This window comes from Collimonas humicola, from assembly GCF_018304945.1.
GTDB classification, from domain to species: domain Bacteria; phylum Pseudomonadota; class Gammaproteobacteria; order Burkholderiales; family Burkholderiaceae_D; genus Collimonas; species Collimonas humicola.
This window is the reverse complement of sequence record NZ_JAGQEE010000002.1, coordinates 170,623-283,722: the sequence shown is the minus strand read 5'-3', so window position 1 is coordinate 283,722 and position 113,100 is coordinate 170,623. Positions and strand designations below refer to the sequence as shown.

110 protein-coding genes and 2 pseudogenes (2 of these 112 cut by a window edge) are annotated in these 113,100 nt (G+C 57.1%); 53 read left to right on the top strand and 59 right to left on the bottom strand.

Translation table 11 applies throughout. The features are described 5' to 3' along the window. From KHU30_RS10015 to KHU30_RS09995, 5 genes are all read left to right on the top strand, one after another. Positions 1–606: the 3' portion of a DUF4194 domain-containing protein gene (locus KHU30_RS10015; RefSeq protein ID WP_211442508.1), read on the top strand. Its footprint begins 123 nt before the window's first position; only the last 606 of its 729 coding nucleotides appear in the window; its start codon lies beyond the left edge, outside the window; its stop codon occupies positions 604–606. Next, positions 603–4,226 (top strand): ATP-binding protein, encoded by a 3,624-nt coding sequence (locus KHU30_RS10010; RefSeq protein WP_211442507.1) that lies wholly within the window; start codon positions 603–605, stop codon positions 4,224–4,226. Before KHU30_RS10015 ends, KHU30_RS10010 begins: the two co-directional genes overlap by 4 nt. Then, positions 4,223–4,816, top strand: a complete 594-nt coding sequence (locus KHU30_RS10005; RefSeq protein WP_211442506.1) for a transglutaminase-like domain-containing protein — start codon at positions 4,223–4,225, stop codon at positions 4,814–4,816. The genes KHU30_RS10010 and KHU30_RS10005 overlap by 4 nt, the downstream gene beginning before the upstream one ends. Before the next feature lie 64 nt (positions 4,817–4,880). Beyond that, positions 4,881–5,429, top strand: coding sequence for a CcdC protein domain-containing protein (locus tag KHU30_RS10000; RefSeq protein WP_211442505.1), 549 nt, complete (start codon positions 4,881–4,883; stop codon positions 5,427–5,429). 72 nt (positions 5,430–5,501) lie between these two features. Continuing rightward, positions 5,502–6,545, top strand: a complete 1,044-nt coding sequence (locus KHU30_RS09995; RefSeq protein ID WP_230427302.1) for a 5'-methylthioadenosine/S-adenosylhomocysteine nucleosidase — start codon at positions 5,502–5,504, stop codon at positions 6,543–6,545. Between the two features lie 25 nt (positions 6,546–6,570). Here the strand turns inward: KHU30_RS09995 and KHU30_RS09990 are convergent, their stop codons facing one another. From KHU30_RS09990 to KHU30_RS09935, 13 genes and pseudogenes are all read right to left on the bottom strand, one after another. Beyond that, entirely contained in the window at positions 6,571–7,290 is a 720-nt protein-coding gene (locus KHU30_RS09990; protein ID WP_211442504.1) for a DsbC family protein, read from the bottom strand. 48 nt (positions 7,291–7,338) lie between these two features. Further along, positions 7,339–7,866 (bottom strand): nuclear transport factor 2 family protein, encoded by a 528-nt coding sequence (locus tag KHU30_RS09985; RefSeq protein ID WP_211442503.1) that lies wholly within the window; start codon positions 7,864–7,866, stop codon positions 7,339–7,341. A 97-nt stretch (positions 7,867–7,963) separates the two neighbouring features. Further along, the gene (locus KHU30_RS09980; RefSeq protein WP_211442502.1) at positions 7,964–8,893 is read right to left on the bottom strand and encodes a hypothetical protein; all 930 of its coding nucleotides are present in this window, start codon (positions 8,891–8,893) and stop codon (positions 7,964–7,966) included. A 575-nt stretch (positions 8,894–9,468) separates the two neighbouring features. After that, positions 9,469–9,798 (bottom strand): transposase, encoded by a 330-nt coding sequence (locus KHU30_RS25840; RefSeq protein ID WP_456236964.1) that lies wholly within the window; start codon positions 9,796–9,798, stop codon positions 9,469–9,471. Then, a pseudogene (locus KHU30_RS09975) lies at positions 9,788–10,212 on the bottom strand (transposase); the annotation flags it as partial. The pseudogene KHU30_RS09975 and the gene KHU30_RS25840, both read right to left, overlap by 11 nt. 1,155 nt (positions 10,213–11,367) lie before the next feature. Beyond that, positions 11,368–12,513, bottom strand: coding sequence for a D-alanyl-D-alanine carboxypeptidase family protein (locus tag KHU30_RS09970; protein WP_211442501.1), 1,146 nt, complete (start codon positions 12,511–12,513; stop codon positions 11,368–11,370). Between the two features lie 236 nt (positions 12,514–12,749). Next, complete coding sequence (locus KHU30_RS09965) at positions 12,750–13,385, bottom strand: alpha/beta hydrolase (protein WP_211442500.1); 636 nt, start codon at positions 13,383–13,385, stop codon at positions 12,750–12,752. A 45-nt stretch (positions 13,386–13,430) separates the two neighbouring features. After that, on the bottom strand, positions 13,431–13,751 hold the full coding sequence (locus KHU30_RS09960; RefSeq protein WP_211442499.1) for a (2Fe-2S) ferredoxin domain-containing protein: 321 nt from the start codon (positions 13,749–13,751) through the stop codon (positions 13,431–13,433). 115 nt (positions 13,752–13,866) lie between these two features. After that, the gene (locus KHU30_RS09955; RefSeq protein ID WP_211442498.1) at positions 13,867–15,036 is read right to left on the bottom strand and encodes a VanZ family protein; all 1,170 of its coding nucleotides are present in this window, start codon (positions 15,034–15,036) and stop codon (positions 13,867–13,869) included. Then, entirely contained in the window at positions 15,036–15,635 is a 600-nt protein-coding gene (locus tag KHU30_RS09950) for an ABC-type transport auxiliary lipoprotein family protein (protein WP_211442497.1), read from the bottom strand. Before KHU30_RS09950 ends, KHU30_RS09955 begins: the two co-directional genes overlap by 1 nt. 106 nt (positions 15,636–15,741) lie before the next feature. Further along, positions 15,742–16,689, bottom strand: coding sequence for an MlaD family protein (locus tag KHU30_RS09945; RefSeq protein ID WP_211442496.1), 948 nt, complete (start codon positions 16,687–16,689; stop codon positions 15,742–15,744). A 42-nt stretch (positions 16,690–16,731) separates the two neighbouring features. Beyond that, on the bottom strand, positions 16,732–17,502 hold the full coding sequence (locus KHU30_RS09940) for an ABC transporter ATP-binding protein (RefSeq protein ID WP_211442495.1): 771 nt from the start codon (positions 17,500–17,502) through the stop codon (positions 16,732–16,734). Then, complete coding sequence (locus tag KHU30_RS09935) at positions 17,502–18,626, bottom strand: MlaE family ABC transporter permease (protein ID WP_211442494.1); 1,125 nt, start codon at positions 18,624–18,626, stop codon at positions 17,502–17,504. The genes KHU30_RS09940 and KHU30_RS09935 overlap by 1 nt, the downstream gene beginning before the upstream one ends. Positions 18,627–18,822: 196 nt before the next feature. On the opposite strand from KHU30_RS09935, the gene KHU30_RS09930 reads away from it, so the two are divergent. Genes KHU30_RS09930 through KHU30_RS09920 form a run of 3 tightly spaced genes read left to right on the top strand, consistent with a single transcriptional unit; the run spans position 18,823 to position 21,108 of the window. After that, positions 18,823–19,653 carry a biotin--[acetyl-CoA-carboxylase] ligase gene (locus tag KHU30_RS09930; protein WP_211442493.1) on the top strand — a complete coding sequence of 277 codons (831 nt, stop codon included), beginning with the start codon at positions 18,823–18,825 and terminating at the stop codon, positions 19,651–19,653. A 9-nt stretch (positions 19,654–19,662) separates the two neighbouring features. Then, positions 19,663–20,418: a type III pantothenate kinase gene (locus tag KHU30_RS09925; RefSeq protein ID WP_211442788.1), complete on the top strand. Its 756-nt coding sequence runs from the start codon at positions 19,663–19,665 to the stop codon at positions 20,416–20,418. Between the two features lie 3 nt (positions 20,419–20,421). Beyond that, complete coding sequence (locus KHU30_RS09920) at positions 20,422–21,108, top strand: SPOR domain-containing protein (RefSeq protein WP_211442492.1); 687 nt, start codon at positions 20,422–20,424, stop codon at positions 21,106–21,108. 3 nt (positions 21,109–21,111) lie between these two features. On the opposite strand, the gene KHU30_RS09915 is transcribed toward KHU30_RS09920, so the two are convergent. Next, the gene (locus tag KHU30_RS09915) at positions 21,112–21,363 is read right to left on the bottom strand and encodes a cysteine-rich CWC family protein (RefSeq protein WP_230427301.1); all 252 of its coding nucleotides are present in this window, start codon (positions 21,361–21,363) and stop codon (positions 21,112–21,114) included. A gap of 257 nt (positions 21,364–21,620) precedes the next feature. Here KHU30_RS09915 and argB point away from each other — a divergent pair, with 257 nt between their 5' ends. Then, positions 21,621–22,523: an acetylglutamate kinase gene (gene argB / locus KHU30_RS09910; RefSeq protein WP_038493964.1), complete on the top strand. Its 903-nt coding sequence runs from the start codon at positions 21,621–21,623 to the stop codon at positions 22,521–22,523. Between the two features lie 61 nt (positions 22,524–22,584). On the opposite strand, the gene KHU30_RS09905 is transcribed toward argB, so the two are convergent. Both KHU30_RS09905 and KHU30_RS09900 read right to left on the bottom strand, forming a co-directional pair. Then, positions 22,585–23,301 carry a pseudouridine synthase gene (locus tag KHU30_RS09905; RefSeq protein ID WP_211442491.1) on the bottom strand — a complete coding sequence of 239 codons (717 nt, stop codon included), beginning with the start codon at positions 23,299–23,301 and terminating at the stop codon, positions 22,585–22,587. Between the two features lie 276 nt (positions 23,302–23,577). Continuing rightward, complete coding sequence (locus KHU30_RS09900) at positions 23,578–24,156, bottom strand: DNA-3-methyladenine glycosylase I (RefSeq protein ID WP_211442490.1); 579 nt, start codon at positions 24,154–24,156, stop codon at positions 23,578–23,580. Positions 24,157–24,346: 190 nt separating this feature from the next. Here KHU30_RS09900 and KHU30_RS09895 point away from each other — a divergent pair, with 190 nt between their 5' ends. Next, positions 24,347–25,198: a D-amino acid aminotransferase gene (locus tag KHU30_RS09895; RefSeq protein ID WP_211442489.1), complete on the top strand. Its 852-nt coding sequence runs from the start codon at positions 24,347–24,349 to the stop codon at positions 25,196–25,198. A gap of 162 nt (positions 25,199–25,360) precedes the next feature. Then, positions 25,361–25,648, top strand: coding sequence for a DUF493 family protein (locus KHU30_RS09890; protein ID WP_098494497.1), 288 nt, complete (start codon positions 25,361–25,363; stop codon positions 25,646–25,648). Between the two features lie 12 nt (positions 25,649–25,660). Here the strand turns inward: KHU30_RS09890 and gcvA are convergent, their stop codons facing one another. Further along, a complete protein-coding gene (gcvA, locus tag KHU30_RS09885; RefSeq protein WP_211442488.1) occupies positions 25,661–26,587 on the bottom strand; it encodes a transcriptional regulator GcvA in 927 nt (308 codons plus the stop codon). A gap of 170 nt (positions 26,588–26,757) precedes the next feature. Here gcvA and KHU30_RS09880 point away from each other — a divergent pair, with 170 nt between their 5' ends. From KHU30_RS09880 to lipA, 4 genes are all read left to right on the top strand, one after another. Beyond that, positions 26,758–27,072, top strand: a complete 315-nt coding sequence (locus tag KHU30_RS09880) for a DUF2917 domain-containing protein (RefSeq protein ID WP_211442487.1) — start codon at positions 26,758–26,760, stop codon at positions 27,070–27,072. Between the two features lie 4 nt (positions 27,073–27,076). Continuing rightward, positions 27,077–27,718, top strand: coding sequence for a glutathione S-transferase family protein (locus KHU30_RS09875; RefSeq protein ID WP_230427300.1), 642 nt, complete (start codon positions 27,077–27,079; stop codon positions 27,716–27,718). Between the two features lie 71 nt (positions 27,719–27,789). Further along, positions 27,790–28,473, top strand: coding sequence for a lipoyl(octanoyl) transferase LipB (gene lipB, locus KHU30_RS09870; protein ID WP_211442486.1), 684 nt, complete (start codon positions 27,790–27,792; stop codon positions 28,471–28,473). A 42-nt stretch (positions 28,474–28,515) separates the two neighbouring features. After that, positions 28,516–29,523, top strand: a complete 1,008-nt coding sequence (lipA, locus tag KHU30_RS09865) for a lipoyl synthase (protein ID WP_211442485.1) — start codon at positions 28,516–28,518, stop codon at positions 29,521–29,523. A 139-nt stretch (positions 29,524–29,662) separates the two neighbouring features. Here lipA and KHU30_RS09860 read toward each other — a convergent pair whose 3' ends face one another. Beyond that, positions 29,663–30,148: a MarR family winged helix-turn-helix transcriptional regulator gene (locus KHU30_RS09860; RefSeq protein WP_211442484.1), complete on the bottom strand. Its 486-nt coding sequence runs from the start codon at positions 30,146–30,148 to the stop codon at positions 29,663–29,665. Positions 30,149–30,327: 179 nt separating this feature from the next. Between KHU30_RS09860 and KHU30_RS09855 the strand changes: the two genes are divergently transcribed. From KHU30_RS09855 to KHU30_RS09840, 4 genes are all read left to right on the top strand, one after another. Next, a complete protein-coding gene (locus KHU30_RS09855) occupies positions 30,328–31,377 on the top strand; it encodes an alpha/beta fold hydrolase (RefSeq protein ID WP_211442483.1) in 1,050 nt (349 codons plus the stop codon). A gap of 114 nt (positions 31,378–31,491) precedes the next feature. Beyond that, positions 31,492–31,908 carry an organic hydroperoxide resistance protein gene (locus KHU30_RS09850; protein WP_211442482.1) on the top strand — a complete coding sequence of 139 codons (417 nt, stop codon included), beginning with the start codon at positions 31,492–31,494 and terminating at the stop codon, positions 31,906–31,908. Between the two features lie 43 nt (positions 31,909–31,951). Continuing rightward, positions 31,952–32,764 carry an alpha/beta fold hydrolase gene (locus KHU30_RS09845; RefSeq protein ID WP_211442481.1) on the top strand — a complete coding sequence of 271 codons (813 nt, stop codon included), beginning with the start codon at positions 31,952–31,954 and terminating at the stop codon, positions 32,762–32,764. 147 nt (positions 32,765–32,911) lie between these two features. Beyond that, on the top strand, positions 32,912–34,033 hold the full coding sequence (locus KHU30_RS09840) for a thioredoxin family protein (protein WP_407928054.1): 1,122 nt from the start codon (positions 32,912–32,914) through the stop codon (positions 34,031–34,033). Between the two features lie 200 nt (positions 34,034–34,233). Here the strand turns inward: KHU30_RS09840 and KHU30_RS09835 are convergent, their stop codons facing one another. After that, complete coding sequence (locus tag KHU30_RS09835; protein WP_211442479.1) at positions 34,234–35,241, bottom strand: aldo/keto reductase; 1,008 nt, start codon at positions 35,239–35,241, stop codon at positions 34,234–34,236. 102 nt (positions 35,242–35,343) lie between these two features. Between KHU30_RS09835 and KHU30_RS09830 the strand changes: the two genes are divergently transcribed. Both KHU30_RS09830 and KHU30_RS09825 read left to right on the top strand, forming a co-directional pair. Beyond that, a complete protein-coding gene (locus KHU30_RS09830) occupies positions 35,344–36,246 on the top strand; it encodes a LysR family transcriptional regulator (protein ID WP_211442478.1) in 903 nt (300 codons plus the stop codon). Positions 36,247–36,359: 113 nt separating this feature from the next. Next, positions 36,360–36,917 carry an SH3 domain-containing protein gene (locus tag KHU30_RS09825; protein WP_211442477.1) on the top strand — a complete coding sequence of 186 codons (558 nt, stop codon included), beginning with the start codon at positions 36,360–36,362 and terminating at the stop codon, positions 36,915–36,917. Between the two features lie 39 nt (positions 36,918–36,956). Here the strand turns inward: KHU30_RS09825 and KHU30_RS09820 are convergent, their stop codons facing one another. The 8 genes from KHU30_RS09820 to pxpB all read right to left on the bottom strand — a co-directional run bounded on the left by KHU30_RS09820 (position 36,957) and on the right by pxpB (position 43,411). Continuing rightward, positions 36,957–37,373, bottom strand: a complete 417-nt coding sequence (locus tag KHU30_RS09820) for a F0F1 ATP synthase subunit epsilon (RefSeq protein ID WP_211442476.1) — start codon at positions 37,371–37,373, stop codon at positions 36,957–36,959. 119 nt (positions 37,374–37,492) lie between these two features. Continuing rightward, positions 37,493–38,146 (bottom strand): pyroglutamyl-peptidase I, encoded by a 654-nt coding sequence (gene pcp, locus KHU30_RS09815; RefSeq protein WP_211442475.1) that lies wholly within the window; start codon positions 38,144–38,146, stop codon positions 37,493–37,495. Between the two features lie 12 nt (positions 38,147–38,158). Then, the gene (locus tag KHU30_RS09810; RefSeq protein ID WP_211442474.1) at positions 38,159–39,169 is read right to left on the bottom strand and encodes a DUF2891 domain-containing protein; all 1,011 of its coding nucleotides are present in this window, start codon (positions 39,167–39,169) and stop codon (positions 38,159–38,161) included. A gap of 9 nt (positions 39,170–39,178) precedes the next feature. Further along, a complete protein-coding gene (locus KHU30_RS09805; protein ID WP_211442473.1) occupies positions 39,179–40,165 on the bottom strand; it encodes a DUF979 domain-containing protein in 987 nt (328 codons plus the stop codon). Further along, positions 40,162–40,893, bottom strand: coding sequence for a DUF969 domain-containing protein (locus KHU30_RS09800; RefSeq protein WP_211442472.1), 732 nt, complete (start codon positions 40,891–40,893; stop codon positions 40,162–40,164). Before KHU30_RS09800 ends, KHU30_RS09805 begins: the two co-directional genes overlap by 4 nt. Before the next feature lie 80 nt (positions 40,894–40,973). Continuing rightward, a complete protein-coding gene (gene pxpA, locus KHU30_RS09795) occupies positions 40,974–41,774 on the bottom strand; it encodes a 5-oxoprolinase subunit PxpA (RefSeq protein ID WP_211442785.1) in 801 nt (266 codons plus the stop codon). A gap of 9 nt (positions 41,775–41,783) precedes the next feature. After that, a complete protein-coding gene (locus tag KHU30_RS09790) occupies positions 41,784–42,761 on the bottom strand; it encodes a 5-oxoprolinase subunit C family protein (protein WP_211442471.1) in 978 nt (325 codons plus the stop codon). Further along, positions 42,758–43,411 carry a 5-oxoprolinase subunit PxpB gene (gene pxpB / locus KHU30_RS09785; RefSeq protein ID WP_211442470.1) on the bottom strand — a complete coding sequence of 218 codons (654 nt, stop codon included), beginning with the start codon at positions 43,409–43,411 and terminating at the stop codon, positions 42,758–42,760. Before pxpB ends, KHU30_RS09790 begins: the two co-directional genes overlap by 4 nt. Positions 43,412–43,761: 350 nt before the next feature. On the opposite strand from pxpB, the gene KHU30_RS09780 reads away from it, so the two are divergent. Further along, positions 43,762–44,274, top strand: a complete 513-nt coding sequence (locus KHU30_RS09780; RefSeq protein WP_211442469.1) for a winged helix DNA-binding protein — start codon at positions 43,762–43,764, stop codon at positions 44,272–44,274. A gap of 43 nt (positions 44,275–44,317) precedes the next feature. Here the strand turns inward: KHU30_RS09780 and KHU30_RS09775 are convergent, their stop codons facing one another. The 7 genes from KHU30_RS09775 to KHU30_RS09745 form a co-directional block, all read right to left on the bottom strand. Beyond that, a complete protein-coding gene (locus KHU30_RS09775; RefSeq protein ID WP_211442468.1) occupies positions 44,318–44,851 on the bottom strand; it encodes a peroxiredoxin family protein in 534 nt (177 codons plus the stop codon). An 88-nt stretch (positions 44,852–44,939) separates the two neighbouring features. Beyond that, entirely contained in the window at positions 44,940–46,910 is a 1,971-nt protein-coding gene (locus tag KHU30_RS09770) for a M48 family metallopeptidase (RefSeq protein WP_211442467.1), read from the bottom strand. A 45-nt stretch (positions 46,911–46,955) separates the two neighbouring features. Then, positions 46,956–47,546, bottom strand: coding sequence for a LemA family protein (locus KHU30_RS09765; RefSeq protein WP_098497401.1), 591 nt, complete (start codon positions 47,544–47,546; stop codon positions 46,956–46,958). Positions 47,547–47,644: 98 nt separating this feature from the next. Further along, positions 47,645–48,322: a BON domain-containing protein gene (locus KHU30_RS09760; protein WP_211442466.1), complete on the bottom strand. Its 678-nt coding sequence runs from the start codon at positions 48,320–48,322 to the stop codon at positions 47,645–47,647. After that, positions 48,315–48,911, bottom strand: a complete 597-nt coding sequence (locus tag KHU30_RS09755) for a phosphoheptose isomerase (protein WP_211442465.1) — start codon at positions 48,909–48,911, stop codon at positions 48,315–48,317. Before KHU30_RS09755 ends, KHU30_RS09760 begins: the two co-directional genes overlap by 8 nt. Positions 48,912–48,998: 87 nt before the next feature. Further along, the gene (locus tag KHU30_RS09750) at positions 48,999–49,376 is read right to left on the bottom strand and encodes a YraN family protein (RefSeq protein ID WP_211442464.1); all 378 of its coding nucleotides are present in this window, start codon (positions 49,374–49,376) and stop codon (positions 48,999–49,001) included. Between the two features lie 19 nt (positions 49,377–49,395). Beyond that, positions 49,396–50,535 carry a penicillin-binding protein activator gene (locus tag KHU30_RS09745; protein ID WP_211442463.1) on the bottom strand — a complete coding sequence of 380 codons (1,140 nt, stop codon included), beginning with the start codon at positions 50,533–50,535 and terminating at the stop codon, positions 49,396–49,398. 12 nt (positions 50,536–50,547) lie between these two features. Here KHU30_RS09745 and rsmI point away from each other — a divergent pair, with 12 nt between their 5' ends. Then, positions 50,548–51,450 carry a 16S rRNA (cytidine(1402)-2'-O)-methyltransferase gene (gene rsmI / locus KHU30_RS09740; RefSeq protein WP_211442462.1) on the top strand — a complete coding sequence of 301 codons (903 nt, stop codon included), beginning with the start codon at positions 50,548–50,550 and terminating at the stop codon, positions 51,448–51,450. A gap of 250 nt (positions 51,451–51,700) precedes the next feature. Continuing rightward, complete coding sequence (locus tag KHU30_RS09735; protein ID WP_407928053.1) at positions 51,701–53,614, top strand: potassium transporter Kup; 1,914 nt, start codon at positions 51,701–51,703, stop codon at positions 53,612–53,614. Positions 53,615–53,665: 51 nt separating this feature from the next. Here the strand turns inward: KHU30_RS09735 and trmB are convergent, their stop codons facing one another. The 5 genes and pseudogenes from trmB to KHU30_RS25715 form a co-directional block, all read right to left on the bottom strand. After that, positions 53,666–54,355: a tRNA (guanine(46)-N(7))-methyltransferase TrmB gene (trmB, locus tag KHU30_RS09730; RefSeq protein WP_211442460.1), complete on the bottom strand. Its 690-nt coding sequence runs from the start codon at positions 54,353–54,355 to the stop codon at positions 53,666–53,668. Positions 54,356–54,471: 116 nt separating this feature from the next. Then, positions 54,472–54,729 (bottom strand): BTH_I0359 family protein, encoded by a 258-nt coding sequence (locus KHU30_RS09725; protein ID WP_014008142.1) that lies wholly within the window; start codon positions 54,727–54,729, stop codon positions 54,472–54,474. 297 nt (positions 54,730–55,026) lie between these two features. Further along, positions 55,027–55,440 (bottom strand): hypothetical protein, encoded by a 414-nt coding sequence (locus tag KHU30_RS09720; protein ID WP_211442459.1) that lies wholly within the window; start codon positions 55,438–55,440, stop codon positions 55,027–55,029. 234 nt (positions 55,441–55,674) lie between these two features. Continuing rightward, complete coding sequence (locus KHU30_RS09715) at positions 55,675–56,028, bottom strand: magnesium chelatase subunit ChlI family protein (RefSeq protein ID WP_407928061.1); 354 nt, start codon at positions 56,026–56,028, stop codon at positions 55,675–55,677. Continuing rightward, a pseudogene (locus tag KHU30_RS25715) lies at positions 56,005–56,145 on the bottom strand (ATP-binding protein); the annotation flags it as partial. The gene KHU30_RS09715 and the pseudogene KHU30_RS25715, both read right to left, overlap by 24 nt. A gap of 562 nt (positions 56,146–56,707) precedes the next feature. Between KHU30_RS25715 and KHU30_RS09710 the strand changes: the two are divergent. Genes KHU30_RS09710 through KHU30_RS09695 form a run of 4 tightly spaced genes read left to right on the top strand, consistent with a single transcriptional unit; the run spans position 56,708 to position 63,125 of the window. Continuing rightward, positions 56,708–58,870, top strand: a complete 2,163-nt coding sequence (locus tag KHU30_RS09710; RefSeq protein WP_211442458.1) for a hypothetical protein — start codon at positions 56,708–56,710, stop codon at positions 58,868–58,870. Next, the gene (locus tag KHU30_RS09705; RefSeq protein ID WP_211442457.1) at positions 58,863–61,049 is read left to right on the top strand and encodes a hypothetical protein; all 2,187 of its coding nucleotides are present in this window, start codon (positions 58,863–58,865) and stop codon (positions 61,047–61,049) included. Before KHU30_RS09710 ends, KHU30_RS09705 begins: the two co-directional genes overlap by 8 nt. Beyond that, positions 61,046–61,672, top strand: a complete 627-nt coding sequence (locus tag KHU30_RS09700; RefSeq protein ID WP_211442456.1) for a hypothetical protein — start codon at positions 61,046–61,048, stop codon at positions 61,670–61,672. The genes KHU30_RS09705 and KHU30_RS09700 overlap by 4 nt, the downstream gene beginning before the upstream one ends. Beyond that, positions 61,641–63,125 carry a tyrosine-type recombinase/integrase gene (locus KHU30_RS09695; RefSeq protein WP_211442455.1) on the top strand — a complete coding sequence of 495 codons (1,485 nt, stop codon included), beginning with the start codon at positions 61,641–61,643 and terminating at the stop codon, positions 63,123–63,125. The genes KHU30_RS09700 and KHU30_RS09695 overlap by 32 nt, the downstream gene beginning before the upstream one ends. Before the next feature lie 107 nt (positions 63,126–63,232). On the opposite strand, the gene KHU30_RS09690 is transcribed toward KHU30_RS09695, so the two are convergent. Both KHU30_RS09690 and KHU30_RS09685 read right to left on the bottom strand, forming a co-directional pair. Then, positions 63,233–63,910, bottom strand: a complete 678-nt coding sequence (locus KHU30_RS09690; protein WP_211442454.1) for a hypothetical protein — start codon at positions 63,908–63,910, stop codon at positions 63,233–63,235. 314 nt (positions 63,911–64,224) lie between these two features. Then, positions 64,225–64,443, bottom strand: a complete 219-nt coding sequence (locus tag KHU30_RS09685) for a helix-turn-helix domain-containing protein (RefSeq protein WP_211442453.1) — start codon at positions 64,441–64,443, stop codon at positions 64,225–64,227. Between the two features lie 421 nt (positions 64,444–64,864). Between KHU30_RS09685 and KHU30_RS09680 the strand changes: the two genes are divergently transcribed. The 3 genes from KHU30_RS09680 (at position 64,865) to KHU30_RS09670 (ending at position 67,549) form a co-directional block, all read left to right on the top strand. Then, positions 64,865–66,385 (top strand): AAA family ATPase, encoded by a 1,521-nt coding sequence (locus KHU30_RS09680; protein ID WP_211442452.1) that lies wholly within the window; start codon positions 64,865–64,867, stop codon positions 66,383–66,385. Positions 66,386–66,536: 151 nt separating this feature from the next. Then, positions 66,537–66,977: a hypothetical protein gene (locus tag KHU30_RS09675; protein WP_211442451.1), complete on the top strand. Its 441-nt coding sequence runs from the start codon at positions 66,537–66,539 to the stop codon at positions 66,975–66,977. A gap of 2 nt (positions 66,978–66,979) precedes the next feature. Beyond that, positions 66,980–67,549 (top strand): 3'-5' exonuclease, encoded by a 570-nt coding sequence (locus tag KHU30_RS09670; RefSeq protein WP_211442450.1) that lies wholly within the window; start codon positions 66,980–66,982, stop codon positions 67,547–67,549. A 153-nt stretch (positions 67,550–67,702) separates the two neighbouring features. On the opposite strand, the gene KHU30_RS09665 is transcribed toward KHU30_RS09670, so the two are convergent. Next, positions 67,703–69,352, bottom strand: coding sequence for an ApeA N-terminal domain 1-containing protein (locus tag KHU30_RS09665; protein WP_211442449.1), 1,650 nt, complete (start codon positions 69,350–69,352; stop codon positions 67,703–67,705). A 286-nt stretch (positions 69,353–69,638) separates the two neighbouring features. Then, positions 69,639–70,190, bottom strand: coding sequence for a TetR/AcrR family transcriptional regulator (locus KHU30_RS09660; protein WP_211442448.1), 552 nt, complete (start codon positions 70,188–70,190; stop codon positions 69,639–69,641). A gap of 117 nt (positions 70,191–70,307) precedes the next feature. Between KHU30_RS09660 and KHU30_RS09655 the strand changes: the two genes are divergently transcribed. Continuing rightward, a complete protein-coding gene (locus tag KHU30_RS09655; protein WP_211442447.1) occupies positions 70,308–70,754 on the top strand; it encodes a VOC family protein in 447 nt (148 codons plus the stop codon). Positions 70,755–70,948: 194 nt separating this feature from the next. Here KHU30_RS09655 and KHU30_RS09650 read toward each other — a convergent pair whose 3' ends face one another. Beyond that, the gene (locus KHU30_RS09650; protein WP_211442446.1) at positions 70,949–71,257 is read right to left on the bottom strand and encodes a DUF2471 family protein; all 309 of its coding nucleotides are present in this window, start codon (positions 71,255–71,257) and stop codon (positions 70,949–70,951) included. Between the two features lie 90 nt (positions 71,258–71,347). On the opposite strand from KHU30_RS09650, the gene KHU30_RS09645 reads away from it, so the two are divergent. Next, a complete protein-coding gene (locus KHU30_RS09645; protein WP_211442445.1) occupies positions 71,348–71,623 on the top strand; it encodes a hypothetical protein in 276 nt (91 codons plus the stop codon). Between the two features lie 282 nt (positions 71,624–71,905). Here the strand turns inward: KHU30_RS09645 and KHU30_RS09640 are convergent, their stop codons facing one another. Next, positions 71,906–72,532, bottom strand: coding sequence for a hypothetical protein (locus tag KHU30_RS09640; RefSeq protein WP_211442444.1), 627 nt, complete (start codon positions 72,530–72,532; stop codon positions 71,906–71,908). Positions 72,533–72,712: 180 nt separating this feature from the next. Here KHU30_RS09640 and KHU30_RS09635 point away from each other — a divergent pair, with 180 nt between their 5' ends. Continuing rightward, positions 72,713–72,937, top strand: coding sequence for a helix-turn-helix domain-containing protein (locus KHU30_RS09635; protein WP_211442443.1), 225 nt, complete (start codon positions 72,713–72,715; stop codon positions 72,935–72,937). A 188-nt stretch (positions 72,938–73,125) separates the two neighbouring features. On the opposite strand, the gene KHU30_RS09630 is transcribed toward KHU30_RS09635, so the two are convergent. From KHU30_RS09630 to KHU30_RS09590, 9 genes are all read right to left on the bottom strand, one after another. After that, a complete protein-coding gene (locus KHU30_RS09630; RefSeq protein WP_211442442.1) occupies positions 73,126–73,338 on the bottom strand; it encodes a hypothetical protein in 213 nt (70 codons plus the stop codon). A 156-nt stretch (positions 73,339–73,494) separates the two neighbouring features. Beyond that, positions 73,495–75,303, bottom strand: a complete 1,809-nt coding sequence (locus KHU30_RS09625) for an AAA family ATPase (protein ID WP_211442441.1) — start codon at positions 75,301–75,303, stop codon at positions 73,495–73,497. Positions 75,304–75,381: 78 nt separating this feature from the next. After that, positions 75,382–76,989, bottom strand: coding sequence for a hypothetical protein (locus KHU30_RS09620; protein WP_211442440.1), 1,608 nt, complete (start codon positions 76,987–76,989; stop codon positions 75,382–75,384). Positions 76,990–77,211: 222 nt separating this feature from the next. Further along, positions 77,212–78,255, bottom strand: a complete 1,044-nt coding sequence (locus KHU30_RS09615) for a hypothetical protein (protein ID WP_211442439.1) — start codon at positions 78,253–78,255, stop codon at positions 77,212–77,214. Next, positions 78,248–79,900 (bottom strand): AAA family ATPase, encoded by a 1,653-nt coding sequence (locus tag KHU30_RS09610; RefSeq protein WP_211442438.1) that lies wholly within the window; start codon positions 79,898–79,900, stop codon positions 78,248–78,250. The genes KHU30_RS09615 and KHU30_RS09610 overlap by 8 nt, the downstream gene beginning before the upstream one ends. 438 nt (positions 79,901–80,338) lie before the next feature. Then, on the bottom strand, positions 80,339–82,495 hold the full coding sequence (locus KHU30_RS09605) for a hypothetical protein (RefSeq protein ID WP_211442437.1): 2,157 nt from the start codon (positions 82,493–82,495) through the stop codon (positions 80,339–80,341). A gap of 95 nt (positions 82,496–82,590) precedes the next feature. Continuing rightward, positions 82,591–83,283: a hypothetical protein gene (locus KHU30_RS09600; protein ID WP_211442436.1), complete on the bottom strand. Its 693-nt coding sequence runs from the start codon at positions 83,281–83,283 to the stop codon at positions 82,591–82,593. A 104-nt stretch (positions 83,284–83,387) separates the two neighbouring features. Then, positions 83,388–83,558: a hypothetical protein gene (locus tag KHU30_RS09595; RefSeq protein ID WP_211442435.1), complete on the bottom strand. Its 171-nt coding sequence runs from the start codon at positions 83,556–83,558 to the stop codon at positions 83,388–83,390. 35 nt (positions 83,559–83,593) lie between these two features. Then, entirely contained in the window at positions 83,594–84,073 is a 480-nt protein-coding gene (locus KHU30_RS09590) for a hypothetical protein (protein ID WP_211442434.1), read from the bottom strand. A 694-nt stretch (positions 84,074–84,767) separates the two neighbouring features. On the opposite strand from KHU30_RS09590, the gene KHU30_RS09585 reads away from it, so the two are divergent. Further along, on the top strand, positions 84,768–86,516 hold the full coding sequence (locus tag KHU30_RS09585; RefSeq protein ID WP_211442433.1) for an ATP-dependent nuclease: 1,749 nt from the start codon (positions 84,768–84,770) through the stop codon (positions 86,514–86,516). Beyond that, positions 86,500–88,506 carry a UvrD-helicase domain-containing protein gene (locus tag KHU30_RS09580; protein WP_211442432.1) on the top strand — a complete coding sequence of 669 codons (2,007 nt, stop codon included), beginning with the start codon at positions 86,500–86,502 and terminating at the stop codon, positions 88,504–88,506. The genes KHU30_RS09585 and KHU30_RS09580 overlap by 17 nt, the downstream gene beginning before the upstream one ends. Before the next feature lie 93 nt (positions 88,507–88,599). Here KHU30_RS09580 and KHU30_RS09575 read toward each other — a convergent pair whose 3' ends face one another. The 3 genes from KHU30_RS09575 to KHU30_RS09565 form a co-directional block, all read right to left on the bottom strand. After that, the gene (locus KHU30_RS09575) at positions 88,600–89,736 is read right to left on the bottom strand and encodes a YifB family Mg chelatase-like AAA ATPase (protein ID WP_329956667.1); all 1,137 of its coding nucleotides are present in this window, start codon (positions 89,734–89,736) and stop codon (positions 88,600–88,602) included. A 10-nt stretch (positions 89,737–89,746) separates the two neighbouring features. Next, positions 89,747–89,989: an accessory factor UbiK family protein gene (locus tag KHU30_RS09570; protein WP_098494444.1), complete on the bottom strand. Its 243-nt coding sequence runs from the start codon at positions 89,987–89,989 to the stop codon at positions 89,747–89,749. A 107-nt stretch (positions 89,990–90,096) separates the two neighbouring features. Beyond that, a complete protein-coding gene (locus KHU30_RS09565) occupies positions 90,097–90,567 on the bottom strand; it encodes a GNAT family N-acetyltransferase (RefSeq protein WP_211442431.1) in 471 nt (156 codons plus the stop codon). 200 nt (positions 90,568–90,767) lie between these two features. Here KHU30_RS09565 and KHU30_RS09560 point away from each other — a divergent pair, with 200 nt between their 5' ends. From KHU30_RS09560 to KHU30_RS09480, 17 genes are all read left to right on the top strand, one after another. After that, positions 90,768–91,841, top strand: coding sequence for an alpha/beta fold hydrolase (locus KHU30_RS09560; RefSeq protein WP_211442430.1), 1,074 nt, complete (start codon positions 90,768–90,770; stop codon positions 91,839–91,841). Next, on the top strand, positions 91,841–93,331 hold the full coding sequence (pdxR, locus tag KHU30_RS09555; RefSeq protein WP_211442429.1) for a MocR-like pyridoxine biosynthesis transcription factor PdxR: 1,491 nt from the start codon (positions 91,841–91,843) through the stop codon (positions 93,329–93,331). Before KHU30_RS09560 ends, pdxR begins: the two co-directional genes overlap by 1 nt. 285 nt (positions 93,332–93,616) lie before the next feature. After that, on the top strand, positions 93,617–94,390 hold the full coding sequence (locus KHU30_RS09550) for a TorF family putative porin (RefSeq protein ID WP_098494441.1): 774 nt from the start codon (positions 93,617–93,619) through the stop codon (positions 94,388–94,390). 61 nt (positions 94,391–94,451) lie between these two features. After that, on the top strand, positions 94,452–94,790 hold the full coding sequence (locus tag KHU30_RS09545; RefSeq protein ID WP_038493850.1) for a P-II family nitrogen regulator: 339 nt from the start codon (positions 94,452–94,454) through the stop codon (positions 94,788–94,790). Positions 94,791–94,802: 12 nt separating this feature from the next. Then, positions 94,803–96,350, top strand: coding sequence for an ammonium transporter (locus KHU30_RS09540; RefSeq protein ID WP_211442428.1), 1,548 nt, complete (start codon positions 94,803–94,805; stop codon positions 96,348–96,350). Positions 96,351–96,514: 164 nt separating this feature from the next. Beyond that, positions 96,515–97,063, top strand: a complete 549-nt coding sequence (locus KHU30_RS09535) for a GNAT family N-acetyltransferase (RefSeq protein ID WP_230427299.1) — start codon at positions 96,515–96,517, stop codon at positions 97,061–97,063. 480 nt (positions 97,064–97,543) lie between these two features. Next, on the top strand, positions 97,544–98,842 hold the full coding sequence (gshA, locus tag KHU30_RS09530; RefSeq protein WP_098494437.1) for a glutamate--cysteine ligase: 1,299 nt from the start codon (positions 97,544–97,546) through the stop codon (positions 98,840–98,842). Positions 98,843–98,883: 41 nt separating this feature from the next. Continuing rightward, entirely contained in the window at positions 98,884–99,825 is a 942-nt protein-coding gene (gene gshB / locus KHU30_RS09525; protein ID WP_211442427.1) for a glutathione synthase, read from the top strand. Between the two features lie 108 nt (positions 99,826–99,933). Further along, positions 99,934–100,338: a PTS sugar transporter subunit IIA gene (locus KHU30_RS09520; RefSeq protein ID WP_211442426.1), complete on the top strand. Its 405-nt coding sequence runs from the start codon at positions 99,934–99,936 to the stop codon at positions 100,336–100,338. Positions 100,339–100,426: 88 nt separating this feature from the next. Continuing rightward, positions 100,427–100,696: an HPr family phosphocarrier protein gene (locus KHU30_RS09515; protein WP_038493837.1), complete on the top strand. Its 270-nt coding sequence runs from the start codon at positions 100,427–100,429 to the stop codon at positions 100,694–100,696. A 65-nt stretch (positions 100,697–100,761) separates the two neighbouring features. Beyond that, a complete protein-coding gene (ptsP, locus tag KHU30_RS09510) occupies positions 100,762–102,516 on the top strand; it encodes a phosphoenolpyruvate--protein phosphotransferase (RefSeq protein WP_211442425.1) in 1,755 nt (584 codons plus the stop codon). Positions 102,517–102,758: 242 nt separating this feature from the next. Continuing rightward, the gene (metX, locus tag KHU30_RS09505; RefSeq protein ID WP_211442424.1) at positions 102,759–103,943 is read left to right on the top strand and encodes a homoserine O-succinyltransferase MetX; all 1,185 of its coding nucleotides are present in this window, start codon (positions 102,759–102,761) and stop codon (positions 103,941–103,943) included. Then, complete coding sequence (metW, locus tag KHU30_RS09500) at positions 103,933–104,535, top strand: methionine biosynthesis protein MetW (RefSeq protein ID WP_211442423.1); 603 nt, start codon at positions 103,933–103,935, stop codon at positions 104,533–104,535. The genes metX and metW overlap by 11 nt, the downstream gene beginning before the upstream one ends. Before the next feature lie 91 nt (positions 104,536–104,626). Beyond that, on the top strand, positions 104,627–105,898 hold the full coding sequence (locus KHU30_RS09495) for an AmpG family muropeptide MFS transporter (protein ID WP_211442422.1): 1,272 nt from the start codon (positions 104,627–104,629) through the stop codon (positions 105,896–105,898). A 152-nt stretch (positions 105,899–106,050) separates the two neighbouring features. Beyond that, complete coding sequence (locus KHU30_RS09490) at positions 106,051–107,973, top strand: PrkA family serine protein kinase (RefSeq protein ID WP_211442421.1); 1,923 nt, start codon at positions 106,051–106,053, stop codon at positions 107,971–107,973. 216 nt (positions 107,974–108,189) lie between these two features. Continuing rightward, positions 108,190–109,458: a YeaH/YhbH family protein gene (locus KHU30_RS09485; protein WP_211442420.1), complete on the top strand. Its 1,269-nt coding sequence runs from the start codon at positions 108,190–108,192 to the stop codon at positions 109,456–109,458. Beyond that, positions 109,455–110,993, top strand: coding sequence for a SpoVR family protein (locus KHU30_RS09480; RefSeq protein WP_211442419.1), 1,539 nt, complete (start codon positions 109,455–109,457; stop codon positions 110,991–110,993). Before KHU30_RS09485 ends, KHU30_RS09480 begins: the two co-directional genes overlap by 4 nt. An 87-nt stretch (positions 110,994–111,080) precedes the next feature. Here the strand turns inward: KHU30_RS09480 and guaD are convergent, their stop codons facing one another. Then, entirely contained in the window at positions 111,081–112,421 is a 1,341-nt protein-coding gene (gene guaD / locus KHU30_RS09475; protein ID WP_211442418.1) for a guanine deaminase, read from the bottom strand. 90 nt (positions 112,422–112,511) lie between these two features. Continuing rightward, positions 112,512–113,100: the 3' portion of a xanthine dehydrogenase accessory protein XdhC gene (xdhC, locus tag KHU30_RS09470; RefSeq protein ID WP_211442417.1), read on the bottom strand. 512 nt of this gene lie beyond the right edge of the window; 589 of the gene's 1,101 nt are visible here — the last part of the coding sequence; the start codon falls outside the window, past its right edge; it ends in the stop codon at positions 112,512–112,514.

Sequence of the window (113,100 nt, the reverse complement as noted above, 5' to 3'; positions counted from 1 at the left end):
GAGCAGCGCCTGTACGACGATGCACGCCGCATCGAAGCCTGCCTGCACGATTATTTCCAGCTGGCCGGTTTCCGCCTTGAGCATAATCTGAAGGGCGAGTTTTTCCGGCTCTACGCGCCGGGCGCCGAAGTGCCTGGCATGCCGGAAGACGGCCTGGAGCCGGTGCCGGGATTGCGCGCCCGGCTGTCGCCGGATTTCGTCGCCGCCGCGCTGGCGCTGCGCTTCCAGTATCAGCAAGGCTTGTCGGAAGGCGGCAACCGCCTCACCGATGCGGGCGAAGTGCTGACCCGCTTCGAAGAACTGTCGGCGACCCTGCAGACGCAATTGAAGCGGGCGCTGCCGCCCACCAATGTGGAGCGCCAGCGTTTGCTCAACGACCTCAAGCGCCATCGCCTGATCCGCCTGGCCGCCAATTTCTCCATGGATGACGAGGACGCGCTGCTGGCGATCCGGCCGACCATCCTCGGCATCATCAGCGACGATATGCTGGAAGCGGCGCTGGAATCCGAACCGCTGCCGCTCGGGGCAGCGAGCGACGATGAACCGGCCGGCGTGCCGGCGGCGATGGAAGAGCAAGAAGAAAGCATTGAAGGAAACATCGAATGAAGCTGGACAAACTGATCCTGGTGAACTGGGGCGCGCTGCGCTCGCAGGAATACCCGATGGGCAATATGACCTTGCTGACCGGTCCTACGGGCTCCGGCAAGTCGACCATGCTGGACGCCCTGCAAACCGTGATGACCGCGGTCTACCAGAATATTTTCAGCTATAACCCCGGGCAGGACGAAACCACCCAGGGCGCGCGCAACGGCAAGACCAAGCGCAGCCTGTGGTCCTACGTGGTCGGCGCCGAGGATAACCTGTTCGCCCGCCCCAACGGCGCACACGGCTATGTCGCCGCGGTGTTCAAGCCGAGCGAGGGCGAGGAGGGACGCGAGTTCACCGCGCTGGTGGCCGCTTCGGCGCGCGTCGACGGCGCCGGCGAACGGCGCCAGGCGGTATCGGAACGGCTGGCGCTGCTGATCGTCGATGGCGTCGCCCTGCAGCTGGGCGACCTGACCTCGACCGAAATCGACGGCGGCATGGCGGTGGTGGCGGTGGAAAAGATCGAACGCCACCTGTCAGGCAAATACCATGGCGTCACCAACTTCCGCGACAGCAAGCGTGAGTACCTGTGCCAGCTGTACGGACGTTTCCGCGGCCAGAAAACCGTTTCCTTCGCCGAGGCGGAAAGCGCGGCGCGCGCCTGGAGCCAGTCGATCGCCCACAAGCCTATCGGCAGCGTCGACGACCTGGTCAAGCACCAGATCCTGGAACTCGACACTACCCAGCTGGGACAGCGCATCGGCCAGATCAGCAAGCTGATGCGGCAAGTGAACGAGCTGCGCAAGGAAGGCGAGCGCCTGAGCGACAACGTCAAGCGCCTGGAATTGCTGGGCAAGGCTGTCGGCGACACCGCGCGCGCGCACCAGGCAGCCAGCCAATCGCAACTGCTGGCGTCGTCGCTGGCCTTGCGCGAAGACCAGCGCCAGCTGGAAGCTGCAACGTCTGCGATCGAGGGTTTGCAAGCGCTCATCGACGATGAAAGCGAGAGCGCCGACAAGCTGGAGCAGGACCGCAACGCCAAGAACCGCAGCTTGACGCAGATCCATGCGCAGATGATGGGGATTCCCGCCGCCGAGCAAAAGACCAGGATCCAGAACCAGATCGAACAATGCGACGGCAAGATCAAGGCCGTCTTCAATGCGCTGCTGCACAACGCGCAGACGGCGCAGCAGCTCGATAGCGCGGCGCGCAACGTCGCCGGCATGCAGATTCCGCCGGAGCAAAAGGAAATTGCCGATGCCGCCCGCCAGGTGGTGCTGGCGCTGGCCGCTGCCGGCACGCTGGAGATTGCCAGCCGCTTGCGCAGCATCGGCGAACTGGCCAAGGTCGAGCAGATCGACGTGCTGAAATCGCTGATGCTGGTCAACGACTTTGAAGGCGTCGATGCCGCGCTGGTGAAATTGCACGGCGCGCTGGCCGGCACCGAAAAGAGTTTTGTCTCGGCTTTGCACACGCAGATCGCGCAGTTGCGCGCCGGCGAGCACGAAGCCTTGCGCCGCGAAAAGGACGCTGCTTCGCGCAAGGCCAACCTGGCCGAAGGCGGCGCCGATTATCCGGCGCATATCCGCCACGCGTTGAAGGAATTCCGCGCCGAACTCGGCGCCGCCCGCGCCCAGGTGCTGTGCGACCTGGTCGAACCGGCCTCGGCCGAATGGCAGGCGGCGATTGAAGGCTACCTCGGCGGCGCCCGTTTCAACCTGGTGGTGGACCAGGCTTGGGAAGGCAAGGCGATCGATTTCGTGCGCCAGAAAAAGCTACGCGCCAACGTGATCCAGGGCAGCTTCTGCCTGAAGAACCTGAAAGTCGAAAGAACGCCGAGCGATTCGATCATCCACGAACTCAGCACCGAGCATCCGATCGCCCACGCCTACCTGCACGACCAGTTCGGCCAGGTGGTCAAGGTGGCCGATACCGAAGCGCTGCGCCACACGTCGCGCGGCCTGACCAAGGACGGCAAGGGCAGCGGCTCGCGCACCATGTTCACCACCGACACCGACATGCTGGTGTTCGGCCAGGAAGCCAAGCGCCTTGCCAAGCAGCGCGCCGAACAGGAGCATGCGCAGGCCGAGCAGGAACTGGCCCAGATCCGCGCCCAGCTGCGCGAGCTGCAAGGCGCGCTGGCCCTGATGGGGCAGTTGCAATGCCCTTCGTTCGCCGCCATCGATGAATTGGAAAGCCTGGTGCGGCAGCTGGACGCCGCGCGCCAGGACATGAGCCGGCTCGACCTGACCCAGGTCAGCAAGCTGGAAGACGAAGCGCAGGCGCTGGGCCTGGAAATCGCCGCGCTGGAAGCGCGCAAGACCGCATGCAGCAAGAATATCGGCGGCCATGAAAAAGCCATCCAGGGACATCAGGCGTCGATTACCCGCCTGAATTTCGGCCTGGGCGGCAAGCAGACCCGGGTCGACGCCGACACCGAACGCTTGCGCGAGCTGTGCATCGTCAACGGCAGCCTGTCCTTTACCGCCGTCACCGACGAAGTGGCAGGCTGGGTCAACGACGGCAGCTATTCACAGACGCAGGCAGCGAACAATGTCGGCAAGCAGACAGCGCTCAGCTGGCAGCTGTATGGCGATGCCCGCAACGCGCTGGGCGAGTACCATGCCCACGCCCGCATCGACGAGCGTTTTGAAATTGCCCAGGGCGAGGACTTGCGCGATGGCGATTTCACGCCGCTGTACGCCATGATGGTGACCCTGCAGGAACGTACCCGCGCCCAGCTGACGCGGCAGAAGGACATCGGCCTGATCAAGAACCTGGAACAGCTGCGCACCGCCGAATCCTCGTTCAACGACGTCTTTACCAAGCAGTTCTGCTACGAGATCCGGAATGCCGTCGATACCGGCGTGCGCACCTTGAAAACGCTGAACACCGAACTCGACAAGCTCAAGTTCGGCACCGACAAATTCCGTATCGACTGGTCGGAATGGATTCCGGAATTCAAGGCTTACTATGACTTCTTTTGCGCCACGTCGGAAATGGCGGATACCCAGGAGGCCAGCAGCAGCCTGTTTGCCGATCCCGCCTTAAGCGCTGAAAACTGCCTGGTGCGCGACCGCCTGGTGCAATTGCTGCTGTCGGACGATGAAGACAAGGCGGTCAAGGAATTGCAGCGCGTTGCCGATTACCGCAACTACCGCCGCTACGAAATCTACAAGGAGTCCGATACCGGCTCGCACGTGCGCTTGTCCGAGTGGGGCACCGGTTCCGGCGGCCAGCTGGAAACGCCGGCCTACATCATCCACGCCGCTGTCGTCACCAATCGCCTCAAGCGCTTCGAGAAAGGCAGCAGTCTGCACCTGCTGGTCAACGACGAATCGTTCGCCAAGATGGATGAAGGGCGCGCACGCGACGTCTTGAAATTCCTGCGCGACAACCTCGGCATGCAGCTGATCTGCGCCATGCCGACCAAGCACGCCGGCGCCATCAAGCCGGAATTCTCGCGCGAATGGAGTTTCAGCCGCACCGTCGCCGACGGCAACGGCGAGGTCGGCTTCGTCTCCGAGTCGGATGAGCGCGAACTGCGTTCGGACAAATTGCACGAGCTGTGGGAACTGCGGCGAGCCCAGGTGCGTGAGCAGGCGCAGATCAATTTTGAAGCGGCGGAGCAGGCAGCGTGAAACCCTACCTGGCCTTCAGTAAATATATCGACGGCGATCACCCGCAAGTAGCCGCCAAGGCGGCCGCCCTGGCGAATGGCCGCGTCAACGAAGAGGAAGTGGTCAAAGCATGCTTCGAATTCGTCCGCGACGCCATCCAGCACAGCTGGGATTTCAGGCGCGATCCGGTGACTTGCCGCGCTTCCGATGTGTTAATCCACGGTACGGGATATTGCTACGCCAAGAGCCATCTGCTGGCGGCGCTGTTGCGCAGCAATGGCATTGCTGCCGGCTTGTGCTACCAGCGCCTGTCGGTGGGCGTGGAAGGGCCGCCGTTCTGCCTGCATGGCTTGAATGCGGTGTACCTGAAGAACCACGGCTGGTATCGCATCGATGCGCGCGGCAACAAGCCGGGTGTCGATGCGCAATTCATGCCGCCGCTGGAGCGGCTGGCGTTTCCGGTGCTGGCGGAGCAGGAACGCGACTTGCCTGAAATCTGGGCAGAACCCTTGCCGCAGGTGGTACATGCATTATCGGCGTATTCTTCTGTGCGGGAAGTGGCTGAAAACCTTCCCGATATAGAATTGATCTCGGCTCGTCCGCTGGGTTGATTCGCTGATTTAATCCGCTGGATTGACTCGATTAACTGATTCTTCGGCCTTTGGAGTTAGACGCATGGCGATTCCTGCTCATCCTTCCCTGGTGGTTTATTTCGGCATTGCCGTATTGGTGGTCTGGCGTCTGTATTCGCGCGTCCGGCGCATGGTCGGACGGCAGAAAATGTCGGCTCGGCGGACCTGGATCCGCATTGTGTTTTTCAGCGCTCTGGTCGCGATGCTGTTGCTCGGCTCTGCCGTGCACCCCATGCATGCGGTGGCGCTGCTCGGTGGCGCCGCGGCCGGCGCAGCCCTGGGCTGGTATGGCATCGGACTGACCAGGTTTGAGCAGACGCCGGAGGGCTTGTTTTATACCCCCAGCCTTCATCTGGGGATAGCGCTGTCGGCGCTGTTCATCGGCCGCCTTGTTTATCGCGGCGCGATGCTTTATTCAGCATCGGCGTCGAATACCTTCCCCTCGGCCGAATTTTCCGGCAGCCCGCTGACCTTGTTGATCTTCGGCATCCTGGCCGGCTACTACGTCGCCTATGCGATCGGCTTGCTGCTGTGGCGCCGTCGCGTCGGATCGCCGGGCTCCCGTACGACATCCGGAGCGGAAATGCCTTAATGGTCTTTTCTGCAAGATGTTCCCCAGGTTATGCTGTCCGCTGCAACAGTCCACCAAGCGAAAGGAATTCCCTTGCCTGCCCACCTTCCTGCACTCAACATGCTGCGCCGTAGCGCTTGCGCCTTGCTGCTTGGCGCTGCCATGACTACCGCCGCCAGCGCTGCGCCGCGCGCGGAAAATCATTGCCTGAGCGAGTGCAAGCCGCGCATCGGCATCGTCTCGGCGTTCGGCGCCGAGGCCGATATCCTGTTGGAGCAGACGCAGAAAAAGCGCGACTGGAAAATCAACGGCAACCGGTTTACCACCGGCGAGCTGCGCGGCAATCCGGTGGTGATCGTGCTGAGCGGCGTCAGCGTGGTCAATGCCACCATGGTGACGCAGCTGATGATGGATCATTTCCATGTGGAGCGTTTGCTGATGAGCGGCATTGCCGGCGGCGTCAATCCGGCCAGCCATGTCGGCGACGTGATGGTGCCCGAGAGCTGGGCGATGCCGATGGAGGTTTACTGGAACGGCGACGGCAGCGTGCCGGCGCCCTGCGGCGCGGCCGGCGATGTCAGCTGCCTGGGCGTCAAGCTGGCGAGCGAGAACGGCAAGCCGCGGCCGGATTTCAAATTCAATACGCCAAACGGCCAGGTCAGCAGCGGCCTGTTCATGCGCGACAATTTCGTGATGAATGCCGGCAATGCGCCGCAGGGAGAATTCCGTTTCGATTTCCAGGCCGATCCTGAAATGCTGGCGCTGGCGCGTCAGCTCAAGCCGGCGCTGGCGAAGTGCGGGCCGAAGAATCCCTCCCTGTGCGTCAGCGTCCAGCCTGAGCTGCGGGTAGGCGGGCGCGGCGTTTCCGGCAGCGCTTTCCTGGCCAATCCGGGATACCGCACCTATCTCTACGATAATCTGCAGGCGCAGGTGGTGGATATGGAAACGGCCGCATTTGCACAGGTGGCTTACGCCAACCGCGTGCCTTTCATCGCCTTTCGCAGTTTGTCCGACCTGGCTGGGGGCAATGATTTCAAGGATGTCGGCGCTTTCTTCGGCAGCGGCCTGGCGGAGACCAACGAGGCCAGCGTGACGCTGGCCTTCCTGGAAGCGTGGAGCCGCCGCAACCGCCGCTGACCGGTGTCCAAGCGATACGCCAAGCTTACTTCAAGGAGGCCAGCTTCTGCTCCAGGGCCTTGGCGTCGAGCGCGCTGCCGGTGCGGCTGCCGTCGGCAAAATACACAGTGGGCGTGCCGACGATGCGCAGCTTCTTGCCTAAGGCCAGCACCTTGTCGCTGGGCGTCGGGCAGGCCGGCGCGGCCGCCGCTGCGGCTTTGCCGTTCGTCATCCAGTCGTTCCAGGCCTTGCTGCGGTCCGCCGAGCACCAGATGTCGCGGGACTTCACTACCGAATCGTCGGACAGGATATTGAGCAGGAAAGTGTAGACCGTCACATTGTCGATTTCCTGCAGGGTCTTGTGCAGATTCTTGCAGTAGGGGCAGTTCGGATCTTCGAAGATCGCCAGCACCCGCTTGCCGTTGCCTTTGACGGTCTTGACCGCCGCATCGAGCGGCAGGTCGGCGAAATTGATCGTCGCCAGCTGATCCACTCTTTCCTTGGTCAAATCCTTGTAGGTATGGCTGTCGATGATCTTGCCGACCACGATGTAGTCGGCGTTTTCATCGGTGTAGAAAATGTCGCCGTTGGTGCGCACTTCATACAGTCCGCCATAGGGGGTTTTGCTCACCGAATCGACCTTGATGCCGACACCCATGCGCGGCTCGATCAGTTTCTTGATGCGGGCTTCCTGCGCGGTCTCGGCGCTGGCGCTCGCGGCTGCCAGGACAAGCAGCAGGAGCGGGATTTTCTTGAGGCGGGTCATGGCGTTTCCATTGATAAAAATAGAGACAGGATGAGACAGGTTTCAGCGTCAGATTTTTTTCTTGGCGTCGATGCCGGACAGGTCTACGCCCGGCACCTTCTTGTTCATTGCGTCGGCCGGCGCGGCGTAACGGGTCGCCAGTTTCCAGTCGCCCTCGACCTGTTTCCAGGTATCGACGACAAATATGTTCTTTGCCAGCGGATCGGAGGCGGCAACATCGAGCGACCAGAGGAAGCTGACGACCATCAGGCTGCCATACTCATGCACCGCCATCTGTTGCACCTGCGATGCGAACGGCGCCTGCTTCAGGGCGCTGGCGATCCATTCCGCGCGCGGCGTCGGCGTGCCGGGAGCGGCGGCGGTGCGCAATTCGTAGTTGTCGGCGAGGCGCTTATCGATGATGCCGTTATTGCGCTGCTGGATGGCGTCGTTCAGTTCGTTTTCCAGGGTGCTGAAAATCTGTACCGTGCGGGTGACGGTCGGTATGGTTCTCTGGAGCGGGGCGGCGGCTTGCTGGGCGAAACCGGATAGCGGATGCGCCAGCAGCAGCGCCAGCAGGAGAGGAAGTTTTTTCATGGCATGGACTCGGCGATTGAATGGGAAAGACCAACTGAAGCTCCGCCGCGGAGCGCTCCGCGGCGGAATTCCATGTTACATCACGGCCGTCTTGCCATCACGGATAGTGCTGGGCGCAAGCCTGGCTCGGCAGCAGTGTCCAGTTCTGCTGGATCAGGTATTTCATGGTGCCGAAGGTCTGGTTGTAAGCAGCGCCGTTGGCGGCGGTCGACGTGGCGCCGAAATTCCATGCGCATTTGTCGCCGTTTTCCATGCCGTTGGACAGCGCGTACCAGGCGTTGCCATCCGGATCGGTAGTCGATTCTTCGAGCTCATGCGAAATGATGCTGGCCATCGCGTCCGCGCCCGGCGTGTTGTTCGGGCTTGGCGTATTGGCGCCGCACGAGCTGGCGCACTGGGTTTCAGGATTGCCGATGAAGGCGTACTTGATATCCTGGCCGTTGATCGTGGCGTTGGTATGCCAGCCGCAATACTGGGTGCAGAAACCCGAAGTGGCGGTGGTGTTCTTGTCGGTCAGCACGAAGTAGACGCCGTTCGCATCCAGTGGCAGCGCGCCGGAATTGATCTTGTTGGCGACGATGGTTTCGATGTTCGCATCGGAGAGCTGGGTGCCGAGCGAACCGCTGTCGGTAGTGGTGCCGGCGTAGTTGACGACGTTCTGCACATGCGTGCCGGCCTTATTGGTGTAAGTGGTGTTGATGTTGAAATAAGGTGAACCGCCGATGTGGTTGCCGAGGTTGGTCAGCACGTTTTGCGAAGCGCTGTCCCAGGTGCCGTACCAGATGTAGTAGATGTTCTTTGGTCCGGTCATCACAGGGCCGCCCTGGTCGGTCAGGTTGGCGGTGCGCTGGGCCCTCAGGGTCGCCACTTTTTGCTTGTGCGTCTGCACGTCCAGGTCGAGTTCGCCCCAGCCCTTGCCGGTTGGCTTGTAGACTGAGTCGCTGGATCCCTTGACTGCGCCTGCAAGTGCAACACTGGCATACGCGCAAGACAGCGCCAGCACGACTAATTTGCGATTCAATTTCATTGCATCTCTCCATAGTTGATGTGAATTGACATAGCCGGATGTCCGATCGGGAGCGTCCGGTTACCGCAACTGGAGCGAGATTGCCTCTCGCTTCAGAATCGACGCACGGGCGGGCCGCCACCTGCCATGGCGGAACGACGGGTGCGTCTAAGACAACCCGGGCGCAGGACGCCAGGGTTGAAATTCGGTAAAGCGAAGGAAACGAGAAGCTAGGAGTGCAGAGGCGAGGCGGGAGGTCTTGAGGCGGCTTGAAGGGCGTACGGCTGGAAACGAATGAAGCTGAGCATCATGTTATTCCTCCTGTTGTACTGCCATGTGTCGGCGCCGCATTGTGGTGCGCGCTACAGCATTTATATGATGGCCAGGGTTGACCATGGGGAAGGAGTGTACCTCCCGATTTTCACCGGCTGCAATGTATTTAATTGTTACGTAGAAACAAAATTGTAACGAGATGCTACGGAGTGATACAGTTGTCCAGCCATTGCATGCGAATGATTCTTTGTAAAAAAATTGACAGCCGCAGCTGTCAATTCAGGTTGCTGACGAACCCACCATTTTTGGTGGGTTTTGTTTTTTTATGCGCCGAATTGCGCTGCGACACTAAAAACAGGCGATCGGCAGAGGAAGGCGCCACGCAGGAGGAAATGGCGCATCAAGACATATGCTCTGACACGAAGCCCCAGCAGGCACTGCTCGGCGAGCTTGCGCAAGCCACGCATCTTTACGTAGCGATGGCCGTGTAGCTGCTTGGCGCCGGCGAAACTGCGCTCCACCGTTTCCTTGCGTTGCGTATACATACGCTTGCCCCATTCGGTCAGCCGCCTGGCGTTGACACGCTCCTTGGCGCGCACCCATACGTGCCGCACCACGACCTTCACGCCATTGGCGCTGTTGCACACTGCCATCTACCATCCCGCGCCCTATCGCCTGACGCACGATCTCATCGAAGATGGCTTGATATACCGTGGTGTTGGTGAAGCGCCGACGCCGGTTCTGCGAGAACGTCGACGCGTCCGGCACCTTGTCGGTCAGCCTGACACCAGCGAACCAGCGATAGGCCACGTTTACTTGCACCTCGCGCATCAACTGCTGCTCACTGCGCACGCCAAACAGATAGCCGATGAACAATAGCTTGAACAGCACCACCGGATCGGGCGCCGGGCGACCGTTATCGGCGCAGTACAGATGCGCTACCTCCGCCCGGATAAATTCAAAATCGATGCGGCGGCGATCTTGCGTAACAGATGATCACTGGGCACAAGGCTTTCCAGCGTCACCATTTTCAGCTCGTGCCGGTACGGCGCAGGGATTTTTAGCATGCCCCATTATAGAAAAAGCCTTCCAGTTTCGGAGACGGCCCAGATCGGGCCGTTTTTCTTTAGAGGGAATTTGACTGCGGCCAGCTATCCGCTAGTGCTTTATGGTGTAGGGGTTCTGGTTCTGTGATTTTCGCTTTGCGGTTCTTGTACGGCAACTCGTGGATAGTTGCCGTTTTGCTGACCAGTCCGAGTTTGGCGCGCACGGGTTGGATATTCATCTCCCGCAATTGCAAGTCTCATTGTTATCTAAAAATAAATATTTTGTCTTCAAATAAAGATGTAAAATTGTTTACGCAAATAGTTGAATCATAGAAATTGCTGGGTGATTCAGCCAAAATTGTTTACGCTTAAGCCCCCCGCATTTCATGAGGAGAAATCATGGTCAATTACCTTCATTCGAGCAATCGTTACATATCGTCGCTTTCAAGGTTCCTATTGTCCTTCCTAGTACTTTTTGCGCTGTTTTTCTTGATGATCTCTCTGAAGTTTTCAGCATCATTTGCTTTGGATCATTTGCTGAACTACCCAGGAAAGTGGCTGCTGCCTTTAGCGGCCCCTTCACTATTAATTGCTCTTAGGGCGAGGTCATCATCAAAAAAGGAACTATCAAAATCCGATAGTTAATTCTCTCTCATCAACAAACTGACGGGGTAATAATGGAAGTTCTCTCTTTAAAAGAAGCGGATCAAGTTAGCGGTGCTGGTGCAAATGAATGCGCATCGGTGGTACTTGGAGCAGGTGGGATTGGAGCTGTTGCTGGTGCAGCAATTGGAGGTCCGTGGGCCCCGATTACTGCTGGCCTTGGCGCTCTTGCTGCGGGCGCATACGCAGCGGCGAATAATCCGGCGTGTACAGTTCCCAATGGTGGCGGTGTCCCGCGCGGATTGAATCCACCTAGAAATATGCAAAAATAATTCCCCCCCCCCAAAAAAAAAAGCCATCGCAGTGCGGTGGCCCTTCAGGTTGCTGACGAACCCACCATTTTTGGTGGGTTTTTTTTATGCGCCGAATTGCGCGCGACACTAAAAACAGGCGATCGGCAGAGGAAGGCGCCACGCAGGAGGAAATGGCGCATCAAGACATATGCTCCGGCACGCAGCCCCCAGCAGGCACTGCTCGGTGAGCTTGCGCAAGCCACACATCTGTTTTCTGCATTTATTTGAACATCAAGCGGATCGAATCCCAGGCGCGGCCGAAGATGGTGGCCTGGCCGACGTTCTCCAGCGCCACCACCGGAAATTCGGCAATCGTCTTGCCGTCGGCGTTGACCTTGACCGTGCCAACCTTGGCGTTCTGCTGGATCGGCGCGATCAGCGGATCGGTGCGTTCCAGCACTGGCTTGATCTTGTCGGCGATGCTCTTCGGCACGGTCACGTAGACGTCGTGCGTGAAGCCGATCTTGACCAGGCTCTTGGCGCCTTTCCAGACTTGCGGCGTGTCGATTGGCTGATCCTTGGCGTACAGCTTGACCGCGTCAAAGTTCTGGTAGCCCCAGTTCAGCAGCTTTTGCGCTTCCTGCGTGCGGGTGCCGTCGGAGTTGGTGCCGATCACGACAGTCAGCAGGCGGCGGTCGCCGCCGGCGTTCGGACGCTTGGCGCTGGCGATGATGGAATAGCCGGCGCTGCTGGTGTGGCCTGTCTTCATGCCGTCGACGGTCGGATCGCTCCACAGCAGGCGGTTGCGGTTAGGCTGGGTGATCTTGTTGTAGGTGTACTTCTTGGTCGAGTCGATCTTGTAGAACTCGGGAAAATCGGCGATCACGTGTGCTGCCAGCGTGGCCAGGTCGCGCGCGGTGGAGTAGGTGTCGGCGCTTGGCAAGCCGTGCGGATTGCCGAAGTGCGTGTTCTTCATGCCCATGCGCTCGGCTTCGTGGTTCATCAGCGCGACGAAGGAATCTTCAGTGCCGGCCACGGCTTCCGCCAGCGCTACCGCGGCGTCGTTGCCCGATACCACCATCAGGCCGTACAGCAGGTCATTGATCGACACTGGCGTCGCCGGATCGATAAACATTTTCGAGCTGCTCGGGTCGACCTTCCAGGCGCGCACCGAGACGGTCACCATCTGGTCGAGGCTGACCTTCTTGGTCTTGAGGGCGTCGAAGACCACGTAGGCGGTCATGATCTTGGCCAGCGAGGCCGGCTCGATGCGCATGTCAGGATCTTGCGAGGCGATCACCTGGTTGCTGGTGGTGTCCAGCAGCAACCATGATTTTGCCGCTACTGTCGGCGACGGCAGGGTCTGGGCAAAGGCAACGGATATGGAGAGGACAGTTGCAGCGAGCGCCGCGAATATTTTTTTCATGGAATATCGAGTAATGAAATCAGCGCCAGCAAACCTGCATCAATGATTACAAGGAGCAACTTTGTTGGCGTGAATGGGTTGAAAAACGGGTTGAAAAAATGCCCAAGCGGAGACGGTGAGCAAACAACCGCAAACAAACGTGCCGACAGAATTATAGCGCTACCGCCGATCTGATCGGCTTAACAACAATTCCGGCACGTTGGAGCGCTGCCGGAATCGCCGTCAAGCACGGCCTTTCAGCGATGCCACATTCCGACCATGAGATTCTTGATATGTTGCAAGCGCCGGTGAAAAAAATGATCGGCGCCGGGAATCACGATTACCGGGATGTCTTGCGGGCGCGCCCATTCGAACACCGCGGTCAGCGGAATGGTTTCGTCCAGTTCGCCGTGGATCAGGATGCTGTTGGCCGGCACGGCCGGCATCGGCCATTTGCCGGCGGCAGTGCCGATCAGCACCAGCCGCTCGGCCGGCGTGCCGGCATCGATAAGCCGCTGCTGCAATTGCGACTGCACGAAGGTGCCGAACGAAAAACCGCCCAGCGCCAGCGGCAAATCAGGATACTGCCGGCGCATATGGGCCAGCAGCAGCGCCATGTCGTCGGTCTCGCCGCGTCCTTCGTCGTGCGCGCCTTCGGATTTGCCGACGCCGCGGAAATTCATGCGCACCGTGACATAGCCGAGTGCCAGGAAGCCGCGCGCCAGCGTATGCACCACCTTGTTGTCCATGGTGCCGCCGAACAGCGGATGGGGATGGGCCACCAGCGCCAGGCCGCGCGGCTCTGGAAAAGTTGCGGCGTCAGGCAGGTCGAGTGCGCATTCAAGCTGGCCGACAGCGCCGGCGATGAAGAAGGATAAGGTTTGGGCGTTCATTGGATCAATTCAACTGGGTGACGATGTGATGTACTGCGTAGCGGCTTATATTTTGAGACGCTCGACGATCTTGCCGCCGACGATATGGACGTCGATGATTTCGTCGATGTCTTCATTGTCGACGTAGGTATACCAGACGCCCTGCGGATAAATCACCAGCGCCGGCCCTTCTTCGCAGCGCTCCAGGCAGCCGGCCTTGTTGATGCGCACCTTGCCGTCGCCGGCCAGGCCGAGCTGCTTGATGCGTTTCTTTGCATGTTCCTGGGCTGCCTGCGCACCGCTGTTGGCGCAGCAAACCCGTTCGCCGGGGGCGCGCTGGTTGAGGCAGAAGAAGACGTGGTGTTCGTAAAAGGGTTTGTCGCTCATGGTGTTGGAATGGTGGGTTGCGCGCTGCAAGCAGGAAGCAGGAAGCAGGAATCATACACCCGCCGGGACTTTGTTTCCTGGCGACCGGCCAGGTGCGGCCGGCCAGGCGCGGCCGCTACCTGGAATCGCGCTGCTGCTTGTTGGCGCGCCGCTTGTGCATCGGATGAAACAGGAACCACAGCGTGCAAAACGGCCACAGCAGGGCCAGGAACTGGGCGACGCCGTTGAAGTTGAGGAATTTGCCCTGGGTCCAGGTCTGCAGGGTTTCGGTGTAATACGGGTTGTCCGGCATGACATTGACCAGCAGCAGCGTGATGATCAGGGTTAGCGCCGCCAGCCGGCGTTGCGCCCGCTGCGGCGCGTAGGCCAGGCCGCTCAGCATGAGGCCGCCGATCAGCAAGCCGCCGAAGGAGCCGGGGGTGAGCCAGACCAGGGCGTTGTCCGGGGCGAACAGCAGCGCTGTCGCCAGCGTCTTGGCCATCAAGGCGAGGAACACCAGCAGCAGGCTGAGCGGCAGCTTCGGCGCCTGCTGGCGCAGCAGGATGAGGAAGGTCAGGGCGGCGCCGGTCAGGCCGCACGCGGTGATGATGGTTTCGGTCAGCCAGTACTGGTCGGCGCTGAACTGGAAATCGTTGGTGATCCAGCCTTGCAGGTCGACTGGCTGTTCCAGCAGGTCGGATAGCCAGGTGGAGAGCATCGAGGTGACCTGGCCGAAGCCGAACAGGTGGCTGAGCGGATAGATTTGCGCCAGCGGCCACAAAGCGACCACCACCATGCCCTGGCTGGCTTCGCGGTTGAACCAGCGTTCGCGCAGCTGCAGCAGGCGGCTGTCAGGCCCGAAGCGCGGCCGCAGGATGGCCCCCAGCACCGCGCCGAGCAGGGCGCCGATGCTGTTCGTCATCAGGTCCAGGTTGGAGGCGACCCGGGTCGGCAGGAAGGTCTGCACTGCTTCCATGCTGCCGGAGATGAGCACCCCGGCCACGGTGGCCAGCAGCACCGCCCAGTACGGCGGCCAGCGGCGCGAGCGCGGCAGGGACAAGACCATCAGCATGCCCAGCGGCAGGTAGCCGGCGACGTTGGTCCAGACATCGAACACGGTCCAGTAGTGCGGCAGCGGCGCGCGCAGGTAGGCGAAGGCGGTCAGTCCGAGATCGCGCCAGCCGGCAAACGGGTACCAGCTGGCATAGATGATCAGCAGCAGGTAAATCAGCAGGCTGACGCGGGCAAACGATGAGGCCGCGGAAGAACGCGGCGCCGTGGTTTCGGGTGCGAGTGTTTGCGACATTATCTTTTCGGCGCCACGGTCGCTAGCCAGGCCATCATGTCGCCGATCACGGCGTCATTGGCGCTGACAAAAGCGCGCGCCGCGCCGGCGGCGTCAGCGCTCGGGGCTTCCGCCCGGCTGCTGAAACTCTTTTGCGCCAGCAGCACGCGGCCGTTGAACAGCGAAGCGCGCACCTGCAATAACGCTACGCTGTGCGAGGGCGTATCGAAGGTTTGCGTGAAGTCGTCCATATCGATGCGCAGCAGGGGAACGTTGAGCGCGGCGTCCGACATCGCCAGCACGGCGCCGCCTGCCTGCGCCATGCGCGCTTTCAGGCGCTGCTGGAACAGCTGCGCCGGCGGCATGGTCCAGCGGCTGCTGGCGTAGGGGCGCGGCTGCTGTTCGTTGGCATAGGCCAGGCGGAAGAACATCATGTTGTTGTCCAGCCAGGCGGGCGTATTGACGTCGGCCACGCTGATGGCGGACAAGGCCGGCGCAGCGCTGGCGGCGGCGCTCGGCAGCAGGCCGAGATCGTACTGGGTCGGCGCGTCAACCTTGCTGGCGCAAGCGGCAACCAGAGCCAGCGCTGCGAGGGCCGACAGGATTCGTGGGATGGTCATGGCTTACCTTTTTATAGTTAGTTGAGGACAGAGGCGCACGGCAAGTGTAATTCGCCACGCTACGGTGGCTTTTAAACCCCACCCGGGCAGCTCTGTCCCCAATTCGTTATCTTACTGGCGCGACAAAGCCCGCTTCACCGGGGCCAGGCGGCAGGCCTTTGCTGCCGAACAATATGCTTTGCGGCTGCTGGCTGAAGTGGTCCAGGGTCTGGTTCAGGGTCCGCATCGACGTGCGTGCTTCATTGGTCAGCGTATTGAAGCGCGGCAGCGTCTCGTATTCCACGCCGCTGGCCACCGAGCCGATGTTCTGCACCGCGCCCGTCAGGTTGGTGACGGCGCCGTCCGGCCCTTGCAGGCTGGCGGTCAGGCTGTTGAGGTTCTTGCTGAGCACGCTCATGTTGTTCGACAGCGCGGTAACCGAAGCCAGCGCCTGGTTCAGCTCGCCGGTCAGGGCAGGCAGCTGGCGGATGGTCGGCTCCAGTTTCTGCGGGATGCCTCGGTATTCATCGGCGGTCTGGCTGACGTCGCTGAAGGCCTTGATCATGGTTTTCTGGTTTTCCGGGTCCAGCAGGTCGTTGAGCTTGCTGATCATTTCGTCGGCGCGCGACAGGATCACCGCGCCCTTGCTCTGCAGGTTGTCGAACAGGCTGGGACGCAGCTCGATGCGCGCCAGGTGCTGCTTGCTGCTGGCCAGCTTGAGCGGCTTGCTGCCGTCGTCGTCCAGCTGGATATAGGCAATCCCTGTCACGCCCTGGTAGCCCAGGGTAGCGAAGGTGGATTGCGTCACCGGCGTGTCTGGATTGATCTTGATCTTGATCAGGATCTGGCCGGGAAACTTGGGATCGAAGGTGATCGTATCGACCTTGCCGGCGTCCAGCCCGCGATAACGCACGTCGGCCTGCGGGTTGAGGCCGGGCACCGACAGCTTGGTGGCGATCTCATAAGGGACCCGTTCGACGCGGTCGCTGTTGAACCACATGACGCCGATGATCGCCGCGATCAGCAAGATCACGGTGAACAAGCCGGCGATCAGGGCATGTGCTTTGTTTTCCATGGTGTTTCCTATCTATGCCGCCAGCAGCCGCTTGGTTGCAAATCAGCCGCAGGTTTCATGTTCATAGCGGTTGGCTGTGAGAAAAAATGTTTCGATGAACGGATGGCGCACTTTCATGACGCGCTCCGGCGTGTCGTAGGCAATGACATGTTTGTCCGCCAGCACAGCGATCCTGGTCGACAGCGCCAGCAGCGGTTCCAGGTCGTGGGTGATCATCACCACGGTCAGGCGCATGTCCTTGTGCAGCGAGCGTATCAGTTCGATAAACGCAGCAGATGAAGCAGGATCGAGGCCGGCGGTCGGTTCGTCCAGGAACAGCAGTTCCGGCTCCAGCGCCAGCGCGCGCGCCAGCGCCACTCGCTTGATCATGCCGCCGGACAGGTCGGACGGCATCTTCAGCGCATGCTCGGGGCCGATGCCGGCCATCTGCAGCTTGAGCAGGGCGGCGTCGCGGATCAGCCTGTCGGGCAGGGCGCGCAGCTCGCGCATCGGCAGCGCGACGTTGTCCAGCACCGTCAGCGCGGAAAACAGCGCGCCTTGCTGGAACAGCATGCCCCAGCGGTTTTGCAGCGCATACATCTGCTCAACGTCAGCCTGGCTGATATCGGTGCCGAAGACGCTGACCTTGCCCTTGGTGGGGCGGTTGAGGCCGAGGATCTGCCGCACCAGCGTGGTCTTGCCGGAGCCCGAGCCGCCCACCAGGCCGACGATTTCGCCGGCGGCGACGCGCAGGTCGAGGTCCTGGTGAATCACCGTCGGGCCGAACTGGGTCCACAGTTTGTCGATCTCGATAATCGTTTGTGAGCCGTCCATCAGAACCCCACGCCGCTGAAAATGATGGCGAAAATGGCGTCGGCGACGATCACGATGGTGATCGCGGTCACCACCGAGGTGGTGGTGCCATGGCCCAGGCTTTCGGTATTGGGCTCGATGCGCAGGCCGAAATAGCAGGCCACCATCGCAATCAGGCCGCCGAATACCGCACCTTTGCCAAGGCCGATCAGATAGTTCGGCAGCGGCACCGCATTCGGCAGCTGCTGCAGGAAATAGGTCGGCGACAGGCCCAGCTGCAATTGCGCCGCCGTCATCCCGCCCAGCAAGGCGATAGCGTCGGTCCAGATCACCAGCAGGGGCATCGCCACCAGCAGGGCCAGCACGCGCGGCAGGATCAGGCGGAAGCCGTGCGGCAGGCCCATCACCAGCATGGCGTCCAGTTCTTCCGTGACCCGCATCACGCCCAGCTGGGCGGTGATCGCCGAGCCCGAGCGGCCGGCCACCAGGATCGCGGCCAATAGCGGCCCGAGTTCGCGGATGATGCTCATGCCGAGGATGTTGACCAGGTAGATATCGCCGCCGAAGGTATGCAGCTGCTGCGCCGACAGGAAAGACAGCACGACGCCGATCAGGAAGCCGACCAGCGCGGTGATGCCGAGCGCCTGGTAGCCGACATGATAGATATTGGCGGAAATTTCTTTCCATGGCGCGCGCTGCGGCACTTGCAGCATGCGCAGGAAATCCAGCACCAGCTGTCCCAGCAAGGTGATGAAGCCGGCCATGTGGCCGAGCGTGTCGCTGCCCATGTCGTAGATGATATTGAACAGGCGCCGCCGCGGCGGCCTGGGCGGCAGCTGCAAGGGGCCGGCATCGGCCAGGCGCTGGAAGAAGTCGCGGTGCTGCGGCGCCACCGTCAGTTGCTGCGGCCGCTGCTTGCCCCAGGCATTCCACAGCAGCTGGGCGCCGATATGGTCAAGCGTGCCGACTTGCGACAGATCCCAGCGCAGTGCGGCCGATTGCCGGCTCAGGCCTTTCAGCTTGGCCTGGATGGCCTGGATCACGCCCGGCCGGGTCAGGGCGTGCACCTGCCAGTTGCCGCGCGCGGCGACCAGGCTGCCATCTGTAACGTCGAGAACGGGCGTGGAGGAATCGGGATTCGGCATCGCACCAGTTTAAGGGAGAATCGTACTTAGCACTATTGCAGTAGTGATAAAACTTGTAGGGAAAGTGTAATGGGAAGAGCAAGTTGTCTGATATGAAATGAAAATGCCTGCTGAAAGCGGTCGTCGCCATGTTTTCCATAGCTGGACCGTGCGTTGCAGGCCGCACTCCGCCATAACTCCCGCTACAATGCGCGGCATGACTGTACAAACTATTGCACCAACATCTTCCACGGGCCATTTGTCGTCCGCCCGCATCGCTGCCTTTGCCGGCCATCACGCCGAGCATTGCCGGATCGAAGTGGTGGCCGAGACCGGTTCCACCAATGCCGACTTGCTGGCGCGGATCGCCCAGGGCAGCCTCGGCGCAGCGACTTTGCTGGCGGCGGAAACTCAAACCGCCGGCCGCGGCCGCGCCGGCCGCGCCTGGCTGACGGCGCCGGCGGCAGCGCTGACGTTTTCGCTGGCCTGGCCGTTCGCCGCGCCGCTGCACGCGCTGGTCGGCTTGCCGCTGGCGGTGGGCGTGGCGATTGCCGAGACGCTGGCCGATTTCGGCGTCGCGGTGCAGCTGAAATGGCCTAACGACGTGCTGCAGGGCGGCCGCAAGCTGGCCGGCATCCTGATCGAAACCGCGACCGCGCCCGACCAGCAGGTGTGGGCGGTGATCGGCATCGGCATCAATCTCAGCGTATCGGAACGGCTGCAGGAGCAGATCGGCCAGCGCGCCGCCAGCCTGCCGGCCGCGGCCGCGCAGGACCGCGACCTGCTGCTGGCGTCTTTATTGAGCGCGCTGGCGCAAAGCATGCGGCAATTCGAAAGCCTGGGCTTACCTGCCTTCGTCGAGCGCTGGAACCGGCTGCATGCGTTTGCCGGCCAACAAGTGCTGATCCTGGACCAGGGCAAGGTGCTGCACGAAGGCCGCGCGCTCGGCATCGACCAGATCGGCCGCCTGATGCTGCAACCGGATGGCGGCGTCAGTCCGCTGGCCATCATGGCCGGCGATATTTCATTGCGCGTGAAGGAGGGCTGAGCCGTGGCCATGCTATTGATCGATGTCGGCAATACCCGCATCAAATGGGCGCTGGCGGCGGCCGGGGCGGCGCCGGGCGTCTGGCAGGAGAGCGGCTCGGCGGCGCTGTCGGAGCTGTCCATGCTGAGCGAACGCTGGCGCAAGCAGACGGTGGCGCGCATCCTGATCTCGAATGTGGCTGGCGAACACATGCAGGAACGCCTGCAGACCATGCTGGAGATCGTGTTCGGCGCCGCCTTGCGCCCCAGCTGGTTTGCCTCGCCGCCGCAGCTGGCGGGCTTGCGCAACGGCTATCGCGATCCGGCCCAGCTCGGTTGCGACCGTTTCGCCGCGGCGCTGGGGGCGCAGCAGCTGTTTCCGCAGGAGACCTTGCTGGTCGCCACCTGCGGCACGGCGACCACGATCGACGCAGTTACGGCCGACGGCGTGTTCAGCGGCGGCATGATCCTGCCGGGACTGGGGCTGATGGCGACCTCGCTGGCGCGCAGCACTGCGAAACTGCCGCATATCACCGACCACGTGCAAGTCGACACGCAGTTTGCAGACAACACGGATGGCGCTATCATCAGCGGTTGCATCAACGCGCAGGTCGGAGCGATCGAACGCGGCTTTGCCCTGCTCGGGCAGCAGGCTGCGGGGGCGGCGGTACGCTGCATCGTGGCGGGCGGCTCGGCGGCGCTGATTGCGCCCTACCTGTCCATCCGGCATGAAACGGTTGATAATCTGGTATTGATCGGTCTACAAACTGCTGCGGCGACTATTTAAAACATGTTGAAACTATTCTTTTGGCTGCTGTTACTGGCGAACGCCACCCTGTTTGCCATGCAAAAGGGCTATCTGGGCGCGTTCTACAGCGATGGCCGGGAGCCGGCCCGCATCGGCAAGCAATTGCAGGCGGACAAGATCAAGCTGGTCGCCAGCGATGGCGCGCCTGCCGCGGCTGCGGCGCCGGCAGCCGCAGCGGCCGCGAGCGCGCCGTCGGCGGCTGACCTGGCGCCGGTGGCTTGCACCGAGATCGGCAATTTCAACGCTTCCGAAGCGCGCCGTTTTTCCAGCCAGCTGGCGGAACGCACGCCGACCCTGAAGTTCGTGCGCCGGGAAATCCAGGAAGTCGCCAGCCATATGGTCTATCTGCCTTCGCTCGGCAGCAAGGAAGCGGCCGACAAGAAGGCCGATGAAGTGCGGCGCCTCGGCATCAGCGATTTTTTCGTGATCCAGGATTCCAGCGCGCTGCGCTACGGCATCTCGCTCGGCATCTTCAAGACCGAAGAGGCGGCGCAGAAGCAGGTCGCCAGCCTGGCCAAGCGCGGCCTGAGCGGCGCCAAGGTCGGCACCCGCAGCGTCAGCTCCAGCAAGGTCGCGTTCCAGCTGCGCGACATGGGCGGCGACGCCAGGCTGGCGTTCGACAAGATCAAGACCGATTTTCCCGCACAGGAAGTACGCGGCTGTCCTTGATCGTCAAGGCGAGGGGTTCTGAGCGGTTGTTGCGGCCTGCGCCTGCAGCAAGCGCTCCAGGCAGGCCGGGCAGTAGCACTTGGCGGTAGCGGCCAGGCTGGCGCCGGCCAGCGGCGGCAGCCCGCTGCACCAGCAGGGCTGGTCCGGATGCTGGCCGGCGCCGCAGAAAAACGCTTGCTGGCAAGACGGGCATTGCGCCATTTCGGCTATCCTTTGTTCAGGCGGGCAGTAAGTCGGGAAGGCCCCGAGCATCATGATAACCATCTTGGCCGCCGTGGTATATCTACGCAACACATCGCACGCTTGTCATACCTAAGCCAAGGCATTTCAATGTAAAATCTCGCTGATTCATCGCGCAGCGATTTTTAACTCCCCCGAGTTGCAGTCTTTGCACCCTTTTATTCTCTTCTGACAAGCTGTCCCAGGTTCCAGAAGAATCGTTGGCCGCCGGCGCTCGCCGGGTCGCGATTCTTCCTCGGGCAGCTGTCCGGAAATCTCTTGTAGGACTGTTCATGGCCGATTTGACCAACGATCTTGCCAACGTTGCCCCAGGAATCAAAGCTGAAATTCTGGCCGAGGCGTTACCGTACATCCGTCAATTCCACGGGAAAACCATCGTCGTCAAATACGGCGGCAACGCCATGACCGAAGAACGCCTGAAGCACGGCTTCGCGCGCGACGTCATCTTGCTGAAACTGGTCGGCATGAATCCGGTGGTGGTGCACGGCGGCGGCCCGCAGATCGACAACGCGCTGAAGAAAATCGGCAAGCAGGGCACTTTCGTGCAAGGCATGCGGATCACCGACGAAGAAACCATGGAAGTGGTGGAGTGGGTGCTGGGCGGCGAAGTGCAGCAGGATATCGTGATGCTGATCAACCACTACGGCGGCCAGGCAGTCGGCCTGACCGGCAAGGACGGCGGCCTGATCCGCGCCCGCAAATACCGCATGCCGGACCGCGAACATCCGGGCGAATTCCTCGATATCGGCTTTGTCGGCGAAATCGAAGCGATCAATCCTGCGGTGGTCAAGGCCCTGCAGGACGACGCCTTCATCCCGATCATTTCGCCGATCGGCTTCGGCGCCGACGGCCAGGCCTACAACATCAATGCCGACGTCGTGGCCGGCAAGATCGCTGAAATCCTGCACGCGGAAAAGCTGATCATGATGACCAATATTGCTGGTGTGCAAGACAAACAAGGCAATCTGGTGACTGACTTGTCGGCACGTGAAATCGACGAGATGTTCAAGGACGGCACCATCTCCGGCGGCATGCTGCCGAAGATTTCGTCGGCCCTGGATGCGGCCAAGTCGGGCGTCAACACCGTGCACATCATCGATGGCCGCATCGAGCACTCGCTGCTGCTGGAAGTGTTGACCGAACAGGCTTTCGGTACGATGATCCGCTCGCACTAAGCTGCGGCAACAGCCGGAAACAGGAAAGCGCAAGGCATAGGCCCTGCGCTTTTTTTACGCCTCAGGCTGGCGCCAGCAAGGCCAGGTGTTCCGGCTCCAGATAGCACCATTCCCCTATTTCCAGTTCCAGCGCCTCCAGCGTCAGGCCGCCGATGGCGGTGCGGCGCAAGGCAGTGCAATGGTTGCCGGCGGCGACCAGCATGCGCTTGACCTGATGGTATTTGCCCTGTTCCAGCACGATCTCGATTTCATGCGTACCCAGCATGCGGCAGCTGACGGCCGCCAGGGCTTGCGGCTCATCGTGCAGTTTGACGCCGGCCAGCAGGCTTTGCACCAGTTCCTCGGTCACCGGTTCATGCGTGGTGGCGACGTACAGCTTGGGCACGTGGCGCTTGGGCGACGACTGGGCATGGATGAAGCTGCCGTCGTCCGACATCAGCAGCAGGCCGGTGGTGTCGTGATCGAGGCGGCCGACCGGCTGCACGTCGCGCCAGCTGAATTGCTCCGGCAGGATGCTCAGCACGCCGGGATGGTGGCTGGGCTTGCGCGAGCACTCGATGTCGCTGGGTTTGTTGAGCACGATGTAGACGTGCTCGCGATAGGTCCATTCTTCTTCAAACAGGGTGAACGCCAGGCCGTCGGTGTCGGGCGTGGATTTATAGTCGGTCACGACTGTGCCGTTGATGGCGACTTCGCCATCTTCGATTAACTCACGGCAATATTTTCGGCTGCCGAAGCCTTGCGATTGCAGGATCCGGTCTAAGGTCAGTTTAGGCATGGCGGGAATGTAGCAGAATGGTGCGGGAACGGGAAGAGGGCGGCGATCCGGGTATCCAAATCGTCGCCCGGCTGTCGTTTACGCTGCTTGTTTAGCCGCGTTCAACTTGGCATACGCCTGCAGCAAACGCCGATGCATCTCACCTGGGATGTGAGCGTAGGCGAGATGGGACGGCAGGGCTGCTGTCATGGCAATAACAGCAGCACAACCCCTCAGGCATCGCGGAACGGCGCGCTGATGCCTTGTGTGACGGCCCGCAACCGCCTCAGCGCACAATTACTCCTTTACCGCATGGTGGCGGAAGCACTCGACGCAGTGGTCGTTGACCATGCCGATCGCCTGCATGTAGGCGTAAATGATGGTGGAACCGACGAATTTGAAGCCGCGCTTGGCCAGATCCTTGGAAATCCGGTCCGATAAAGGTGTTTTGGCGGGGTTGCCGCTCAGTAATGTCCATTGGTTCTGGATCGGCGCGCCGTCAACGAAGGCCCACAGATAGGCGTCCAGCCCACCCAGTTCCGTCTGCAGGCGCAGATAGGCCTGGGCGTTGCTGATGGCGGCTGCTACCTTGAGGCGGTTGCGGACGATGCCGGCGTCGGCCAGCAGCGAGGCGACCTTGTCCTCGTCGTAGCGGGCGATCTTCTTGGCGTTCCAGCCGTCGAACGCGCGCCAGTAGTTCTCGCGCTTGTTGAGGATGGTTTCCCAGCTGAGGCCGGCCTGCGCCCCTTCCAGGTTCAGCATTTCGAACAGGCGCACTTCGTCGTGGCAGGGCTGGCCCCATTCCTCATCGTGGTAGGCCAGATAGCGCGGATTGGCCGGATTGGCCCAGGCGCAACGGGTAAGGGGCTTGGTCATGGCGGGCGGGCAGGGGAAACGCCGAGGCTTCCCGGAAGTTGAATTACGCACATGCTACCGCACAAAATCATCTGTTGCGGCGGCAGGCGTGTGCGGGCGGTTCCGGCGCACCTGCGCATACTTTTTTTGCATACCCTGCGGCTCATCGCTGTGCCAGAATGGATTTCTCTACTTTTTCAGGAATCCGATCATGCAAGATCCGCTGGTCTATCTCAATGGCAGCATGACTCCGCTGTCCGAAGCGCGCATCCCGGTGCTGGACCGCGGCTTCATTTTCGGCGACGGCGTATATGAGGTGGTTCCCATCTACGGCCGCAAGCTGTTCCGGTCCGAACATCACCTGGCGCGCCTGTTCCGCAGCCTGGCCAAGATCAGTATTCCAAATCCGCATGACAAAGAGCAGTGGATGGCGCTGATCAACAGCGTGATCGCGGCCCATCCGGCGGATGACCAGATGGTCTACATCCACGTCACCCGCGGCGTCGCCAAGCGCGGCCATGCCTTTCCCAAGGAGCCGCTGACGCCGACCGTGTTCATCATGACCAATCCGCTGGTGCTGCCGAGCGCTGCCTTGCGCGCCAGCGGCGTGCCCTGCGTGGCAATGGAAGACCAGCGCTGGCTGCATTGCGAGATCAAGTCGATCTCGCTGCTGGGCAACGTATTGGCGGCGCAGAACGCCGCCGAACACGGCGTGGTCGAGGCGATCCAGTTCCGCGACGGCTGGCTGACCGAGGCTTCCTCGTCCAATGTGTGGATCGTCAAGCACGGCAAGCTGATGGCCCCGCCCAAGGACAACCTGATCCTGGAAGGCATCCGCTACCGCCTGATCGAGGAGCTGTGCGCCGCCGGCGGCATTCCTTTCGAGGCGCGCCGGATTGCGCGCGAAGAGGTATTCGGCGCCGATGAGGTGTTGCTGTCGTCGGCCACCAAGGAAGTGTTGCCGGTGGTGTCGATTGACGGCAAGGCTATTGGAAACGGCGTTCCTGGCCCCATATACAAGCAGTTATACGAGGCTTATCAGCAGGCCAAGGCCGCAGCCTGAACGCAGCAGGTTTCTTTCGGGTAGTTGGCAAAATGGTTGCAGGGTGGATATTTCCGCCCTGTTTTCATTTGCACAAGCCGTTCTTGCAGATTGCCGCGCCGCTGATAAGCCAGGAGAGTAAACTAACTATCTGTCTGCAACATCACTGAAGAGTAAATGACCATGACCGACCTGACCAAGCCCATCGATCCAGCAGAAAGCCTGATCGAATATCCCAGCGTGTTCCCCATCAAGATCATGGGACCGACGCATGATGCTTTCGTTGAGACCATCGTCGGCGTGGTGCTGCAGCATGACCCTACTTTCCATATCGACAAGCTGGAAGTGCGGCCATCGTCCAAGGGCAACTACACCGGCCTGACGGCCAACGTGTATGCCATCCACCGTGAGCAGCTGGATAATCTGTATCGCGCCTTGTCTTCCCATCCAATGGTCAAGATGGTGCTGTAAATCCAGCCTGGATCAGGGCTCGGGCTCCCCGGGCCACTCGCTTTGCGCCTTGAAAGCGCGGACCTCGGCTGTCAGCCAGCGATGAAAAGCCTGCACCTGCGGCTTGTCCATCGCTTCCTTGGTGCAGGCGAAATAATAGGATAAGGGGCAGCGCGCCACGACGTCGAACAGGCGCACCAGCTCGCCCGAAGCAATTTCCTGCAGCGCAATCGCGTGCCGCGTCAGCGCTATCCCCAAGCCATCCGAAGCCGAACGCAGCAGCATCGAAGCGTCTTCGATCAGCAGCCCGCCGCTCGGCTCTACCAGATCGACTCCCGCCGCCTCGAACCAGGGCAGCCAGGAAGATTCGGTGTCCATGCGCAGCAAACTGCACTGCTCCAGTTCCTGCGGGGTTTTCGGCAGCTTGCCGCCGCGGTAGTGCGGACTGGCCACCGGATAATAAAAATCGTCCATCAGTTTTTCCACCACCAGGCCGGGATAGTTGCCCAGGCCGTAGCGCAGGCCGACATCGATCGGTTCCCGCTCCAGGTCATTGAGGTGGTTGCTCGATTGCAGCACCACTTCGGTATCAGGATGCAGGTCGATGAATTTCCACAGCCGCGGCGCCAGCCAGCGCGCCGCAAACGAGGGCAGGGCCGAGATCGTCAGGCGCTTTTGCTTGGCGTCGAATTTCAGCGTTTCGGCAGCAATCGCGATTTCACTCAGGGATTTGCGGATGGTGGCGGCGAAGCGCTGGCCTTGCTCAGTGATGGTGATGCGCTTGCCGTGGCGCAGGAACAACTGCACGCCCAATTCCTGCTCCAGGGCGCGGATCTGGTGGCTGATCGCCCCCGGCGTCACATAGATTTCCTCGGCGGCGCGCGAAAAACTGTCATTGCGGGCAGCGGCTTCAAAGGCGCGCAGGGCGGAGAGATTCGGCAATTTTCTGAGATCGGCCATGACGGACCCGGGTTTATGTGAGAAAAACTAGTAAGGACGGGGAAAATTACTCGTTTTGTTAACACTCTTCAGTTGATTAAAATGGCCATGTAGAAACAAGGAATGGCTATATCAAGCGCTTTGAACAGGATATAGCGATCAATATACCAGCAGTTTCAAGGAGCAGCATCATGAGAAAATTATTAGCTAATGAGTCTTTGACTATCGGTGCCGGACAAGCCCTCTCGGTGATCGCGCCGGTGGCGCAAACCTTGCAAATCACGCAAGGCCGGGTGTGGGTGACGGTTTCGGGCCAGGGCGACGACTACTGGCTGTCCGCCGGCCAGTTCCTGCATGTCGCCGCCGACAGCCATGTCGTCATCGAAGCCCACAAGGGCAACAGCGTGGTGCAAGTGCAACAGCTGTCCGGCCGCCTGCCGGCAGTCAGCGCACGCGCCGGCTTCAGCAAGCCGCTGACGCCGCGCGGCACACCGGCGACATGCTGATCCGATGACGGATATGCAGGATCAGATCACGTTCTACGGCAACGCCGATTCGGGACACGCTTACAAGGTCGGGCTGATGCTGGCGGTCAGCGGCGTTGCCCATGCTTACCAGTCTATCGATATCGGCCAGCCGCGCCATTTGCGGCCGGAGCCGTTCCGCAGCCTGGCCAAATTCGGCGAGGTGCCGTTGCTGGTGCACAACGGCGTGCCGTATATCCAGTCCGACGCCATCCTGATGCACCTGGCCGAGCATACCGGCGGCTTCGGTGCCGAATCGCCGCTGCGCATGGCGCGCGTGCGCGAATGGCTGTTCTGGGAAGCTAACCGGCTCGGCATGTGCCTGCCGCAGCTGCGTGCCGCGCGCAGCGTTGCGCCGCAGGATTATCCGGCCGGCGCCGTCGACTGGTTGCAAAGCCGTTTTGACATCGATATCGCCAAGCTGGAGACAGAGCTGGCCGACGGCCGCGCGTTCATCATCGATGATCAGCCGACCATCGCCGATTTTTCCCTGTGCGGCTACCTGTTCTGGGCGGATGCCGCCGAAGTCGTGCCGCCGCCGCGTGTTGCGGCCTGGCTGCAGCGCATCAGCCGATTGCCAAACTGGCAATCTCCGGAGAGCTTATTGACCCCCTTATTGGCCCCCTGAGGACCTGGCGGCGCGTCGGCGCGCCAGCCGCTTTTGCACGCCGGCCGCCTTTTTTCGTTACACTTGCGCCTATGTCCAGTGCGCAGCAACTCCGTTCCCCCGATTACCCGCCCAGTCCTCAGATCATCCGGCGCGGCGTCGAATCCTACTCCGTCAGCTTTGAGGCCATGCGCGCGTTTACGGCCGCCCGCAGCGCCGATACCCCTGACCAGCTATGGATAGTCGAACATCCGCCCGTGTATACACTGGGTCTGGGCGCCGATCCGAGCCATGTGCTGGCGCCGCACGATATTCCGGTAATCCAGACCGACCGCGGCGGCGAAGTGACCTATCACGGCCCCGGCCAGGTGGTGATCTATCTGCTGCTGGACTTGCGCCGCCGCCGTCCCGCCGCCCGCGTCTTCGTGCGCGAATTCGTGCGAAGCATCGAGCAGGCGGTCATCGACACGCTGGCAGCGTATAATCTGGCCGGTGAACGCAAGCCCGGCGCGCCCGGGATATATGTCGCCGACGGCGCCTGGCAGGGTGCGAAGATCGCCGCGCTTGGATTGAAAATAAAGGCCAGCGGCTGCACCTACCACGGTGTATCGCTCAATGTCGCCATGGACCTGACGCCATTTTCCTGGATCAATCCGTGCGGCTACGAAGGCCTGCAGACCGTCGATATGAAAACACTAGGCGTTGATATAGCTCTCTCTGAGATGCAGTTAGCGCTTGCTGACCACTTGATAGAAAAATTTAACTGCGTGATTTAACTGCGCGATTTAACCGAGCGCCCTCCGGGACTCCACCAGACCATGACCACAGAAACCACGCCGTCTCTGCCAGCCGAAGCCACTGTTGCTACCGCTAGTTATAATCCGTCCGAAAAACAGAAGGGCGCCAGCAAGACCGCGCGCATCCCGATCAAGATCGTTCCGATCGAACGCCTGCAGAAACCGGACTGGATCCGCGTCAAGGCGGCCTCGCCTTCCTCGCGCTTCTATGAAATCAAGGACATCCTGCGCGCCAACAGCCTGGTGACGGTGTGCGAAGAAGCCAGCTGCCCGAATATCGGCGAATGCTTCGGCAAGGGCACCGCCACTTTCATGATCATGGGCGACAAGTGCACCCGCCGCTGCCCGTTCTGCGATGTCGGCCACGGCCGTCCCGATCCGCTCGACGTCAACGAGCCGGAAAACCTGGCCAAGACCATCGCCGCGCTGAAACTGAACTACGTGGTCATCACCAGCGTCGACCGCGACGACCTGCGCGACGGCGGCGCCGGCCACTTTGCCGAATGCATCCGTCACGTGCGCGCGCTGTCGCCCGCTACCCGCATCGAGATCCTGGTGCCGGACTTCCGCGGCCGCATGGACCGCGCCCTGGAAATCCTCAACCTGGCGCCGCCGGACGTCATGAACCACAACCTGGAAACCGCGCCGCGCCTGTACAAGGAAGCTCGGCCGGGTTCCGATTACGAATATTCGCTGAACCTGCTGAAGCGCTTCAAGGCGCTGCATCCGAACACCCCGACCAAGTCCGGCATCATGGTCGGCCTCGGCGAAACCGATGAAGAAGTGCTGCAAGTGATGCGCGACATGCGCGCCCACGACGTCGACATGCTGACCATCGGCCAGTATCTGATGCCAAGCGGCAATCACCTGCCGGTGCGGCGCTATGTGCATCCTGACGTGTTCAAGATGTATGAAGAAGAAGCCTACAAAATGGGCTTTGCGCACGCGGCAGTCGGCGCGATGGTGCGCAGTTCCTATCATGCCGACCAGCAGGCGCATGACGCCGGCATGGTTGTGAAAAATCAGTAGCTGAAAATGCTTGGCGAATTGACTGGGTCGGCGATTTAGCATTCCCAAACCAGTTAATTCGCCGAAAGCAGTCCCCCGCTTTTGCACCTGTCGCGCCTCCTTGACAGTAATTGCCGCGACGATCCCTCCGTGTTGAAGGTTACTGCTTGCCGCCTGCGGCCGGGTTCTGGCCGGAGGCGTTGATCAGGTTGGTGCGCAGGTTGACGATGGCCTTTTGCAGCACGCGGAATTCCTCCGGCGCCAGGCCGGATGCCTTGGCCGTCACCTCGCGGAAGGCGAACGCCTTTTCCCTCAGTTCCCGCCCCGTATCAGTCAGCGACACGAGCACGCTGCGCTCGTCCTCGCTGTCGCGCTCGCGACGCACATAGCCCATCGCTTCCAATCGTTTCAGCATGGGCGTCATCGTGCTCGGTTCCAGAAACAGCTTTTCGCTCAGGCTTTTGACGGTCTGGCCGTCCTCTTCCCAAAGGCAAATGATGGTGACGTATTGCGGATACGTGAGTCCGAGCTTTTCCAGCACGGGTTTATAGACGCGCGAATAAGCGAGGTTGGTCGAGTAGATGGCAAAGCACATGAAATCGCCGAGCCTGGCCACGTCCTTGTTGGTGTTGGATTTATTGCCCATTTAACATCTCCGTAAAAATATTTATCAAGATAATGATTATCGTACTTGAAAACGGCCATGAACTTGTATATATTTACCTCAATAATAATTATGACGATAACTAAATTATTATGACTGACCATAGCGTATCGATTGCAACAGGCATCTGAAACCAACCCTAACGTCACTGGAGAAAGCAAATGCAGCAATACTTCAACAACAACCGCCGCGTCGTCCTCGCCGCCGCCGCGTTCATCCTTGCCGGCGCGCAGCTGGCGTTGCCGGCAGCAGCCCAGGCACAATCCGCAGGCGCTGCGCCGAACGCGACTGCCGCGGCAAACCGGGGACCGGCCGGCTTCAAGTCCATCAAGCAGATTGACGCCGGCGTGCTCAATGTCGGCTACGTCGACGAAGGCCCGGCCGACGGTCCTGTAGTCATTCTGCTGCACGGCTGGCCGTATGACATCAACAGCTTCGTCGACGTCGCGCCCTTGCTGACGAAGGCCGGCTATCGCGTGATCGTGCCGCACCTGCGCGGCTACGGCACCACGCGTTTCCTCGATCCTAACGCTGTGCGCAACGGCGAGCCGGCGGCGCTTGCCTCCGATGTGGTTGCGTTGATGGACGCCTTGAAGATAGACAAGGCCGTGCTCGCCGGTTATGACTGGGGCGCCCGCACAGCCGATATCGTTGCAGCGCTATGGCCGCAGCGCGTCAAAGGGCTGGTTTCCGTGAGCGGTTACCTGATCGGCAGCCAGGAAGCCGGCAAGCAAGCCTTGCCGCCGAAGGCTGAGCTCCAATGGTGGTACCAGTTTTACTTCGCCACCGAGCGCGGTCGCGCTGGCTATGAAAAAAACCGGCACGATTTCGCCAAACTCATCTGGCAAACCGCATCGCCGCAATGGCGCTTCGACGATGCCACTTTCGACCGCAGCGCCGCGTCACTGGAAAATCCCGACCATGTCGCGATCACGGTTCACAACTATCGCTGGCGTCTCGGTTTGGCGAACGGCGAAACGAAATACGACGAACTGGAAGCGCGGCTGGCGAACTTGCCCGCCATCGCGGTGCCGACCATCACCATGGAAGGCGACGCCAACGGTGCGCCGCACCCCGAGCCCGCCGCCTACGCCAAACGTTTCACAGGCAAGTACAAGCATGAGCTCGTCGCTGGCGGCATCGGCCACAACCTGCCGCAGGAAGCGCCGCGCGCATTCGCTGACGCCGTGATCGAAGTCGACCATCTCTGATGATGGCTGGAGCGGCAATCCGCCTGTGGTCGCCGCCTCTCATTGCCGCTCACCTGTTCGTCAGCAACATGTCATTGCGCTTTTGCATTCTTCAATCGCTTGAAAGGAAACATCATGAACAAGATCGAAAAAGTTCTCTATACCGGTAAGACGCACACCACCGGCGGCCGCGACGGCGCCGCGCAAAGCGACGATGGCCGCCTCGATATCACCTTGTCCCCTCCTGGCAGCCGCGGTGCGGGCACCAATCCGGAGCAGCTGTTCGCCGCCGGCTGGTCGGCCTGTTTCATCGGCGCCATGGGGCGGGCTGCGAAGGACAAGAATCTCTCCCTGCCGGCCGGTACCGCCGTCGATGCCGAAGTCGACCTCGGCACCGGAGGCGATGGCTTCCTTTTGCAGGCACGCCTCAAAGTAAATCTACCCGGCCTGTCAGGCGATGCTGCACAAGACTTGATCGATGCAGCACATCAGATCTGCCCGTACTCGAAGATGAGCCGCGGCAACATCGACGTAAGTGTCACCCTGGCCTAAGGCAATTTCGACATATCTGACATATCTCAATAAGGAAACCAACATGATTGCCAAGAAATTATTGATCTCCCTTGCCGCTTCCGCATCGTTTGCTGCGGTCCTGCCGCTGGCGCATGCGGAAGCGCCCATTACCTCGATCCCGGGTACGACCGCCAAGCCCACCGTCGTGCTGGTCCATGGCGCCTTCGCCGATTCCAGCAGCTGGGATGGCGTGGCGCAGCGGCTGACTGCCAAAGGCTATCCGGTGCTGAGCGTCGCCAACCCGTTGCGCGGCGTCGCCAACGATGCGCAATACGCCGCAAGCGTAGTCGGCGCCATCAAGGGCCCGCTGGTTCTGGTCGGCCATTCCTATGGCGGCATGGTCATTTCCAAGGCGGCCGAAAACAATCCTCAAGTGAAGGCGCTGGTCTATGTGGCTGCCTTTGCGCCAGAGCCGGGCGAGACTGTCGCCGGCCTCGCCGGCAAGTTCCCAGGCGGAACACTCGGCGACACGCTTGCCGATCCTGTCACGCTGGCCGACGGCAGCAAGGATCTCTACATCAGCCAGGACAAGTTCGCTCAGCAATTTGCCGCCGACGTGCCGCCGCGACAAGCTGCGCTGATGGCCGCCGGCCAGCGTCCTGTGACTATCGCTGCACTCAATGAGGTATCGAACGGCGCTGCCTGGAAGCAGCTGCCCTCTTACTTCGTGTATGGCACTGCCGACAAGAACATTCCGCTCGAGGCTCTGCGTTTCATGGCCAAGCGCGCCAACGCGAAGGACGTCGTCGAAGTGAAAGGGGCTTCTCACGTCGTCATGGTCTCCCGGCCGGATGCGGTGGCGAACGTAATTGAGGAAGCTGCCGGCAGCAAGTAGTCGATCCGTCACAACGCTCCTGCTTTGTTTGCACCTCCTGGCGATTTCAGGCAGTCAGGCAAAGCCGGGGGAGTTTGACGTGTCCGGTGTAGAAATTTTTTGTGAACCGAAAGCCCTCGTTGCAACATGAATGAAAAGGAATTCCTCATGCTGTTTTTCCTCGCCTCCTTATTTCGCAAACGCTTGCGTTGCTGGTTCGCCGGCGCCGCTCTCGTCGCGCTCGGCCTTGGCGTCGCGACGTTCACTAACCTGTCCGCCGCCGGCGAGGCGGGAGACAAAGCAATGAAATCGCATCGCAGCGATTTGCCGGTCCTGGGACAACTCCCTTCTCTCGGCGGCGCATCGGCGTGGCTCAATTCGCCGCCGCTTGACGCCGCACAGCTACGCGGCAAGGTGGTGCTGGTCGACTTCTGGACCTATTCCTGCATCAACTGCATCCGCACGCTTCCGCATGTGCGCGCCTGGGCGGAGAAATACCGCGCTCAAGGCCTGGTCGTGATCGGCGTGCATACGCCTGAATTCGGCTTCGAAAAAGACAACGCGAATATCAGGAAAGCGATAGCGCGTTTCAAGATCGATTATCCGATTGCAGTCGACAGCGAACATCGCATCTGGAACGCTTTCAATAACAACGCGTGGCCAGTCTTCTACTTCGCCGATGCGCAAGGGCGCGTCAGGGCCCGCCTCGCCGGCGAAGGCAGCTACGACAAGGCAGAGACGATCATCCAGTCGTTATTGGCCGAAGCCGGCAAGCCCCATGCCGCGGGCGCGCCAACGACACCATGGGCCAGCGCCGAACAGGCAGCCCCCGATATCGCCCACCTGCGCTCGGGCGAAACATATGTCGGTTACGAGCAAGCATCGAATTTCTCTTCGCCCAACGGCTTGAAAAGAGATGCTACCTACGACTACGTTATGAACGCGCCGCATTTGAACGAGTGGGGTCTTGCCGGCAACTGGACCGTTGGCGCGGAACGTGCGAATCTGAACCGTGCGGACGGCAGTATTGCGTATCGCTTCAACGCGCGCGATTTGCACTTGGTTCTTGGGCCGCGCGCCGACGGCATGCCGGTGCGTTTTCAAGTCAGGATCGATGGTCACGCACCTGGCGCAGATCACGGTTCAGATACCGATGCGGAAGGCAACGGCGTCGTCACGGAGGCTCGCCTTTACCAGCTCGTGCGCCAGTCCGGCAAGGTGAAGGAGCACACCTTCGAAATTCGTTTTCTCGATGCGGGCGTCGGCGCATTTGCCTTCACTTTTGGCTGAGCACGAGGGAATTTTCAATTTGGCTAGTATTTTTAAATGTAAGAAATTTCGCACAACAATTACCGCGATGATTACAGTCGAGGCAAAGCCCTAGCCGAGCAGCTCACCGAATTCTGGCGCTGATGCGTAAGAAGCCATATCTCTCATTGAGCGATATGGCTTTTCTTTTTACAGCATCGAGGCTTGCGCAGCCGCTCCGATCAGCGATTGATCAGCTCCAGCTCCGGCGCGCCGTAACGCTGGCCGATCACCAGATCCTCATCCAGCACTGCGCGGATGGCGGCCAGTTCGTCGGAGCGCAGCACGATGTCGGCGGCTGCGGCATTTTCTTCCAGGTGTTTGATCTGCCGCGCGCCGGGAATCGGCACGATGTGTTCGCCCTGCGCCAGCAGCCATGCCAGCGCCAGCTGCGCCGGCGTGCAGCCGCGTGCGCTGGCCAGCGGCGTCAGCGCTTGCAGGAGGATGCGGTTGCTTTGCAGCGCGCCATCCTGGAAGCGCGGCAGCGTGCGACGGAAATCGTCGGCGGCAAGTTGATCGCTGCTGCTGATTTTGCCGGCGAGGAAACCGCGGCCCAGCGGGCTGTACGGTACGAATCCTATGCCCAGCTCGGCGCACAGCGGCAGAATTTCCTGCTCCTGGTCGCGGCTCCACAAGGAGTATTCCGACTGCACCGCGGCGATCGGATGCACTGCATGGGCGCGGCGCAAGGTGGCCGCGGACATTTCCGACAAGCCCAGATGGCGCACCTTGCCGGCGCGCACCAGGTCGGCCATGGCGCCGACCACGTCTTCGATCGGCACCTGCGGATCGACCCGGTGCTGGTACAGCAGGTCGATGGTTTCCACGCCAAGGCGCCGCAGCGACGCTTCGGCTACCTCGCGTATATGCTGCGGCCGGCTGTCGACGCCGGCCAGGCGCGCGATGCCCTGCACGTCTTTGCTTTCCGGCAGGATCTTGAAGCCGAACTTGGTGGCGATGGTGACCTTGCCGCGCACAGCCTTGAGTGCGCGCCCGACCAGTTCTTCATTGATGTAGGGGCCGTAGAGTTCGGCGGTGTCGAAATGGGTAACGCCGAGATCGACTGCGTGCTGCAGGGTCTTGATGGAGGTGGCGTCGTCGCTGGCGCCGTAGCCGAAGCTCATGCCCATGCAGCCCAGGCCGATGGCGGAAACTTCAAGGCCGTTGCGGCCAAGTGTGCGGGTTTTCATTGGAGTTGTTCCTTGGTTGGTGATGGCGGGATCAGTATCCTCCGAGCAATTGCTAGCGATAAGCCATGTTATATTTGATGTAATACTGAAGAAAATTCATCAATGGACAAGCCCGACCTGAATGAACTGGACGCTTTCGCCAGCGTTGCCCGCCATCGCAGCTTTAGCAAGGCGGCGCCGGAATGCGGGGTTTCCGCATCAGCGCTGAGCCACGCCATGCGTACGCTGGAAACCCGGCTGGGAGTGCGCCTGCTCAACCGCACCACCCGCAGCGTGACTCCGACCGAGGCTGGCGAACAACTGCTGGCGCGGCTGGCGCCGGCCTTGCGCGAAATCGGCGAGGCGCTGGATCAGGTCAACCAGTTCCGCGATACGCCGCGCGGCAGCTTGCGCCTGAATGTGCCGCGCACGGCGGCGCGCTGGCTGCTGGCGCCGATCTTTGCGCGTTTCCTGGCTGCCTATCCGCAGATCCGGCTGGAAGTGGTGACCGACGACAGCCTGGTCAATATCGTCGCCCAGGGCTTCGATGCCGGCATCCGTTTCGGCGAAAGCCTGGCGCGCGACATGATCGCGCTGCCGATGGGGCCGCCGCTGCGCCTGATCGTAGTGGCTGCGCCCATGTATGCAGCCCGGCGCGGCTTGCCGCGGCAGCCGCAGGATCTGAAGCAGCACGCCTGCATCGGCCGCCGTTTTCCCAGCGGCGTGCTGTATGCCTGGGAATTCGCCAAAGATGGCGAGACGCTGGCGGTGACAGTCGACGGCCCCTTGCTGCTGGACGACGATGAGCTGATGCTGAGGGCGGCGCTGGACGGCATCGGCCTGAGCTATCTGTACGAAGAACAAGCCAGGGAATGGATCGCGCAAGGGCGACTGCTGCGGGTGCTGGACGACTGGTGTCCGCCCATGCCGGGATTTTTCTTGTATTACCCAAGCCGGCGCCAGCTGCCTACCGGCTTGCGCCTGTTTATCGAAATGCTGCGTGCCAGCCTGGCAGGTTCAGAATAGGATCGGCTTGGGAAAAGCACATTTCCATTGTTGTGACGCAAGTTTTTAAGGGTATCCTTGAAAACGCTTGAACAAGACGCCGCATCGATTGCCGTACCTTCGGGAGCCCGCCTATGATCCGCAACCATCTGATTTCCCTGATTGCCGCCGCCTGCCTTGCCGCTCCGCTGGCCGCCGCGGCTCAGCAGGCCTTCACCAGCAAGCCCGTCAATCTGCGCGCCGGCCCGGCGCGCGATTATCCGCTGGTGGCCCAGCTGGGGCCGGGCACGCCGGTGCAGGTAGCCGGTTGCGTGAACGGCTATAGCTGGTGCGACGTTATTTTGCAGGATGGCAATCGCGGCTGGGTTTACGCCCGCAACCTGAATTATCCCTACCAGGGCAACCAGGTACCGCTGATCACCTACGGCAGCGCGATCGGACTGCCGATTATCGCGTTTTCCATCGGCAGCTATTGGGGCCGGTATTATCGCGGCCGTCCGTGGTACGGCCAGCAGTCGCATTGGGCGCACCGGCCGCATCGCCCGCGGCCCCCCATGGTGCGACCGCCGCCGCCAAGGCCGAAGCCGCCAGGCGTCTTTCCACAGCGGCCGCATCGGCCGGATTTCGGGAATGGCCAGCGTCCGCCGCCGGGTCAGAACAGGCCGGGCCGCGACAGGCCGCAACCGCGCTGACGGTTGAGGGCGAGGCCTAAGCCTACCGTCTCGCCCGCTTTATTTTCCGCGCCGCATTTGCGCCAGCGTCGCCAGCTGGGCAGTCGCCTGCGCCAGCTCGGCTTGCGCCAGCGCATAGTCGATATCCGAATGCAGGTTCTGCAAGCGCTCCTCGGCCTGTTGCCGCGCCTGCATGGCCTTGGCTTCGTCCAGGTCTTTGCCGCGGATCGCGGTATCGGCCAGGATGGTGACGGAATGCGGCTGGATTTCTGCGTAGCCGCCGGCGACATAGATAAAATCGTCTTCGCCCGACGGCCGTTTGATGTGGACTGCGCCAGGCCTCAGGCGCGTCAGCAGCGGCGTGTGGCCGGGCAGGATACCGAGCGAGCCCTCGATGCCCGGCAAGGTGACCAATCCGGCGCTGCCAGCGTACAGCTCGCCTTCCGGACTTACGACGACGACTTGAGTTTCCGACATACGGGTTCCTGTAGCTAGACTCGATCATCGGGGCGCATCAGGCTACCCCGGTTGCGCCTATGATACAAGATCGGCCCCGCCAGCAATCAGGAAATTCGCCGGGCCTGCCGGGCTGCCATTCAATGCAGCTGGCCGCCGCCCTCAAGCACATCCTGCTGCAAGGTCATGGCGCTCTGGAGAGCCGCGCGCAAGCCGTCGATCACGGTATCCAGCGCCAGGCTCGGCTGGCCTGGATGGCGCGCCGCCTGCGACGGGATGTACGGGATATGGAGGAAGCCGCCGCGCACTGCCGGCGCCCGCTGCGCCAGGCTATGCATCAAGCCGTAGAACACATGGTTGCAGACGAAGGTGCCGGCGGTTTGCGATACTTCGGCCGGTGCGCCGGCGGCGCGCATCGCCTTCACCATGCCCTTGATCGGCAAGGTCGAGAAATAGGCGGCCGGGCCGTCGCCGCAGATCGGCTGGTCGATCGGCTGGCGGCCGGCGTTGTCGGCAATCCGTGCATCGTCGACATTGATCGCGATCCGCTCCAGCGACAGCTGGCTGCGGCCGCCGGCCTGGCCGACGCACAGCACCAGCATCGGCTTGAACTCGGCCAGCAGTTCATCCAGCGCTTGCAGTGCCGTGCCGAATACGCATGGCAGCTGGCGCGCCACCACTCGCGCGCCCTCGCATTGCCAGCCTTCGAGCGCGCGCACCGCTTCCCAGGAGGGATTGAGCGGTTCCTGCTCGAACGGTTCGAAGCCGGTAAGCAGAATAATTGGCTGGGTCATGTTGTGCCGGCCTTAGTTGAGCGGTTCCAGCGCCAGCATGGCGAAGGTCGCCAGCCAGTGTTCGCCGGCGTACTCGCCGCTGACCACGTTCGGCAGGCCGGCTTCGATATGGCGCCGCGCCGCCGCGCTCAGGATGGCGCCTGCCGGATCGCTTTCCGGCAGGCGCCGGGCGATCCGCTTCATGCACCACGCGCGGCTCAGGTTCAGGCCGTTCAGGTGGGCGATCTTGGGATCGCTGTGATCGCTGACGTCGGCCGGATTCATCAGGCGCTCGATATCGCCCAGCGCCGGCAGGTATTGCGCGAACCAGTCGGGGAACACATCCGCTTCCAGCACGTCGCTCATCAGCAAGGCTTCCGTCAGCGCCGCCGACAGGAACTCGTCGCCGCCCGGTTCGTAGTGCGCCGGGTAATTGCTGTCGCCCATGAAGTAACGGCAGGCAGAGTTGACCACGGCGCTTTCCAGTTCCGCATCCTTGCGGTGTCGGGCGAAATCCAGGATCAGCTTGAGGGCGAACGCGCTGTTGTAATGGGTGCCGACCCGGATCGCATAGCTGAGCTTGGCGAAATAGCTGAACACGCGGCTGCGGATTTCCGCCACCAGCGGCTCCATCGCGGCGAGCCAGGTCTTGGCTTCCGGATGCTGCCAGGTATCCAGCTCCTGCGCCAGCGCCACGATCCAGGCCCAGCCGTACGGGCGTTCGAAAGAGACCCGTCCCGGCGCCTGGAAGTAGGCCAGTTCCTGCTGCATGTTGGCGACCGTGAAATGCTCCTTGAACAGCGCCGCGATCTCGGCCTGCTGCGGCAGCGCCGGATACAGGCGGGAGCAGCGCGCCAGCAGCCAGTAGCCGTGCACCGCCGAATGCCAGTCGTAGCAGCCGTAGAACACCGGATGCAGGGTGCGCGGGGAGAGCACGTCGCCGGCGTTGTTGAGGGCGTGCATGATGTGGTTCGGATATTCATGGCGCAGCGAGCGCAACGGCAATGCCGCGAAAGCCGAGACCTGGTCAAGTGTGAGATGCATGTTTGCTCCTTAGCGGAAGACGATGAAGTACATCAGCAGTATGTTGGCCATCAGCAGTGTCACGGCAGTGGGGATCTGTATCTTGATCACCTTGTACTTGTCCGTGAGCTCCAGCAGCGCCGCCGGCACGATATTGTAGTTGGCTGCCATCGGCGTCATCAGCGTGCCGCAGTAACCGGCCAGCATGCCGATGGTGACCAGCGGCGCCGGGTCGGCATGCTGGCCCGTGATCAGGAATGGCAGGGCGATGCCGGCCGTCATCACCGGGAAGGCGGCAAAGGCGTTGCCCATGATCATGGTGAACAAGGCCATGCCGACGCAGTAAATCATCACCAGCAGGAAACGGCTGTCCGGATTGACGAACAGGGTCACGACTTCCTGCACCGATTTCCCGGTCTGCGCAGCGACGAAGACGCCGCCCAGCATCGCCAGCATCTGCGGCAGGATCGCAGCCCAGCCGATAGCGTCGACCAGCCGCCGCGATTCGCGCACCGCTTGCAGCGGCGTGCCGCCGGTCAGTTTCCAGCCGGCCAGGATGGCGCAGACGCTGGCGATGCACAGGGCGGCCAGGGTCAGCTGTTTCTGGTCGAGCAGGTAGACGCCGCCGATGGCGACGTTCTTCAGCAGTACGGTGCACAGCACGGTGACCAGCGGAATCAGCAGCGCCGGCAGGAAGATCCAGTTGCCGAAGCGGTTGGCCGATGCCTGGCGGTCAGCTGCGCTGCGCTGCAGATACGTGCCGACAGACAGCAGGCCGCAACCGGCGATGAGCGAAATCGCCACCACCATGACGCCGATGACGCGATACGCCATCGGTTTGCCGAGGCCGGCCACCAGCATGTCGCCGAACAGGAAGACCGAACCGAACAGGAACCAGAACAGCGCCGTGGTCAGGCGCTTGGGATTGCCCTTGTCGCGCAGCGTCATGCCGACCAGCAGCATGACGATGATGCCGACCAGGTAATAGATTTCGTTGATGGTCAGGAAAGTCTTCATGCTGCCACCTCTTTACCTTCGGACCCGCCTTCAGATTTTTTCCAGGCTTCGACATCGCGCCGTATGCTGGCGTCGAGCCGCGCCAGGCGCACCATGTGGATGATCAGCGCAGCGATGGCGGTGGGGATGGCCCACAGGCCGAGATGCAGCGGCTCGATATTGGTGATGCCGTTTTCCTTGAGGAAGGCATCCATCAGCAGCACTGCGCCGAAGGCGATGAAAATGTCTTCGCCGAAGAACACCGCGATGTTGTCGCAGGCGGCGGCATGGGCGCGGATCTTGTCGCGGATGGGCAGCGGCAGCTCGCCGTATTTGGCGACGGCGGCGCCTTCCACCATCGGCGCCAGCAAGGGCCGCACGGTTTGCGCCTGGCCGCCGATATAGGTCAGGCCGAGCGCGCCCAGGCCCTGGCGCAGCACGAAGTACAGCATCAGGATGCGGGCCGAAGTGGCGTTCGCCAGGCTGGCGATCCAGTCTTGCGCGCGCTCTTTCAGTCCGTAGCTTTCCAGCAGGCCGATGACCGGCAGGATCAGCAGGAAGGTCGCCAGCGAACGGCTGTTGACGAATTTTTCGCCAAAGGTTTCCAGCAGGGTGCCGAGATCCATGCCGACCGACAGCCCGGTCGCCAGGCCCGCCACGGTAACCACCAGCAAGGGGTTGAATTTAAATGCAAAGCCAGCTACCACGATGGGTATCCCTATCAGCGGCAGTAATTCCGTTACAGTCATTGCTATCTCCTCATGTTGATGGCGGTCGTTGCAGCGCCGCCGATTTTATTGACTACGTGATTGAAGCGTCTGTCGAAAAATCATCCGAGCAGGGGAAACAAGGCCTCGTCGCTGCTCATCTGCGGCGCGCGGATGGCGATGCCCTGCTGTGTCAGTTCGGCATGGATGCGCCGCGCAAATTCCAGCGCATGCGCGCCATCGCCGTGCAGGCAGACCGTATCGGCCCGCACCGCCGGCCAGCTGCCGTCGATTGCGTGGACCTTGCCCTCGCGGATCATATGCATGGTTTGTGCCAGTGCCTGCTCTCCATCTTCGATCAGGGCGCCCGGCGTGCCGCGCTTGACCAGGCTGCCGTCGGCCATGTAGCCGCGGTCGGCGAAGACTTCTTCCACCGCGGGCAGGCCGGCGCGGTGGGCGGCGGCGATCAGTTCGCTGCCGGCCAGGCCGAACAGCGCCAGCGACGGATCGACATCGCGGATCGCGGCGACGATGGTGTCGGCCAGCGCGGCGTCGCGCGCCGCCATGTTGTACAGCGCGCCGTGCGGCTTGACGTGCGCAAGCTGCGCGCCATGGGCGCCGGCGATCGCCGCCAATGCACCGATCTGGTATTGCACGCCGCTATAGATTTCGTTGGCCGGCAACTGCATTTCGGTGCGGCCGAAATTATCGCGGTCGGGAAAACTCGGATGGGCGCCGATGGCGACTCCTTGCGCCACGGCCCACTGCACGCATTGCTGCATCATCAGGGCGCTGCCGGCGTGCCAGCCGCAGGCAATATTGGCCGAGCTGACCAGGGCCAGCAGCGCTTCATCGCTGCCGTCGCTCTGTTCGCCGAGATCGGCGTTGAGGTCTACCTGCTGTCGTTTATCTTTCCTGGGCATCATCTGCTCCTATTTGGCCGGACGCAGCCAGTGCATCGCGGTTGCTATCTGTTGGAGATACAAAGCCTCCTCGCGCAGCGCCGCGCGCGCAGCATCGGCGTCGGTTTCGACAAACTGTAAAGTGCGGTTGAAGCGCAGCTGCGCCAGCCGGGCCAGGTCGGCGCCGATCACCACGCCGATCTTCGGATAGCCGCCGGTGGTCTGGGCGTCGGCCATCAGCACGATAGGCTGGCCGGCCGGCGGCACCTGGATCACGCCCGGCAGCACGCCATGCGACAGCAGGTCGCCGCTTTTCTTGATCTTCAGCTCCGGACCGCTGAGGCGGAAACCCATGCGGTTGCTTTGCGGCGTCAGGGTCCAGCTGCTGTTCCAGAAAGTCTTTTGCGCGGCGGCGCTGAACAAGTCGTATTCGGGGCCGGGGATGACGCGGATCTCCAGTGTTTCCGTATCGTCGGCGTCGTACCAGGATGGCGCGCGCACGCCGAATGCCGCGGCCTTGTGGACTGCGGCGGCCGGGTTATCTGGCACGCCGGCGGAGAGGCCGTCGCCTTCGGTCAAGGCGCGGCCGCCGTGGCCGCCGAAGCCGGCCTGCAGATCGGTGGCGCGCGAGCCCAGCTGGGCGGCGGAATTGATGCCGCCGGCCACCGCCAGGTAACTGCGCATGCCATGCCGGGCAGCGTTCAGCTTCAGGGTCTGGCCGGCGCGCGCGCATACGCTCCACCACGGCAGCAGCGGCTGGCCGTCGAGAGTCGCGCCGAAATCGGCGCCGCCGAGGGCGATGCGCGTGTCGGTAGTAAAGGCCAGTTCGCAGGGACCGAGCGTGAATTCGATGGCGGCGCAGTCGCGCGGATTGCCGACCAGCAGATTGGCGATGGCCAGCGCGGTGCGGTCCAGCGCGCCCGACTGGCAGATGCCGAGATGGCGGAAGCCGTCGCGGCCCATGTCCTGGACCGAATTGATGCGGCCGGCGCGGATGATCTTGATCATGCCGCCACCTCGCTGGCGACGAAGCGCACGCGGTCGCCCGGTTGCAGCAGGGTGGGCGGATTGGCGCCGGGATCGAACAGCTGCAGCTCGCTGCGGCCGATCAGCTGCCAGCCCCCGGGAGAGGCGGCCGGATAGATGCCGGTCTGGCTGCCGCCGATGCCGACCGAGCCGGCCGGCACGAGCAGGCGCGGTTCGCTGCGGCGCGGCGTGGCCAGTTTGGGATCGAGTCCGCCCAGATAGGGGAAGCCGGGTTGAAAGCCGATGAAGTAAACGATGTACTCCGCCGCGGTATGGCGCTTGACGATTTCCGCCGGCGACAGGCCGGTATGGCGCGCCACCTGCTCCAGGTCGGGACCGTTGTCGCCGCCATAGGCCACGGGAATGTCGATTTTGCGTCCGGCCTTCTGGCTGATCGAATCGGCGTCCCAGGCGGCCTGGAGTTTTTCCGCCAGTTGCCGGCCGTCGCTGGCCAGCGGGTCGAACAGGATAGTCAGGTTATTCATGCCGGGAACTACATCGCGCACATGCGGCCAATGCGCCGCCTTCGCCGCGATTGCCCACAAGCGTTGCTGGCATTCGAGAGTGGCGCTGGCTCCGGTATTCAGTATCAGAGCATTTTCGCCAAGAGCTTGTATGACGGGTTGGGTCATTGCGGCCGGATTCCTTGTGCACGATGTCAGCACGGCAGGATTGAGTCCAAGCCGCTCCGTCCGAGCGGCCCTGCCGTCAACTGATCAGATCAACATTAAATTGCCCAGAAAATGATTGCGAACAGCCGTCGTCCCACGAACCCGAATCCTCTGCCCCAACCAGCTTACTCTTTGTAGACCAGAGTTTAAGCAAAGGGAAATATCGTTCATCAAAAATAAAATGTCAATAAATTGTATGTAAATAGTCTATATTGTTGTTGAAATACAGCCCGTCCGATGCCTCAAATTCAGCTTGGGATTGGCGCATCTGGTTGTATGATTTGGTTTTCTTGGCGTTTAGTAGGACAAATATGAACGTTAGCGCACCTAAAATCCTGTCTTCCGCCCATCTGGCGTCGGAAAGCAGTGTCGAATTGTCCGAGCTGGAATATGCCTTGATTATTGCGGGCAACGCGTTCAACCGCTGGATGTCGCGCTGCATGTCCGCTGCCGGGGTCAAGGATATGACGCCTGTCGAAGTCTCCTTGTTGCATCACGTGTGCCACCGCGAGCGTAAAAAAAGCCTGGCCGATATCTGCTTCGTGTTGAATATCGAGGATACACACATTGCCAGTTATGCACTGAAAAAACTGGTGAAAGCGGGTTACGTCAAGAGTGAAAAAGTCGGCAAGGAAGCGTATTTTTCCGCCACCGGCGAAGGTTATGCGCTCTGCCTCAAATACCGTGAAATGCGCGAGGAATGCCTGATCACCGTACTTTCCGATACCGGCCTGTCGAACCAGTCGCTGGGCGACGCGGCCAAGCTGCTGCGCACGGCTTCCGGCTTGTACGACACTGCTTCGCGCGGAGCTACGTCTCGCTAGGCGGGAGCGTGGACATAAAAAAAGGCGCTTGAAGCGCCTTTTTTTATGTGGATGCGGCCAGCGCCTTGTCCAATAGCGCATGCAGTTCGGCGAACTTGGGTTCGCCTACGTAACGCTTGATGATATTGCCTTGCTTGTCGATGACGAAGGTGGTCGGCGTCAGCTTGACGTCGCCGAAGGCGTCCGCCAGCTTGCTTTGCGTATCCAGCGCGACCTGGAACGGCAGGCTGCGGGTCTGGACGAAATTGACGACATAGTTGGGCTGGTCGTAGCTCATTGCCACGGCGACATAATCCAGGCCCTTGTCCTTGTAGGCATTATAGGTCTGCACCATTTTCGGCATCTCGGCGACGCAGGTGGTGCAGCTGGTGGCCCAGAAATTGACCATCACTACTTTGCCGCGCAAGCTCTTCAGCGAGACCTGTTCGCCTTTGAGATTGGTGAAGCTGACATCCGGCGCCGCATGCGTATTTGACATCGACATGTAGCCGCCGACAGCCAGCGCTGCCACGGCGGCGGCGCCCGCCAGCTTGATCCAGAGCCGCTTGCCGGCCGTGTTTTCAGTTTGAGCTTGCATGACAGAAATCCAATACGGGCAAGGCCCGGGAACAATCATTATAGCCATCCGTTGCGTGTTTTGCCGGAAAGCTTGAATTTGCTGCCCGCTAGCTGTCGAACTGCCAGGGATAGGCCTGGTAGGTAGCGGCGACGGCCGGCGGGATCGGCGCTTCGATGCCGGCGCAAATCGCACGCAGGATATCGGCGCTGGCGATTTCCAGCGGGTTGCCGTCATCGGCGGCTGCCAGCAGTGCCTTGATCAGCTGCGGTTTGGCGAGCGGCGCCAGCTGGTTGGCGTTATCCAGCGCCAGGCGGACGCGCGGGAAGCTGAGTTTGGCGCCGTCGCAATAATCCTGGGCCGCCAGCTTGAGTTCCGGGCAGGCCTGGGCGCCGCGCAGGAATGCGGCCAGCCGCGCGGCAGCAACATCGGCGCGGCCGGACGGAATCGCCACATGGGCTACCAGCGACAGGAGCAGGGCGGCGTCGGCGCTCAGGTCGGACACGCGATTGAACCTGATCGGCACCAGCCTTCCGGCACGCGGCGCCAGGCGTCGCGCCAGGATGGTCTGCAGCACGAATTCAGCCAGCGTGATGCGGCTGTCGGCGGCGATCAGCTGTTCGACAATCGCAAGCAGGCGGTCGCGCGCAGCTTGCGGCAGCTGGCGTAGCGCCGGCGCTGCCAGGTCGACCAGCGGCAAACGGGCGCTGAGCGGCAGCTGGGTGATCGTTTCTGCCAGGAAGCTGGTCAAGGCGGCTTGCTGCGGCGCTTCTTTCTTGAGGATCGCCAACTGCACGTCGCGCTCCTCGCCTTCGCCCAGCAGCAGTGCATACACGACGGCACAGGCGCCGGCCGGATCGCGTACCGCGCCATCGAGCTGCGGCGACAGCGGCGAGCGGCTGCTGCTGTTGCCGAATTCCAGTGTCGGCGTGGCCGTCGCGGTAGAGATCGAAGCAGGCAAGCCGGTTGGCGCGACGGCGCAGGCAAAGCCGGCGGCGGCAAACGGCAGGTCTGCCAGACGGGCCGTGTTTTCCGAATGAGGCTGCGGCAGTTCCGGCGCTTCCAGCGGCCCCATGCTTCTGCCGTAAATCCGTTGCAGGCGCTCCGTCAGCGGCGGATGGGTGGCGAACCAGCCATCCAGCAGGTTGGGGCGCACGCTGCCGAGGAACAGATGGGACAGCTGTTCCGCGTTCTGGTGATCGATTTGCGAGCCTATCCGTTTGCCGTCGGTGAGGCCGCCGATCTTGCGCAGGGCGCCGCCTATGCCTTCCGGATTGCGGGTGAACTGGACCGCGCTGGCGTCGGCCAGGAATTCGCGCTGGCGCGATACCGCCGACTTGATCAGGCGGCCGAAGAAGATGCCGATATAGCCGACCACGAACAGCGCCCCGCCGGCCAACAGCATCACCAGCTGCCATGGCGGTTCCTTGTCGTTGCGGCTGCTGCTGGAGAAGCGGCCGAAATTCATCAGCTGCTGGCCGAAGCCGGCAATCATCTGGATGCCGAACAGGACCCCGATCAGGTGCACGTTGAGGCGCATGTCGCCGTTCAGGATATGGCTGAATTCATGGCCGACCACGCCTTGCAATTCATCGCGCGTGAGGCGGTTGAGGGTGCCGCGCGTGACCGCGACCACCGCTTCGTTCTGGTTGTAGCCGGCGGCAAAAGCGTTGATCGCGTCTTCGCGCTCCAGCAGATAGACCTTGGGGCAGGCGATGCCGGAAGCCAGCGCCATTTCCTCCACCACGTTCAGCAAGCGCCGTTCCTGCAGGTCGCCGCTGGCAGGCGAGACCAGGCGGCCGCCGGCCATCAGCGCCACGGCATCGCCGCCGTCGCGCAAATTGAAGGTCTGGATCAGGGTGCCGCCGCCGATCAGCGCCAGCGTGATCAGGGTATTGACGGCGAAGAAGCCCTTGGGATAGCTGCGCAACAGTTCGTGGTGGCTGCCGAACTTGAAATGCCACAATAATGCCATGGCCAGGTTGACGGCCAGTACGATGGCGATTACCGCCAGCGCAAACAGGAACACCAGTTTCCTGGTTTCCTGGCGCGCCTGGTGCTGCTGTTCGAAGAACGTCATGGTTCATACCGCCAGCGGCGGTTCTATCTGGATCACGCGCGGATCTTAAAACGTGACCTTGACGGCCTTGCGTTCTTCCGGTGCTTCGGTCGCCTGCAGCAATTCCGCCTGCTTGAAGGCGAACATATTGGCCAGGATCGAGCCCGGGAACTGTTCGATCGCCGTGTTGTACTCCATCACGCTGTCGTTATAAGCCTGGCGCGAGAAGCCGATCTTGTTTTCGGTGCCGGTCAGCTCTTCCGTCAGCTGCATCATGTTCTGGTTGGCCTTCAGGTCGGGATAGGCTTCCGACAGGGCAAACAGCTTGCCCAGGCTGGCGCTGAGCGCGCCTTCGCTGGCCGCCATCTGTTGCACGGCGGCGGCGTCGGTGGCGTTGCCGCCGACCTTGGCGTTGGCGGTGACCGCCTGGTTGCGCGCCGAAATCACCGCTTCCAGCGTTTCGCGCTCGTGTTTCATGTAGCCCTTGGCGGTTTCCACCAGGTTCGGGATCAGGTCGTAGCGGCGTTTGAGCTGAACGTCGATCTGCGCGAAGGCATTTTTGAAACGATTGCGAAAGCTCACCAGACGGTTATAGATGCCGACAACCCAGAATACGACGACCAGCACAATTGCCAGAAAGATGATGAAACCGAACATGTTTTTCCCCAAAAAAAAAGCCGCCGGACATTTGTCCAGCGGCAACGTTACTTGACTAGCAGAGGAAATGCAAGCCGCTTCCGGCCTGCCGTCCGCTTTTAAGGCTGTGAAGGCTGTGCGGCAGGCTTGGCCGTCTCCCGCGGCGCCGATGACATTTGTGTCAATTCATCTTCGGTGATGTATTCGAACACCTTGACGACTTTTTGCACGCCGCTGACGCCGGCGGCGATTTCACCGGCGCGCTTGCCTTCGCGTTCGGTGACGCGGCCCATCAGGTAGACATTGCCGCGTTCGGTGACAACCTTGATCGAATTGCCGAACACGTCCTTGGCATCGACCAGCGAAGCGATGACCTTGCTGGTGATGAAGGTATCGTTGGAGCGTGCGGAGAAACTCGAGGGCGCGCCGATTGCCAGCTCATTTGCTACCGCATGGACGTTTTCAATCGACTGCACTTCCTTTTCCGCGGCGGCCTTGGCGGCATCGTCGCGTACTTCGCCGGTCAGCAGCACCTTGCGGTTGTAGCTGGTGATGTTGACATGGCCATCCTGGCCGACCACGGCGGGAACGCGGGTTTCAGCCTTGACCATGATGGCCTTGTCCTCGGTCTGCGCGCCCAGCGTGCGGCGATCCGTCGCCGCGAAGCCGCCGGCCACGGCGCCGCCCAGCGCCAGCGCCACGCAGCCCTGCAATCCCATCACTACGGCGCCGCACAGTGCTACTGCCGCCAATGGCCGTTGCAACTTGCTCCAGCGCGGATTTTGCCTGTCAATCATTCGCATCTCCTCCAAATAAAGCGACATCGATGCCGTCGCATAAGCAGTGAATCGTCAGCAGATGCACTTCCTGGATGCGCGCGGTGCGGTCGTGCGGCACACAGATATGCACATCTGCTTCAGTCAGTTTCTTGCCGATGGCGCCGCCACCCTTGCCGGTCATGGCCACCACCCGCATGTCGCGCTCCAGCGCCACATCGATGGCCGCCAGGACGTTGGCCGAATTGCCGGAGGTGGAAAACGCTAACAGCACATCGCCGGCTTGTCCAAACGCTTGCACCTGCTTGGAAAAGATTTCGTTGTAGCTGTAATCGTTGCCGACCGCGGTGATGATCGAGGTATCGGTGGTCAGCGCCAATGCCGGCAGCGGCAGCCGCTCCCGTTCAAAGCGTCCCACCAGTTCCGCCGCAAAATGCTGGCAGTCGGCGGCCGAGCCGCCGTTGCCGCAGGCAAGAATCTTGTTGCCATTGGACAGCGCGGAGAACATAAGTTCAACTGCGCTGGCAATCGGCGCCGCCAGGACTTCCGCCGAGCGGGCCTTGAGTTCGGCGCTTTCATTGAAATGCGCCAGAATACGTTGGTTTATCATGATATTGGTATCGAGAGTGGAATGCTGCCGCCGCAGTGTGAGTGGCGGCCGGGTTTTTGGTTAGCCTGGCGCTGATTATAGCGGGCACTAGGCTTCGAATGCCTGTCTGATCCAGTCGATGTTATCGCCGTCCATGGCCAGCACGTCGAAGCGGCAGGCCGGCGGCTGTGGATAGCGCTGCAGGAAAACCTGGGCGGCGAGGATGAGCCGGGCCTGCTTGGCGGAGGTCACGCTGGCTGCCGCGCCGCCAAAGCGCTGGCTGCGGCGCTGCCTGACTTCGACAAACACCAGCAGTTCCTGCGCGCCCTTATGCGGAGCCGGTTCGGCCATGATCAAATCGATCTCGCCGCCTTTGCAGCGGAAATTCCTGGCGACCAGCTTGAGGCCCTGCCGCTGCAAATAGAGCAGCGCCTGGTCTTCCGCCAATTTGCCGCTGGCCTGGTTGCTCGAGATCGGCATCTTCATCAGGCGGCCGGCCTCGGCTTCACTGAGCCTGCAGCGGCATGACGACGCCGTTCTGATAGATCGCGGCCGGCTCGACCCGCTCGAAACTCGGGGCGCCGACGCCAAAACGGACGTTCAGCTTGCCGGTGACGCCGTCGATCTGGAAGACGTTATTGCGCGCGGCGACTTCACGGGCGATGCGGAAGGCATCGATGCCCAGTGCATACAGGCGCTCCAGGTCGGCATTGCGGGGCTGGCCGGCCGCCGCTTCCTGGCGCGGGTACACCATCACCGCCGGGTGGTCCGGCTGCACTTGCCACGGAATATCCACCAGCCGCACGCCATTCAGCTCGGCGATCTGGTGCTCGGGATTGTTGTCGTTGAGGGTCAGCGGATTCAGTTGGGAAATGCCGAAGATCGGGGTCTGGTCGCCGATGGCGTTGCGTATCTGCCTGGTCTGGTCAGCATTCAGCGCGGCAAACAACAGGCGCGGCATGTCGCCTTCAACCCGTTGCTGCAGCTGAGTCAGGGCATCGGCGTTGAAGATGCCGTTTTCGAGATTCAGCGTCACCATGTCGGCGTGCAGGCCGCTGCCCTGGATCTGCTGGGCGAAAGCGTTGGCGACGCGCTTTTGCCAGGCGGCGCTGGTGCTCAGCACCAGCACTTTGCCTGGCGCGTAGTCGGCGCCGACCCAGCTCGCCACCTGGCGCGCTTCAGCTTCAATCGAGAGGCCGACCGGCAGCAGCTGCGCCGGCAATGCGCTGGAGGAGTCCGGCTGGGTCAGGGCGATCGTCGGCTTGTCGACCTGGCCGTTCTGGATGATGGCGGTCAGGCCGGTACGCGATAGCGGTCCCACCAGGATGTCGTACTTCTTGCTGGCGGCGCTGTAAGCGGCGAGCATGTCGCCGGCGGTGTCGGCGGCTTCGATCACGCTCACTTCCAGGCCGCTCTTGTCGCGTTCATAGGCATTCAGGAAGCCGCTGCGGACCGCGTCGGCGGCCGCGCCCAGCGGGCCTGAGCGCAATGGCAGCAGCAGGGCGATGCTGGCCAGCGGGATGACATTGGCCTCGGCATCGGCAGCCGCGACATCGACCAAGGTTGTGTTTGCCAGCGCAGGCGGGCACAATCCGTTCAACAGGATGCCCGCCGCTAGTGCAAGCTTGGCCCATTTATATAACATTCATAACTCCCCATGACTCATCAATCTGCCAGCGCCTTCATCAACCCCGTGATTTTGGACGAGGTGGCGCAGCAAGCGTATCCCGCGTCGACATTATATGTGCTGGCCACACCGATCGGGAATGTCTGCGATATCAGCCTGCGCGCCCTGCACGTATTGGCGATGGTCGACGCCGTGGCCTGTGAGGACACCCGCAATACCGCCCATTTGCTGGGACGCTACGGCTTGTCCAAGACCTTGCTGGCGGCACATGAGCACAATGAACGGGAAGTAGCGGAAAAGATCGTGGCGCGCCTGCAGGCCGGCGAACGGATAGCCCTGGTGTCCGATGCCGGCACGCCGGCGGTGTCAGATCCCGGCGCCCGCATCGTCGATGCGGTGCTGCGCGCCGGTTTGCGCGCCTTGCCGCTGCCGGGGCCGTCGGCCGCCGTGACCGCGCTGTCGGTCAGCGGGCTGGTCAACGACCAGTTCCAGTTCATCGGATTTCTGCCTAGCAAGGCGCGCCAGCGTGAAATTGTGCTCGCCGGCCTGGCCGGCGCCAGCGCCACGCTGGTGCTGTACGAAGCGCCGCATCGCATCGTAGAAACCGTCGACGCCTTGCTGCAGGCATTCGGGCCGGAACGCCGTATCGTGCTGGCGCGCGAACTGACCAAGCTGTTCGAGAGCGTCCACCGCTGCTCCTTGGGCGAGGCGCCGGCCTGGCTGGCGGCCGAGGCCAACCGGCAGAAGGGCGAATTCGTGGTGCTGGTGGAAGCGGCGCCGGTGGCGCTCGATGACAGCGCCGAAGGCGAGCGGGTCTTGCAGATCCTGCTGGCGGAATTGTCGATCAAGCAAGCCGCCGCCCTGGCGGCGCAAATCACCGGACAAAAGAAAAATGCCCTGTATGAGCGGGCCCTGGCTTTGAAAGATGCTTAAGTAAGCATAAGATGCCCTTAATGTTTTTTTATTATGGTTCAGATCCATCCGACTTCCGATGGACAAGCTGAGGCTGGAATATAGGCACAAAAATGCGAGGGCGAGGATGTATTTTAGCAACGGCGGCGGCGCGACAAATTAGTTCCCCCGCAAGGTTCGATAGTAAAATCCGCCACCTTGCGCAAAGCAGCAAATAGTTTCAAGAAAGAAATCAAATTGAAGTAAGCGGGCTTGGGGCCTTACTAATAAGATGAGAGAAAACATGAGTACAACGCAAACCAGCAGCAGTCCCGGATTCAAGTCATCCCGTCTACACATCATCACGCTGGCTGCCCTGGGAATCGTGTTCGGCGACATCGGCACCAGTCCGCTGTACTCGCTGAAAGAATGTTTCAGCACGGACCACGGTATTCCATTCACACCGGATGCAGTGTTAGGAATCATCTCGATGCTGTTCTGGGCCATCACCATCGTGGTCTCGCTCAAATACGTACTGTTCGTGATGCGCGCCGACAACAACGGCGAGGGCGGCGTGCTGGCCCTGATGGCCTTGTCGCTGCGGACCGCCCAGAACGGTTCCAAACGCGCCAAGACCTTGATGATGCTGGGCGTATTCGGCGCCTGCATGTTTTATGGCGACGTCGTCATCACGCCGGCGATCTCGGTGCTGTCGGCGGTGGAAGGGCTGGAAATCGCCACGCCAGGGCTGACGCGCTTTGTCCTGCCGCTGTCGCTGGTGATCCTGATTGCCTTGTTCCTGATCCAGAAGCACGGCACCACGGTGGTGGGTAAATTGTTCGGTCCGGTGATGTTCGTGTGGTTTGTCTCGCTGGGTTTGCTGGGTGCTTACAACGTCATCAAGGCACCGGAAATCCTGGTGGCGATCAATCCTTACTACGCTTATGCTTTCATGCAGCAACATGCGCTGCAAGCGTTCGTGGTGCTGGGTTCGGTGGTGCTGGTGCTGACCGGCGCCGAGGCCCTGTACGCCGACATGGGCCACTTCGGCATCCGGCCGATCCGCTTTGCTTGGCTGTTTACTGTCATGCCTTGCCTGATGCTGAACTACTTCGGCCAGGGCGCCAACCTGCTGGTCAATCCGGCCGCTATCCAGAATCCCTTCTACCTGATGGTGCCGGATTCCTTGCTGTTGCCGATGGTGATCCTGGCCACCGCTGCTACCGTGATTGCATCGCAGGCAGTGATCTCGGGCGCGTTCTCGCTGACCAGCCAGGCCATCCTGCTGGGCTTCGTGCCGCGCATGCGCATCTTGCACACCTCGGAAGACGAGCGTGGCCAGATCTATGTGCCGGTGATCAACTGGATGCTGCTGCTGCTGGTGGTTGGCGTGGTGCTGGCCTTCAAGAAATCCGATAACCTGGCCGCGGCTTACGGCGTGGCGGTGACCACCACCATGCTGATCACCACTGTACTGGCGGCGGTGGTCATGCGCACGGTCTGGAAGTGGAATCCCTTCCTGGTGGCGCTGGTCATCGGCGCCTTCTTCATTGTCGATTTCGCCTTCTTTGCCGCCAACCTGCTGAAGATTGTCGACGGCGGCTGGTTCCCGCTGCTGCTTGGCGCCATCGCCTTCTTCTTGCTGATGACCTGGTACGCCGGCCGCATGCTGTTGCGTGAACGTAGCAAGGATGAGGGGATTCCGCTGGAGCCTTTCATCGAAGGCTTGCTGGCGCATCCGCCGCACCGGGTCGACGGCACCGCGGTGTTCATGACCGGCAACAAGACTACCGTGCCGGTCGCCTTGCTGCATAACCTGAAGCACAACCGCATTTTGCACAAGCGCGTGTTCTTCCTGAAAATCAGCATCTGGGACGTGCCGTTTGTTGCGGACAGCAAGCGCCTGACCCTGAAGGAACTGGGCAGCGACGTCTACGTCCTGCGCGCCGCTTTCGGTTTCAAGGAAGCCCCTGACGTGCAAACCGTGATGGCCTTGACGACGGCGCAGTTCGGCCTGGAGTTCGACGTGATGGATACTTCCTTCTTCCTGGCGCGCGATACGGTGATCCCGAGCAAGATTCCCGGCATGCAACTGTGGCGCGAAAAGCTGTTCGCCTGGATGTATCAGAATGCCGCCAAGCCATCCGACTTTTTCCATATCCCGATCAACCGGGTGGTCGAACTGGGCACCAAGGTGGAAATCTAAGCGCTTCGCAAAAATCCCCGCAAACCGTAGAGGTTTGCGGGGATTTTCTTTTCAGGCCTTGGCGGCGGAAACGAGCTGCACCTGGCAGCGCCACAGCTGATGGCCCGACGCCAGGTATTTGCTTTCAAACGGGGTGATCGGCTGAGCTGGCAGATACGGCTCGCAGGCGACTGCCTGGCCGCTTAACTGTTGCAGGGCGCTGGCGCATTCCTCGACATAGATCTGCCAGTTGCTGCGGCATTCCAGGATCCCGCCCAGCGCGACGATAGTCGGGAATACCGGATGGCCATGCCAGCGCCGGCTGAGCTGGCCTATCTTCGGCCAGGGATTCGGATACAGCAGATAGTGGCGCGCCGGAAAAATCCGCGCCGCCAGCAGCAGCCGCCAGTAATCCACCAGGTCGGCGCGAATGCGGATGAAGTTGGCCGGCAGCGCTGCCGGCCCCGGCCACAGCGTGTTGCGGCCGACCCGGTCGGCGGACTGGTCGACGCCGATGACGAAATGATCCGGGTACTGCGCCGCCAGATGTATGGTCGACAAGCCGACGCCGCAACCGGCATCGAGAATCAAGGGCGGGCTGCCGGCTGTCCGCCAGGCGGCGATGCTGTCGTCGAATGCGCTTTGGTTGTAAGAACTGACGGGTTTTTGAAACGTGTGCGAGGCGTGCTTGGCGACGCTGGCCGCAAGCTGCTCGTGGATGCCGCTCTGGGCGCTATGGATAGGGCTGGAATTGGCGTACATATCGACGTACCGGATGCAATGTGAAAGGTACGGCAATATACCTCAAGCATCCCGCCCGGCTTGCCGTAGTTATCGGCAATGCCGGGCGGGCTGGAAGGAGTTGGGCGGTAGCAGGGTTATTGCAAGGTAACGGGCTGGCTCATCATCGAGTCATAGTTGCCCAGGAAAGCATCGATATCCTCGATGCTCGGCTCGGTCGCGATCAGGTCTTCGACCCCTTTACGAAAAAATTCAGCCAAGGCACCAGCAATAAAAATCTCGCGCTTGAACGATTTATCGACGATTTCATAGCCGCCGAAGCGTAAAGCCTCGCGTTGTTCATCGGCACCAAATTCGACGACGCTGTATTGGTCACTGTTATAAATCAGGTTCATATGCGCTCCCGGTAGTTAGAACAGAAGGTAATGATCGAATAAGCAGTTTTCAAGCCAGCTAGTGAAAATATTATTTGTGAACTCCTTTTCTGAGGCATATGTTTCTGTTCTGACAGACATATTTCAGTACCAAAAGAATTTTTGCGCTTGATGCATTTACATAGTACGCCACAGGCTATTTTTGTCACGTGCTAAATACTGATCAAGGCAATGCATTTCTTCTAAGAGCTCACAAAATTTTTATATATCACCTGCTGCCAACTGATAGCGTCACACAATTTGCCGCTGGCCAGGCAATCATTCAAGCCATTCGAACATGATGTGCTGGTGGGATCCCTGTGTAATGGCGATCTTGCGCTCTTTCACCTGATCTTTCTTGGCGACTGCGAGGCGATAGCTGCCGGCAGGCAGCTTGGCCAGGAAAAACGGTCCATTGGACACGGCATCCAGCACGACATTGTTGCTCGCATCGCTGATTTTCACGTGGATATCGGCAGCATATTCATCCTTGGGCGTTGCTTTGATGACGAACTCTAATTCCAGCGGATAGTTCTTTGCCTCCTGCTGTATCAGGGTCGATTCGTCCACGCCGATGCCGCCGGAAATATAGGTCGCCGCGCCTTTGGTGACAGCGGTGGGAGCTGCGCTGGCATTGACGGCTAGCGCAGCGGCGAGCAATGCGCTGAGTGCGAGAAGAGTGCGCTTATTCATGATGTTTCCTCCTGAAAACGCGTTTGGGCTTCGAACTTTGCGTACCCATGGAATCCAGCATACGGCTTGAATATTAAAGCGGACTTAAACCTCGGAACTTTTAGGGCTATCGCTGGAATTGACGTGAATGTTAGAAACCATCCCGTTCTATATCCTAGCCGACCGGCGGACGCCGGGGCGGCCTGTCGGCTTCTTAATGCTGGCAGCGCCACATACATGTCGCTCGCGCAGCCCTCAAGCCTGGTTCAATGCACGGCGATATTGAATCGCCTCGGCGACGTGACTGGCAGCAATATTTTCCGCCCTGTCCAGATCGGCGATGGTACGCGCCACTTTGAGCACGCGGTGATAGCCGCGCGCCGACCAGTCCAGGCGCGCCATGGCGGTGCGCAGGATGTTCTCGCCAGCGCTGTCGGGTTTGCAGTATTCATCGATTTCATTGGCAGACAAAGCATTGTTTTGCTTGCCCTGGCGCGCGAGCTGCAGAGTGTGCATTTGCTCGACGCGCGATGCGATGAGCGCTGACGATTCGCCGTCGGCGGCTTTCAATAGCTGGTCCTGCGGCAAGGCTGGCACCTGGATCTGCATGTCGATCCGATCCAGCAGCGGGCCGGAGATCTTGTTTTGATAGCGCAGGATATTATCAGGCGTGCAACGGCATTGCTTGACCGGGTGTCCCAGGTAGCCGCAAGGATCTGATTTCGTCGAGAAGCAAAGTTGTTCACATCAGTCTACGTCGGTTTCCGTATAGCGGAGAATTCTCAGGATAGGTCAATTTGTAGTCCCGGAGTGAACAACCCACCGTGAACAACACGTTTTTCTCGCCATTTGCTCCTACGGCCGTAGCTTGCACCAATTTTCAGGCCCGGGACCATCTGAGATCGAGATCTGTCGGCGAGCAATTCCATCGCAATAGTTTCGTTTTCCCTAACGCCTTCCTATCGGCGTGCCCCAATTGCAAATATCAACATACCAACAAATTTCATTTCACTGTAATGGTCGGAACACCGCTTGGCGATGCAAATTTACCAATACAACCTTTGAAGCAAAGGATCTGTCAAAAAAACTGGTTTTTCATGTAATAGCTTATGATGTATATCATATGTAACTCATTGATTTTAAAGGATAAATAGATAAGAAAATCATTGCAATTGACTTGCGGAAACGATATGCTTTTTCTAATGAATGAAATACGGAGTTGGAAGAATGCCGTCCCAATTAACCGCTTGTGGAGCGACTGAATTTCCTATGGATGCGCATATTTAATATGAAAATTGATAATTCACAGGGAAACCTTTGTGCGCTCTTGGACAATCCTATGCGGGAGAACCTTCACCGGATCTGTTTAGCAGATTTCTCGGACCTATCGCACCTGGATCGTGAAAAGCTATTCAACGCAACCGTTCTTAGCGAGTCGGGAAAAGCATATCGTTCACAAACACGGACGCTTTATTCTGCTCTCCGCCCCTTCGGGCGATTTATTCTCAATGAGGGAGTCTGCTCTTTCCCGACGACCCGACAGGAATGGCAGTCTATTTTGCTTCGTTTTCAGTCGTACTATTTAAGGGATCCCGAAAGCAATGCCATTTTTTCTTCTCGATGTCGAACGTGGGATGATTCCGTCGTGCTTTGGCTACGCGGACTGACAGCGGAGTCAGTAATACCTCGGGGCGTACAATATCCGCGCTGCGATCTTCCCGAACCGGTCGTTGATCCAGGTTCACCTAGTCGGCCAAAGTTACTTGGGGATCGTGCCGCCGATTACACGCCGATTTCCGCACCTATCAACAAAACCCTCGCAGGCCCAATATTTTGGCGCTCCGAAGTCGAATATTTGGATGAGGTGGAAGAGAACTTACGTGCCCGAAATAATATTGTGCGCGATGTCCTGGACGATTATTGGTTGCGTCTGACCAAAGATTACCGTACGGGAAAAAACCAGATGCGGAAGATTTCTCCAATTGAATTCCAGCGAAGGATGGCGGAGTCGGATTGGAATTCTGATTTAGTTAGACCAAAGATCGGGCAATACGGTGGCGATCTGGCACCGTTGACTCACCCTGACGTACCTAATAATTTGGGTTGGGCACTAGTTATCGCGAAAAATGAATTGAAAATATCCAATGATACTGAGTGCCTTTCTCGTCGGAAATTAGGTGCGCATCCTGCAATGCTATGGAATTTTTTTCACAAAGGGAAGAGCACGCTTAATTTGACTGCATATACCGCCCTTCGCGCAGAACAGAGTGCTCGACTTGAAGAACGTCTACTCTTTCTTCGTCTGCTGGGCGTGCTAAGCAACGTGGACTTGGCAGTGGCAGTGGCGATATTGATTCAGGAGCATCCTAATTTTACTCCTGAGGCACTGATCAGCGCCCGCCTTATAAATTCCCGTGGGCGGTCAGGCCTACTTGTTGCTGACGGGGGGAGAAGCCGGATTTTCAGCGTAGACAAACCTAGGGCGGGCAGCCGGAAGTACGCACTGCTGACCCCGCGGGCCGCCACGGTCATGAGGCACGTAGTCCGAGCAACAAGTGGAATTCGTAACATGTTGAGGCGGTGCGGCTCGAAATTTTGGCGGCATCTTTTTCTGGGTTGTGCTGGAGGTCCGGCGACAAAAAGCGGAATCGTTCAGATTGCTGCGCGCCAATTGAATAATCGTGAAAGTTATTCCTTGGCTACGCTCTATCCAGAACTTGCTCAAGCTGGGGTCGACAGCTCATTTGATTTTGCGAAACTGCGCGCCACCCAAGGCGTGTTGGAATGGTTTGCGACTGGGTCGATCGCGAAGGCTTCAAAACGTCTGGGTAATAGCTATAGGGTGTGCTTGGAGAATTACATACCTGCACCATTGCTTTCGCTATGGAACGAACGAATCATCAGAAATTTTCAGAATGTCTTGATCGTGCTCGCGGCATCTTCGGAAGACTATCTACTCGACGTAAGTGATTTTCAAAGCATCGAGGAGTTGCACAAATTCTTGCTGAGAATCGTTGTGGAATACCCTGCCACGGTGTCTCCGGTCGGGAAATTGATACAACAACGTTTTGGCAAGTATAAGTTTCAGGAATACGGACTAGCTGTTGATGATCAATCAGGCGTCCAGCAATCGTTGTTGACGTTACGTTTGGACGAAAATTCATTGGCTGTGTTGATGGCTTTTCAAGCATGGGCTCCGTCGAACATGTCTTCGAGTGAGCTCGAAACATTGGAAGCAACCACGGGGCTGTCACCCCGCGCTTTCATCGATCTGGCGGAATTTCTAAATCGTGCCGCACTAAGCGAAGACGTCGGTGAAGCATTGAGAGAGAGTCTTATGTTGTCGAGGTTGAAGGTAGTACATCAGGCTGCCCAATTACGTATCCCAAACGTCATCGAACGTTTCAAGAGCATGCGAATTCGCGCAACCTGGGATGTTGTACATGCTTAACATACGCCGCCTACGGAATGGCCGTCGCGGTACCAATCGTGATTTTTCATCAGACGAGATTCAACGAATCGATGCATTGGTCGCTGCTAATCTCCACATGACCTCAATATTCGATGGGGAATATAAAGCGAGTTGGTTGTTGAGTGACTGGACAGATGTTAAGTGGATCACCTCTGATGGGAAGAAAACAGTACGAGTGAACGGTGAGTGGATGCGGACCGTGGATATAAATTGGGACATTTTGCTTCCAAACGGCATGTTGCTTACGGATCCACGATATGCAACGTTCTTACAAACGTTAAAGAAAATTGCCTTTTTTTTCCGAGAAGGGCGGCACGGTGGACGAGCACCTGCCATCGCATCCTGGAAGTCATTCTCCAATGTTTTGCTATCCCTAGCACGTTGGATGGTGCTTGAAAATAAGCGCTACCGCGTAGAACAATACGGATTCGGACTACTTGATCAAGCTGGCTTGAATCGATTGTATTCTTCGGTCGGGAAAGACGGATGGACGGGTGCGCTGCGCTTAGTTGAGCGGACGCTTCATGAGTTGTATTCGTCGGCCTTTGGTGAAAAATGCCCGCGTCAATATCTTGACGATCCCCTAAATTTGCCAGCATCAGTCGCGAAGTCTATTGGTGACTGGTTAATGGAAAATGGTGGGATAAAAATTCGGAAAAATGTCCGACATGTTTCGCGGACCTTCATTTCTGCAATGATTTCAACTTCGTATGCCTCCGTCGGGGTCTCGTCCGATCGGTTGACCTTGTTTCTGTATCAGTTCGAAACAGCAGTTGCTTCCGAACGTGGACTTGTACGGATTTCACGTATGCGGACGGAATACGCGAGTCATAGAATCCCGACAATCGCTGAAGCGAAAGTCGCTAATTCTAGTCCGAGCCCGCTGAAGCGGCTCAGTGCAACACTATCTACAATCCTGTCACTTTCGAATTTATTACTTGATGATCTTCCCGATGCGTCAACCCTGAATCTCCCGCGGGCGATGGCTATTGGCCTGCAGTATTCCTCGCTTGATGGGCATACACGATTTATACCGATTGACACTGGACTTCGATATCTTAACGAGGCGCTGAAGTGGGTGCACAAATACGGTGATGCCCTTGTCGACTACTACTTGAGCGTTGTGGCTCGGATGCGCGAACTTAACGATGGCGGTTCGCCCGATAATTGGGAAATATCTGGCGAAGAGTTAAGGAAAATTCCTGTACCGGAAGCGTTGCGCTCGTTGGGGTACAGGGGTGAACAATTGAATGGACCGCGTGAAGAAATAAATTTCTCGGCACTTCGCACAAATCCGACATTGACGAATTTGTTGCAGGTTTGGGCAGGTGCTGTCGCCACCGTCATTGCATGTATGAAGCCGTCTCGGGATAGCGAACTCGAGAGCTTAAAACGGAATTGTTTGCTAGGGGACGGACCGTACTATATGGTTTCAGAATTGGGAAAACGTACGTATCGTGAAGAGCGAGCAACGACAGAAGGAAAACCAATTCCAACTATAGCGGCGCGCGCCATTAAGCAGATGCAACGATTAGGCGCGGGCTTGGTTCAATTGCAGGGAGAGCCTGACGCGTACCAAGCCTCTCTGTTATTTTACTTACCTTATGCTTCGCACACGTTTGGAAAAACGAAAGCGGCCAATGCAAACTCATTCAATCGGCTCCTTGATCGCTTTTGCGATTATGTCGGGCTCCCCCCCGACGAGCTAGGTCGTCGCTGGTACGTGAGAGTCCATGAATGGAGAAAATGGTTTTTGCTCCTGCTTTTTTGGAGCGCTCGTTTTGGTGCTTTGGATGCTGCCAGGGACATTGCTGGGCATGTCGATGAGGCCCACCTACTAGCGTATCTTGAGCGCGAATTCCCTAGCGTGGAGTTTTCGTCGATGGAGGCTGAGTGGGCCGTTGATCGTTTGCGAATTTATGACACCAACGGAGTTTCACACCACGGCGAATGTATTGAGCAAATGTATACCAAGGTTTTAAGGCATTTCAAAGCTGAGCAATTGGAAATGATTCCAGCGAACGAGTGGATTGGCTATGTTAAACAACTGAGAGCGAACGATGAATTTCATCTACGCCCATTCGCCTTTGTGGATGATTTTGGTAATGTGGGCCATCTTGTTGCCTTTCACTCCTTTCGCTTTGACGGTGATGAATGAACACTCCTACAGTCAAGCACAAAAAATTAAGTCCAGAGGAATGCAAGTCTAGTGTATTCAATCGTTACGTTGCGCTGGAAGCTGCTCGCGTCGCAACCGGCCCAGTCGATCCTGTCATTTTGAGTGGTTGTCAATCGATGGTATCACTAGCCGCAATGGAATCACCTGAGCACAAAATACAGGGCTTCGGATCGCGCAACACATTGTTTAAGTATGCTGATTCTGTTCTGACTGAGGACTTGATGAAGACCCCATCGGGCGAAAAGGGAGTGAAATACTTGGACTGGCTCCGAGTGCGGGTCAAGATTAGGGGAGAGGCTTTCCAGACGGCGAGAACTGGTGTTGAGCGAGCAAACCGGGCCCGCGAGCGTGAAGACGGATTGGCGCTGGAACTGCAAGAATTAAGGGCTTCTGTGAGTGTGATGACACGAGCCTATAACCAGTTGCTGAAAGAAACAAAAAACATAGCCGAAGACCGTGCCACTGATCCTCTAAGCAAACTCAAATTGGCGAATTTGTTGGACAATCATTTTTCTCTCTTCGGCGAGCTGTTTCAACCGAAGCTCGTTGCAGTTTCAGAGCCGTCAAACCTTGCAAGTACAAGAATTCATGGTCCCGTATAACAAGAAAAAGTTATATGTGCGTCAATCCGACCTTCGAATCCCGGATAGTGTGCAAGAGACGGTATCCGGAAACATAATAAATTATCAAACTATAAGAGTTGGTGCATTCGTCAATTGGCCCGATTCTCGACCTTGTCTTGCGGTAAACATGTATTTGCTCGCGAACGCCCATGAGTGGACCGGTGAGACCCCGGTTACTTATGCGAGTGAATTGTCGGAGTTGGTGCGCTACTGTCATGGCAAGCTAAAGTCATTTTCCGATCTTACCGATGGCGACATATTTGCGCTAATCGAACATTTGACGAGCGAGATAAATCCTCGTTCGGGTATGCGTAAGAGAAATAACAATACCGCTTGCGAAATATTAAATCGCAGTTTGTCATTTTTGATGTGGTATCAGGAAAATCTGCATCGTGGTCTAATTCCTCTGATTGGCGAGGAAAAATCTGGTCCTGCGATCTTGGTTTCGCAAAAAAAGAATGATCGCGGAAATCTCTATTGGACTCACCGCTACGCGCCCGAGCCAAATTCTACCGATCCAAAACTCCCGATTGATCTAAGCATTATCGAAGCGATTGATGCGTCAATCGAATATCTCAGCATCCTGGAAAACCATCCCGAACCGGAAATGCGGCCATTTAAGAGAAATCCTGAATTCTTTGATAGCCTTCTTTCTTATCACTACGCCAGGCGCAGATTCATGATTTGGATAATGCAGCGTACAGGGCTTCGTCCGGCCGAGATGGTGGGCTTGTCGCTCATCGATAACAAAGATGTATTACGTAAGAATGTACTAGTAATCCCAACTATGAAGCGCCGAAAACTCCTGCCGCCACCCAGGACATTCGCGATTACCCCAAAGGATTCCCGGGTCGTGATGCGTTATTTCGCAGCGCGTGGCGCTTGGATTGCGGCCTGCGCGGCCAATGATCCGGGATTTGCACCGAGCGGCGCAATGTTTTTGGGGGTTGCTCCAGGCAGCTGCGGGGCTCCGATCTCCAAAGGTGGTTTAGATCGAGATTTTAGGACTCTTTGTACCCACGCGGGGCACCGAGATTCTGAGGCATGTTTTTCCATGTTCAGACATCGTTTCATAACTTGGGAGGTACTTTCGCACATAAGGGTGTGGGAAGCAGAAAAGGGGCGGCCAGCTAGTGAGCAAGATTATCGTTCAATTCTCGAGAAAGTTCGTATCAAGACCGGGCACGCAGATGCCATGTCATTGTGGCACTATATTGATCTCGCTCAGGATCTCGCGGGCGTATGGGTAAACGTCGAACGCGCATCTGCGCGCCTGCACGCGGCAGATCATCTTAAGGTTGACCTGGAAGAGCTCAGGCACGATTTGCGATCTGGGAATGTTCCGCACATGGCTGCTGAGCAGATCATGAGCCTTGTATTGGGACGACTCGAGGGAATCATCGGCGACGCCAGGGCCGCAGGACTGGGGTAGAACGCATCCCCCTATTTCCTGAAATGTTCTTCCCGATAAATGGACTGAGTGGCACTACTCTTGAGTCAAGCATTGGAAGATGTACGGGGAACGAGTGAGTCGCTGCTTCATCTCTCTGGAGAGCGCTTATGAAAACCTTCTGAATTATTTACTGATTTTGCCCAGCGCCATTGCAGCTCTGATTCGTCGTTAAGGACATATAAACCTGACCAGATGGCAATCCAAAATTGAAACGTAATTACCCAATTACGGCTCATCACCCATGCGATAGGCCGCGTTGCACTTATAAGCAGGCGTTGTACGGTGGTAACTTCGAAGCCATTCGGCCCAAATATCCTGATCGCCGGCATTCCGAACCCGAAGTGCCAGTATTCAAACAAACGCGTCTTAGCCCACTGGATCGCATCCAAATTCCAGAACCGTTTCCATTTCCACTTCCAAGTGGAATTAAGAAACCAAGTGTGGGTTAGATGGCAGGTGAGTGCGTTGAAAGGATCAACTTCATATCCGTTCTTGAGTTTGAGTCGAGTAACCGAGATCCTGTAAGTATCCCAAGAAAACTGAAGGCCAGTGCATTCATTTGACCTTAAGAAGTCTTGGTGCGGAACGTTAGTCATGATCCATACGATCGGCTTCTTATTGACATTACGGATTTCTATGCGCTCCTGGAATCGCGCTGACGCTGATTCAGCTTCAAAGAAAAGTGTTAGCTCTTGAATGTCTTCGTGTAAAGCCCGAAAGGCTATTCTTGATATTCGAGGTTCCGGATCGGTGAATTGTGCCAAGTAGACCGAATATTCAAGATACTCTCCACATGCGTCCCAGTGGATGCCTAGGCGATGGAGTTTGGCCCAAAGTCCGTGTGCACGGCGAAAGGTGCGTAAGAATAGTACCTTAGTAAGTTGTCCCCACGCCCATCGTACTATTTTGATGGCGGGACCAATTGGAGGTGACAATGATGGTGCCTGACTCTGAAATTTTATTGGTTATTCAATCAAACTAGCAATTCCGTTGCTTGAATTTTTCATGAGAGTTGTCGTTTGCATTCCTCGTCAGATCACTTCCGTATGATCTTCGTCCTTGATACATCGCCAAGCCTCTAATCAAAAAAATCAAGCATTTCTTTAGGCGAAACACCAAGAGTATTCGCGAGAACGCAAATATTAAGAAGTGCCAGATTGCGTTGACCTCGCTCAATACCCCCTATGTAGGATCGAGCAAGTCCACTTTCCAATGCCAACTTTTCTTGTGACCAGCCGTGTGCCTTACGAAGCTTGATGAGCTGTTGTCCAAATAGCTGAAGCGGGTCGTATTCCATGGGAAATTAATTTTTATTCAACGGCCTGAGCTTATGGTTTCGGCCTATATATAGCCACTCTCTATAGGTACACGCCTTATAAGTGCACGCACTATGAGTGACAAGTCGGCTCTATTGATTTATCATTGTTTGAAAATGCAGCTGCATTCTTTTGCATCCAATTCCGCACGACAAATGCCGCTAGCGATGTGGAAATGTTTAGGTTTTTACGCGGACAGTTATTTAATAGAGCAGCGGGAATTCAAAAAATAGTTTATCAGCGATCTCATAGACTAGCGAACTAATCAGCCTACATGAATGACAAAATGTGGAGCATCAAATTAGAACTACGGCGTGAGGTCCGAGCATTCAATTAATTTTTTGAGTTCGTTGCGACGACATAGAAAACGAAACATTTTCGTTGCAACTCAGACCTCAATCAATGAAATCAGAAATCGCAATCGCAATCGTCATTCAAGATGCTGAAATCCTTCGCACGCTGGCGAAAGAAGATCATCTGTTTTTGTTGATTCGCAAGCCGCAATCGAAGTTTTACTTACCCCTCTCGGTGCTTGGGCGCATTGATTTTCTTGCGTTCGCAAGAATCAGAGAATTTGTCTTAGACAATTTTGATAAGGTGGAAATAATCGGCGAGGAGGACAGCGGTACATTTGATGATCGACGCATTTCAATCTATGCGCTGCTTGCAAATCACGACGCGCTAGTAGATTCCAAAGCTGCGCCGCGAGCACTGTCGGCCGAGGTCGAGTTAGTCGTGTTGTGTTTGGATGTTTACGAAACGTCGGCGTATATTTCTAAGCACGGGCCGCCGATACCTAGCACCAAGCCGCCAAAAATCATGACACTTCCGGAATATAGACGGGAATTGGCTTACGCCGGTCATATGTATCCAGCAGCGCCTGCGAGAGAATGGGACGAGAGCGTTGGCCACGATGGTTTGCAAGTTGAACAAACTAAAGAGCCGAATCTGAAGTCCGGCGGTGGTTTCCGCCAACTCTATGATTCGAACGATTTTGAGGAAGTTTTCGACACGATACTTCTGCAGCCAACCGATGTCGGTGTGGTCCTCAAACGAAACTTGGATCAATTGGCTAACTTGGGGCCCAACAGAAAATTTGCGTTGGCGCCTAGTCTGGAGGCCCTTAACAATTTGCGGTCGCGTTTTCCTAATTTCTCCGAAGTGATAGATGCGATCAAGCGACGAACGGCGCTTGCGCGACTTGTAGGTGATTCAATTGCGCAGCTTCCGCCGATGCTCTTGCAAGGTGAGCCAGCGATCGGGAAAACGGCATTTGCTAAAGCATTGGCAGAGACTGTCAAAACTCATTTTTTTGAAATTCGTATGAATAGTTTATCCGCGGGATTCGCAATCGGCGGCAGTGACATGTCTTGGTCGAATGGCCGCCCAGGGCTTTTGTTCAACGAAATTGCGCTCAAGGACATCATTAATCCCATCTGCCTGTTGGATGAAATCGACAAAGTGTCGTCTGGGATGCATTACGACCCGCGCGGTCATCTTTATACGCTACTGGAACGCGACACTGCAATAAGATTTAAGGACGAAGCGATTTCGATCCCGATGGATCTATCGCACATTATCTGGATCGCGACCGCCAATAGCGCAGCCGAGATTGAGCCGCCACTTCTGTCACGATTTACAGTATTCACCATACCGACACCGACGCGATTGCAAGCACGCGACATTGCAAAAAATATCTACTACTCGTTGCTAGAAGATGAGGAATGGGGCCAGCATTTCTCAAGGGTACTTTCGGACGAAGCGCTCGACGAAATAGCGACCTCGTCGCCGCGCGAAATGCGCAAGTTATTACTTGATGCACTAGGTGCTGCCGCCGGTGATAACCGACGCGAATTGCTCGTCTCCGATTTTGATCGACGCCGCACTGAAGGTGTTCGAACACAGTCAATTGGATTCTATTAGATGTTTGACGATTAGCTGGAGCTTCTTCCTGATGACGGCGACGTGCCAAGTAAGGGAGAGTTCGGTAGTCGTGAGTGTCATTAATTCTGCGCTGGCTTAGTTCCTTTGGACTTTGCCAAATATTTTTGATCATTAAAAGAGAAGATGTTTGATGCTACAGATCGATGAATCTTGGGAATGCACCTACAGTGGCAAGACGCTTGGTTCGTTCATGAACCAGCCCGGCTTGCGCCAATTTGAGTGTGTTGAGATTTCTTTGAACGTTGCCATTTTTCATGTTGATATCGTCCTAAGCGGCAAGCACGAAATCGGACATTCCTGGTCGCGTTTTATAGTTGCCGATATTGCGAACGTCTTACAGCTTGCTCAGCGCGATGACATGATAAGAATTCGCATAAACGTTCAATCGAGACGGTCAGCAAATGCCGAGTACAAAATTAGCTCGGTCGTGGAAATTGTCGAAGGCATCGGCCGTGATGGTCGAAAGCACTATATGTGTAAATGCTCAAATGCCCAAAATTACGCGGACGCTACCATCGGCGAAGTCGATTTATCCGAACAACGGACAGTATGGTCGAGCACCGCGAGCTAACTATGAAAAATATTCTGGTTGTTGACCTTGAAGCCACCTGTTCTGACGATGGGACAATTGCAGCAGAAAAAATGGAGACGATCGAGATCGGGGCGTGTTGGGTGGATGGCGATGGAATCGTGATCGATCGTTTTCAGTCGTTCGTACAGCCCGTATTAAATCGCCGTCTCACTCCATTTTGTACGAACTTAACTGGCATCCAGCAAGAGAATGTTGATGCGGCTCCGCAGTTTCATGTTGCTGCCGAACTGTTGCGTCAATTCGTTGATCGACATCGGACGGCGAGCTCGACCTGGTGTAGCTGGGGCGCCTACGATCGTCGGCAAATTGAGCGCGATAGCGTCCTGCACGGTATTGTTCAGCCCATTGAATTACCTCACCAAAACGCTAAGCGGCTGTTCGCAAAGGCGCAGCGAATCGGAAAAGAAATTGGTATGGCCAAAGCCTGTCAGCTCGCTGGCTTGGCGCTGGAGGGTACACACCACCGGGCATTGGATGATTCTATCAACGTCGCACGCTTGTTTCCTTGGGTATTCGGAGAGCGATCATTGAAGTCACAGATCTCATCTTAAAAGCGACTAACCGACTGCGCTGACCATACGGTGCGTGTTGGGACTGGCAGAAAACGACCCTGAGCCGATGTTCAGTGCGTCATGGCTTCAGCGTCCGCTGCTTGGGGTTGAATGGACGTCCTTTCACCCACTCTCGCCCTAGCTTTGTGCTCATCACTCGAAGAGGAACACGCTACTGAAATGAAGATGGTGCTGCCCATCCTCAAAGTACAAGTTGGGTATGAGCCGAATCTTCTTCTCGTGGTTGTTGAATACCTCGCTGTAGTTTGGATTGTTACCCACTGCATTGGAATGGAGCTTGGCGAGGTATGTCTTCGTGTCTTCTTGGGAAAAGCTAATCTTCCCGGTGTCGTTCCTGTAAAAACAGCGAAGCGCCTGTCCGTTAGCTAATGGCTGTAGTGCGAGAAAGTTTTCGCTGGACAGAGTAATGAATTCCGCGGTCCCCATGACCTTATCCAGATGCGCCTCATTAAGGCTGGCGCCTCTGACCATTCTGTTCCACGCCCGATGTAGGCACGCAAGAAATTCGTCCCTTTTCAGTCCAAGCTCAGCAAATGCGAAGTAGGTAAGTAGTAGAGTTAGCTTCTCGACGCGACTGGATAGAAGGGGATATTCATCATGAGGTATGGTGATGACGTCGCCGTGCGCGATCTCGTCTCGGAGTTTCCTGAGCCTGACGAAGGCTTCTACAGACAGGTCGATGATTTTGATTACATCAGGGTCGGCCTGAGAGATGACAATCTCAGTTTTCTCTTGAAGTGTGTATTCCCGAGTCTGGAAAACTGAATCAGCTAGATTCTTCACTCCCTGAGCCTGCTCGTGCGTCAGAGAGAGATCGCTTTGGTCTATCTTCTTGTGAAAAAACTTGACTGCCTTCTGGGGTGTTGGAATGTGTTTCTTTCCAAGGCTCTGTGTTTGAGATGAGACATACGCTTCCCAAAGAGTGACATAACCTAGGACCTTGTATTCCCAGAAGTCGTTATACCGCTTCATTCCTGACAGGCGCAACCACAGCGGATCGCGCAACTTCGAGGCATAGAAATTTTGGACTATGGTTTGCCAATTGTCTTCGAAGATGGACTTTTTTATGAAGTAGTCAATGCCACTCTTTTTGCGAGCGCCCGTGTCCGCTTCACGCTCATAAAAAGGAAAGAATGCGTATCCAGCGTGATCCTTAGCAGACTTTACAACCACGCTCATGAGAGAGACTGGTGTTCCCAGAAGTATGCTCAACAGAGCCAGCAAGTCGATGGTGTATCGTCTCACGTTATCTATGCTAATGGGGGAGGCGCTCTCAATGCTGAAGAGAACCGAATCCTTGATTAAATGGCCGCCGTCTGCCTGAACAACGTTGGTGCGCGGATAAGCTTTGACGGCAATGTCGTTGCCATCAAGCTTCAGGCTCGCACTTATCTCGTCAGGTGTGTTGATCCACTCTATCTGTGCTCCAGGCTTGCCACTCATGTGCTGGTACTCGAAGAACCACGGCGAAATGTCCAGAACCTCCATCTCTGCCAGAACGAATGCATCGGTTGTCTCTGCGCTAACAATGTATTCACATGAAAGGAATAGCTGTTCAAACTGGCAGTTAAAGAGGGTGAAGTTCTGACCGTCCTCGGTAACTGCGTGAACCTCATCGAGCGTTTGTCGCTCCGTGAGCTTGAGGCTACTCAGCCTGAATTGCAGGGTCGTGCCTTTGCCAGGTCCGAAAGTTAACCTACCATCTCCCAATTCCCCAAGTTCGGTGTGGGAGGCCGTTACGTCGTGGCTATAGTCCTGGGTGAAGATGATTTCCGGGTTCATGGATTCATATGTGGAAGGTGCTTCGTATTTTCTATCGTGCGATGCCGCGGTTGTCGGCGTCGTACCCGTATGTTAGCAAAGGCCGATACCAGCCATAAAATTGCGTCGTTGGATAACGCCCACCACCCGGTATAACCCGCCGTCAATAGCAGCAATATTGCGATTATTTTTGCAGCCATCACTACCTTTCTACAATAATCTATCTGTGCAGCATCAAGTCTAACGCTGAAGCGAACGTTCGGTCGTGGTCGATGGCGGTCTTTCCAGGCTGTGCGCCCAATGTCGGCTAATCCAACGCTGCAAGGACACTATTCCGTGCGTGGAGCAGAACACCCTTGATCTCGCCTGGGGAAACCTCTGCAAAACCGAGCCCTCTGAGCAGAAAAATACCTTCAACAGCCAGCAGTGCTTGACGGACTTCAGCAAACTCTCCATGTTCTGATCGAAACGGATCGAGTAGTGCGCGATAAAAGTGTCGCACCGGCCCTAGCATGTCAGGGGCATGCACGAGTGCCGTTACGAGGAAAGCCGCCATTTGCGTCGAGGCGTCGTCCTCGGCCAGTGCTTCCTCGATATGGGCGAGCGCCAATTGAATCGGCCCAGCTGGTCCGCTGCCGAGTCGCCGACGCACTGCCTCCTGAAAACGGTCGAGCTCTCGTTCTAATGCCGCGAGTATCAATACATCCTTAGTCGCAAAGGTATAGACGAGACCGCCCTTGCTAATCCCCGCACGCTCTGCGACGGCATCGAGCGTGAAATTTCGGCCGCCAGATTCGAAGATGACAGCCTCGGCAGCATCCAAGACCCTGTCTCTGTCGATTACTTTCTTTCGTGTCACAACAACTCCTTGCTTTTTCGACTGGTCAGTCGGATAATATATTCGACTGGCCAGTCAGATTAACACGATGTTGCTTGCGTAACAAGTTTGATTTCCCGCTGGCCCACTAAAGAACTTATGAAAGGATTTGAAATGGAAGATTTTTTGCCTGCCGCTGCACTCGGCCACTTTGTTATGAAAGTGCAAAATATCGAGGAAAGTTTTCAGTTTTATGTTGGTTTAGGTCTACGCGCGTTAGACAAATTTCCCGGACTGGCGATCGTTGAGCTGCGCGGTGGTACACATTTACTGTTATTCCAAAAGGACGATAGTCAGAGTAGTACTTTGCAGAATAGTCATGTCGGACAACGACCAGATTTTGGCCGCGAAAAAATAGACCTGATGATCGCTGGCCGCACAAAGGCAGATTTGGAACTCTACAGGGTCGGCCTGATCGACAAAGGATATTCGCCGTCCGTCATCCCAGATGACGACCTATATGGCCATAATTATTTCTCAATACAAGATCCTGATGGCAATGGCGTCAGTTTCTACACCAACCACTGCAGCGACAAGCCCGTTTGAACTCTTCGCTGATCAACAGAAGCGACGGGCGCCACGCAGCAACGTCAAAGGCGCCCGTGTCTCTGATTGCGGTCATTGATCTTCTATGACGCGATTACTGATGCGGATGGGATTGGCTTTCCTCAGATGTAAATCTGAACGGCGGCTTCACTGCACATAGCTGTCTGCGCGCGCCGACTGGATGTTGCCCGGACTCAATGCAGACGGTGATACGCCTCGTAGATCATCGCGAAGGCGCAGGCAATCGCATTTGATTTGCCAAAATCCACCGGGTCGTCATTAAGTGGGTAGTTGAGAATCCCAGAATGCTTAATCAAATTGATATAGGCCGGTTTCAGGTCGTCGGCGCGATTCAATTCATCGAGAACTTCACCTTCGATTGAATGGATTAATCGCCAGGTAAGTGGTTGTTCCTCCGTGCGGTGGCGGGTGACTATCGTGGCGATAATTGGCTCTGCCCAGGCAATTACTGCATCAAATTCGCTCATATCTGTAAGGCGCATGGTGTTCTCCAAAATTTGAAATATACTGTATGTATATACAGTATATATGTTTACCGGTGCTATGCAAAAGCCGGAATTGGAGAGGGCGCTATGGAGGCCGAACACATCATTTCGATGTATTTTATTCGTTACCTCGATCCGATCAGCAAGAAGTGGGGCAAAACGCGCTGGCCCATGACCGAAGAAGATGCCGTCAGGCGGTACGAGCGGCCGGAATATGAGGTCATGCGGCTAAGTAAGATGGATCGCGTCGTCAGATTCGGCCCTTACCATATTGGAAGCGGGACCAGTCGCTTCCACATCGGGACGCCTGGCGGCGGTAATCTTAAAAATTGGTTCGGTCATACCTGGTCAGAACAAGGCTGAGATTCTCGAATTGGTGGAAGATGGAAAGGCCGAGTTGGCCAAGGAGAATCCAAATCTTACCAAGCTCACCTCTTTCCTCCCAATGATCGGTAGCGCGATTGGAGTTGTAGCGAATCTCAAACCAGCCTATGACGGACTTAAGGCGGCGGCAGTGTTGATCGGTATAACGCTGCCTTGACGCTCCAGGAAGCAAAAGGAAAAGGACTCCACCATGTATCGCAACTTGTTGCAGGAAGCAGCTTATTGTTCTTCGCGTATTGCAGACGGTTCCTTTGGCGAACATCATTTTAATATCTCAGCAGCATTCATTATCTGCCGATGCAGCTTGAGTGGAAAACCAAGCAGTTCGCTATAGGCTACATAGCCAGAAAATATAAACGAGCCGCACCAAATGACACTGAATGCTCCGTCCAAATTAAAGCGAGACTTGAATAGTCCAGCCCACAAGATGCAAAATCCAACGAAAACGATTGATGCGATGGCGCCTATTGCGAGCGACGCCAATGTCCAGTTCACGAGCAATGGCATAAAAAAGTCATTTGAATTTTTGATTGCCGAGTACTTGATCCCGCGAATTGGAAAGCTTTCAATCCGGCCGTTTTCTTGTTTGATAGCGCACAGGGCCGTGACAGGTTTAAGTGTCAAACTTTCGACAATCGCCAATTCAACTTTTTGACCGATAAGCGACTGAATTAATGCGCTGCCTTCGCTGCGCATATGCACATTGCGCAGCTGAAGTTCATCAGAAGCACCCTCTTGAGCAGCAACAATCAGCGTGATGGATTCGTATGTAACGGCGTGCTCGAATTCTTTGTAAGGCGATAGGGCGCAGATTTTTCCAACAATTTTATTGGTCAGAATTTTTCCAAAGAGCGTCGGTGCCACTTTACGGCGCAATGCATTGAACATCCTCATTTCCTTTATGTGGGAAAGGTGTAGATTTTTTGAGATTCGTTTTTGTTGAGCGCGAGAATAGGTGTCGTCAGAGTTTTGCGAAAGCTCATTGTAGATATAAAGGCAGTATATGTAAATACGGTAGATATATGCGCTGTAGATTTACTTGCAGTAGTGATGGAATCTAGTCGCAATATGACTACATCGAAATCAGAATCATTGCGCAGCAGGTTTGCGAAAAACCTCAAAAACCTACGTAATTCTCAAGGCATTTCTCAGGAATACCTTGCTGAACTGGCGGGCTTCCATCGAACGTATGTCAGTCAAATTGAAAGGGGGGTGGGGAACATCTCTTTGGACAATATAGAAAAATTGGCCATCGCATTGAGCGTCGATCCCATAGATCTTTTTAAGCAGTGAGCCGGCGAAAATTATCGTTCGCCAAAACATTCGAACCTCTCCGACGCCGTATACGGACCGTCCGGGTGCAAGCATTGCTGTAGTGAGCCTGTCCGAGTAAAAAAGCGAGCGAGCAAATTGTATTTAACGATCAACCGGTAGAGAGTGACTTACCAGCTTGAGATTTATATCGTGTATGGCCATGTTCTCTACGCAAGGATTCTCAAAAGCGTCGGCAGGACAATATTGACCAGCTGACGCGTCTGCTGCTCCGTTCCGGAATACCCCAATGAACGCGAAACAGTGACGATCTCGGCACCTTTGATGAGTTCCTGCCATGTGGCTAGCGCGGCGCGAATCTCGTCTTCGTCCCGCACCGTTCCCTCCCACATCATGTCGTCGTCGCGGTTGAAATGGTCCAAGCGCAGATCGAAGAAATAGGGCTTGAAACATCGGCTCGGGCGGCCTCGTCAACGTTGCTGTAGAAACTTTGCTGTGCATTGCATTCACTACCCCAAACTACAATATTGACTATGTGAAATGCGCTGAAACAAGATTCATATTCAGCATACGAGTCACTATTCCTTGTCAGGCAGAGGCTTTGCGATTTTCGAGAAGATATCCCAAAATTCTTGGGGTATGAGATTGAGCGTCATATAACTTTGATGTAAGTCGTTCGGTGGAAACGGATATGGGGAAAAAGCTTGCCGAACACTTGCTGCGAGAGAGTGGTCGTCGCATTCAAGGAACCATCGTGGATATTGCAGTTGGAGACCACCCTTAAAATACACCGGAACAAGATCTGTTAAATGAGGTTCGATCTCCGGGGAACTTGCAAGAATTTTGTTCCACACCGAATCCACGACGAGCTGGAGTTCTGATGGCTTCTCTTCCTTTAGTCGGGAGCCGTTGCCTTGTCGAAGTGAAGGGATTTGGTAGAGCTGCGCGTGGAATTGAGAGCGCTCAAGCCATAAGCAAAGCCATATATTTAAAGGATCGAATACATAATTCTCGATACCGTTTCTACTATGGACAAAGATGCCTTCTTCCGGCATGTTTTGATTTGGTGATGCGTCTCGATCTAATATTCCGTAGAAGCGTTCGAAATCCCATGCGCGAAGAAACCGTACGGTCTCTTTCACTTTTGAACAGCCGTCTCTAACTGAGAACGATACACCTGGGAAGCTAGTCAATCCCGCTTCCACCATCAGAGTCCAGAGTCCCCTATAAAACGGTGGATCGGAAGGTCCTTCAAGGACAATAAACCGCGTGGCTGTATCCACTGCGACCAGCCCGCCTGTGAGTTTGGCTACCACCTCAGCTGAGTTTTTTACTGGCACGATTCGAGGTGTACCGTGCCGTTGCAGCTCAAATACTGAGCCTTTGGGAGCGAGCGCTACCGTCGATGGAGAATGAGTCGTGATGATTACTCGGGCTCCATGGCGTTCGACCAATACGCTTTGGAGAACGCTGAGAAATTTTCTGACTAATGAAGGGTGTAGATGGGCGTCTGGCTCGTCAAGAATGATCACGTCGTAACTCTTTTTCCAGGTTTCTGCCAAGTATCGCCAGGCAACAATTGAAAGCATGATGCGTTCACCTGACGAGGCTTCGGAGACTGGCACTACCGTTCCTCGTTTGATGTCTCGAAGCTGTAGTTGGTATGGCGGTGTCGGACGAGCAAGGATAGTTGGGCGTTCTATTGATGGTGCAACAATCTCAAAACCTACGTCGGCCTCCTTGCAGAATGTATTAAACGTTTCCCAAGGTGGGTCGCCGAGTTGTTCGATTACGCCCATTGTATCTTCGGAATTCCTAGCAGCTCTGTCTTTCGCCGCAGCCCGCAATACCTCATAACTGAGAAAAAGGAACGCTAGGTTGTTTTGGTTACTCGTACCTTGTGCAAGGCGAGCTGGCGTGAGTCGGGACTCAAATTTGTCCCAGCCGGGGCGGATGATCTGGGATGTAGTCACGTTGTCATCTACGCTAGTAGTGATTTCCTCCCAATCTATATAGAGCGGGTCATCCAGAAACGTCGAAAATGCATTTGTCGCAGGCACATCATAGAGACGATGAGCTTCGGCAGAAATTATTTCTATGCTTGCTGAGCCCCAATCGGACGGTATCCATGATGCATCGGCGTAGAATGCATTGCCTCCCATATACCTCTTGCCGTCAATTTCCAAAGCGGTGCCCATAAGTTTATTTCGCATTCCCAGCGTCCCGAAGATGCTCTGCCCGTAACCTGCTGCCAAGACCTCCAGCAGTTGCGTTTTCCCCGCGCCATTTTCGCCAGTAACGATGGATAATGGTGGGACATTATCCCAGCTCATATCTTCAATAGAGCCATGTTTTCCAAGTATTCGGTACGATACTGATGTAATCATATTTATCTCTATGTCGCGTGGCGGTTGTGGCATTCTACAAAGCAGACATAGCAGCAAGCCTGCGGTAGCGGGAGTACGTTAATGGACGATGACGGTCGACGGAAACAGTCCCGGGAGTATATTATCCCCATAGTCGGGAATGAAGTTCATCGAGCTCTCTATGAAATCGGGTGCACCGTGTTCGAGCGGCCGGGGATATAACCTGAAGATTCGCGCGAAAGGCACGCGTATATTCGCTGGATGGCTGGACTCCTTCAACCACTCAGCGAAGTTGAATGTTCGCATGTCGGCGATCGCACTGCGGGCTCCCTCTTGGTAGGCGACATAGGGAATACCAAATTCTCCTGGCGGGATCTGCTCGATGGCTTCCCTTAGCGTAGACATCGGGCCCCACGAACGCTTCTTGATCGCCTGCTCACTGCTGTTGGTCCACAAAAGCCCGACTGGCTCTTCGGCCATGTCCACTACTGATTCCTCATAGTTTCCGACACGGCAGACAAGACCATCCCATTCTGCAAGGTCAGAATTCCAATCAAAGACTGCGTTGAGCATCATCGGTGAATACATGCGCGTTTGACACCCAATATTCACCAGCCGATCTGATTCCGTATAGGTCGCAGTTCCCCATGAATAGATTGCTCTCCCGTTGCTATCGCTGGCGAAACGCATTTGCAATAAACAGGTGATAATTTCATCGACCGGAGCCGCCCGCGACTCGACCGACAGATGTAGCGAAAACGTTCCCCACATCCCTGCCTCTCTTGCCCGGGCATCCAGCTTGCCAAATAGTTCCCGCATAGCGCGCTCTTCGATGAGCTCATATTCCGTGAGGACCCGTTTGCGCTTGCATTCGATGACAAGAGGGTAAGGATCGTGGCACCGCAAGTCGGGTGTCTTCTCGCCGCTCGGTTCTAGGAACTCCACCGACCGACCTTTGGCCGCACATCCGGCGGCGACTAGCAATTCGAACATTGTCGAATCCACGTCCCTGGAGGAGCCCTGCCAGAGCGATCGGACACGCTTCTTAGCACCTGGAATCTCCAATAGCACATCGAGTCGTTCGGCCAATCGAGCAATCTGCGGTATCAAACTGGCGCCGGCGAACATATCGTATCCGGGGGCATTCATGAGCCAGGCACGGCTCTCGCCGACGCACTGCGCAAAGCGGTGTTTCTGCGGATATTCGCTTTCCGGGGCAACTCCTTTGACGATGGATATGAGACCGTTCGTTCCCTTGAGCCAAGGCGCATCCAATTCCGAGGCCTGGTATTCGCTCAATGTGGACTTCGGTATCAACCTGAGCAGCCTGTCGAACGAACGCGCGAGCAGAACACCGACGTCCTCGCCTGTGGGGGCTACTTGGTCAGCGGTCAATTGTTCGCGGTGGTACCGGGGAGGGTCATCACCTGACGTTTCTGTGGCATCGGTCGCTTCGAGCTCCTCTTCCGTCAGCTCGAGCAAAGTTGCCATGCTTTCCACGATTTTATTAAAACGATCGTTGGCAGCTGAGCCTTCTTTTTCTTGTTCTTCCATCTTCCGTCTGGATTCGTCCGAAGGATTCCGGGCGAAGATGCGCCTTGCGTCGGCGATGCCACGCATGATGGATTCCAGTTCACGCTTCGCTGCGTCCGCTTCTGTAGTCAAAGCCTGAAGCGCATTTTTATTATCATCATTCAGCGGTTTCATTGTTTTGTCAGGGCTTCAGTCAGCGCCTCGTTGCAAATTGTCGACCATTCAGCGGCCGGTGTCGAATGACCGCTCGTGGCTGTGGATTCAACCGGTGGATGCAACACACAATAATGGCTGCTGAACCAGTTTCGTCAACGACAGCGCAGAAATTACGCTGTTCGCTAGCAGTGCGTCGGCGGCTGCAGTTATGCTTAGGGAAGCTGGCAGGTAGTTCACAGCTTACGCAATATTCAAGATCCCAAACGCATCTATGCTTTTCAGAACATCTCTATTGAGTTTTCCCTTTTGATAACCCAATATCTCGCATTTCTTGAATGGCACTGTCGCGCCTATCAGGTCAAATAGAATCTCCTTTTCTCTTGCAGTGATTTGTGCGTTCGCATACTTATGATATCCAGCGACTAGATTTACCGTTTCTTTGAGATCGTTAGTCAATCTAGGGTGCAGAGAGAGATCATGCGCCAACTTATCAGGTCTGCCACCTTTCTTTGTGTTCAAGTTGACCTTTGCTTCGCCGTCGCTTTTCCAAAAATCGAGGTCAAAGTCGAAGATGTAGTGATCATCGAAGTCCTGATGATATGGGTGGATGTGCGAGTCAACGTCAAAAAGCTTGGTACCTTTGGCTGTGGCATTGCAATAGTGGCAGCACGGTATTAGGTTGTAGAAGGAAAGCGCAAAGAACGGAAATCTACACTTTGAATAAAAATGATCCAGATCCAAGTACGCCTTTTGTTTATCTCCCTGCACGTCCTTCCATGCTGTCATTTCCAGTGGAACGAAATTGCAATAGGGGCACGTAAGCGACTTAAGTTTCAGCTGCGTTAGATAAATTTTAATGAAAGGGGCACCACTGCGGTACGCCGAATAGTCGAAAATTTTCTCTATCAAAAATTTTCCGAATTCGGTTTGACTATCAACTCCCTTACTGCTGGTATAGATATCGTCGTGGTTTAAGATGTTGAAAATCTTATCCGCTCTTGCTTTCAATTCCGCAGGCTTCGCAATAATCAGCTCTCTGAGATTTTTCTCGTCGGATAGGTATTCGATAAATTTTTGATGGCGCTTTCCAGCCTCCTTGTACTTATCTTGATAGGCTGGCTGCGAAATCTCAAGTTTTGCTGCTTCAACTTTTTTTATCAAAGAGCTTCCTCGGTACTCCTTTTTTCCTGACTTATTTCTCACATTTAGACAGTTCCATTGCGCAGTCGCGACATCATGTAATTCTTTATCAGTTATCTTGAGAAAGGTCTGAAGCTTAATCATGGCCGATTACTCTCTTTAAGCTAAAACTGATCAATTCATCGCCGAGAACCTCAAGGGTCTTCATTACCTCAATTCGCTTGGTCTTGCTTACTGTTTCTGTACCCTTAACAACATCGATTAGTTGATCGATTTTTTGTTGTGCGAAATGTCCGCGCTTTGCGGAACCAAGAAAAAGTGGCTCGGCATAAAGGTCGTATAAATTTCCACCGAAAGTTTTAATTGTCAAATCTATGCCATCAATAGACTGTACGATCCCATCAGAATCGATGCCTAAAGACGTGATGTTTCTATTGGGAAGATCGGACAGTAAAAACGGAGAATGAGAAGTGAGCAGCAACTGAATTTTCCCAGAATAGAGCTGAGGAAGTACTTTCATCAATTTGCTGAAAAATTCGATTTGCCATTGAGGATGTAGATAGAGATCGCCTTCATCAATACAAAGAAGTAAGAAGGGCATTTTCACACTTTTGAGCTCGCGGTAGAGAGAGGAAAAGAGATTTAGATATGCCTTGTGTCCAGAACTTATTCCAGTCCAGCTGATATTCAAATCAAGTTCTTCACAATTTTCAATAAATGCGCGAATGAAGGCCCTGGTACTTCTCTTATACGGAACAAGAAATGTCCACTTTCCTGGTGAGACCTTTCGCTCTTCGATTGGTATTCTGCTGGCCTTAACTTTCCGGATAAACGTGATTAGCGCTAGCAGTTTGACGCCATCTTGAGCTATGTTGTCTTCAACTGGCCTATGTGCCCAATCGCCGAATTTCTCTGCCAGATAGTTCACAATCAAATCGGAGATATCTTCGTTAGCAGAATTCTTTACCGATGTTATAAGATCGTCGAAGGGAATGGGTTCCCTGCTGTTTGTGAATAGGGCAACGCGGTTGTAGACGCTAAGAACACGAAAAAGACATTCCAACGAGAGCAGATTTGCAAAACGTACGGAAGCTGGCAGAGATCTAATTTTTTTATCAACGTCTCTTGCAAAGGAATATATATCTTCCAAAGTCCGACGAACCCTCCAATCGTCTCGACGATTCCTTTTGAAATCGATTCGAATTTCTGAAGGCGTTTCGATTTGAAGGTCTGCGAATATGCTGGAGTTGATAAACCTTATCTGATTGCCGAATTGTAAATGCTGCGGGTAACTAGCCATCCCGCGAAATCTGTAGAGGCTGTTATTGGAAATATCGGCGATGTCTTTATCGAATTCATGAACTCTCTCATCAAATACGTTTGAAAAATACACGACTTTGAGCGGGTTGATTTTCTGGACAACGGGATGAAAATCGATGGTTGTCAGATTCGGTGCGCCGGGGATGCGATTATCTGAAAATGAGTAATAGCAGGAGAAGCGTCGGCCTTCTTTGACAATCAACAAGTAATCTGTCTCAACTAATTTAGGACCTTTCAAAAGCCTGCAGACTAATTCCAGCGCGTTGCTCTTGCCCACTCCGTTCTTTCCAACAATACCAGTGACATCAAGTATGTCTTTTCCAAAAAAGTTTTTTGGAAAAGCTGGCAAATCTTTTTTAGAAATGATCATGCTCAATGGGTCGAAGGAAAATTTTTCAGTGCTAGAAAAATTTATTCCCGTATTTTTGAAAGTCCTGAATTTTTCTGTCCAGGCAAAAACAATTTTCATACCTCTATTCCCCTTATTCGAATGCTATGCACTAATTTAATAGACTAGGCCTTAGTTCTGTCGTCGCAATATAGCAGTACTCGTCGTAATTGGCGCTGCTGCCACACAGGTGCTTACTTCGGTAACTCATAGACACCGAGTTTGGCCTGAGTTGGAAACTCAGGCAGGTTATTCATGGACAGTCGGAGCGCCAATCTAGTCGGTCGTCAGATTTTGATAATGTGAACAGTTATATCGGCCTCATGGTCGAGGCACCGATAACTAGGACGAAATTATTCCTTAGCAGATTTTGTCAATGGTGTTTTCTACGAAATATGTCAGCTTCTGGCGGAATTATGTCGTTCACGAAAAACCGAAGTCGCGCCTAAACGGTCGTGGCATCCACATGATCGCAGCCGCTCAATGCACACATTTCATCATTTTTTTTCGGAAACACGTTCATGCCGAGCGCTGTCCCGCAAGGCCATGTTGCGCTATGGCTGTCCAAGTGAGTTTCACAGCAATGCTGGCGACGGCTTGTTCGTTAAGAAAATATACCTCTGCCCCTGGGTCGGTGATTGGGGGAAGCCACTTGGTCATCGGTTCTACAAGGTGCCCACTTCCAACCGTTCCGTCTTGGGAGACAATGACCGTCGGCCAGAGGTGTCCCGCATCGAAGATTGCTTGCACGCCAGCCTTGAGTCCATCCCAGTCGATATCCAGTTCTGGCATGGACGAAACTGTATGTGCTACAACGGGGACGACCTCGTCAATTGCAGGCAGCACCATGCTCACGAATACTTCTAGCAACGCATCCCCTTGGAATGCATTGAGTACGAGCTTGAGGGCAGTGTCGTCTGCTTCATTTACTGCCACGCCACCATGTTGTGCGAGGAACTTTCTGAATTTGAGCAACGCACTGAGATTCCTATGCCCGCTTCGCAACTCAGCAGGCAGCAGGACTTCACCAATAATGCGCTTGGTTTCGTAGATCATTCGTGTCAGTTGCTCTGACGTTATCAGGCGCCCACCTTCGCTTTCAAACCAGTCATTGAAGAGCGTAGCGCCGTAGCGGCCTAGCCGGAAGCACAACTGATGAACTGGATGCTCGTCCCCGATAAGGTGCTTTTCCACCCAGACGCTCAGTTCTGCGGCAGCCTGCGCTCTTCGCTCCGGCCTATCCGATATCGTTGGCATCGGTGCCGTGACCTCTTTCGCGGTCAAATAGATTTCGTGCATCTCTACTGCATAATGCAAAGTCTCAACGTGGGACCAGCGAAGCAGCGGCTCAAGGTGGATCGCCGCTTCGTCGCTCCGGGCCGCATTGCCAGATACAAACTCATGCGTTCCCAACACCACACCCGCATGGAATGCATCGCTACAGCGAATCATGCCGCCACGGAACGGGGATAAGCCTGATATGCTATCAATCAAGGGAATAGCTACTTCTGGATCCCTCCAGTCCAGTTCGTTATGGCTAATAAACGGCATATGGCGATCACGCACTCCCGTGTTGCATATGAATTCGCGCGCATATTCTCCAAGCTTGCCCCAAAAGTCGAATCGGATGGGAACTGCACCAACGCGGCGCTGACGCAGTTTCTCATGCCATGAGAAAGCACCTTCGAATTCTGGGTCGTAACGGTCATTCAGGATTGGAAACGCCTCTTTTGCAATCCTGTAAACTACAGATGGCACTAATGCAGGCGCATCGGTGGCCTGCGTATCGAAGTAATTTGTGACTTCCGATTGACGTCGAGGCAACCCATGCTTCGAGCACCAAGCGTGCATAGCGATGGGATCGACAGCGCACAGCGTCATGCCCCATCGCCCGCGCCCCATACCGTTGACATCTTTCCACAGCATCAAGAACCCATGCGAGCCAGCTCGATCGCCCGCCCGCGCGATTACCTCCATCGCTGTGATCAACGATCGAGGAGGTTCGTGCTCGCCGGCGTCAGGCGTCTCCTCAGCGAGGTACATATCGATGGTCTGCAGCGCGTCGGGAGGCAGGCCGAAACTACCTGTCAGATGCCAGGCCTCCGGTAAATGACAGGCGATGCGGAACGGTTGGCTATCAGTATTCACCTTGAGCGCCAGGCAGTTCTTCGCAGACCATGCATTCAGGTTTGCAACTGCGTGATTGAGCAGAGTCGACCAATCTTTGGCTACAACCACAAAGCAGATGTCGAAATTCCCTAGAAATGGCAGTACGTTGCGCAATTCGTGCTCATACCCTGCAAGCTCCGTTACCGTTTGCCGCTCAGTAAACACCTCACGTTTGACCTCAAACACTACAAGAGTTCTACTTTCAGGGTTGAAGCAAAGAATATCGGGACGCAGCACTTCCCCCGTAGCGAGCGAAATGCTCTTGTTGACTGCAATGATCTCGAGCGGTTCTAGATTCGTCAGCACAGTCTGTGCTGCGTCTGCAGATGCCAGCCGGGACACCTGATCTATGCTGAACGTCCGGATGTAAGAAGGTTGGCGCGCTGATTCCGCAATCCTGCGAATGCACTCAGTTTCCGCGATGGCTTCTAGTAGCCGATCGGTTTTGATCAGCGTCAGCAACCAATCGACGATTTCCGCTTCAAGCGAAGTATCTGGTTTTTGCATTTGTGCTTCCTCCTAGTCCAGTACTTTCACTTTGGATAGTAAAAAAAGACCCCGTGTGACGTGATGCTGCTTGGTCAAATCTGAGCCAATACGGATTACCTTATTTTGGGGTCATACATTTTAAGAAGGCGCTCGTAGTCGCTATCCCAGTAGGTTTCGCATGAACATCGATCAGAGCATTTCCGCCGCTCAATCGGAACATCAATTCCTCCATCCTGCATTGCATGACGCAATGCGCCAACACCCATGCTGTAGAAATCAACGTCATCTTCTGTCAGACAATGAGGATCGTCGAAAATAATTTTCTTAAGATGTCTGCCGAATGGGAGGCTCCCGCCACTGTGACGAAGTACGATCATTTGATCGAAGCGCCCCAAAACAAAATTTTCTGCTAGATCATCTCTGTCCTGAAACCAGCGCGAGTGATCAGGCCTCCCAGCCCATTTTGTCGGATTGATCTTAGTGACCCATATTCGGCCGGTGCTATTTTTGTTGATGATGTTTATGTCGAAGACGAAAAGGACAGGACCATAAACATTCGCCCGCCTGGCACGTCTATGGATGTCTACTGAGTCAAGGAAGACATCAAACCAAACACTATAGCGCCTATCCACGTCGTCAGAGGATTGGGACGTTTGTGCTACATCGAGGCGCTCTACGGTACCGCGAGACATCAATGATCGAGAGCGAATAAATTGACATGCAGTCGCAACGCTATTCGCGTGATGAAGTTGAATTACCCCTTTTTCCGTGAGAGTCTCAAATACATGCGTTGAGGGGATATCCATATGATCTATTCCTCAAATTGTTCTCGTAGATTGAGTATTCGTCAGGCGTTACCAATCAGATTCTGGCAATGTTATGCCGACCAATTGCATAATCAGAACAAATTTCACGTCTGTGCCGAATATAAGCGTGGCAGTCTTGTTTTCAACATCTGTTTTTCCTGTCCAACCACTAGAATGTGCTTGAACGTACTGTCATTGATACCGTTGGTGATCCGATTGATGATGTCAGCTGCTGTTTCTGAGTTCGCAGACACGCCTTCTGTTTGCTTATTCATGATTTCTTGGTCTCAACAAATGGGCGCTTGTTCGACTAAAACCGCGCATTCTCAAGAAGTTCGTCAATCCATGAGCTCTGTCCCCAACCCGCGTCCGCCTCCAAAGCTATATCGATTCGGTGGAGTTGTATTTTGTGGATTTCTTTGTCAGTGACAGGGAAGAAGGCGTGTCCTGGTTTGCTGTGCAAATAGAAGTCACCGATCTTGGTTAAGCATTTCTCACAGTGGTTCATCCAATATGTTTGTCCCGCCGTGCCGCTATAGTCAGGAAAGAAATGCGGTGACAATCCTTTAAGATAAGTTTCAACAGCATCGTTCACATCGCTGATATTTGAAAGTGAACACGGAGTTGGAGCAGATGTATTGTCATCGCCGTCATTCCCAGCTTTCGCGCCATCTTCGACGTTAGGCAACAAAACGGCGAAAACCCTTGTATCAGATCCGCACGACCAACATTCCTCCACAGACTCGGCGAGCAAGAACCAAGGGGAAAGAATAGTTTCGTCATCACTCATAATTTGAAATACTCAAGGCTGATCAGCAATAAGACGCAAATCATTATTGGCCATCGCGCGGTTTCGTACCGGCTTTGCCGGTATATGGATTTACGTTGCCCTTTGTACTGTAGTTATCGTTTCTGGTGGAGTTACGGTTGGTCGCATGGTACGAATTAACCTGCGTCCCATTGCTTCGTGTGTAACCATGAACTGTATGATTTGAACGGGAACTTGAAGCCGAATGGGATGATGAATGCCCGCCACCGCGGGCATAAACGTTACCTGACAGTCCAATCATCATTGCCAATGTCGCGACGCCGAGTGCTATACGCATATTGCTCCAAGTGATTGGTAAATTGTAAATAGTAGCAGTAGCATGCTTTATGGCAATATGATTTGTCAACAATGATTGTCGGGATATAAGCATCTTTCAATGGCTTGCGTTCTCGCCAACTGTTTGATTATCGGAAGGGCGTCGTCTGTTAAGCACTCGACAGATCTAGTGAGTCGGAAAAAAAGCTCCAAAATGCAGAGAGGTAGCCTCCAGCGGAAAGTCGGATTTAGATTATTCTTAAAATTGGAAAAATTCTAAGTACGACGACACATTGGTGTTCACGTACAACATGTTCTTGCGTGGAGGAACATTAGAGTGTGATCATTTTTGTCATAGAATGTTTGGACGGTACATTGAACAACTACAACAACAATTACTATGCATCTTTCTAACATTAAGCTGTGGAATTTTAGGAAGTACGGCAGTTGCGCAGCATTTGCTTTGGAAACCCCCAATCTCGATCTGAATTTTAATTCCGGCCTCAACGTTTTAATTGGCGAAAACGATTCAGGGAAATCTGCGATCATCGACGCCATTCGCCTTGTGTTGAAAACGCATAGCTACGATTGGTCACGGATCGGCGAAGATGATTTCCATCTGGACCAGAACAGGCTGCGGATTGAGTTGATCCTGTCTGGTATCGAGCCGGACGAAGGGAAAAATTTCACAGAGTTCCTATGCTGGGAATTCGTTGAGGAAACCGCCACTCCATTTCTGCGCCTAATTCTCGACGTAAAGAGAAATCGCCTGTCTAACCAAGTGCTCCCATACGACGTGCGTGCCGGCGCCGATGCCGACGGAAGACAACTCAGCCCCGAAGCGCGGGAATATCTAAAGGTAACCTATCTCAAACCCCTACGAGATGCTGAGGTAGAGTTGGTTGCAAGAAAAAATTCGCGACTCTCACAAATTCTCGTTGGGCATGAGGCGTTCAAAAACAAGGGGGCTGAGCACCCACTACTGGAGCAATTGGCGAATTTCAATGGTTCGATTGAAAGCTATTTCGAGGGGAAAGATCATTTAGGTGTAGTCATCGTGGATCAGCTCGGTAAAAACCTGAAGGATCAAATTGACACATATATCCAGGAACTATATGAACCCGGCAAAAAAACTGGCTTGGCAGTTACAGAGCGAGGCCAAATCAAGAATTTGCTGGAAAAGCTAGAGCTCTCCATTCAAGGGGAAATCAGACCTGGGCTGGGAACTCTTAATCGACTTTTTATGGCATCCGAACTGCTACATCTGAACAAAAGCAATTGGACGGGAATGCGGCTGGGATTAGTAGAAGAGCTGGAAGCGCATTTGCACCCGCAGGCTCAGATGCAGGCTATCGAGACGTTCCAGAAGCAAATAGACGTGCAATTAATACTAACCACGCATAGCCCCAACATTGGATCGAAACTGGAACTTAAAAATCTTATCATTTGTAGCGGAAGCAATGCATTTCCTATGAGTTCCGTGTACACGGAGTTGGATGAGGACGACTACGTTTTCCTTCAACGTTTCCTGGACGTGACGAAGGCAAATTTATTTTTCTCTAAGGGCATCATATTGGTAGAAGGCTGGTCGGAGGAGTTGTTGTTACCTGAATTTGCAAAATTAATCGGCTACAATTTAACAGAAAAAGGCGTGGCCGTTGTCAACGTGAACAGCCTAGCTTTTATCCGCTATGCAAATATTTTTAAACGCAAGAATACTCCTCACTTTACCAAGCCTGTGGCCGTAGTAACCGATGTCGATATCCAACCAAACGACGAAGATGGTTCCGTTGTTGGTGACAGGGTAAAGCTTACCCTAGGGCTTGCTGCTAAAGCCGCGAAATACGACGGTCAAAGTGTAAAGTCCTTCATTGCGCCTCAATGGACTTTGGAATATTGCCTGTCGAAATCAACTACGTTCAAGGATAAATTCGCTGAAATCGCAAAAGCCGTGCACAGCAAAACTGACTGGACGGACTTCGACGCAACTCTCGCGGATAAGTTGAAACGCCGTGCCTTGGCCAAAACGGAGATTGCGAGCCGACTCGCACAGTCGATTGCCAGTGGAAAGATCGACAAAACGAAGGTAGCTGGAGACACGCATATTGAATACCTAGTTAAGGCTATTGAATATGTCTGCGCACATTAACGTTTCGGATGATGACATTGCGTATGCGGAGCGTATTCTTTTGCCCGCCGGCACGACCTTCGACGACGAACGCCGAAAATTCATTCGGAATCTTGAAACGATTGATTTGCAGGCGGTTCCTGGAAGTGGAAAGACAACAGCTCTGCTCGCGAAGCTATTGATAATTGACCGCTATTTGCCTTTTGACGATGGTTCTGGAGTTTTGGTTATATCGCATACTAATGCAGCAATAGATGAAATAAAAAACAACATAGGTCTCTACTGCAACAATCTTTTCAAATACCCTAATTTTGTAGGCACAATTCAGAGTTTCACGAATGAATTCCTAGCGACACCATTTTATGTCGACAAATATAAGAAAGTACCTCTTCGAATTGATGACGATATCTACGGCCAGAAATTCTCGTCACCCCCGTATAAGATAAAGGAATTCACAGACCAAGAGAACAAGAATGCCAGACGTTTCCTTTTGGCGAACAAGAAGGCCATACGATGGTCCTTCGTCGATGGCAAAGTTTGCCTAACAGACGAATATTGCGGGAAGAAAATTGATTTCAAAAAACCGAAGAATAAGGCTAAGTCTTACGAAGACTGGAACGCGGATGAAAAAAACAGGGTTCGACAATGGATCACAAAATTCAAGGCCGGAATTCTGAAGGCTGGGTGTCTTTGTTATGACGATGCGTATTTCCTTGCAAGCGTTTCGCTTCAGAAAAATTCGGCTTTTAAACTGCTGCTCCAAAGACGTTTTTCTTGCGTGTTCGTCGACGAGATGCAGGACATGGCGCAGCATCAGCATGACCTTTTGGAGTCAATTTTCTTTGACGGCGGATCAAGTAGATCGACTTACCAAAGAATTGGCGACAAGAATCAATCCATTTTCGACGGGAAGGAAGCTACGGCGCAGAATTTTTGGAAAGACCGAGAGACCGTCTTAGAGCTTAACGGCAGCTATCGACTGAGTTCGATACTTGCAAGTATCGTCAGCCCGTTTGCCATCGTACCTTCGAAAATTGAGGGGAGACGGAAAAATATTGATGGAAGCGACATTGCCATCAAACCCCACTTCATCGTGTTTTCGGAAACTACAAAAGTACAGGTAATTTCTCGATTCGCTATGATCGTCAAAACGCTATTGGATGAGGGGAAAATTCAGGCAAACCTGCGCAATAAATACAAAGCAGTTGCCTGGGCAACGCAAAAGGATGATGGAAAGTTACGACTCTGCGACTACTATCCAGACTACTCAAGGGAAGAGCAACAGCAAAGAACAGATTATTCTACCCTCGAAGGATATATTACCAACTATGACAAGAATGACCGTACATTGTCGTCCGTTGAACGAAATATTAGTAATGCGCTACTCAGAATTCTGAGAGAAGAAGGAATCGTCGATACTACCCAAGCGCAATATTCGAAATCAAAAATGCGAGAATTTCTGAAAGATTTCAAACCCAATTATTGGGTCGCGTTCGAGGCTAAGTTGTACCAGTGGTGTCTAGGTGTCGTTCAAGGGCACGGCGCTGCCGCTTTGTTGGACATTCGGAATAATTTACCTGAATTTCTCCTCCAGTTTGAGGGGCAGATAAACAATAGTTCAAATTTTATAAACGGATCCAGCGGACCGGCGGTTTCAGCGTCAGTCTCGTTAAGTAAAAGACTGAGAAATGTCTTGCCATATGATGGTTTCGATGTGGAGGTGTCGACAGTGCATCGCGTTAAAGGGGAAACACATACGGCGACCCTGTATATGGAAACGTTTTATCAAAAAGGTGCCGGAGGTAACTACGAATCCGAGCGATTGGTAAATTCACTAAAAGGCAATACTTTAGCCGTGGACGCCCACAATCTGGTCAAACAGTCGGCGAAGATGGTTTATGTTGGATTCTCTAGACCAACTCACTTACTTTGCTTTGCAGTGCACGAATGCAGGTTCGCCAAGTTTGGCGAGGAAATAGACAAAGACATATGGGAAGTGGTTCGACTATAGTGTCCGTCTCCAATTTGATAGCAAATCGTATTATTTATAGCTGGCGCTTTGATCACGTTCGGGGACGAGACAATCTAGCGGGTGGTAGCTGAGTCAAGATAACAGTTCTGACCGGACTACTCTATTAGTTGTGAACAACTTGTTTGTAGCTCCACAAAAGCAGGGATTCATGGCGGCGATCAGCTGGAACTGCGCGGGGAAGTCGGCCTGCCGGGCGGCCCGCGAAATCGTGATGCGGCCGCATTCCAGCGGTTCCCGCAATACTTCCAGCACGCGGCGGTCGAATTGCGGCAGCTCATCAAGGAACAGGACGCCGCGGTGGGCCAGCGAAATTTCGCCGGGACGGGGCGGGCTGCCGCCGCCCACCAGGGCCACGGCCGATGCCGTGTGATGCGGGGCGCGATATGGCCGCACCTTCCATTTCGCACCGGAAAAGCCGCTGGTGAGCGATTGCACCGCCGCCGATTCCAGCGCGTCGCAATCGCTCATGGGGGGCAAAATGCCGGGGAAGCGCGCCGCCAGCATCGACTTGCCGGTGCCGGGCGGCCCCATCAGCAGCACACTGTGGCCGCCGGCTGCGGCGACCTCCAGCGCGCGCTTGGCTTGCAGCTGGCCTTTGACGTCGCTGAAATCCAGATAGCTCGGCGGCCTCCGCCGCGGTTCGGCTGCGTGGCGCGATAATCTTGTCTCTGCTTGCTTAGAGGTGAAGTGGGCGCATACTTGCAGCAAACTGTCTGCAGGGAGAATGCGGGCGTCGGTGACCAGGGCCGCTTCGTCGGCATTGGCCTGCGGCAGGATGAAGGCGCGGCTTTTGGCTGTGGACGGAGTGGCGCCGGAGGCTGTCATGGCGAAGGTCATCGCCAGCGCGCCGCGTATCGGCCTCAGCTCGCCGGACAGCGACAATTCGCCGGCGAATTCGTAGTCGTCCAGTTCGTCCGCCGGAATTTGTCCGGATGCCGCCAGGATGCCGAGCGCAATCGGCAAGTCGAAACGGCCCGATTCCTTGGGCAAGTCGGCTGGCGCCAGGTTGACGGTGATGCGGCGGGAAGGGAATTCGAAACGGGCATTTTGCAGCGCTGCGCGGACCCGGTCCTTGGACTCCTTGACCTCGGTTTCAGGCAGGCCGACGATGGTGAAGCTGGGCAGGCCGTTGGCCAGATGGACTTCCACCGTGACTGCGGGCGCTTGCATGCCTGCCAGCGCCCGGCTTTTCAAGACGGCCAGCGTCACTGGCGCGGCATTACGGTTGCTTCAACTGCGCTTCAAGCTCCGTCACGCGGGCTTCAAGCGCCTCGAGCTTGGCGCGGGTGCTGGCCAGCACCTGGGCTTGCACGTCAAATTCCTCGCGCGTCACCAGGTCCAGCTTGGCAAAGCCCTGGCCCAGCATGGCCTTGACGTTTTTCTCGATATCCTTGGCGGGGGAGTTTTCGATGGCTTGGTTGATCTTGGCTTGGATGTCGTCGAAAAAATTGGGTTTGTTCATGGCGGCCCTCTGGCGGTAAATAAGAAAAATGATAACCGATACGAGCAAACCCTACATCGAAATTCTGCCTGGCGGCGGCAGTTTAAGCCTTTGCTGCTTAGGCCCCGTTAGGCAAGCTGCTTGCGATATTGCACGAAGCCCGAGCGATCGGCGATACGGTCGTACAGTTGCATCGCCGTGCTGTTGGTCTCGCGGGTCAGCCAATGCACCCGCGTGCTGCCGGCGGCCCTGGCTGCAGCGTAGACATGTTCGATCAGCAGTCGGCCGAGGCCGGTGCCGCGCTGTTCAGGGGCGACATACAAATCTTGCAGATAACAGGAATCCTCTACCGTCCAGCAAGAGCGATGGAATATCCAATGGACCACACCGACCGCCTTGCCGTCCACGGTAGCCAGGGCGCCGAATATCGGTTCCTTCGGATCCAGCAGGCGCTGCCAGGTGACTAGGCGCACGGCAGCGGGAACCTCCGCCTGATAAAAGCCGAGATAGCCCAGCCACTGCGGCTCCCAGGCAGCGAAGTCTTGTTCGTCGAGCGGCTGGATAACAATATTTGAAAGGGATGCGGATTCTGAAGCCAAGATAATCTCCTGTCGAAATGGATGAACTCGCTAACGATATGTAGCGGAGCCGGTTACAAAACAGCGTTCATCGTAGCGTCAGAAGTTGGTATCATCAAAGATCCAAGATTGATTATATTTGTAGGTCCAATTCAGTTAAATTCCACGATTTGGCACAGCTAATGATAGTCTTTCATAAAAGACAATGATCGAGGAGAGACATGGGTAATGCGAAACTATTGCTTCTGTGCGCGGCGTTCTGCTTTTCCGCAGCGGTCCAGGCGAGCGAACCGCAAGCGGCAGAGCATGACGCGGTTTTCAAGGACTTCCGCTTTGCTTCCGGGGAGACCATGCCGGAACTGCGCATCCATTACCGTACCTACGGCGAACCGCGGCGCGGCGCCGACGGCAAAGTCAATAATGCCGTGCTGATCCTGCATGGCACCGGCGGCTCCGGCGCCCAGTTCATCCGGCCGGAATTTTCCGGCGAGCTGTTCGGCGCGGGCCAGCTGCTCGATGCCTCGCGCTATTTCCTGGTCCTGCCGGACGGCATCGGCCACGGCAATTCCAGCAAACCGAGCGACGGCTTGCGCGCCAGGTTTCCGCACTACGGTTACCGCGACATGGTCGAGGCCCAGTACCGGCTGCTGACGGAAACCCTGGAAGTGAATCATTTGCGCCTGGTGATGGGCACTTCGATGGGCGGCATGCAGACCTGGATGTGGGGCGAACAGCATCCGGCCTTCATGGATGCCCTGATGCCGCTGGCCAGCGTGCCGACCCAGATTTCAGGCCGCAACCGGGTCTGGCGCCGCATCATCATCGACGCCATCCGCAACGATCCTGCATGGCAAGGCGGCAATTACAGCAGCCAGCCGCCGAGCTTGCGCACCGCCGAGCAGATGCTGTTTTTGATGTCCAGCAATCCCTTGCTGCGGCAGCAGCAGATGCCAGACCTGGCGCAAGCCGATCAGGCCTTGGATAGCGCGGTGGCGACGGCCATGAAAAGCGCTGACGCCAACGATACCCTGTATTTCATGGACGCTTCGCGCGACTACGACCCCGGTCCGCTGCTGGAAAAAATCCAGGCGCCGCTGATCGCGGTCAACTCCGCTGACGACCTGATCAATCCGCCGGAAATCGGCATTCTCGAGCGCGACGTCAAACGCGTGCCGGGCGCGCGCATGGTGATGGTCAAGCTCAGCGGCGCGACGCGCGGCCATGGCACCCATACGGTGGCGGCAGTCTGGAAACCCTGGCTGCGCGAACTGCTGGCATCGCCCCAGCGCAACTGATGGTGAAGCCTGCGGCGCCGGCGCTGTCGATGAATCTGGACCCGGCCGGGATTACGCTCGAGGGCGGCAAAGGCCTGGCCAAGCAGCTGTGCCTGGCCTTGCGCCAGCGCATCCTGGCGACCCCTGACACTTACCGCATCAAGCTGCCGACTTCGCGCAACTTGGCGCTGGCGTTGAAGGTGTCGCGCAACACGGTGGTGCGCGCGTATGAACAGTTGTACGCCGAAGGCTATATCAGCAGCAGGGTCGGCGACGGCACTTATGCCGACGGCCTGGCGGCTGCGGTGACGGCTGCTCCGGCAGCGCCGGCCGCCGCGGCGCCGGCGATGCAGCTGTCATCCATGCAGCAGCGCCTGAGCGGATTTGAGGCACGGCGGCGCCGCTTTGACGGCCCGGCGCGCGCCTTCCGGCTTGGCATTCCCGCTTACGACCTGTTCCCCAGCGCCATCTGGGCGCGCCTGCAAGGCAATTTCTGGCGCCGCGCGCCGCTGGCGCAGATGGGTTATGGCGAGGCTGCCGGCGATGTGCGTTTGCGCGAATTGATCGCAGCCTACCTGCGCCAGGCGCGCGGCCTGGTCTGCGAGTCGTCGCAAATCATGATCACCGCCGGCGCCCAGCATGGCATTGCCCTCTGCGCGCAGCTGTTGCTGGATGCCGGCGACAAGGTAGTGGTGGAAAATCCATGCTATCCGGCAGCCGCTGCCGCCTTGGCTTTATCCGGTGCGCAATTGGTGGGAATCGGGCTGGACCAGGATGGCATGGTCACCAGCCGGCTGGCGCTGCACGACGACTGCCGCCTGGCGTATGTGACGCCGTCGCACCAGTATCCGGTCGGCGTTACGCTGTCGCTGGCGCGGCGGCTCGAACTGCTGGCCTGGGCCGAACGCCACGACAGCTGGATCATCGAAGATGACTACGACGGTGAATATCGCTATGACGGCACGCCGCTGGCGCCGCTGGCGGCGCTGGATCACAACGCCCGCGTGCTGTATGTCGGCACTTTTTCGAAAATAGCCTTTCCCGGCCTGCGCCTCGGCTATCTGGTGCTGCCGCCCAAGCTGGCGCCGGCGCTCGGCGCGCTGCGCGCCATGGGCGATCGCCACCCGCCGGCGGCGGACCAGGCCGTGATGGCCGAGTTCATCGCCGCCGGCCATTTCCAGCGGCACATCCGCCGCATGCGGCGCGCCAGCCGTTCCCGGCGCGATGCTTTGCTGGCGGCCTGGGAGCCGCTGTTCGGCGCGCAACTGCCCTTGCCCAAGGTCGCCGCCGGCCTGCATCTGAGCCTGCCGTTGGCCAGTGCGCAGCAGGAAACCGAGCTGGTGGCAAAAGCGATCGCCGCAGGGGTTGAAATCAATCCGCTGAGCCGTTTTTGCATCCCTGGCCTGGCGGTGAATCCGCAGCACCGCGCCGGCCTGGCGCTGGGTTTTGCCGGCGTGGATGAGGCCGCGATCCGCCATGCATTGCTATTGCTGCAACAAGTCTGGCGTTGATTTGTAGCTGACTACAAGATGTCATGTAGTCAGATCGGATGATCGCTGCACCAGAATAATGCGCTGCCAGGCATATGCTTTATTTTGGTGCGCTGCACTGCACAATATTTCTGCACAAGAACGTCCCCTAATTAACAGTCACTAAAAAAGCGTAAATAAATCGCCCCATAAGCGGTATTAAGCGGGCAAAAGAAGCGGCTGGAACAGTTGGCATGGGTTCTGCTATGGAAAGTACCGAGAGTACTGATTTAGCGGTTTTCATTCAACATACCAACAGGGATTTCCATGAAAAAGCTGATTTTAGCCGCAGCAATAGCAGCAAGCTTCACCGCAGGTTTTGCGCACGCCGAAGATGCCAAGCCTGACAATGAAATCAGTTACAACATCGGCCTCGTGAACGACTACCGTTTCCGCGGCATTTCGCAAACGCGTTTCGATCCTGCCGTGCAGGGCGGCGCCGATTACACCAATAATCCAACCGGCCTGTACGCCGGCACCTGGCTCTCCAACATCAAGTGGATCAAGGATGCAGTCGACAGCGCCAATACCGGCACCGGCGGCAAGGGACCGGTGGAGTGGGATATCTACGGCGGCAAGCGCGGCGACCTGCCGGGCGGCTTTACCTATGACGTCGGCGGCCTGTACTACTACTACCCGACCAACAACTACAGCCAGATCGGCCGTAACGCCAACACTTTCGAGCTGTACGGCCAGATCGGCTACGGACCGGCCTACTTCAAATATTCGCATGCGATGACCAACCTGTTCGGCACCATCGACAGCAAGAACAGCGCTTACTACGATGCCGGCGCCAACATCGATGTCGGCGCCGGCGTCACGCTTGGCCTGCATCTTGGCCACCAGACCGTGGAACATACCAGCTTCGCCAGCTATACCGACTGGAAAATCGGCGCCACCAAGACCTTTGACCAGCTCGCCGGCATCACCCTGGGGCTGGCCTATGTCGGCACCGACGCCAAGGATGGCGCGTATGTCAGCCCGAGCGGCAAGAACCTGGGGCGCAACGGCGTGGTGTTTTCTTTGGCAAAAACTTTCTAAAAACGACAGCAGCAGCGGCAAGCGCTTCGCGCCGCCGTCTCACAAAACCAACGAGGCCGATATGAAACTGATTACAGCGATCATCAAACCATTTAAGCTCGACGAGGTGCGTGAAGCACTTTCGGCGATAGGCGTGCAAGGCATCACCGTGACTGAAGTAAAAGGTTTCGGACGCCAGAAGGGCCACACGGAACTGTATCGCGGCGCTGAATATGTCGTCGACTTCCTGCCGAAGACAAAAATCGAAGCAGCAGTGGACGACAGCATTCTGGAGCAGGCGGTAGAAGCGATCGAGACCGCGGCCCGTACCGGCAAGATCGGCGACGGCAAGATTTTTGTATTTGATCTGCAGGAAGTTATTCGTATTCGTACCGGTGAAACCGGCAAAGACGCAATCTAAGGGGATAAAAATATGAACAGAATATTGGCAACGATTTTGGCGTCTTGCGCGCTGATCGCGGCGACTTCGATGCTGCCGGCTGCGGCGGCTGACGAGGCGTCCGCTCCGGCAGCCAGCGCGCCAGCTGCGGCTGTGGCATCCGCCAGCGCGGATGCGTCCACACCTGCGCCCGCACCGGCAGCAGCGGCCGCTCCGGCTCCGGCCGCCGCCGCTGCGGCAGCGCCTGCCGCGGCAGCTCCCGCGGCTCCGGTGCCGAACAAGGGCGACACCGCCTGGCTGCTGGTCAGTACTGCATTCGTGATCCTGATGACCTTGCCAGGCCTGGGCCTGTTCTACGGCGGCCTGGTGCGCAGCAAGAACATGCTGTCGGTGCTGATGCAGTGCTTCACCGTGTTCTCGCTGATTATCGTGCTGTGGATACTCTACGGCTACAGCATTGCGTTCACGGAAGGCAATTCCTTCTTCGGTGGCTTCAGCCGCTTGTTCTTGCATGGCATGACGCCTGATTCCGTGGCGGCTACCTTCAGCAAGGGCGTGGTGGTGCCTGAGTTCGCCTATGTCGTGTTCCAGGGCGCGTTTGCGGCGATTACCTGCGCCCTGATCATCGGCGCCTTTGCCGAACGCGCCAAGTTCTCGGCGATCCTGGTGTTCACCGTATTGTGGTTCACTTTCGCTTACCTGCCGATGGCGCACATGGTCTGGTTCTGGCCTGGTCCGGATGGCTTTGTCGATGCTGCTTCCGCAGAGAAGCTGACCGCTACCGGCGGCTGGCTGTTCCAGAAGGGGGCGCTTGATTTCGCCGGCGGCACCGTGGTGCATATCAATGCCGCGATCGCCGGCCTGGTCGGTTCGTACGTGATCGGCAAGCGCGTCGGTTTCGGCAAGGAAGCCTTCAAGCCGCATAGCCTGACCCTGACCATGGTTGGCGCATCGCTGCTGTGGTTCGGCTGGTTCGGCTTCAATGCCGGTTCGGCCCTGGAAGCCAACGGCAGCGCAGCCCTGGCCTTCATCAATACCTTGCTGGCGACGGCTGCGGCGGTGCTGAGCTGGAGCGCCGGCGAATGGATCGGCAAGGGCAAGCCTTCCATGCTCGGTGGCGCATCCGGCGCGGTGGCTGGCCTGGTGGCGATTACGCCTGCAGCCGGTTTCGTCGGCCCGATGGGCGCGTTGATCATGGGCTTGCTGGCTGGCTTCGTTTGCCTGTGGGGCGTGACTGGCCTGAAACGTTTGCTGGGTGCAGACGATGCGCTGGACGTCTTCGGCGTGCATGGCGTCGGCGGCATCATGGGCGCGCTGCTCACCGGTGTGTTCGCGGCGCCTAGCCTCGGCGGCACGGGCATTTATGACTACGTCACCAATGCGGTCCTGCCAGACTATTCGATCCCCGGCCAGCTGTGGATCCAGTTCGAAGGCGTGCTGACCACGCTGGTCTGGTCAGGCCTGGTATCGCTGGTCGCATTCAAGCTGGTCGACATCGTCATGGGCTTGCGCGTGACTGAAGAAGAAGAACGCGAAGGCCTGGATATCTCCAGCCATGGCGAATCCGCCTACCATGATTAAGATGTGCGATTAAGACGTTCGATCAAGCCATGCCTGATTTCGCCGGATAGCAGGAAGCAGCGCTGTCCGGCGGCTTGATCGGCGTCTTGCGCAATCCCGGGCCGATAGCCATCGCCTGGGATTTTTTGTTTCCAGTTCAAGAGCAGCAGATTCAGGAGATTTCCATGGACCCGACCATCACCCCGCAACGCCCGGGCGGCTGTACGGTGGAAGACGTCAGGGCCGACCAGTTCGATGGCGTAGTGGGCCCGCTCACCGATATTCTGATCGCTTGCGTGGCGCATGGCGCCAGCATCGGCTTCGTCGACACGCCGGCTGCCGAGGACGCTTTTTCCTTCTGGTATGGCGTCAGCGGCTCGCTGGTGAGCGGCGGCCGCCGCCTGCTGGTGGCGCGCGTTGCCGGCGAGGTGGTCGGCACCGTGCAGGTCGTGCTGGCGACGCCCGCCAACGGCCATCATCGCGCCGAGATTGCCAAGTTGCTGGTGCATCCGCAGGCGAGACGCAAGGGCGTGGCGCGCACTTTGATGCAACAGGCTGAGGCGATCGCCCGGGCCGACGGCCGTTCCTTGCTGATCCTCGACACCCGCACCGGAGATGCCGCCGAATCCCTGTACAGCGCCATGGGATATGAGCTGGCTGGCGTCATTCCGGACTATGCGCGCTCGACCGCGGGCAAGCTGACGGACACCAGTTTCATGTACAAGCAAATCTAGGCACGCACAATGCCGGTTCGAGCTTCATGGCGAAAACGGCCTCTTTCCTCAAGGCCGATTCTCGCAAAATAATGACAAAATATATACTTTGCCATTACGCCGGCTGAGATTGCCATGTATCGTAAAAATACTGCATCGTTGAATAAAGCCTGCTGCCTAACAAATAAATGACCTAGGGATTGATTGTTGCATATAAGGCAATCTTGTCTGGCGCGAATATGGCACAAAGGCAGGGCGTTTCATTGCGCTTTTTGTCAACCGAAGGGCTTTAAAAATTCGCTGGCGGCCCGATGTAAAGTGAGCTAATCGGCCTCATCGGGAAGCCATCGCGCCATTTGCGCAACATTGCGGCGGGTGACGGGCGAAACAATGCATTTCCCGTTAGAATCGTCGGCTTGTCCCGGAAGTCTTGAAACACGCTTCTTTGGCTGGCAGCAACGCATTTGCACACGCTACATCGTTTCCAAAAGAAAGTTTTATATGGTTCCGCACCTCGTCACGGCCCTGAATGGCCCGTTGCTCGATCTAGAAAAGAAAATCCTCGCAGCTACCCCGGCTATCGAGCGCTGGTTCCGGATGGAATGGCAGGAGCACACGCCGCCGTTCTATTGCTCGGTCGACCTGCGCAATTCCGGTTACAAGCTGGCCCCGGTCGATACCAATCTGTTTCCGGGCGGCTTCAGCAATCTGTCGCCGGAAATGCTGCCGCTGGCGATACAGGCAGCGATGGCGGCCATCGAGAAATATTGTCCGGACGCCAAGAACCTGTTGCTGCTGCCGGAGCTCAATACACGCAATACGTTCTATCTGCAAAACGTCGCGCGGCTGATGCAGGTGTTCCGCCAGACCGGCCTGCACGTGCGGCTCGGTTCGCTGGCGGAAGATGTCAAGGAGCCGCAAACCATTGAATTGCCGGACGGCAGCACCATCACGCTGGAGCCGCTGGAGCGTTCCGCCAATGGCCGCCGCCTGGGGTTGAAGAACTTCGATCCCTGCACTATTTTGCTCAACAACGACCTGTCGTCCGGTACGCCGGCGATCCTGGAAAACCTCAACGAGCAAAATGTCTTGCCGCCGCTGCACGCCGGCTGGACTGTGCGCCGCAAGAGCAACCATTTCACGGCTTACGACGAAGTGGTGAAGAAATTCGCCAAGCTGATCGATGTTGATCCGTGGATGCTGAACCCGTTTTTCGCCAAGGTCGACCAGGTCGATTTCCAGGCCACCGACGGCGACGACAAGCTGGCGGCCAGCGTCAGCTCGCTGCTGGCGAAGATCCGCAAGAAATACAAGGAATATGGCATCACCGAAAAGCCGTTCGTGATCGTCAAGGCCGATGCGGGCACCGATGACATGGGCGTGATGAGCGTGACCGATGTCAGCCAGATCAAGGAGCTGAGCCGCAAGCAACGCGAGAAGCTGTCGCTCGGCAAAACCGGCGGCGAGATTCATGACCTGATCATCCAGGAAGGCGTGCATACTTTCGAGCACATCAACGACGCGGTCGCGGAACCGGTGGTGTACATGATCGACCGTTATGTCGTCGGCGGCTTTTACCGCGTACACGCGGAGCGCGGCATCAATGAAAACCTGAATGCGCCGGGCGCGCATTTCGTGCCGCTGGCGTTTGCCCAGCAGCACGCCTTGCCGGATATGCTGGCTAAACCGGGTACGACCGCGCCGAATCGCTTTTACATGTACGGCGTCGTGGCGCGGCTCGGTCTGCTGGCGGCTTCGCTGGAAATGGAAAAAACCGATCCGAATCCGGAAGAATACTAATTGGCAGCTTGTCCTGACCTCAGCAACCATAGGGCCCAAATATGAAAATCGCTTTCCTCGCCGATCCCCTCAGCACCTTCAAGACGTATAAGGATTCGACTTACGCCATGATGGTGGAGGCGGTCAAACGCGGCCATACCATCTATGCCTTCGAGCAAAAGGACATGGCGCTGGAAAGCGGCATCGTGACGGCCAGTGTGATCAAGGTGACCCTCACCGGGGATGACAAGGACTGGTTCCGCGCCAGTGCGCCGGCCGCCATGTTCCTGTCGGAATTCGATGCGATCCTGCTGCGCAAGGACCCGCCTTTCGACATGGAATACATCTATACCACTTACCTGCTGGAACTGGCGGAAACCCAGGGCGCGCGCGTCTTCAACAAGCCGCAGGCAATCCGCGACCATAATGAAAAACTGGCCATCGCGCAGTTCTCGAAATACACCTCGCCGACCCTGGTGACGCGCGATGCGGCGCGCCTGCGCGCCTTCCATGAAGAACATCATGACGTGATCCTGAAGCCGCTCGACGGCATGGGCGGCACCGGGATTTTCCGGGTCCGGCAAGACGGCCTGAACCTGGGCTCGATCATTGAAACCCTGACCGACAACGGCCAGCGCACCATCATGATCCAGCGTTTCATTCCCGAAATTACCGCCGGCGACAAGCGGGTGCTGGTGATTGGCGGTAAAGTGGTGCCGTTTTCGCTGGCGCGGATTCCGCAGGGCAGCGAAGTGCGCGGCAACCTGGCGGCGGGCGGAATCGGCGTGGCCCAGCCGCTGACTGCGCGCGACCGTGAAATCGGCGAAGCACTTGGGCCGGTGCTGGCACAGCGCGGCTTGTTACTGGTAGGATTAGATGTGATCGGCGACTATTTGACCGAGGTCAACGTTACCAGTCCGACTTGTTTCCAGGAAATCAAGCAGCAAGCCGGTTTTGATGTTGCCGAGATGTTCATTGATGCGCTGGAAGCAGCCCTGGCTTAAGCCGGGCGAAGTTTTTTCGTCAGCGCCGGCACCCGCCGGCGTGCGATATGTGTTGCAGTAAAACCGTTGTAAACCGGGATAGTCCGCGTTGCGGATTCGAGTGAAACTATGATTGGCATTCTTCTTTTAACCCATGCTCCACTGGGCCAGGCATTCATCGCAGCTGCCTCTCACGTGTTTCGCCATACACCCGAACGGCTGGAAGCGATCGACGTGATCGCCGACCAGAATCCGATGGAAGTGCAAAAACTCGCCAAGCAGGCCGCGGCCCGTCTCGACGACGGCTCCGGCGTGCTGGTGATCACCGACGTCATGGGCGGCACGCCTTCCAATTGCACGTTGCCGTTTTGCAGCGGCAGCCAGACCCAGGTGATTGCCGGCATCAGCTTGCCGATGCTGCTGCGCGCCCTGACTTACCGCAACGATACGCTCGACGTGGTGACCGAAATGGCGCTGGCCGGCGGCCAGGGCGGCGCGGTAAGAGTGGATAACCGGGTCCGTGTGTCGCATTGACAGCATGGCAACAGATGGCAGGAACGGATTTACGCGCGCTTAGGCTTAGAGTTGATAGCTAAGATAGTTAACATTATTAAAAGACAAGATGATTCAACAAGAAATCGAAATTATCAACAAGCTTGGCTTGCACGCACGTGCCTCAGCCAAATTTACCCAACTGGCCAGCAAGTTTAAATGTGAAGTCTGGATGACCCGCAACAAACGCCGCGTTAACGCCAAATCCATCATGGGCGTGATGATGCTGGCGGCCGGCAAGGGCAGCACGATCTTGCTGGAAGCCGACGGTGAGGATGAAAAAACCTGTTTTGATGCCTTAAACCAGTTAATTCAGGATAAGTTTGGCGAAGGCGAGTAAAACCCGCCTGTCAGCTAACCCGGTTCCGCATTTATCTCTATCTATCTTTATACAGCGGTGACCAGATGGCATCCTTTACCTTACACGGCATTCCGGTTTCGCGCGGCATCGCGATCGGCCGCGCGCACCTGCTGGCGCCGGCTGCCATGGACGTCAAGCACTACCTGATCGGCGAAACCGAGGTCGAAGCTGAAGTCCAGCGGCTGCAGAGCGCGGTCGCCACCGTGCGTACCGAACTGCAAACCATCCGCAATGATTTGCCGAAAGAGTCGCCGCCCGAGCTGGGCGCTTTTGTCGACGTCCACCTGCTGATCCTGTCGGATCCGATGCTGGCCGAGATGTCGCTCGATATTGTCCGCAACCGCCAGTACAACGCCGAATGGGCGCTGGTGACCCAGATCGACGAGCTGTCGACCCAGTTCGATGAAATCGAAGACCCCTACCTGCGCGAGCGCAAGATGGATGTGCTGCAGGTCGGCGAGCGCTTGCTGAAAGTCTTGACCGGCACTTCCACCCGCTTGCCCGAAGTCGACAGCGACGGCGCATCGTTCGCCAACATCGTGGTGGTGGCTTACGACATTTCCCCGGCCGATATGCTGCAGTTCCGCGACCGCGCCTTCGCCGGCTTCGTGACCGATCTCGGCGGCCAGAATTCGCATACCGCGATCGTCGCCCGCAGCCTGGATATTCCGGCCGCGGTCGGCATGAACAATGCCTCGCGCCTGATCAAGCAGGACGACTGGATCATCATCGACGGCGACGCCGGCGTGGTGATCGTCGATCCTGCCACCGTGATACTCAAGCAATACCGCGAGCGCCAGGCGCAGCTGCTGCGTTCGCGCAGAAAGCTCGGCAAGATCAAGAAAACCCGCGCCATAACGCTGGACGGCACCGAAATCACCTTGCTGGCGAATATCGAACTGCCGAGCGACTGTGCGGCGGCGATGGAATCCGGCGCCAGCGGCGTCGGCCTGTTCCGCTCGGAATTCCTGTTCATGGGCCGCATCGGCACCCAGCACGCCTTGCCGACCGAGGACGAGCAGTTCGAATCCTACCGGCAGGCGGTGGTGGCGATGAAAGGCCGGCCGGTGACCATCCGCACGCTCGACGTCGGCGCCGACAAGCCGCTCAACAACGATGAGCAGACCGCGCTCAACCCGGCGCTGGGCTTGCGTGCCATCCGCTATTGCCTGGCTGAGCCGCAATTGTTCCTGACGCAGCTGCGGGCGATCTTGCGCGCTTCCGCCTTCGGCCAGGTCAAGCTGCTGATCCCGATGCTGGCGCACGCGTTTGAGATCGACCAGACCCTGGCCATGATCGAACAGGCCAAGCAGCAGTTGCGCGACGACGGCGTCAAGTTTGACGAAGCCATCAAGATCGGCGCCATGATCGAGATCCCGGCGGCGGCGCTGGCCTTGCCGATGTTCATCAAGCGCATGGATTTTTTGTCAATCGGGACCAACGACCTGATCCAGTACACCCTGGCCATCGATCGCGTCGACCATGAGGTCGCGCACTTGTACAACCCCTTGCATCCGGCCGTGCTGTTTCTGCTGTCGACCGTGATCGCGCTCGGCCGCAAGGCCGGGATTCCAGTCTCGGTATGCGGCGAAATGGCGGGCGACGTCAAATTCACGCGTTTGCTGCTGGGTATGGGTTTGCTTGAATTTTCCATGCATCCGGCGCAATTGCTGGCGGTGAAACAGGAAGTGCTGAACAGCGACCTCGACGGCCTGACGCTGCAAACCAAGAAAATCCTGCGCAATACCGAGCCTAGCGCGATCGCCACCGCGGTGAGCCAGATGCGGATCATGGCTTGATGGAATGACAATGCCATCATAGTTTGACGCCAAGCCCCGACTTGGTTATTCTTGTCCCATCGCGCCGATTTGAATGGTTTCACCACCTCAGCTTGCGGGCGCGCGGCATCACCTGGTTTCCGGACCGGTAGATGCCAAATAAATACGGCTAAAGCGAGCTTGAAGCACAAGCCCAGAATTTAGCCCGATTAGCGAAAGCTCTCGGGCTTTTTTTATTTCTACACAATACAAGCAAATTGACCATGTCCCAAGGAATAGTTGCTCCGCAATCCATGCATTTCGCGACACCGCTGCAATTGCAAAGCGGCGCGCTGCTGGCCGATTACACGCTGGTGTACGAAACCTATGGCGCCCTGAATGCCGACAAATCGAATGCCGTGCTGGTCTGCCACGCGCTGAACGCCTCGCACCACGTCGCCGGCGTGTATCAGGACGACGAAAAGAACGTCGGCTGGTGGGACAACATGGTTGGGCCCGGCAAAGCGCTCGATACCAATAAATTCTTCGTCATCGGCGTCAACAACCTCGGTTCCTGCTTCGGCTCCACCGGTCCGATGCATATCAATGCCGCTACCGGCAAGCCCTACGGCGCCGGCTTCCCGGTGGTGACAGTGGAAGACTGGGTGCAAGCCCAGGAGCGCCTGGCCGATGCGCTGGGGATCGTGCAGTTTGCCGCGGTGATGGGCGGCTCGCTGGGCGGCATGCAGGCGCTGGCCTGGAGTTTGCTGTACCCGGCCCGACTGCGCCACTGTGTGGTGATCGCCTCGACGCCGAAGCTGTCGGCGCAAAACATCGCCTTCAACGATGTGGCGCGGCAGGCGATCCTGACCGATCCCGGTTTTCACGGCGGCGATTATTACGCGCACGGCGTGGTGCCCAAGAATGGCTTGCGGGTGGCGCGCATGGTCGGCCATATCACTTATCTGTCGGACGATGACATGGCCGAGAAGTTCGGCCGCGACCTGCGCTCCGGCGCCTACCAGTTCGGCTTCGGCATCGATTTTGAAATCGAGTCCTACCTGCGCTACCAGGGCGACAAATTCTCTGAATATTTTGACGCCAATACTTATCTGCTGATCACCAAGGCGCTCGATTATTTCGATCCGGCCAAGGAATTCGGCGGCGACCTGACCCAGGCGCTGAGCCGCACCCAGGCGCAGTTCCTGCTGGTGTCGTTCATGACCGACTGGCGTTTTTCGCCGGAACGCAGCCGCGAAATCGTCCAGGCGCTGGTCAACAACAAGCGCCGCGTCAGCTACGCCGAGATCGACGCGCCGCACGGCCACGATGCCTTTTTGCTGGACGATCCGCGCTACATGAGCGTGGTGGGCGAATATTACAACCGCATCTGGCAAGAGCTGGGCCAGGCGCCGGCAAGCGAATCGACAGCAGCAACAGAAGCAGTAGGAGCCGTACATGAACTTTGATCAATTAAGCAGCTTGCGTCCCGACCTGGCCTTTATTGCACATTGGGTGCGCGGCCAGTCACAGGTGCTCGACCTCGGTTGCGGCGACGGCGTCATGCTCGATTATCTGCAGTCCGACAAGCAGTGCGCCGGCTACGGCGTCGAAATCGACGATGCCAAGATTCCAGCCTGCGTGGCGCGCGGCGTCTCGGTGATCCAGCAAGACATGGAAGCCGGGCTCAACCTGTTTGCCGACAATGCCTTCGACACCGTGCTCTGCCTGTCGGCCCTGCAAATGATGAAAAATGTGGAAGGCGTTTTGCGCGATATCGCCCGCGTCGGCCGTGAAGCGATCGTATCCTTCCCCAATTTCGCCTACTGGCCGCACCGGGTGGCGCTGCTGCGCGGCCGCATGCCGGTGTCGAAATCGCTGCCGTACGAATGGTATGACACCCCCAACCTGCGCTGCGCCACCATCAAGGATTTTGAAGAACTGGCGAACCAAGTCGGCCTGGAAGTGCTCGAATGCGTAGCGCTGCACGATGGCCAGCCGATCTCGGTGCTGCCCAACTGGCGTGGTAGTCTTGCGGTATTCCGCTTTCGCAAGAAATAAACCCGTAAAAATTAAGGGATATTCTTGCCGCCCACGGTTTGAATCTGGGGCGGCGTGATTATCCACAACTCCCGCCGCCGCGGGCGCATCTATGACTTCAGCTTCAAATCCCTGGCATCACTACCTCAACCGGCGCATGCTGATCTGCGCTTTCCTCGGCTTCAGTTCCGGCCTGCCGCTGTTCATCCTGCTCAGCTTGCTGCAAGCCTGGCTGAGCAAATCCGGTCTGAACGTAAAGTCGCTGGGGCTGTTTGCGCTGGTGATGTTTCCCTACACTTGGAAGTTCGTCTGGTCGCCGCTGATGGATCGCTTCCACTTCGGCAAACTCGGCCGCCGGCGCAGCTGGATGCTGCTGACCCAGGCGACCCTGTTCGTCGCCATCGGCGCCATGGGCATGCTGGATCCGCACTCGCAGGTGACGGCAATCGCTTGTATGGCGGCGTTGGTGGCGTTCCTGTCGGCCAGCCAGGATATCGTGATCGACGCCTACCGGCGCGAAATCCTGCCCGAAAGCGAGCAGGGGCTGGGCGCCGCGATCAACGTCAATGCCTATAAGGTTGCCGGCATGGTGCCGGGCGCCCTGTCGCTGTTCCTGGCCGATCATATGAGCTGGCAGGCGGTGTTCTGGATCACCGCCGGTTTCATGCTGCCGGGGCTGATCTGCACCTTGCTGATCAAGGAGCCGACGGTATACGGATCGCCGCCAAGGAGTCTGCGGGAAGCCGTCGTATTGCCGTTTCAGGAATTTATCACCAGGGATGGCTGGTCCAGCGCGCTGTGGATACTGGCCTTTATTTTCCTCTATAAGCTCGGCGACAGCATGGCAACCGCGCTTGCCACCAAATTTTATATCGACCTGGGGTTTTCCCTGACGCAGATCGGCCTGATTTCCAAGACCACCAGCTTGTGGGCCAGCCTGGTCGGCGGCCTGGTCGGCGGCATCTGGATGGTGCAGATAGGAATAAATCGGGCATTGTGGATTTTTGGCGTGGTGCAGGCGGTGACTATCCTGGGATTTGCCTGGCTGGCGCAGGTCGGTCCCGATCCGCTGGTGCTGGCCATCGTGATCGGCGGCGAGGCTTTCGGCGTCGGCGTCGGCACCGCGGCTTTCGTGGCGTTCATCGCGCGCGCTACCGATCCCCGCTACACTGCTACGCAATATGCCTTGTTCACCAGCCTCGCTGCGGTGCCGCGGACCTTCGTCAATTCCTCGGTCGGCTATATCGTGGCGGAAACCGGCTGGTTCCATTTCTTTATTCTGTGCTTCGTTTTGGCGCTGCCGGGAATGTTAATTTTGTTCAAAGTCGCACCGTGGAACCAGAAGCAGGATGTGGCAAAAAGAGAAAATCCTGTTGTAAGTTAGAAAAAGGATTAGAATCAAATCGAATAATCCTCTTCTGGGCTGGGTTGAAAAGGACGGTAGCCGATCAAGGAACTGCGAGTATCCGAAGAGGTCGAACTTTCAATAGTGTAATCTTCAATTTGTTTTCGCAACATCGTTGATGCGGGGGTGATATGGATATCTACAGCAGCTTTGCAACTCGGTTCGACAAAACCAGAGAAGAAGAATTTTCCCTAGAAGAATATCTAGCACTTTGTAAGACCGATCCCAGCGGTTATGCAACCGCCGGCGAACGCATGCTGATGGCGATAGGCGAGCCGCAACAGGTCGATACACGGCACGACCCTTCCTTGTCGCGCATCTTTGCCAACAAGGTGCTCAAGGTTTATCCCGCGTTCAAGGAGTTCTACGGCGCGGAAGAGGTGATCGAACAAGTGGTCGCCTATTTCCGGCACGCCGCGCAAGGCCTGGAAGAACGCAAGCAAATTCTCTATTTGCTGGGTCCGGTCGGCGGCGGCAAATCATCTATCGCCGAACGCCTCAAACAGCTGATGGAACATGTTCCCTTCTATTCCCTCAAGGGCTCGCCGGTGAACGAGTCGCCGCTGGGCCTGTTCGATTACGAAGAGGACGGCGCCATCCTGGAAGAGCAATACGGCATTCCGCGCCGTTATCTGAAATCCATATTGAGCCCGTGGGCGGTCAAGCGGCTGCACGAATTCAACGGCGATATACGGAAATTCCGCGTAGTTAAGCGCTATCCTTCGATCTTGCGGCAGATCGCCATTTCCAAGACCGAACCGGGCGACGAAAACAACCAGGACATTTCCTCCCTGGTCGGCAAGGTCGATATCCGCAAGCTGGAGCAGTATTCGCAGGACGACGCCGACGCCTACAGCTACTCCGGCGGCCTGTGCCTGTCGAACCAGGGCTTGCTGGAATTCGTCGAAATGTTCAAGGCGCCGATCAAGGTGCTGCATCCGCTGCTGACCGCTACCCAGGAAGGCAACTTCAAGGGCACCGAGGGTTTCGGCGCGATTCCGTTCGACGGCATCATCCTGGCTCACTCCAACGAGTCGGAATGGAAGGCCTTCCGCAACAACAAGAACAACGAAGCTTTGCTGGACCGTATTTATATAGTCAAGGTGCCGTATTGCCTGCGGGTGTCGGAAGAAATCAAGATCTATGAAAAGCTGATCCGCACCTCTTCCCTGGGCAAGGCGGTATGCGCTCCGGGTACGCTGAAGATGATGGCGCAGTTTTCGATACTGACGCGTCTGGGCGAGCCGGAGAATTCCAGTATTTTCTCGAAAATGCAGGTGTACGACGGCGAGAACCTGAAAGACAGCGATCCCAAGGCCAAGTCGTTCCAGGAATACCGCGATTACGCCGGTGTCGACGAGGGCATGACCGGGGTCTCGACCCGCTTCGCCTTCAAGATACTGTCACGCGTGTTCAACTTCGATTCGACCGAGGTGGCGGCCAATCCGGTGCACCTGATGTATGTGCTGGAGCAGCAGATCGAACGCGAGCAGTTCCCGCAAGAGCTGGAGCAAAAGTACCTGTCCTACGTCAAGGATACGCTGGCGACGCGCTATGCCGAATTTATCGGCAAGGAAATCCAGACCGCCTACCTGGAGTCGTATTCGGAATACGGCCAGAACGTCTTCGACCGCTACGTAACCTATGCCGACTTCTGGATCCAGGACCAGGAATTCCGCGACCACGACACCGGCGAGAGCTTCGACCGGGCGGCGCTGAACGCTGAACTGGAAAAAATCGAAAAGCCGGCGGGCATCAGCAATCCGAAGGACTTCCGCAACGAAATCGTGAATTTCGTGCTGCGGGCGCGGGTTTCCAACGCCGGCAAGAATCCGCTCTGGACCAGCTATGAAAAGTTGCGGGTCGTGATCGAGAAGAAAATGTTCTCGAATACCGAGGACCTGCTGCCGGTTATTTCATTCAACGCCAAAGGTTCTAACGAGGAATTGCGCAAGCACGAGGATTTCGTCAATCGCATGGTCAGCAAAGGCTATACGCCGAAGCAGGTGCGCTTGCTGTGCGAATGGTATCTGCGCGTGCGCAAGTCATCGTAAGGGCTCGCTAGGGAATAAGTTGGGCATTTGGGCGGCTGTAGCTGGATGCGAAGCAAGGCGCCAGACGCGCCGCAGTGCGAGCACTGCAAGCGGTGGGCAACGCAGCAGCGCGCCGGCTACGGCCGCACAAATGTTCAAGTTATTTACTAACGGGGCCTAAGGCGAGCCGATAGTAGCAGCGACTCACCGGATGCCGTCTGACTAGGAGAGCCGATCGTGTTGCATCAGATAATCGACCGTAGACTGTCTGGCAAGAACAAAAGCATTGCCAATCGGGAGCGCTTCTTGCGGCGCTTCCGGGCGGCCATTCATCGTTCGGTGACCGAAGCCGTGCGCGACCGCGGCATCAAGGAAATCGAAAACGCCAAGAGCATCAGCATTCCGCGCAAGGGCATCAGTGAGCCGGTGTTCGGCCACGGACCCGGCGGCAAGCGCGAGATGGTCCATCCCGGCAACCAGGATTATCTGCAAGGTGACCGTATTCCCCGTCCAGACGGTGGGTCTGGCGGTGGCGGCGGCAGTTCCGCCAGCAATTCCGGCGAGGGCGAGGACGAATTCGTATTCCAGTTGTCGCGCGAAGAATTCATGCAGTACTTTTTCGAAGACCTGGAGCTGCCGCGCCTGATCAAGACCAATCTGCTGGCGGTGCCCAGCTGGAAAAACATGCGCGCCGGTTATTCCACCGAAGGCAGCCCCAACAATATCGATATCGTCCGTTCCCTGCGCAGCTCGCTCGGACGCCGCATTGCGCTTGGCTCGCCGCTGGTGGTCAAGCTGCGCGAGCTGGAAGCGCTGCTGGAAACGCTGAAGGTCGATCCTAACGACCGGCGCGACGAAATCGTCCGCCTGGAAGAGGATATCCATCACCTGAAAGGCCGCATCTGGCGGATTCCTTTCATCGATCCTTTCGACCTGCGCTATGTCAACCGGATCAAGGTGCCGCAGCCGTCCAGCCGCGCCGTGATGTTCTGCGTCATGGACGTATCGGGTTCGATGGACGAACAGCGCAAGGATCTGTCAAAGCGCTTCTTCATTCTGCTGTACCTGTTCCTGACGCGTAATTACGAGCACATCGAAGTCGTGTTCATCCGCCATCACACGCGTGCCGACGAGGTCGATGAAGATACCTTCTTCCACTCGCAGGAAAGCGGCGGCACGGTGGTGTCCAGCGCGCTGGAGCTGATGAAGAAGATCATCGACGAACGCTATCCGCCGGGCGACTGGAACATCTATGGCGCCCAGGCTTCCGACGGCGACAACTGGAATGACGATTCGCCCAAGTGCCGTGAACTGCTGGAGCTGGAAATCCTGCCGCGTTCGCGCTACTTCGCTTATATCCAGGTGACCGTGGAAGAACAGAACCTGTGGACCGAGTACCAGCAGATCGCGGCCGTCAATCCGCAGTTTGCGATGAAAAAGGTGCAGACCGCCAGCGAGATTTATCCGGTATTCCGTGAACTGTTTGAAAAGCAGGTCCATTCATGAACGATCGCCTAGCCAAGGGCGTCAATCAGGCGCTGCCCTGTCCGTCCGATTGGACCTTCGACCTGATCGAACTATACAACGACGAAATTGCCCGCGTCGCCGCCAGCTATAAGCTGGATATCTACCCGATCCAGCTGGAGATCATCACTGCCGAGCAGATGATGGATGCCTACGCTTCGGCGGGCATGCCGGTGAATTACCGGCACTGGTCGTTCGGCAAGCACTTCCTGATGACCGAGCGCGATTACAAGCGCGGGCAGATGGGCCTGGCCTACGAGATCGTCATCAATTCGAATCCCTGCATCGCCTACCTGATGGAAGAAAACACCATGACGATGCAGGCGCTGGTGGTAGCGCACGCAGCGTATGGGCACAACTCCTTTTTCAAGGGCAATTACCTGTTCCAGCTGTGGACCGATGCCCACGCCATCATCGATTATCTGGTCTACGCCAAGGCGTACATCGCCGAATGCGAAGAGCGCTACGGCTTTTCCAAGGTCGAGGAGCTGCTGGACTCTTGCCATGCGCTGATGCACTACGGCGTCGACCGCTACAAGCGGCCGCAGAAACTGTCGCTGGAAAAAGAGCAGGCGCAACGGCGCGAACGGGCCGAATACATGCAGTCGCAAGTCAATGAATTGTGGCGCACCCTGCCGGAAAAAAAGGAAGAAGCCGCCGAACGTGTCGAAGGACGCTTCCCGCCGGAGACGCAGGAAAACCTGCTGTACTTTGCCGAGAAGAATTCGCCGCTGCTGGAACCATGGGAACGCGAAGTGATCCGCATCGTGCGCAAGATCGCCCAGTATTTCTATCCGCAGCGCCAGACCCAGGTCATGAACGAAGGCTGGGCCACTTTCTGGCACTACACGATTCTCAACACGCTGTACGATGAAGGCAAGCTGACCGACGGTTTCATGATGGAGTTCCTGCATTCCCACAGCAACGTCGTCTACCAGCCGCCGGTGACCAAGTCCTATTACAGCGGGATCAATCCCTATGCGCTGGGATTCGGCATGATGAGCGATATCCGTCGCATCTGCGAAAATCCCACCGAAGAAGATTACCGCTGGTTTCCGGAACTGGCAGGCACGCCCTGGCTGGAAACCTTGCATTACGCGATGCGCAACTTCAAGGATGAAAGCTTCGTCGCTCAGTATCTGTCGCCGAAGCTGATACGCGACATGCGCCTGTTTGCGGTGCTGGACGATGAAAACCGCAGCGAGCTGGAAGTCTCGGCGATCCACAACGATGCCGGTTACCAGTATGTGCGGCAAGCGCTGTCGCGCCAGTACGATATCAACCACCGCGAACCCAACATCCAGGTCTGGTCAGTCAATACCCGCGGCGACCGCAGCCTGACCCTGCGTCATTTCCGCAGCGACGCCCGGCCGCTGGCCGAAGGCACCGATGAAATGCTGCGCCATATGGCGCGCCTGTGGCAGTTCGATGTGTATCTCGAAAGCGTGGACGACAGCGGCAATGTATTGCAGCGCTATGAATGCGTCAGCGAGAACAAATACGTATTGCGGCCGTAGCGCAGGCACAGCGTGCCTGCCCGTGAGGGTGGAAAATAGAGGCGGAAAGACGGCGTTGGCACGATTACCCGCCTTGCATCACATGCATCAGGCGCGGCTGTGCACCAGCTTGCCGGCGGCAAAGGTCGCCGCAATCGCCCGGTCATCTCCCAGCAAGGCCAGCGCAAACAACAACTCTTCCAGACTCTCGGTACGTTCGCTGCGGCGCGCCAGCAATGGCGTAGCTTTTGGGTCGAGCACGATGAAATCGGCCTCGGCTCCCGGAACGAAATTGCCGATCGTGCCTTCCAGCTGCATGCTGCGCGCGCCGCCCAAGGTCGCCAGGTAGAACATGCGCATTGCAGGCAAGTAGGTGTTCGCCATGCGCGCCACCTTATACGCTTCGTTCATGGTTTGCAGCATCGAGAAGCTGGTGCCGCCGCCGACGTCGGTGGCCAGCGACAGCGGTACGCCCGCGGTGTCGGCGCCTGCAAAATCGAACAGCCCGCTGCCGAGGAACAGATTGGAAGTAGGGCAGATCGCCACTGCCGATTGCGTCTCAGCCATGCGACGACGATCTTCATCGTCGAGCCAGACGCAATGTCCGTACATCGAGCGCGGGCGCAGCATGCCGTACTTGTCGTAGACGTCCATGTAGCTGCGCGACTGCGGAAACAGCGATTTGACCCAGGCCACTTCATCGGTATTTTCGGCGGCGTGCGTTTGCAGGTAAGCGTCAGGGTAGGCTTGCGCCAGTTCGCCTGCCAGCTGCAATTGCGCGTTGCTGGAAGTCGGTGCGAAACGCGGAGTGATCGCATACAGCTGGCGGCCGCGCTTGTGCCATTTCTTCAGCAGCTCTTCGCTGTCGCGGATGCCGCCTTCGGCGGTGTCTTGCAGGAATTCAGGGCAGTTGCGGTCCATCAGCACCTTGCCGGTGATCATGCGCAGGTTGCGCGCTTCGCTGGCGCTGAAGAAGGCGTCCACCGAAACCGGATTGACGGTGCAATACACCATCGCTGTCGTGGTGCCGCAGCGCAGCAGTTCATCGATAAAGAATTTGGCGACTTCGCCGGCGTGGGCCGGGTCGCTGAACTTGCGCTCGGTTGGGAAAGTATATTTTTCCAGCCACGGCAGCAGGCCTGGCGCCGGCGAGGCGATCATGTCGGTCTGCGGGTAGTGCAGGTGAGTGTCGATAAAGCCCGGCATGATGATCTTGCCGCGATAGTCCTGGATCTTCAGTTCCCCTTTCAGCTCAGCCTTCAATTGCAGGGACAGTTGCTGATAGTCGCCGGCGGCCGCCACCTTGCCGTCGGCGATCAGCAGCAAGCCGTCTTCATGCCAATGACAGGCATCCGAACGATGGGCAGGATCCGCGCTGAAATGCAGGAGGCTTGCCCGGTAGGCTTGCAATGCGGACTGGTCGATATGGCTGAAACTGAGGGCTGACATGAGAGCTATCCTTGAATAAAAAGCGGACTAGGGCCGCTATGGGCGATGCATCACGGACCCGATGCAAACCGGGTCCGATCCAGATTTGATTTAAATGGTGCTGACCAGTTGCAGCGGCAGGCGCAATTGCGGGGCGCTGGCCGCTGCTTGCTGCTGCCTGGCGATGCGCTCCCACACCTGCAGCAGCTGCGCCGTCACTGAAGCGGCGATGACTGCCGGCTCTTTGCCGACAATGCCGGCAATTCCGATCGGGCACACCATCTCGGCCAGCCGTTCATGCGAAATGCCGCGTTCATGCAGGCGATGCTCGAACTGCATGCGCTTGCTCTTGGAACCGATCAGGCCGAACCAGGCGACTCCGGCGCGCTGCAGGATCTGCGCCGACAAGCGCTGGTCGAGCGCGTGATTGTGGGTCATCACGAGGAAGCAGGAGCCGTCCGGCGCGTTGTCCACCACGGCTTCCGGCGTATCGGTCGCTTCGATGCGGACATTGGCCGGCAGGACGTCTGGAAACATTTCTTCGCGTTCGTCGATCCACACTACGCGGCAAGGCAAGTCGCCAAGCGCCTTGACGATTGCCGCGCCGACATGGCCGGCGCCGAACAGGAACAACTGCGGCCGCGTCGCCAGGCAGGCATCCAGCAGCCAGCGGCGGCCGTGATCGTCACGCAGGATGGTG

What these genes read in the sequence shown, in the direction of transcription:
- pdxR (WP_211442429.1), top strand. Translation starts at nt 91,841, where the DNA reads ATGGTGAAGCCTGCGGCGCCGGCGCTGTCGATGAATCTGGACCCGGCC.
- KHU30_RS09725 (WP_014008142.1), bottom strand. Translation starts at nt 54,729, where the DNA reads ATGAACCTGATTTATAACAGTGACCAATACAGCGTCGTCGAATTTGGT.
- KHU30_RS09955 (WP_211442498.1), bottom strand. Translation starts at nt 15,036, where the DNA reads ATGTCGCAAACACTCGCACCCGAAACCACGGCGCCGCGTTCTTCCGCG.
- KHU30_RS09890 (WP_098494497.1), top strand. Translation starts at nt 25,361, where the DNA reads ATGACCGACCTGACCAAGCCCATCGATCCAGCAGAAAGCCTGATCGAA.
- KHU30_RS09685 (WP_211442453.1), bottom strand. Translation starts at nt 64,443, where the DNA reads ATGGAATACGACCCGCTTCAGCTATTTGGACAACAGCTCATCAAGCTT.
- KHU30_RS09645 (WP_211442445.1), top strand. Translation starts at nt 71,348, where the DNA reads ATGGAGGCCGAACACATCATTTCGATGTATTTTATTCGTTACCTCGAT.
- KHU30_RS09600 (WP_211442436.1), bottom strand. Translation starts at nt 83,283, where the DNA reads ATGGATATCCCCTCAACGCATGTATTTGAGACTCTCACGGAAAAAGGG.
- rsmI (WP_211442462.1), top strand. Translation starts at nt 50,548, where the DNA reads ATGACTCATCAATCTGCCAGCGCCTTCATCAACCCCGTGATTTTGGAC.
- KHU30_RS09665 (WP_211442449.1), bottom strand. Translation starts at nt 69,352, where the DNA reads ATGAACCCGGAAATCATCTTCACCCAGGACTATAGCCACGACGTAACG.
- KHU30_RS09580 (WP_211442432.1), top strand. Translation starts at nt 86,500, where the DNA reads ATGTCTGCGCACATTAACGTTTCGGATGATGACATTGCGTATGCGGAG.
- KHU30_RS09935 (WP_211442494.1), bottom strand. Translation starts at nt 18,626, where the DNA reads ATGCCGAATCCCGATTCCTCCACGCCCGTTCTCGACGTTACAGATGGC.
- pxpB (WP_211442470.1), bottom strand. Translation starts at nt 43,411, where the DNA reads ATGACCCAACCCGTCATACAAGCTCTTGGCGAAAATGCTCTGATACTG.
- KHU30_RS09845 (WP_211442481.1), top strand. Translation starts at nt 31,952, where the DNA reads ATGATTGCCAAGAAATTATTGATCTCCCTTGCCGCTTCCGCATCGTTT.
- KHU30_RS09520 (WP_211442426.1), top strand. Translation starts at nt 99,934, where the DNA reads ATGATTGGCATTCTTCTTTTAACCCATGCTCCACTGGGCCAGGCATTC.
- lipA (WP_211442485.1), top strand. Translation starts at nt 28,516, where the DNA reads ATGACCACAGAAACCACGCCGTCTCTGCCAGCCGAAGCCACTGTTGCT.
- KHU30_RS10000 (WP_211442505.1), top strand. Translation starts at nt 4,881, where the DNA reads ATGGCGATTCCTGCTCATCCTTCCCTGGTGGTTTATTTCGGCATTGCC.
- KHU30_RS09875 (WP_230427300.1), top strand. Translation starts at nt 27,077, where the DNA reads ATGACGGATATGCAGGATCAGATCACGTTCTACGGCAACGCCGATTCG.
- KHU30_RS09985 (WP_211442503.1), bottom strand. Translation starts at nt 7,866, where the DNA reads ATGAAAAAACTTCCTCTCCTGCTGGCGCTGCTGCTGGCGCATCCGCTA.
- KHU30_RS09515 (WP_038493837.1), top strand. Translation starts at nt 100,427, where the DNA reads ATGATTCAACAAGAAATCGAAATTATCAACAAGCTTGGCTTGCACGCA.
- KHU30_RS09790 (WP_211442471.1), bottom strand. Translation starts at nt 42,761, where the DNA reads ATGATCAAGATCATCCGCGCCGGCCGCATCAATTCGGTCCAGGACATG.
- ptsP (WP_211442425.1), top strand. Translation starts at nt 100,762, where the DNA reads ATGGCATCCTTTACCTTACACGGCATTCCGGTTTCGCGCGGCATCGCG.
- KHU30_RS10010 (WP_211442507.1), top strand. Translation starts at nt 603, where the DNA reads ATGAAGCTGGACAAACTGATCCTGGTGAACTGGGGCGCGCTGCGCTCG.
- KHU30_RS09945 (WP_211442496.1), bottom strand. Translation starts at nt 16,689, where the DNA reads ATGGAAAACAAAGCACATGCCCTGATCGCCGGCTTGTTCACCGTGATC.
- KHU30_RS09540 (WP_211442428.1), top strand. Translation starts at nt 94,803, where the DNA reads ATGAACAGAATATTGGCAACGATTTTGGCGTCTTGCGCGCTGATCGCG.
- KHU30_RS09605 (WP_211442437.1), bottom strand. Translation starts at nt 82,495, where the DNA reads ATGCAAAAACCAGATACTTCGCTTGAAGCGGAAATCGTCGATTGGTTG.
- KHU30_RS09655 (WP_211442447.1), top strand. Translation starts at nt 70,308, where the DNA reads ATGAAAGGATTTGAAATGGAAGATTTTTTGCCTGCCGCTGCACTCGGC.
- KHU30_RS09950 (WP_211442497.1), bottom strand. Translation starts at nt 15,635, where the DNA reads ATGACCATCCCACGAATCCTGTCGGCCCTCGCAGCGCTGGCTCTGGTT.
- KHU30_RS09895 (WP_211442489.1), top strand. Translation starts at nt 24,347, where the DNA reads ATGCAAGATCCGCTGGTCTATCTCAATGGCAGCATGACTCCGCTGTCC.
- KHU30_RS09760 (WP_211442466.1), bottom strand. Translation starts at nt 48,322, where the DNA reads ATGATTGACAGGCAAAATCCGCGCTGGAGCAAGTTGCAACGGCCATTG.
- KHU30_RS09840 (WP_407928054.1), top strand. Translation starts at nt 32,912, where the DNA reads ATGCTGTTTTTCCTCGCCTCCTTATTTCGCAAACGCTTGCGTTGCTGG.
- KHU30_RS09675 (WP_211442451.1), top strand. Translation starts at nt 66,537, where the DNA reads ATGCTACAGATCGATGAATCTTGGGAATGCACCTACAGTGGCAAGACG.
- pcp (WP_211442475.1), bottom strand. Translation starts at nt 38,146, where the DNA reads ATGACCCAGCCAATTATTCTGCTTACCGGCTTCGAACCGTTCGAGCAG.
- KHU30_RS25840 (WP_456236964.1), bottom strand. Translation starts at nt 9,798, where the DNA reads ATGGCAGTGTGCAACAGCGCCAATGGCGTGAAGGTCGTGGTGCGGCAC.
- KHU30_RS09925 (WP_211442788.1), top strand. Translation starts at nt 19,663, where the DNA reads ATGCTATTGATCGATGTCGGCAATACCCGCATCAAATGGGCGCTGGCG.
- KHU30_RS09940 (WP_211442495.1), bottom strand. Translation starts at nt 17,502, where the DNA reads ATGGACGGCTCACAAACGATTATCGAGATCGACAAACTGTGGACCCAG.
- KHU30_RS09590 (WP_211442434.1), bottom strand. Translation starts at nt 84,073, where the DNA reads ATGAGTGATGACGAAACTATTCTTTCCCCTTGGTTCTTGCTCGCCGAG.
- metX (WP_211442424.1), top strand. Translation starts at nt 102,759, where the DNA reads ATGTCCCAAGGAATAGTTGCTCCGCAATCCATGCATTTCGCGACACCG.
- KHU30_RS09830 (WP_211442478.1), top strand. Translation starts at nt 35,344, where the DNA reads ATGGACAAGCCCGACCTGAATGAACTGGACGCTTTCGCCAGCGTTGCC.
- lipB (WP_211442486.1), top strand. Translation starts at nt 27,790, where the DNA reads ATGTCCAGTGCGCAGCAACTCCGTTCCCCCGATTACCCGCCCAGTCCT.
- KHU30_RS09735 (WP_407928053.1), top strand. Translation starts at nt 51,701, where the DNA reads ATGAGAGAAAACATGAGTACAACGCAAACCAGCAGCAGTCCCGGATTC.
- gshB (WP_211442427.1), top strand. Translation starts at nt 98,884, where the DNA reads ATGAAAATCGCTTTCCTCGCCGATCCCCTCAGCACCTTCAAGACGTAT.
- KHU30_RS09480 (WP_211442419.1), top strand. Translation starts at nt 109,455, where the DNA reads ATGAACGATCGCCTAGCCAAGGGCGTCAATCAGGCGCTGCCCTGTCCG.
- guaD (WP_211442418.1), bottom strand. Translation starts at nt 112,421, where the DNA reads ATGTCAGCCCTCAGTTTCAGCCATATCGACCAGTCCGCATTGCAAGCC.
- KHU30_RS09880 (WP_211442487.1), top strand. Translation starts at nt 26,758, where the DNA reads ATGAGAAAATTATTAGCTAATGAGTCTTTGACTATCGGTGCCGGACAA.
- KHU30_RS09855 (WP_211442483.1), top strand. Translation starts at nt 30,328, where the DNA reads ATGCAGCAATACTTCAACAACAACCGCCGCGTCGTCCTCGCCGCCGCC.
- KHU30_RS09900 (WP_211442490.1), bottom strand. Translation starts at nt 24,156, where the DNA reads ATGACCAAGCCCCTTACCCGTTGCGCCTGGGCCAATCCGGCCAATCCG.
- KHU30_RS09610 (WP_211442438.1), bottom strand. Translation starts at nt 79,900, where the DNA reads ATGAAAATTGTTTTTGCCTGGACAGAAAAATTCAGGACTTTCAAAAAT.
- KHU30_RS09980 (WP_211442502.1), bottom strand. Translation starts at nt 8,893, where the DNA reads ATGAAATTGAATCGCAAATTAGTCGTGCTGGCGCTGTCTTGCGCGTAT.
- KHU30_RS09850 (WP_211442482.1), top strand. Translation starts at nt 31,492, where the DNA reads ATGAACAAGATCGAAAAAGTTCTCTATACCGGTAAGACGCACACCACC.
- KHU30_RS09650 (WP_211442446.1), bottom strand. Translation starts at nt 71,257, where the DNA reads ATGCGCCTTACAGATATGAGCGAATTTGATGCAGTAATTGCCTGGGCA.
- KHU30_RS09615 (WP_211442439.1), bottom strand. Translation starts at nt 78,255, where the DNA reads ATGATTAAGCTTCAGACCTTTCTCAAGATAACTGATAAAGAATTACAT.
- KHU30_RS09965 (WP_211442500.1), bottom strand. Translation starts at nt 13,385, where the DNA reads ATGAACGCCCAAACCTTATCCTTCTTCATCGCCGGCGCTGTCGGCCAG.
- KHU30_RS09670 (WP_211442450.1), top strand. Translation starts at nt 66,980, where the DNA reads ATGAAAAATATTCTGGTTGTTGACCTTGAAGCCACCTGTTCTGACGAT.
- KHU30_RS09495 (WP_211442422.1), top strand. Translation starts at nt 104,627, where the DNA reads ATGACTTCAGCTTCAAATCCCTGGCATCACTACCTCAACCGGCGCATG.
- KHU30_RS09750 (WP_211442464.1), bottom strand. Translation starts at nt 49,376, where the DNA reads ATGAAGATGCCGATCTCGAGCAACCAGGCCAGCGGCAAATTGGCGGAA.
- gshA (WP_098494437.1), top strand. Translation starts at nt 97,544, where the DNA reads ATGGTTCCGCACCTCGTCACGGCCCTGAATGGCCCGTTGCTCGATCTA.
- KHU30_RS09835 (WP_211442479.1), bottom strand. Translation starts at nt 35,241, where the DNA reads ATGAAAACCCGCACACTTGGCCGCAACGGCCTTGAAGTTTCCGCCATC.
- KHU30_RS09960 (WP_211442499.1), bottom strand. Translation starts at nt 13,751, where the DNA reads ATGAGCGACAAACCCTTTTACGAACACCACGTCTTCTTCTGCCTCAAC.
- KHU30_RS09585 (WP_211442433.1), top strand. Translation starts at nt 84,768, where the DNA reads ATGCATCTTTCTAACATTAAGCTGTGGAATTTTAGGAAGTACGGCAGT.
- trmB (WP_211442460.1), bottom strand. Translation starts at nt 54,355, where the DNA reads ATGTACGCCAATTCCAGCCCTATCCATAGCGCCCAGAGCGGCATCCAC.
- gcvA (WP_211442488.1), bottom strand. Translation starts at nt 26,587, where the DNA reads ATGGCCGATCTCAGAAAATTGCCGAATCTCTCCGCCCTGCGCGCCTTT.
- KHU30_RS09640 (WP_211442444.1), bottom strand. Translation starts at nt 72,532, where the DNA reads ATGTTCAATGCATTGCGCCGTAAAGTGGCACCGACGCTCTTTGGAAAA.
- KHU30_RS09625 (WP_211442441.1), bottom strand. Translation starts at nt 75,303, where the DNA reads ATGATTACATCAGTATCGTACCGAATACTTGGAAAACATGGCTCTATT.
- KHU30_RS09710 (WP_211442458.1), top strand. Translation starts at nt 56,708, where the DNA reads ATGAAAATTGATAATTCACAGGGAAACCTTTGTGCGCTCTTGGACAAT.
- KHU30_RS09810 (WP_211442474.1), bottom strand. Translation starts at nt 39,169, where the DNA reads ATGCATCTCACACTTGACCAGGTCTCGGCTTTCGCGGCATTGCCGTTG.
- KHU30_RS09825 (WP_211442477.1), top strand. Translation starts at nt 36,360, where the DNA reads ATGATCCGCAACCATCTGATTTCCCTGATTGCCGCCGCCTGCCTTGCC.
- KHU30_RS09595 (WP_211442435.1), bottom strand. Translation starts at nt 83,558, where the DNA reads ATGAATAAGCAAACAGAAGGCGTGTCTGCGAACTCAGAAACAGCAGCT.
- KHU30_RS09820 (WP_211442476.1), bottom strand. Translation starts at nt 37,373, where the DNA reads ATGTCGGAAACTCAAGTCGTCGTCGTAAGTCCGGAAGGCGAGCTGTAC.
- metW (WP_211442423.1), top strand. Translation starts at nt 103,933, where the DNA reads ATGAACTTTGATCAATTAAGCAGCTTGCGTCCCGACCTGGCCTTTATT.
- KHU30_RS09765 (WP_098497401.1), bottom strand. Translation starts at nt 47,546, where the DNA reads ATGTTCGGTTTCATCATCTTTCTGGCAATTGTGCTGGTCGTCGTATTC.
- KHU30_RS09970 (WP_211442501.1), bottom strand. Translation starts at nt 12,513, where the DNA reads ATGAAAAAAATATTCGCGGCGCTCGCTGCAACTGTCCTCTCCATATCC.
- KHU30_RS09755 (WP_211442465.1), bottom strand. Translation starts at nt 48,911, where the DNA reads ATGATAAACCAACGTATTCTGGCGCATTTCAATGAAAGCGCCGAACTC.
- KHU30_RS09905 (WP_211442491.1), bottom strand. Translation starts at nt 23,301, where the DNA reads ATGCCTAAACTGACCTTAGACCGGATCCTGCAATCGCAAGGCTTCGGC.
- KHU30_RS09635 (WP_211442443.1), top strand. Translation starts at nt 72,713, where the DNA reads ATGACTACATCGAAATCAGAATCATTGCGCAGCAGGTTTGCGAAAAAC.
- KHU30_RS09720 (WP_211442459.1), bottom strand. Translation starts at nt 55,440, where the DNA reads ATGAATAAGCGCACTCTTCTCGCACTCAGCGCATTGCTCGCCGCTGCG.
- KHU30_RS09560 (WP_211442430.1), top strand. Translation starts at nt 90,768, where the DNA reads ATGGGTAATGCGAAACTATTGCTTCTGTGCGCGGCGTTCTGCTTTTCC.
- KHU30_RS09800 (WP_211442472.1), bottom strand. Translation starts at nt 40,893, where the DNA reads ATGACTGTAACGGAATTACTGCCGCTGATAGGGATACCCATCGTGGTA.
- KHU30_RS09990 (WP_211442504.1), bottom strand. Translation starts at nt 7,290, where the DNA reads ATGACCCGCCTCAAGAAAATCCCGCTCCTGCTGCTTGTCCTGGCAGCC.
- KHU30_RS09860 (WP_211442484.1), bottom strand. Translation starts at nt 30,148, where the DNA reads ATGGGCAATAAATCCAACACCAACAAGGACGTGGCCAGGCTCGGCGAT.
- KHU30_RS09915 (WP_230427301.1), bottom strand. Translation starts at nt 21,363, where the DNA reads ATGATGCTCGGGGCCTTCCCGACTTACTGCCCGCCTGAACAAAGGATA.
- KHU30_RS09805 (WP_211442473.1), bottom strand. Translation starts at nt 40,165, where the DNA reads ATGAAGACTTTCCTGACCATCAACGAAATCTATTACCTGGTCGGCATC.
- KHU30_RS09550 (WP_098494441.1), top strand. Translation starts at nt 93,617, where the DNA reads ATGAAAAAGCTGATTTTAGCCGCAGCAATAGCAGCAAGCTTCACCGCA.
- KHU30_RS09570 (WP_098494444.1), bottom strand. Translation starts at nt 89,989, where the DNA reads ATGAACAAACCCAATTTTTTCGACGACATCCAAGCCAAGATCAACCAA.
- KHU30_RS09620 (WP_211442440.1), bottom strand. Translation starts at nt 76,989, where the DNA reads ATGAAACCGCTGAATGATGATAATAAAAATGCGCTTCAGGCTTTGACT.
- argB (WP_038493964.1), top strand. Translation starts at nt 21,621, where the DNA reads ATGGCCGATTTGACCAACGATCTTGCCAACGTTGCCCCAGGAATCAAA.
- KHU30_RS09545 (WP_038493850.1), top strand. Translation starts at nt 94,452, where the DNA reads ATGAAACTGATTACAGCGATCATCAAACCATTTAAGCTCGACGAGGTG.
- pxpA (WP_211442785.1), bottom strand. Translation starts at nt 41,774, where the DNA reads ATGCCCAGGAAAGATAAACGACAGCAGGTAGACCTCAACGCCGATCTC.
- KHU30_RS09700 (WP_211442456.1), top strand. Translation starts at nt 61,046, where the DNA reads ATGAACACTCCTACAGTCAAGCACAAAAAATTAAGTCCAGAGGAATGC.
- KHU30_RS09535 (WP_230427299.1), top strand. Translation starts at nt 96,515, where the DNA reads ATGGACCCGACCATCACCCCGCAACGCCCGGGCGGCTGTACGGTGGAA.
- KHU30_RS09745 (WP_211442463.1), bottom strand. Translation starts at nt 50,535, where the DNA reads ATGTTATATAAATGGGCCAAGCTTGCACTAGCGGCGGGCATCCTGTTG.
- KHU30_RS09770 (WP_211442467.1), bottom strand. Translation starts at nt 46,910, where the DNA reads ATGACGTTCTTCGAACAGCAGCACCAGGCGCGCCAGGAAACCAGGAAA.
- KHU30_RS09680 (WP_211442452.1), top strand. Translation starts at nt 64,865, where the DNA reads ATGAAATCAGAAATCGCAATCGCAATCGTCATTCAAGATGCTGAAATC.
- KHU30_RS09715 (WP_407928061.1), bottom strand. Translation starts at nt 56,028, where the DNA reads ATGCAGATCCAGGTGCCAGCCTTGCCGCAGGACCAGCTATTGAAAGCC.
- KHU30_RS09930 (WP_211442493.1), top strand. Translation starts at nt 18,823, where the DNA reads ATGACTGTACAAACTATTGCACCAACATCTTCCACGGGCCATTTGTCG.
- KHU30_RS09705 (WP_211442457.1), top strand. Translation starts at nt 58,863, where the DNA reads ATGCTTAACATACGCCGCCTACGGAATGGCCGTCGCGGTACCAATCGT.
- KHU30_RS09775 (WP_211442468.1), bottom strand. Translation starts at nt 44,851, where the DNA reads ATGCAAGCTCAAACTGAAAACACGGCCGGCAAGCGGCTCTGGATCAAG.
- KHU30_RS09920 (WP_211442492.1), top strand. Translation starts at nt 20,422, where the DNA reads ATGTTGAAACTATTCTTTTGGCTGCTGTTACTGGCGAACGCCACCCTG.
- KHU30_RS09490 (WP_211442421.1), top strand. Translation starts at nt 106,051, where the DNA reads ATGGATATCTACAGCAGCTTTGCAACTCGGTTCGACAAAACCAGAGAA.
- KHU30_RS09780 (WP_211442469.1), top strand. Translation starts at nt 43,762, where the DNA reads ATGAACGTTAGCGCACCTAAAATCCTGTCTTCCGCCCATCTGGCGTCG.